Source organism: Olsenella sp. kh2p3 (assembly GCA_900119625.1).
GTDB lineage: Bacteria > Actinomycetota > Coriobacteriia > Coriobacteriales > Atopobiaceae > Tractidigestivibacter.
In genome coordinates, this window is record FPKD01000006.1 from 1 (window position 1) to 115343 (window position 115343).

Annotated in this window: 96 protein-coding genes, 4 tRNA genes and 2 other RNA genes (1 of these 102 running past the window's edge); 84 read left to right on the forward strand and 18 right to left on the reverse strand. The window is 64.6% G+C overall.

Features of this window, described 5'->3' with window-relative positions; genetic code table 11:
* Positions 1 to 335 precede the first annotated feature (335 nt).
* The 26 genes from pyrG to BT122_RS11275 all read left to right on the forward strand — a co-directional run bounded on the left by pyrG (position 336) and on the right by BT122_RS11275 (position 27600).
* Positions 336 to 1982, forward strand: coding sequence for a CTP synthase (gene pyrG, locus BT122_RS07420; protein WP_059055736.1), 1647 nt, complete (start codon positions 336 to 338; stop codon positions 1980 to 1982).
* A 32-nt stretch (positions 1983 to 2014) separates the two neighbouring features.
* Positions 2015 to 2917, forward strand: coding sequence for a site-specific tyrosine recombinase XerD (xerD, locus tag BT122_RS07425; RefSeq protein WP_072355431.1), 903 nt, complete (start codon positions 2015 to 2017; stop codon positions 2915 to 2917).
* Positions 2918 to 3802: 885 nt separating this feature from the next.
* The gene (locus tag BT122_RS07430) at positions 3803 to 4237 is read left to right on the forward strand and encodes a division/cell wall cluster transcriptional repressor MraZ (RefSeq protein WP_072355341.1); all 435 of its coding nucleotides are present in this window, start codon (positions 3803 to 3805) and stop codon (positions 4235 to 4237) included.
* A gap of 21 nt (positions 4238 to 4258) precedes the next feature.
* The gene (rsmH, locus tag BT122_RS07435; protein WP_072355342.1) at positions 4259 to 5263 is read left to right on the forward strand and encodes a 16S rRNA (cytosine(1402)-N(4))-methyltransferase RsmH; all 1005 of its coding nucleotides are present in this window, start codon (positions 4259 to 4261) and stop codon (positions 5261 to 5263) included.
* Positions 5264 to 5375: 112 nt separating this feature from the next.
* A complete protein-coding gene (ftsL, locus tag BT122_RS07440) occupies positions 5376 to 5903 on the forward strand; it encodes a cell division protein FtsL (protein WP_070807619.1) in 528 nt (175 codons plus the stop codon).
* A gap of 53 nt (positions 5904 to 5956) precedes the next feature.
* Positions 5957 to 7747, forward strand: coding sequence for a peptidoglycan D,D-transpeptidase FtsI family protein (locus BT122_RS07445; protein WP_235810834.1), 1791 nt, complete (start codon positions 5957 to 5959; stop codon positions 7745 to 7747).
* Between the two features lie 13 nt (positions 7748 to 7760).
* Positions 7761 to 9200: a UDP-N-acetylmuramoyl-tripeptide--D-alanyl-D-alanine ligase gene (locus tag BT122_RS07450; protein ID WP_072355344.1), complete on the forward strand. Its 1440-nt coding sequence runs from the start codon at positions 7761 to 7763 to the stop codon at positions 9198 to 9200.
* Between the two features lie 5 nt (positions 9201 to 9205).
* Positions 9206 to 10225 (forward strand): phospho-N-acetylmuramoyl-pentapeptide-transferase, encoded by a 1020-nt coding sequence (mraY, locus tag BT122_RS07455; RefSeq protein WP_072355432.1) that lies wholly within the window; start codon positions 9206 to 9208, stop codon positions 10223 to 10225.
* 10 nt (positions 10226 to 10235) lie between these two features.
* Positions 10236 to 11657, forward strand: a complete 1422-nt coding sequence (murD, locus tag BT122_RS07460; protein ID WP_059055724.1) for a UDP-N-acetylmuramoyl-L-alanine--D-glutamate ligase — start codon at positions 10236 to 10238, stop codon at positions 11655 to 11657.
* A gap of 131 nt (positions 11658 to 11788) precedes the next feature.
* Entirely contained in the window at positions 11789 to 13222 is a 1434-nt protein-coding gene (ftsW, locus tag BT122_RS07465; protein ID WP_082667367.1) for a putative lipid II flippase FtsW, read from the forward strand.
* Positions 13209 to 14336 (forward strand): undecaprenyldiphospho-muramoylpentapeptide beta-N-acetylglucosaminyltransferase, encoded by a 1128-nt coding sequence (gene murG, locus BT122_RS07470; protein ID WP_286130340.1) that lies wholly within the window; start codon positions 13209 to 13211, stop codon positions 14334 to 14336. Before ftsW ends, murG begins: the two co-directional genes overlap by 14 nt.
* 154 nt (positions 14337 to 14490) lie before the next feature.
* Entirely contained in the window at positions 14491 to 15945 is a 1455-nt protein-coding gene (gene murC / locus BT122_RS07475; protein ID WP_072355346.1) for a UDP-N-acetylmuramate--L-alanine ligase, read from the forward strand.
* A 5-nt stretch (positions 15946 to 15950) separates the two neighbouring features.
* Positions 15951 to 16865: a UDP-N-acetylmuramate dehydrogenase gene (murB, locus tag BT122_RS07480; RefSeq protein WP_072355347.1), complete on the forward strand. Its 915-nt coding sequence runs from the start codon at positions 15951 to 15953 to the stop codon at positions 16863 to 16865.
* A gap of 13 nt (positions 16866 to 16878) precedes the next feature.
* Positions 16879 to 18039 (forward strand): cell division protein FtsQ/DivIB, encoded by a 1161-nt coding sequence (locus tag BT122_RS07485; RefSeq protein WP_072355348.1) that lies wholly within the window; start codon positions 16879 to 16881, stop codon positions 18037 to 18039.
* Positions 18040 to 18314: 275 nt separating this feature from the next.
* Positions 18315 to 19448 carry a cell division protein FtsZ gene (gene ftsZ / locus BT122_RS07490; RefSeq protein WP_072355349.1) on the forward strand — a complete coding sequence of 378 codons (1134 nt, stop codon included), beginning with the start codon at positions 18315 to 18317 and terminating at the stop codon, positions 19446 to 19448.
* A 4-nt stretch (positions 19449 to 19452) separates the two neighbouring features.
* Complete coding sequence (locus BT122_RS07495; protein ID WP_072355350.1) at positions 19453 to 20259, forward strand: purine nucleoside phosphorylase YfiH/LACC1 family protein; 807 nt, start codon at positions 19453 to 19455, stop codon at positions 20257 to 20259.
* Positions 20260 to 20315: 56 nt separating this feature from the next.
* Positions 20316 to 21047: a YggS family pyridoxal phosphate-dependent enzyme gene (locus BT122_RS07500; RefSeq protein ID WP_072355351.1), complete on the forward strand. Its 732-nt coding sequence runs from the start codon at positions 20316 to 20318 to the stop codon at positions 21045 to 21047.
* A gap of 49 nt (positions 21048 to 21096) precedes the next feature.
* Positions 21097 to 21762, forward strand: a complete 666-nt coding sequence (locus BT122_RS07505) for a cell division protein SepF (protein ID WP_072355352.1) — start codon at positions 21097 to 21099, stop codon at positions 21760 to 21762.
* A 4-nt stretch (positions 21763 to 21766) separates the two neighbouring features.
* A complete protein-coding gene (proC, locus tag BT122_RS07510; protein ID WP_072355353.1) occupies positions 21767 to 22606 on the forward strand; it encodes a pyrroline-5-carboxylate reductase in 840 nt (279 codons plus the stop codon).
* A 13-nt stretch (positions 22607 to 22619) separates the two neighbouring features.
* Positions 22620 to 22883 (forward strand): YggT family protein, encoded by a 264-nt coding sequence (locus BT122_RS07515; protein WP_072355354.1) that lies wholly within the window; start codon positions 22620 to 22622, stop codon positions 22881 to 22883.
* A gap of 59 nt (positions 22884 to 22942) precedes the next feature.
* Positions 22943 to 23647 (forward strand): DivIVA domain-containing protein, encoded by a 705-nt coding sequence (locus BT122_RS07520; RefSeq protein ID WP_059055702.1) that lies wholly within the window; start codon positions 22943 to 22945, stop codon positions 23645 to 23647.
* A gap of 559 nt (positions 23648 to 24206) precedes the next feature.
* Positions 24207 to 24401: a hypothetical protein gene (locus BT122_RS11000; RefSeq protein ID WP_072355355.1), complete on the forward strand. Its 195-nt coding sequence runs from the start codon at positions 24207 to 24209 to the stop codon at positions 24399 to 24401.
* 241 nt (positions 24402 to 24642) lie between these two features.
* The gene (locus tag BT122_RS07530) at positions 24643 to 24996 is read left to right on the forward strand and encodes a transposase (protein ID WP_072355356.1); all 354 of its coding nucleotides are present in this window, start codon (positions 24643 to 24645) and stop codon (positions 24994 to 24996) included.
* Positions 24938 to 25816 (forward strand): IS3 family transposase, encoded by an 879-nt coding sequence (locus tag BT122_RS07535; RefSeq protein WP_072355357.1) that lies wholly within the window; start codon positions 24938 to 24940, stop codon positions 25814 to 25816. The genes BT122_RS07530 and BT122_RS07535 overlap by 59 nt, the downstream gene beginning before the upstream one ends.
* 1206 nt (positions 25817 to 27022) lie before the next feature.
* Entirely contained in the window at positions 27023 to 27286 is a 264-nt protein-coding gene (locus tag BT122_RS10740; protein WP_072355360.1) for a type II toxin-antitoxin system Phd/YefM family antitoxin, read from the forward strand.
* Between the two features lie 8 nt (positions 27287 to 27294).
* Positions 27295 to 27600 (forward strand): type II toxin-antitoxin system RelE/ParE family toxin, encoded by a 306-nt coding sequence (locus BT122_RS11275; protein ID WP_072355361.1) that lies wholly within the window; start codon positions 27295 to 27297, stop codon positions 27598 to 27600.
* 56 nt (positions 27601 to 27656) lie between these two features.
* On the opposite strand, the gene BT122_RS07560 is transcribed toward BT122_RS11275, so the two are convergent.
* Positions 27657 to 28490 (reverse strand): TIGR03915 family putative DNA repair protein, encoded by an 834-nt coding sequence (locus tag BT122_RS07560; protein ID WP_177242214.1) that lies wholly within the window; start codon positions 28488 to 28490, stop codon positions 27657 to 27659.
* A gap of 52 nt (positions 28491 to 28542) precedes the next feature.
* A complete protein-coding gene (locus tag BT122_RS07565) occupies positions 28543 to 29928 on the reverse strand; it encodes a putative DNA modification/repair radical SAM protein (RefSeq protein WP_072355362.1) in 1386 nt (461 codons plus the stop codon).
* Between the two features lie 275 nt (positions 29929 to 30203).
* Here BT122_RS07565 and BT122_RS07570 point away from each other — a divergent pair, with 275 nt between their 5' ends.
* The 3 genes from BT122_RS07570 to BT122_RS07580 all read left to right on the forward strand — a co-directional run bounded on the left by BT122_RS07570 (position 30204) and on the right by BT122_RS07580 (position 32989).
* Positions 30204 to 31454 (forward strand): ammonium transporter, encoded by a 1251-nt coding sequence (locus BT122_RS07570; protein ID WP_072355363.1) that lies wholly within the window; start codon positions 30204 to 30206, stop codon positions 31452 to 31454.
* 8 nt (positions 31455 to 31462) lie between these two features.
* A complete protein-coding gene (locus BT122_RS07575; RefSeq protein ID WP_059055691.1) occupies positions 31463 to 31837 on the forward strand; it encodes a P-II family nitrogen regulator in 375 nt (124 codons plus the stop codon).
* A 402-nt stretch (positions 31838 to 32239) separates the two neighbouring features.
* Positions 32240 to 32989 (forward strand): hypothetical protein, encoded by a 750-nt coding sequence (locus BT122_RS07580; RefSeq protein WP_143190014.1) that lies wholly within the window; start codon positions 32240 to 32242, stop codon positions 32987 to 32989.
* 295 nt (positions 32990 to 33284) lie between these two features.
* Here BT122_RS07580 and rnpB read toward each other — a convergent pair.
* Positions 33285 to 33646: RNase P RNA component class A (gene rnpB, locus BT122_RS07585), an RNA gene on the reverse strand.
* 116 nt (positions 33647 to 33762) lie between these two features.
* Between rnpB and BT122_RS07590 the strand changes: the two genes are divergently transcribed.
* From BT122_RS07590 to BT122_RS07605, 4 genes are all read left to right on the forward strand, one after another.
* Positions 33763 to 34299: a PTS sugar transporter subunit IIA gene (locus BT122_RS07590; protein WP_072355434.1), complete on the forward strand. Its 537-nt coding sequence runs from the start codon at positions 33763 to 33765 to the stop codon at positions 34297 to 34299.
* Entirely contained in the window at positions 34296 to 34952 is a 657-nt protein-coding gene (locus BT122_RS07595; RefSeq protein WP_143190015.1) for an IMPACT family protein, read from the forward strand. The genes BT122_RS07590 and BT122_RS07595 overlap by 4 nt, the downstream gene beginning before the upstream one ends.
* A 124-nt stretch (positions 34953 to 35076) precedes the next feature.
* Positions 35077 to 35361, forward strand: coding sequence for a type II toxin-antitoxin system RelB/DinJ family antitoxin (locus tag BT122_RS11005; RefSeq protein ID WP_072355365.1), 285 nt, complete (start codon positions 35077 to 35079; stop codon positions 35359 to 35361).
* On the forward strand, positions 35354 to 35773 hold the full coding sequence (locus BT122_RS07605) for a PIN domain-containing protein (RefSeq protein ID WP_143190016.1): 420 nt from the start codon (positions 35354 to 35356) through the stop codon (positions 35771 to 35773). Before BT122_RS11005 ends, BT122_RS07605 begins: the two co-directional genes overlap by 8 nt.
* A gap of 87 nt (positions 35774 to 35860) precedes the next feature.
* On the opposite strand, the gene BT122_RS07610 is transcribed toward BT122_RS07605, so the two are convergent.
* From BT122_RS07610 to BT122_RS07620, 3 genes are all read right to left on the reverse strand, one after another.
* The gene (locus BT122_RS07610) at positions 35861 to 36487 is read right to left on the reverse strand and encodes an HAD family hydrolase (RefSeq protein WP_072355367.1); all 627 of its coding nucleotides are present in this window, start codon (positions 36485 to 36487) and stop codon (positions 35861 to 35863) included.
* A gap of 53 nt (positions 36488 to 36540) precedes the next feature.
* Positions 36541 to 38001 (reverse strand): C1 family peptidase, encoded by a 1461-nt coding sequence (locus BT122_RS07615; RefSeq protein ID WP_072355368.1) that lies wholly within the window; start codon positions 37999 to 38001, stop codon positions 36541 to 36543.
* A gap of 106 nt (positions 38002 to 38107) precedes the next feature.
* On the reverse strand, positions 38108 to 39457 hold the full coding sequence (locus BT122_RS07620; RefSeq protein ID WP_072355369.1) for a C1 family peptidase: 1350 nt from the start codon (positions 39455 to 39457) through the stop codon (positions 38108 to 38110).
* A gap of 217 nt (positions 39458 to 39674) precedes the next feature.
* Between BT122_RS07620 and BT122_RS07625 the strand changes: the two genes are divergently transcribed.
* The 5 genes from BT122_RS07625 to BT122_RS07645 all read left to right on the forward strand — a co-directional run bounded on the left by BT122_RS07625 (position 39675) and on the right by BT122_RS07645 (position 42809).
* Positions 39675 to 40475 (forward strand): SDR family NAD(P)-dependent oxidoreductase, encoded by an 801-nt coding sequence (locus BT122_RS07625; RefSeq protein ID WP_072355370.1) that lies wholly within the window; start codon positions 39675 to 39677, stop codon positions 40473 to 40475.
* Complete coding sequence (locus BT122_RS07630; RefSeq protein WP_072355371.1) at positions 40476 to 40934, forward strand: MarR family winged helix-turn-helix transcriptional regulator; 459 nt, start codon at positions 40476 to 40478, stop codon at positions 40932 to 40934. It begins immediately after the preceding gene.
* A gap of 215 nt (positions 40935 to 41149) precedes the next feature.
* Entirely contained in the window at positions 41150 to 42547 is a 1398-nt protein-coding gene (locus BT122_RS07635) for a CCA tRNA nucleotidyltransferase (protein WP_072355372.1), read from the forward strand.
* Positions 42548 to 42637: 90 nt separating this feature from the next.
* A tRNA-Gln gene (locus BT122_RS07640) sits at positions 42638 to 42711 on the forward strand.
* Positions 42712 to 42732: 21 nt separating this feature from the next.
* Positions 42733 to 42809, forward strand: a tRNA-Glu gene (locus tag BT122_RS07645).
* Positions 42810 to 42948: 139 nt separating this feature from the next.
* Here the strand turns inward: BT122_RS07645 and sdaAA are convergent.
* The 4 genes from sdaAA to BT122_RS07665 all read right to left on the reverse strand — a co-directional run bounded on the left by sdaAA (position 42949) and on the right by BT122_RS07665 (position 51493).
* Entirely contained in the window at positions 42949 to 44562 is a 1614-nt protein-coding gene (gene sdaAA / locus BT122_RS07650; protein WP_072355373.1) for an L-serine ammonia-lyase, iron-sulfur-dependent, subunit alpha, read from the reverse strand.
* 121 nt (positions 44563 to 44683) lie between these two features.
* A complete protein-coding gene (gene gltX, locus BT122_RS07655) occupies positions 44684 to 46177 on the reverse strand; it encodes a glutamate--tRNA ligase (RefSeq protein WP_286130341.1) in 1494 nt (497 codons plus the stop codon).
* 139 nt (positions 46178 to 46316) lie between these two features.
* Positions 46317 to 48497, reverse strand: coding sequence for a YhgE/Pip domain-containing protein (locus tag BT122_RS07660; protein WP_072355375.1), 2181 nt, complete (start codon positions 48495 to 48497; stop codon positions 46317 to 46319).
* Positions 48494 to 51493, reverse strand: coding sequence for a YhgE/Pip domain-containing protein (locus tag BT122_RS07665; RefSeq protein WP_072355376.1), 3000 nt, complete (start codon positions 51491 to 51493; stop codon positions 48494 to 48496). The genes BT122_RS07660 and BT122_RS07665 overlap by 4 nt, the downstream gene beginning before the upstream one ends.
* A gap of 231 nt (positions 51494 to 51724) precedes the next feature.
* Here BT122_RS07665 and BT122_RS07670 point away from each other — a divergent pair, with 231 nt between their 5' ends.
* On the forward strand, positions 51725 to 52534 hold the full coding sequence (locus tag BT122_RS07670; RefSeq protein ID WP_072355377.1) for a TetR/AcrR family transcriptional regulator: 810 nt from the start codon (positions 51725 to 51727) through the stop codon (positions 52532 to 52534).
* Between the two features lie 140 nt (positions 52535 to 52674).
* Positions 52675 to 53928: a methionine adenosyltransferase gene (metK, locus tag BT122_RS07675; protein ID WP_072355378.1), complete on the forward strand. Its 1254-nt coding sequence runs from the start codon at positions 52675 to 52677 to the stop codon at positions 53926 to 53928.
* Between the two features lie 241 nt (positions 53929 to 54169).
* On the opposite strand, the gene BT122_RS07680 is transcribed toward metK, so the two are convergent.
* The 3 genes from BT122_RS07680 to BT122_RS07690 all read right to left on the reverse strand — a co-directional run bounded on the left by BT122_RS07680 (position 54170) and on the right by BT122_RS07690 (position 57535).
* Entirely contained in the window at positions 54170 to 55156 is a 987-nt protein-coding gene (locus BT122_RS07680; RefSeq protein WP_072355379.1) for a hypothetical protein, read from the reverse strand.
* Positions 55157 to 55479: 323 nt separating this feature from the next.
* Positions 55480 to 56367, reverse strand: coding sequence for an alpha/beta fold hydrolase (locus tag BT122_RS07685; RefSeq protein ID WP_072355380.1), 888 nt, complete (start codon positions 56365 to 56367; stop codon positions 55480 to 55482).
* Between the two features lie 43 nt (positions 56368 to 56410).
* Positions 56411 to 57535, reverse strand: coding sequence for an aldo/keto reductase (locus tag BT122_RS07690; protein WP_218161972.1), 1125 nt, complete (start codon positions 57533 to 57535; stop codon positions 56411 to 56413).
* Positions 57536 to 57789: 254 nt separating this feature from the next.
* Here BT122_RS07690 and BT122_RS07695 point away from each other — a divergent pair, with 254 nt between their 5' ends.
* Genes BT122_RS07695 through asrC form a run of 6 tightly spaced genes read left to right on the forward strand, consistent with a single transcriptional unit; the run spans position 57790 to position 63459 of the window.
* Positions 57790 to 58713, forward strand: coding sequence for an ABC transporter substrate-binding protein (locus tag BT122_RS07695; RefSeq protein WP_072355381.1), 924 nt, complete (start codon positions 57790 to 57792; stop codon positions 58711 to 58713).
* Positions 58714 to 58715: 2 nt separating this feature from the next.
* Positions 58716 to 59777, forward strand: coding sequence for a FecCD family ABC transporter permease (locus BT122_RS07700; protein WP_072355382.1), 1062 nt, complete (start codon positions 58716 to 58718; stop codon positions 59775 to 59777).
* The gene (locus BT122_RS07705; RefSeq protein ID WP_072355383.1) at positions 59774 to 60535 is read left to right on the forward strand and encodes an ABC transporter ATP-binding protein; all 762 of its coding nucleotides are present in this window, start codon (positions 59774 to 59776) and stop codon (positions 60533 to 60535) included. Before BT122_RS07700 ends, BT122_RS07705 begins: the two co-directional genes overlap by 4 nt.
* A 58-nt stretch (positions 60536 to 60593) precedes the next feature.
* The gene (asrA, locus tag BT122_RS07710; RefSeq protein ID WP_072355384.1) at positions 60594 to 61670 is read left to right on the forward strand and encodes an anaerobic sulfite reductase subunit AsrA; all 1077 of its coding nucleotides are present in this window, start codon (positions 60594 to 60596) and stop codon (positions 61668 to 61670) included.
* Positions 61663 to 62460, forward strand: coding sequence for an anaerobic sulfite reductase subunit AsrB (gene asrB, locus BT122_RS07715; protein ID WP_072355385.1), 798 nt, complete (start codon positions 61663 to 61665; stop codon positions 62458 to 62460). The genes asrA and asrB overlap by 8 nt, the downstream gene beginning before the upstream one ends.
* A gap of 9 nt (positions 62461 to 62469) precedes the next feature.
* A complete protein-coding gene (asrC, locus tag BT122_RS07720; RefSeq protein WP_072355386.1) occupies positions 62470 to 63459 on the forward strand; it encodes a sulfite reductase subunit C in 990 nt (329 codons plus the stop codon).
* Positions 63460 to 63636: 177 nt separating this feature from the next.
* On the opposite strand, the gene BT122_RS07725 is transcribed toward asrC, so the two are convergent.
* On the reverse strand, positions 63637 to 65682 hold the full coding sequence (locus tag BT122_RS07725; RefSeq protein WP_072355387.1) for a methionine--tRNA ligase: 2046 nt from the start codon (positions 65680 to 65682) through the stop codon (positions 63637 to 63639).
* 182 nt (positions 65683 to 65864) lie between these two features.
* On the opposite strand from BT122_RS07725, the gene BT122_RS07730 reads away from it, so the two are divergent.
* The 5 genes from BT122_RS07730 to queA all read left to right on the forward strand — a co-directional run bounded on the left by BT122_RS07730 (position 65865) and on the right by queA (position 71178).
* The gene (locus BT122_RS07730) at positions 65865 to 67187 is read left to right on the forward strand and encodes a YwaF family protein (RefSeq protein ID WP_072355388.1); all 1323 of its coding nucleotides are present in this window, start codon (positions 65865 to 65867) and stop codon (positions 67185 to 67187) included.
* A 440-nt stretch (positions 67188 to 67627) separates the two neighbouring features.
* Positions 67628 to 68455: a PHP domain-containing protein gene (locus tag BT122_RS07735; RefSeq protein WP_072355389.1), complete on the forward strand. Its 828-nt coding sequence runs from the start codon at positions 67628 to 67630 to the stop codon at positions 68453 to 68455.
* Positions 68452 to 69255, forward strand: coding sequence for a nucleoside/nucleotide kinase family protein (locus tag BT122_RS07740; protein WP_083432387.1), 804 nt, complete (start codon positions 68452 to 68454; stop codon positions 69253 to 69255). Before BT122_RS07735 ends, BT122_RS07740 begins: the two co-directional genes overlap by 4 nt.
* On the forward strand, positions 69236 to 69904 hold the full coding sequence (locus tag BT122_RS07745) for an epoxyqueuosine reductase QueH (protein WP_072355390.1): 669 nt from the start codon (positions 69236 to 69238) through the stop codon (positions 69902 to 69904). The genes BT122_RS07740 and BT122_RS07745 overlap by 20 nt, the downstream gene beginning before the upstream one ends.
* A 107-nt stretch (positions 69905 to 70011) precedes the next feature.
* The gene (gene queA / locus BT122_RS07750) at positions 70012 to 71178 is read left to right on the forward strand and encodes a tRNA preQ1(34) S-adenosylmethionine ribosyltransferase-isomerase QueA (protein ID WP_072355391.1); all 1167 of its coding nucleotides are present in this window, start codon (positions 70012 to 70014) and stop codon (positions 71176 to 71178) included.
* A 38-nt stretch (positions 71179 to 71216) separates the two neighbouring features.
* Here queA and BT122_RS07755 read toward each other — a convergent pair whose 3' ends face one another.
* Complete coding sequence (locus tag BT122_RS07755) at positions 71217 to 72572, reverse strand: coiled-coil domain-containing protein (RefSeq protein ID WP_072355392.1); 1356 nt, start codon at positions 72570 to 72572, stop codon at positions 71217 to 71219.
* 256 nt (positions 72573 to 72828) lie between these two features.
* Here BT122_RS07755 and BT122_RS07760 point away from each other — a divergent pair, with 256 nt between their 5' ends.
* The 11 genes from BT122_RS07760 (at position 72829) to rplT (ending at position 85732) form a co-directional block, all read left to right on the forward strand.
* Entirely contained in the window at positions 72829 to 73101 is a 273-nt protein-coding gene (locus BT122_RS07760; RefSeq protein ID WP_072355393.1) for an HPr family phosphocarrier protein, read from the forward strand.
* Between the two features lie 156 nt (positions 73102 to 73257).
* Positions 73258 to 74397 (forward strand): tRNA guanosine(34) transglycosylase Tgt, encoded by a 1140-nt coding sequence (tgt, locus tag BT122_RS07765; RefSeq protein WP_072355394.1) that lies wholly within the window; start codon positions 73258 to 73260, stop codon positions 74395 to 74397.
* Positions 74398 to 74764: 367 nt separating this feature from the next.
* A complete protein-coding gene (gene secD / locus BT122_RS07770; protein ID WP_072355395.1) occupies positions 74765 to 76300 on the forward strand; it encodes a protein translocase subunit SecD in 1536 nt (511 codons plus the stop codon).
* Complete coding sequence (gene secF / locus BT122_RS07775) at positions 76293 to 77282, forward strand: protein translocase subunit SecF (protein WP_072355438.1); 990 nt, start codon at positions 76293 to 76295, stop codon at positions 77280 to 77282. The genes secD and secF overlap by 8 nt, the downstream gene beginning before the upstream one ends.
* Position 77283: 1 nt before the next feature.
* Complete coding sequence (gene recJ / locus BT122_RS07780; protein WP_072355396.1) at positions 77284 to 80625, forward strand: single-stranded-DNA-specific exonuclease RecJ; 3342 nt, start codon at positions 77284 to 77286, stop codon at positions 80623 to 80625.
* Positions 80626 to 80636: 11 nt separating this feature from the next.
* Complete coding sequence (locus BT122_RS07785; RefSeq protein ID WP_286130342.1) at positions 80637 to 83132, forward strand: RelA/SpoT family protein; 2496 nt, start codon at positions 80637 to 80639, stop codon at positions 83130 to 83132.
* 2 nt (positions 83133 to 83134) lie between these two features.
* Positions 83135 to 83812, forward strand: coding sequence for an MBL fold metallo-hydrolase (locus BT122_RS07790; RefSeq protein ID WP_083432388.1), 678 nt, complete (start codon positions 83135 to 83137; stop codon positions 83810 to 83812).
* A gap of 352 nt (positions 83813 to 84164) precedes the next feature.
* Positions 84165 to 84250 (forward strand) — tRNA-Leu (locus BT122_RS07795).
* A gap of 253 nt (positions 84251 to 84503) precedes the next feature.
* Positions 84504 to 85121 carry a translation initiation factor IF-3 gene (gene infC / locus BT122_RS07800; protein WP_059055621.1) on the forward strand — a complete coding sequence of 206 codons (618 nt, stop codon included), beginning with the start codon at positions 84504 to 84506 and terminating at the stop codon, positions 85119 to 85121.
* 1 nt (position 85122) lies between these two features.
* A complete protein-coding gene (gene rpmI / locus BT122_RS07805) occupies positions 85123 to 85320 on the forward strand; it encodes a 50S ribosomal protein L35 (protein ID WP_032111610.1) in 198 nt (65 codons plus the stop codon).
* Positions 85321 to 85366: 46 nt separating this feature from the next.
* On the forward strand, positions 85367 to 85732 hold the full coding sequence (rplT, locus tag BT122_RS07810) for a 50S ribosomal protein L20 (RefSeq protein ID WP_072355397.1): 366 nt from the start codon (positions 85367 to 85369) through the stop codon (positions 85730 to 85732).
* A gap of 239 nt (positions 85733 to 85971) precedes the next feature.
* On the opposite strand, the gene BT122_RS07815 is transcribed toward rplT, so the two are convergent.
* Complete coding sequence (locus tag BT122_RS07815; protein ID WP_072355398.1) at positions 85972 to 87213, reverse strand: glycosyltransferase family 4 protein; 1242 nt, start codon at positions 87211 to 87213, stop codon at positions 85972 to 85974.
* Between the two features lie 245 nt (positions 87214 to 87458).
* Between BT122_RS07815 and ssrS the strand changes: the two genes are divergently transcribed.
* From ssrS to rho, 8 genes are all read left to right on the forward strand, one after another.
* Positions 87459 to 87616: non-coding RNA, 6S RNA (ssrS, locus tag BT122_RS11330), on the forward strand.
* A gap of 481 nt (positions 87617 to 88097) precedes the next feature.
* Positions 88098 to 88173 (forward strand) — tRNA-Ala (locus BT122_RS07820).
* Positions 88174 to 88252: 79 nt separating this feature from the next.
* Complete coding sequence (locus BT122_RS07825) at positions 88253 to 89254, forward strand: radical SAM protein (RefSeq protein ID WP_072355399.1); 1002 nt, start codon at positions 88253 to 88255, stop codon at positions 89252 to 89254.
* A gap of 51 nt (positions 89255 to 89305) precedes the next feature.
* Complete coding sequence (locus BT122_RS07830) at positions 89306 to 89617, forward strand: hypothetical protein (RefSeq protein ID WP_072355400.1); 312 nt, start codon at positions 89306 to 89308, stop codon at positions 89615 to 89617.
* Between the two features lie 76 nt (positions 89618 to 89693).
* Entirely contained in the window at positions 89694 to 91187 is a 1494-nt protein-coding gene (locus BT122_RS07835; protein ID WP_072355401.1) for a nicotinate phosphoribosyltransferase, read from the forward strand.
* A gap of 101 nt (positions 91188 to 91288) precedes the next feature.
* Positions 91289 to 93133, forward strand: coding sequence for an arginine--tRNA ligase (gene argS, locus BT122_RS07840; RefSeq protein ID WP_072355402.1), 1845 nt, complete (start codon positions 91289 to 91291; stop codon positions 93131 to 93133).
* A gap of 183 nt (positions 93134 to 93316) precedes the next feature.
* Positions 93317 to 94027 (forward strand): MarR family transcriptional regulator, encoded by a 711-nt coding sequence (locus BT122_RS07845; protein WP_286130343.1) that lies wholly within the window; start codon positions 93317 to 93319, stop codon positions 94025 to 94027.
* 297 nt (positions 94028 to 94324) lie between these two features.
* Entirely contained in the window at positions 94325 to 96559 is a 2235-nt protein-coding gene (gene rho / locus BT122_RS07850) for a transcription termination factor Rho (protein ID WP_286130344.1), read from the forward strand.
* Between the two features lie 281 nt (positions 96560 to 96840).
* Here the strand turns inward: rho and BT122_RS07855 are convergent, their stop codons facing one another.
* Positions 96841 to 97626 (reverse strand): SDR family NAD(P)-dependent oxidoreductase, encoded by a 786-nt coding sequence (locus BT122_RS07855; protein WP_072355404.1) that lies wholly within the window; start codon positions 97624 to 97626, stop codon positions 96841 to 96843.
* 235 nt (positions 97627 to 97861) lie between these two features.
* Here BT122_RS07855 and BT122_RS07860 point away from each other — a divergent pair, with 235 nt between their 5' ends.
* From BT122_RS07860 to BT122_RS07925, 14 genes are all read left to right on the forward strand, one after another.
* Positions 97862 to 99184 carry a hypothetical protein gene (locus BT122_RS07860; protein ID WP_072355405.1) on the forward strand — a complete coding sequence of 441 codons (1323 nt, stop codon included), beginning with the start codon at positions 97862 to 97864 and terminating at the stop codon, positions 99182 to 99184.
* Positions 99184 to 99681, forward strand: coding sequence for a VanZ family protein (locus tag BT122_RS07865; protein WP_083432390.1), 498 nt, complete (start codon positions 99184 to 99186; stop codon positions 99679 to 99681). The genes BT122_RS07860 and BT122_RS07865 overlap by 1 nt, the downstream gene beginning before the upstream one ends.
* A gap of 190 nt (positions 99682 to 99871) precedes the next feature.
* Complete coding sequence (locus BT122_RS07870) at positions 99872 to 101059, forward strand: ABC transporter substrate-binding protein (protein WP_072355406.1); 1188 nt, start codon at positions 99872 to 99874, stop codon at positions 101057 to 101059.
* Positions 101060 to 101161: 102 nt separating this feature from the next.
* Positions 101162 to 102037 carry a branched-chain amino acid ABC transporter permease gene (locus BT122_RS07875; RefSeq protein ID WP_072355407.1) on the forward strand — a complete coding sequence of 292 codons (876 nt, stop codon included), beginning with the start codon at positions 101162 to 101164 and terminating at the stop codon, positions 102035 to 102037.
* Between the two features lie 10 nt (positions 102038 to 102047).
* Positions 102048 to 103247, forward strand: coding sequence for a branched-chain amino acid ABC transporter permease (locus tag BT122_RS07880; RefSeq protein WP_072355408.1), 1200 nt, complete (start codon positions 102048 to 102050; stop codon positions 103245 to 103247).
* Between the two features lie 82 nt (positions 103248 to 103329).
* Complete coding sequence (locus BT122_RS07885; protein WP_286130345.1) at positions 103330 to 104142, forward strand: ABC transporter ATP-binding protein; 813 nt, start codon at positions 103330 to 103332, stop codon at positions 104140 to 104142.
* The gene (locus BT122_RS07890) at positions 104143 to 104850 is read left to right on the forward strand and encodes an ABC transporter ATP-binding protein (RefSeq protein WP_072355410.1); all 708 of its coding nucleotides are present in this window, start codon (positions 104143 to 104145) and stop codon (positions 104848 to 104850) included.
* A gap of 350 nt (positions 104851 to 105200) precedes the next feature.
* Positions 105201 to 107504 (forward strand): replication restart helicase PriA, encoded by a 2304-nt coding sequence (gene priA / locus BT122_RS07895; RefSeq protein WP_083432391.1) that lies wholly within the window; start codon positions 105201 to 105203, stop codon positions 107502 to 107504.
* A 46-nt stretch (positions 107505 to 107550) separates the two neighbouring features.
* Positions 107551 to 108105: a peptide deformylase gene (gene def, locus BT122_RS07900; protein WP_072355411.1), complete on the forward strand. Its 555-nt coding sequence runs from the start codon at positions 107551 to 107553 to the stop codon at positions 108103 to 108105.
* Position 108106: 1 nt separating this feature from the next.
* Positions 108107 to 109033, forward strand: a complete 927-nt coding sequence (gene fmt / locus BT122_RS07905; protein WP_072355412.1) for a methionyl-tRNA formyltransferase — start codon at positions 108107 to 108109, stop codon at positions 109031 to 109033.
* A gap of 3 nt (positions 109034 to 109036) precedes the next feature.
* Positions 109037 to 110473, forward strand: a complete 1437-nt coding sequence (locus BT122_RS07910; protein WP_072355413.1) for a transcription antitermination factor NusB — start codon at positions 109037 to 109039, stop codon at positions 110471 to 110473.
* Between the two features lie 106 nt (positions 110474 to 110579).
* Positions 110580 to 111110, forward strand: coding sequence for a MarR family winged helix-turn-helix transcriptional regulator (locus BT122_RS07915; RefSeq protein ID WP_072355414.1), 531 nt, complete (start codon positions 110580 to 110582; stop codon positions 111108 to 111110).
* A complete protein-coding gene (locus BT122_RS07920; RefSeq protein ID WP_072355415.1) occupies positions 111110 to 112894 on the forward strand; it encodes an ABC transporter ATP-binding protein in 1785 nt (594 codons plus the stop codon). Before BT122_RS07915 ends, BT122_RS07920 begins: the two co-directional genes overlap by 1 nt.
* The gene (locus BT122_RS07925; RefSeq protein WP_072355416.1) at positions 112887 to 114710 is read left to right on the forward strand and encodes an ABC transporter ATP-binding protein; all 1824 of its coding nucleotides are present in this window, start codon (positions 112887 to 112889) and stop codon (positions 114708 to 114710) included. The genes BT122_RS07920 and BT122_RS07925 overlap by 8 nt, the downstream gene beginning before the upstream one ends.
* Here the strand turns inward: BT122_RS07925 and BT122_RS07930 are convergent.
* A protein-coding gene (locus BT122_RS07930; protein ID WP_177242215.1) for a polysaccharide deacetylase family protein crosses the window boundary here: on the reverse strand, positions 114707 to 115343 show its 3' end. Its footprint extends 716 nt past the window's final position; the window shows 637 of its 1353 coding nt (coding positions 717–1353); the start codon falls outside the window, past its right edge; its stop codon occupies positions 114707 to 114709. The genes BT122_RS07925 and BT122_RS07930 overlap by 4 nt on opposite strands.

The following is a 115343-nucleotide window of genomic DNA, read 5'->3' on the forward strand; positions in this document are numbered from 1 at the left end:
GGCATCCCCCTGCAGGGCAACATCCTACCGCCCGGAGGAGTCAGACGCATCACCGCAGGGATGCGCTACCCACCAGAAGTGACGATGAGCCAAATTTTAGGCACAGGGGGCTTGCGGGGTAGGATGGTCCAAGAAATCGTCCGCAACCCCAATCACTTGCGACCCCCCCTGAAAACCACGCGCGCTGCGGCGAAGTGAGGGCTCGAATCTGTTTATTCGGTCTAACCACCTGAACAACCGTGTGCAGTCGGTGAGCGGTGTCACGTCCGCAAGGTTCTCGCGCTAGAATAAAGACCCGTAGAAACGGCAGCTTCACTACGGGAAGGCAAACCCACATGACAAAACACATCTTTGTGACCGGCGGCGTCGTATCCTCCCTCGGCAAGGGCATTACGGCGGCATCGCTTGGCCGCCTGCTCAAGGCCCGCGGCTACAAGGTCATGATGCAAAAGGCCGACCCGTACCTCAATGTCGACCCGGGCACCATGAGCCCCTTCCAGCACGGCGAGGTCTTCGTGACTGAGGACGGCAAGGAGACCGACCTCGACCTGGGTCACTACGAGCGCTTCATTGACGAGAACCTCACCCGCGAGTCCAACTTCACCACCGGCCTCATCTACCAGTCGCTCATCCAGCGCGAGCGCGCGGGAGACTTCCTTGGCGGCACCGTGCAGGTGATTCCCCACGTCACCAACGAGATCAAGTCCCGATTCCTGCGCATCGAGGAGCAGACCCAGGCAGACGTCGTAATCACCGAGCTTGGTGGCACCATCGGCGACATCGAGGGCCAGCCCTTCGTCGAGGCAATGCGCCAGTTCCGCAAGGAGAAGGGCGCCGGCAACACCCTGGTCATCCACGTGAGCCTGGTGCCCTACATCGCCGCCGCGCACGAGGTCAAGACCAAGCCCACGCAGCACTCCGTCAAGGAGCTGCGCTCCATGGGCATCCAGCCCGACTTCATCGTGTGCCGCTCGGACCACGAGGTCGACGCCTCCATCCGCGCCAAGATCGCACACTTCTGCGACGTGGACGAGGATTGCGTCTTCGAGAACTCCGACTGCCCGTCCATCTACGACGTGCCCATGCACCTCGCCAAGCAGGGCTTTGACGAGAAGGTCTGCCAGAAGCTGGGCCTCGAGCCGCGCGAGCGCGACATGAGCGATTGGAACGACTTCACCGACGCTATGCACGTGGCCAACTCCTTGCCCGAGAAGACCCGCATCGCTGTGGTTGGCAAGTACACCCAGCTGCCCGACGCCTACCTCTCGGTTATCGAGGCTCTGCACCACTCCGGCGTCTACTACGACCGCCACGTCGAGATCAAGCTTGTCGACGGCGAGGAGCTCACCGAGGAGAACGTGGACGAGGAGCTCGCCGGCTACGACGGCATTCTCGTCCCCGGCGGCTTTGGCCTGCGCGGCACCGAGGGCAAGATCCTCTCGGCGAACCGTGCCCGCGTGAACAAGGTGCCGTACCTGGGCGTGTGCCTAGGCTTGCAGATGGCGGTGTGCGAGTTTGCCCGCAATGTGGCGGGGCTCCCCGGCGCCATGTCCAGCGAGTTCGAGCCCGAGTGTACCTACCCTGTGATCGACCTCATGCCCGACCAGGAAGACGTTACCGACAAGGGCGGCACCATGCGCCTTGGCGCCTATCCCTGCAAGGTGGTCCCTGGCACGCTTGCCTCCGAGGCATACGGCGAAGAGCTCATCTACGAGCGTCACCGTCACCGCTACGAGGTCAACAACGCCTACCGCAAGCAACTCACCGACGCCGGTATGATCATCTCGGGCCTCTCGCCTGACAACCGCCTGGTCGAGATGGTCGAGCTTCCCGAGTCCATGCATCCCTGGTTCGTGGCGTCTCAGGCCCACCCCGAGTTCAAGAGCCGTCCCACCAAGCCGGCGCCGCTGTTCCGCGAGTTCGTCCGTGCGGCCATCGCCCACCACGAGGGCGTCGACCGTCACGACGTGAACCCCAGGTAGCGCGGGGCCGTCCTGCCGGGCTCATGGCCACGATGGACCTCTCGCGTGCACTGCGCGAGTACCTTAACTACCTCTCCATCGAGAGGAACGCTTCACCCAATACGGTCGCGGCCTATGGCCGCGACCTTTCTCGTTATCTCTCGGCGCTTGAGGGAGAGGGCATCACCAGCCCCGACAACGTGACGCGTCAAGCGATAGAGGCGCACGTCGCTGCCCTGGTAGATGTGGGGCTTGCGCCGGCATCCGTCGAGCGTGCGGTCTCTGCCATCAAGGGCTTCCATCGCTTCATGGTGGCGGACGAGATCTGCGAGAACTTCCCCACGGCCGACCTGCCGCTGCCAGCCAAGCCTGCGCGTCTGCCCGACGTCCTAAGCGTTGAGCAGGCCGAGGCCCTTCTCGACCAGCCCTTCCCCAAGACGGCAGCCGGCCAGCGCGACCGCGCCATTCTGGAGACGCTCTACGGCTGCGGCCTGCGCGTCTCGGAGCTCTGCGGGCTCGACCTGCGCGACGTACGCTTGGACGAGGAGGTCGTGCGCGTCTTTGGCAAGGGGTCGAAGGAGCGCGTGGTGCCCATCATGGGGTCTGCCGCGCGCGTGATGGGGAAGTACCTTGAGCTGTGGCGCCCGGGGTTGGTGGGGCGCACGCTCACCCAGGCGGTCTTTCTCAACCAGCGAGGCGGACGCATCTCTCGCCAGTCCGTGCACACGATTGTGGAGCGCGCGGGACGCATGGTGGGGGTGCAGGGGCTGCATCCGCATACGCTGCGACACAGCTTTGCGACGCACCTGCTTGAAGGCGGCGCCGACCTGCGCGTTGTCCAGGAGCTTCTCGGCCACGCCGACATCTCGACCACCCAGCTCTACACGCACGTCGATCGCACGCACGTGCGCGGCGTGTACCTGGCGGCGCACCCCCGCGCTCACGTGCACGAGTAGGGGATGGCTTCCCGGCAGGGCGCCCCGGGCGGCAGGGCGCCTGGCTTCTCGCCGCACCCGTCCCGGTGGGGCTTCCCGAGAAACCTACGACTTAGTAGCAGTTGGCGAGAGGAATGCAGCCCCTCTATCTGCGGGTATTCTCAGCGATGCTCCCTGTGGGTTGCTACTAAGCCGCAGGTTTCTAGGTTTCAAGAGCTTGGACAGAATTATTGCGCGGTTTTTCGTGAAGTGATTCTCAGCAACTGGGCAGATGCATTTCTCGCTAGAAAAAACGTTCAATAACTGAGAGATCCCGGCAGCCGAGGGAGCAAGGCTCCAGCTATACAGCAGGCAAGGGCTCTGCCACCCGTCTACATGGAGCCAATTGGGCAGCGCTCCTGTGAAAAAAACAACGCTTCGGCGAGAAAACGACGCCCGAGAAGGGGCCTCGTACGAAATCGCTGCGATAACGTGCCCTCCGGCGCCATATTGGCGCCCGAGAGGGCCTTTTGTACGTGATAGCTGCTAGAGCGTGCCTTCGGGCGTCAAATTGACGCCGAGGCCGCGTTTTCTGCAGCCGCGCGTGTCCACGTCCGCGCTCGCTCCACCGCCCCACACCCACCCCTACACTTTGCCCCACCGCCACCTTCACCCCACCGACACAATTCGTTTCTCGATGTTCGTCCTTCTCGCCGTCTGCGTTGTATCCGCGCGGCCACCAACCACAACATCTGGGGTCACCGCTGTCCCCTTACGCTCTCTGCTCAAACTTCCCTCCAACCACCCGGGGCCGAAATTCGCCCTTGTGTGTCGCAAAGTGTTTTTAGGTGTGGCTAGGTGTCGGATTTGGTCTATAGTTTGTTCACGTTCAAACGTGGGCGCGAGCGGCAACGAGAGGAGGGCGACATGCTGACTGGTCAGTACCAGCGCAGCCTCGACTCCAAGTCCCGTGTCACCCTTCCCGCCATCCTGCGCAAGCAGTTTGGTGAGTTCGTGCAGCTCATCCCGCGCAAGGACGCGCTCTACGGCTACACCCCCGAGTCGTTCGAGGCATGGGTCAACAGTCTGAACCTCGATCCCAGGAGCCGCAACGACGCAGAGACCCTGCTTCGTCTCAACGCCATGGCCACCACGGTGGAGATCGATTCCGCCGGCCGTGTTGCCCTTGGCAAGATCGACGAGACGACCCGCGGCCAGCGCCAGCGCCTGGGCCTCGACGGCGACCTCATGGTCGTCGGCGCGGGCGACCACTTCGAGATCTGGAACGCCGATCGCTGGAACGAGAAGTTCGCCTCCGACGACGCGGTTGACCGTCTCGAGTCTCTTCTCTTTGGCGAGTAGGCAAAGGGGAGGGGGAGCGCCTTGACATCCGAATATCGGCATGTACCTGTGATGCTCGACGAGGTTCTCGCCGAGCTCGACCCCAAGCCGGGAGAGGTGGTCTGCGACTGCACCCTCGGCGGGGCCGGACACTCCATCGCGCTTGCGCAGAGAATCGCCCCGGACGGCCTCTCCATTGGCATCGACCAAGACGACATGGCCTTAAAGGCGGCGACCGAGCGCTTCTCGCAGGAGGCGCCCCAGGCGGAGTTCCTTCCGCTCAAGGGCAACTTCGGTGACCTTGACCAGCTGCTCGTTGGTGCCAGGGTCCCTGGCGTGGATTGCTTCCTCTTCGATCTGGGGGTCTCTTCTCCCCAGCTCGACATTCCTGAACGGGGCTTCTCGTACAACGAGGACGCCCCCCTAGACATGCGTATGGATTCGGGGAAAGACACCCCAACCGCACAAGAGGTCATAAACACCTACAACGAAGCCGACCTCACCCGAATCCTTCGCGTGTATGGCGACGAGAAGTACGCGGCACGCATTGCCCGCGCCATCGTGGAGACGCGCGAGAAGGCGCCCATCGAGACGACCTTCCAGCTCGTCGACGTGATCAAGCGAGCGATACCCGCTGCGGCCCGCCGTCACGGTGGCCACCCCGCGCGCAAGACCTTCCAGGCCCTGCGCATCGAGGTGAACCACGAGCTCGACGCCCTCGACCAAGGCCTCCGCGCCGCCGTTCGCTGGGCAAACACCGGTGGCAGGATCTGCGTTATCTCCTACCACTCGCTCGAGGACCGCATCGTGAAGCACGTCTTCTCTGAGCTCTCGCAGGGTTGCATCTGCCCGCCGGACCTTCCGGTGTGCGTATGCGGCCACGTGCCGATAGTCGACGTCAAGACCAGAAAGCCGCTCGTCGCGGGCGAGGAGGAGGTCTCCTCCAACCCACGGGCGAGAAGCGCGCTCATGCGCGTGGCGGTCAAGCTCGACGTCACGCACGAGGGCACGGAATCGTCGCACCCGACCGCAAGGTCGTCTGCATAGCACTACAAACGAAGCAGTACGCACCACAAACGCAGCTTAAACGCACCACCAACGAAGCACCAACGCACCAGCACGCACAACGTCCGGCATCGCCGGGAGACAAGGGACAGCAATGAGGTATCAGGGGTCAGAGGCCGTCAGGATGGACGCAGCCGAGAGGAGCCGCGAGCGTCGCGACGAACGCGTCGAGCAGCGCCCGTCGTTCTCGGTCGTCACCGGTGGCGGGCTTGACGCCCGCGCCCGCGCTGGCGTGAGCCCCCAGTTCCTCAGCCGCGTCCGCACGGTTGTCATCTGCGCCCTCGTGTTCATCGCGCTTGGCGCCTGCCGCGTGGCGCTCTCCACGGCAACCGTCTCGACGCTCCAGGCCAACTCGGCGCTGCGCTCCCAGATCAAGGAGGCGCAGACGCTCAACGAGGACCTTCAGGTTGAGAAGTCTGTGCTCTCCTCGTCCAGCCGCATCAGCCGCATTGCCACGCAGAACTACGGCATGAGCCTCTCGACCAACCGAGAGGTGCTCGACCTCTCGTCTGCCGGCACCTCCGCGGACGCGACGTCGACCGATGCCGTCTCCGCCACCACGGCGAATGGGGATGCTGCGCAGTCCGTGACGAACACCGATACGGCCTCGCCTGAGGCGTAGACTACTCCCTCGTGAGAGAGAGCATGAGACAGAGCCGCCAAGGGCGGCGTGGAATGCCGGAGGCCTCGTACGACGAGGCCTCTCGTGCCCGTTACCGTGCCCGCGCGTCGAGGCCGGGCGGGTCGGGCCCTGGTGGCTTTGACAGCGGCACGCGCGTGATCTTCATCATCCTCATGGTTGCCTTCGCCATTGTGGCCGGGCGTCTGGTGTGGCTGCAGGTCATAGACTCGTCGAGCCTTTCCGAGGCGGCCGAGCAGCACCGCACCAACGTGATCACGCTGCACGCCAAGCGCGGCACCATCTACGACCGCAACGGCAACGTGCTGGCCATGAGCGTGGACTGCAAGACCATCTACTGCAACCCCAAGGAGATCACGGACCCATCGGGCGTGGCGAAGATCCTCGCCGCAAACCTTGGCGGCTCCGCAAGCGACTACACTTCTGCCCTCACGACCGACTCAACCTTCGCCTACGTTGAGCGCCAGGTGGACACTGACGTCGCCGACACCATCAAGCAGCAGCTCTCGGACGCCAATCTCAAGGGCGTCTACTACCTCGACGACACCAAGCGCGTCTACCCCTACGGTGACGTCGCCAGCCAGGTGCTGGGCGTGGTGGGCTCAGACGGTGACGGTCTTACCGGCCTGGAGTACTACTACAACGACGTCCTCTCGGGCACCGACGGCCAAATGATCGTCGAGACCGGCCTCACGGGCACGCCCATCGCGGGTGGCACCTCCCAGGTCACCGAGGCAAAGAACGGCCAGGACCTGGTTCTCTCCATTGACATCGACATCCAGGAGAAGGCCGAGGAGGTCATCTCCAAGGCCGTTGGAGACTACGAGGCCGACTCTGGCTCGGTCATGGTGACAAACCCCAAGACCGGTGAGATATACGCCGCATGCTCGACGCCCCTGGCCAAGCTCTCGGACCTTGCCAACACCAGCTCGGACGCGCTCACGCTCAAGCCCGTGACTGCCTCCTACGAGCCGGGCTCGATGTTCAAGATCTTGACCGTTGCCATAGGCGTCGAGAACGGCCTCTTCAACGCAGACAGTATCTACAACGTTCCCATGCAGATACTTGCTGGCGACGACTGGGTGACCGACGACGACGTGCGCAGCGGCGCCGAGGACATGACGGTGCGCACCATGCTCGTGCGCTCCTCGAACGTAGGCGTGTCGCTTCTCGCCCAGGAGGTCATTGGCGCGCAGCGCTTTGCCGAGGGCGTGGACAAGTTTGGCATCGGGCACACCACGGGCATCGACTACCCCGGCGAGGCGACGGGCATCGTGACCAGCTACGAGAACTACACTGGCGCAACGCTTGGTGCCATGGCCTTTGGCCAGGCCCTTGCCGTGCCCATGGTGCAGATAGTGCGCGCGTTTGGCATCGTTGCCAACGACGGCATACCCACCACGCCCCACTTCCTCATCTCCAAGGGTGGCGAGGGGGTCGACTGGCCTACGGGCGACCAGGTCATCTCCAAGGACACCGCCGACGAGGTTACCGACATGATGATCTCGGTCATGACCGACGGAACCGGCAAACGCGGCCAGGTCGACGGCTATACCATTGCAGGCAAGACGGGCACGGGCGAGCAGGCCGGCGAGTCTGGCGGCTACCAGGCGGGCAAGTACGTCTCGTCACTCTGCGGCTTTGCCAACGCCGAGGACCCCCAGGTCCTTGTGTACGTTGGCCTTAATGGCACACCGCACCTGGCTCTCTCCTCAGCAGCGCCAACCTTCAAGGAGATAATGGAGGCTGCCGTCACAGACCTTGGCATCTCCCCGGATGCCTCCACAACCACCACGTCGACAAAATCCACGTCGACAACCAACTAGGTCAGGGGGACCTATGATTTCAATGGACATCGCAGACCTTGTGCTTGCTACGGGGTCGCAGCTGCTCGAAGGGGCGCCTTCTGCCCACGTAGAGGGCACCGTCGAGATCGACTCGCGCAAGGCGGGCCCGGGCTCTGTCTTTGTGGCGTTCCTCGGCGAGAAGGTCGATGGCAACGACTATGCACCGGCTGCCATCAAGGCCGGGGCGTCTTGCGTCGTGGTGACGCGTGAGCCGGACGCGTCGTTGCTTGCCCTGGCGCATGAGCACGGCTGTGCCGTCGTGCGCCCGCAGGACGACGACGCCGAGGAGTTCCTGCTCCGCCTGGCCCACGAGTGGCGTGCTCGTCACCCCAACTGGCTTGTGGTGGGTGTCACTGGCTCGGTGGGCAAGACCACCACAAAAGACCTCCTGCGCGCCGGCATCGCAAGCGCCCGCCACGTCCACGCCACCCAGGGTAACCTCAACAACCTTATTGGCCTGCCCCTCACGGTGCTCTCGGCACCAGACGACGCCGAGGTCCTAGTCTGCGAGATGGGCATGAACCACCCGGACGAGATTCGCCGCATGGCCGCCTGCTGCGCGCCAACGCTTGCCGTGATCACCAACGTAGGCACAAGCCACATTGGGCTTCTCGGCTCACGCGAGAACATCGCCCGCGCCAAGGCCGAGGTGGTCTCGGGCATGGTTGCGTCTGGTGACGCGGAACCCCTGCTGGTGCTCACGAGCGCCAACGACTACACCCCCTTCATTGCAGAGAACTTCGCGCGCCCTGCGGGCGTTGCCGTGGCATACGTGGGCGAGCGCGAGGAAGACGACGTCCGTGCGACGGACGTCCAGCTTACCGGTACGGGCGAGGCGTCCTTTACCGTCACCTGCAAGGATGGCTGGTCAAGGCGAGTCACGCCTTCGGTTCCCGGCCGCCAGGTGGTACCCGACTTCCTTCTCGCCATGGCCGTGGTGGAGGCGCTTGGCCTCAACCGCGACGTCGCCGCGGACGCCATGGCCGCGATGCCTGCTACGAGCATGCGCCTGGCCGTATCGGAGTCGCCACGCGGCGTGCGCGTGATTGACGACTCCTACAATGCAAGCCCCGCCTCCATGGCGGCCGCCCTCGACGTCCTCTCCGAGATGGACGCCACGGGTATGCGCGTTGCCGTCTTGGGCGAGATGGGCGAGCTTGGCAGCGAGGAGCGACGCCTCCATGGCTACGTGGGCGCCTATGCCGCTGCCAAGGGTCTTGATATGCTTGTCTTCATTGGCGGGGAGCTTGCGGAGGAGATGGCCGAGGCGGCGCGCACGATGGGCGCCTCCGAGGACCGCCTGCAGCTTTTCCCCACGGTTGACGCCGCCGTGGAGACGCTTGCCCCTGTCTTCTCGCAGGGTGACCTCGTGTTGGTCAAGGCGTCGCGTTCCTGCGGTCTGGATGCGTTTGCGAGGGGAGTGCTGCGCTGATGTTCATTGTGGGAAATCCCGCGTACCCAAGCTACCAGGTGCTTCTGGCGGCAGGCGTTGCCGCCGTCATCACGGCCGTGGTAATGCCCTTCTTCATCAAGCTCATGCGCCACGAGGGGCTGGGCCAGCAGGTGAGGGCCGACGGCCCCAAGCGCCACCTCGTGAAGCAGGGCACGCCCACCATGGGTGGCATCGTGATCCTTCTCGGCATTGTGGTGACGACGCTTCTCATGGCGCCCTGGTCGCCCATGCTTTTCCTCGCGCTCTTCGCGATGCTCGCAACAGGCGCCCTTGGGCTTCTCGACGACATCGAGTCCGTGGCGCACAAGCGCTCGCTGGGTCTCACGCCCTCGCAGAAGATGGTCGGCCTCACCATCGTGTGCATCATCTTCTGCCTGGTTGCGGTGAACTACTGCGGGATTGCGCCCACCATCGAGTTCCCCGGCGGCGCAACGCTTGACCTGGGCGTGCTCTCCACCACCATCGGTGGCGTGCAGGTGCCCTGGTTCTACATGTTCTTTGTCTTCCTGCTCTTGGCCGGCCTCTCGAACGCCGTCAACCTCACCGACGGCCTTGACGGCCTTGCGGGTGGCACGGTGCTGGTGGTCATGGTCGTGATGGCCATGGTCGCCTTCAACGAGGACCAGCTTGGGCTCTCGGTCTTTGCTGCCAGCATCGTGGGTGCCTGCGTGGGCTTCCTTTGGTACAACTGCTACCCCGCCTCGATCTTCATGGGCGATACGGGCTCGCTCGCGCTGGGCGGCGCCTTCGCCGCGCTTGCCGTTCTCACCAAGACCGAGATTTGCTCGCTCGTGATGGGCGGCCTCTTCATTGTTGAGGCGCTCTCGGTGATTATCCAGGTCGTGAGCTTCAAGGCGACCGGCAAGCGCGTGTTCCTCATGGCCCCGCTCCATCACCACTTCGAGAAGAAGGGCTGGAGCGAGACGAAGGTCGTCATCCGCTTCTGGATTGTCTCGGCCGCCTTCGCGGTCCTTGGTTTTGCGCTGTACTTCCAGCTTGGCTAGGGGGCATCTCATGCAGGACAGCAGTTCCTCGGCGCGTCTTGGCAACGTTGCCGTTCTGGGCATTGGGCACACGGGCGAGTCCGTCTGTCGCTACCTTGTGGGGCTAGGGGAGAGGGTCTCCTCAGTCACGCTCTTTGGCGGTGCCTCCTCGCACGAGGGCGAGGTCACGCGTGAGCTCGAAGGTCTGGGCGTTCGCTGCGTCCTGGGCACCGAGGAGGTCGAGGGCACCTTCGATTTGGCCATAGCCTCCCCGGGCATCCCGGTGGGCTCCGCCTTCTTCCGGGCGGCGGCCGCGCATGCAACAGAGATCATCGGCGAGCCCGAGTTTGCCTGGCGTGAGAGCCCTTCCAACTGGGTGGGCATCACCGGCACCAACGGCAAAACCACCACAACCACGCTCACCACGGCGCTCCTGCGTGAGGGCGGTCGCTCCGCCGAGGCCGTGGGCAACATTGGCACCATCATCACGAGCCGCCTTGCAGGGCGCCAGCCCGGCTCGTGGTTCGTGGCCGAGCTCTCGAGCTTCCAGCTGGCAACCACCCGCCTTCTGCACCCGCGCGTGGCCTGCCTCATGAACGTCACGCCGGACCACGTGGAGTGGCACGGCAGCATGGAGGCGTATGCCCAGGCAAAGGAGAAGATCTTTGCCAACCTTGAGGCAGGAGACCTCGCCGTGGTCTCTGACGGCGACGACTGGTGCCGCGCCGTGATTGGCCGCCTCGAAGCGCGGGGTCTGCGCGTGTGCCGCGTGGACGTGCGCCAGGACCCCGGCACGCCGTGCGCCGCCTTCGTGCGAGACGGCCGCCTCGTGGTGCGCCTCGACGGCGTCGAGCATGTCCTTGTCCCCACCGACGACCTTCTCATCAGGGGCGAGCACAACGAGGAGAACGCCCTTGTGGCCTCTTCCGTGGCGCTGGAGCTGGGCGTGGCCGACAAGGACGTGTGCCGCGGGCTTCTCGCCTTCTCGCCTCTCGAGCACCGCATCGAGCCCTGCGGCGAGGTTTCCGGCGTGCGCTTTGTGAATGACTCCAAGGCCACCAACACAGACTCCGTCGAGAAGGCACTCACGGCCTTCGAGCCGGGAAGCATCGTGGTGCTTCTGGGCGGCCACGACAAGGGCACCGACCTCACGTCGCTCTCGCGCGCAGTTGCCGCGCGCTGCCGCGTTGCCGTGTGCTACGGCGCTGCCGGCGAGAGGATCGCCCGTGCGCTTGAAGACGAGATTGCCGCCTCGGGCTCCGCGCTCGAGGTCGTGCGCGAGCCGCACATGCGCGAGGCCTTCTCGGCCGCCTGTGGGCGCGCGCAGGCCGGCGACGTTGTGCTGCTCTCGCCCGCGTGCTCGTCCTTTGACGAGTTCCACAACATGGAGGAGCGCGGCGAGCTCTTCAAGCGCCTTGCCGCCGAGCGCGTTGCCGCAGGAGGGCTGCGCTAGTGGCCCAGGCGTCCACATACAGAAGCTCCGCTGCGAGACAGCCCCGCTCCTCAACCCGTCGCAGCTCACGAGGGGGGAGCACGGGGCGCTCGTCTGTCGAGAAAACCATCCTCGGCGTTCCCGAGAGGTTCATGAAGCCCCGGCTCATCCTCATAGCCGTGGTGATCATCCTCACCTGCTTTGGGTTCCTCATGGTGTACTCGGCGTCCTCAATCACGTCGCTCACATCGGATGCTCTGAGCAACGACCCAGCCTACTACCTCAAGCGTCAGCTCATCTTTGCCGCGCTGGGCACGGGGTTTGCCGTGTTCATTGCGAGCAGGGACTACCACCTCTGGGGAAAGCGCCTGGTGAGGATCATCTGGGTGCTGACCATTGCCCTCTTGTTGCTCATCTTCCTGCCCATAGCGGGCAGCGATGCCTATGGCGCCACACGCTGGATTGCCATTGGCCCCTTTACGCTCCAGCCCTCCGAGTTTGCCAAGATCACGATCATCCTTGTTGCAGCAGACCTCGCCGAGCGCTACTACGACGAGCAGACCATGGACTTCCAGGACTTCGTAAAGAACCTCGCCGTCTTTGTGGGCGTTCCGCTCGTGCTCATCCTGCTGCAGCCTGACAAGGGCTCCACGCTCATCATTGCGGCAACCCTCATCGTAATGGCCTACCTTGCCGGCATGGACCGTCGCTGGATTCTCGTGGTGCTTGCTGTGGGCGTGGTGGGGGTTCTCGTCCTCTCGCTCAAGGATGACTACTCGCGCGCCCGCATCGTGACCATGCTCGACCCATGGAGCGACCCCACGGGCTCCGGCTACCAGCTCATCCAGGGCTTCTATGCCTTTGGCTCGGGCGGGATCTTTGGCGTGGGGCTGGGCATGAGCAAACAGAAGTACTCGTATCTGCCCATGGCCTACAACGACTTCATCTTTGCCGTGGTGGGAGAGGAGCTTGGGCTTGTGGGCACGCTCGGAGTGCTTGCTGCCTTTGGTGTCCTTGCCTGGGCGGGCTTCCGCATCGCGCGCTACGCGCCCGACATGTGCGGCAGGCTCATAGCGGCAGGCTGCACCTCGCTCATCATCATCCAGCTGCTCGTGAACGTCTGCGGCGTTCTTGGCATCATCCCCCTCTCCGGAAAGCCTGTCCCGTTTGTGTCGTACGGCGGTTCCACCATCATGAGCTGCCTCATGCTCGTGGGCATGATTGTCTCGGTGTCCAAGCACTCGACGCTGCCCGAGACCGTCCACGATCGCAGCCGCCAGTCCTGGCAGTTTGCAGACGGCGAGGAGGAGCCGAGAGGCGCCTCCTCCTCAGCCAGCCCAGGCATCTCGCTTGTGGGTACGCCCACGCCGCGCTCGGCCCGCCCGCGCGGAGACGCTGGCGCTGGCCTGCGCATGGTGGACGGTGGGAGCCAGGCGCGCCCCCAGGCGCGGCCACGGAGCGGTAGCAGCCGTACGAGCAGGCAGGGCAGGTACGAAGGCGGAAGAATAGACCTCGGCCCCAGTGCCGCGGAGAGGCTCCGCGGGCGCGGGCCCGGAAGAGGAGATGGCAGGCGTGGCAGGAACTAGTCTTGAGGTGGCAATCGCCGCAGGCGGTACCGCTGGTCACATTAACCCGGCGCTGGCTCTGGCAGAGGAGCTCTCTGCCCGCGGGCACCGCGTGCGGTTCTTTGGGCAGAGTGCCAAGCTCGAGGGCACGCTCGTTCCACAGGCCGGCTTCGAGCTCGAGCCCATCCACGTGACCGGCTTTGATCGCTCGAGGCCCTGGACGCTTGTCTCGGCTCTTGTGCGCGAGCGCAAGGCCTCCGCCCGCGTGGGAGAGGTCTTTGCCGAGAAGGGCGCCCCAGACGTTGCCGTGGGCTTTGGCGCCTACGTCGAGCTGGCTCTCATGGACCGCTGCCGCAAGCAGCACATCCCCTATGTGCTCCACGAGCAGAACTCGGTCCCCGGGCTTGCAAACAAGACGCTTGCCTCAGACGCGCGCTTTGTGTGCGTCTCGCTGCCGCAGGCGCGCGCCGCCTTCGAGGGCCGCGTCCACGGCGATGACGCCATCGTGCTCACGGGCAACCCCGTGCGTCGGAGCGTCCTTGACGCCTCGCGCGAGGCGGGCCGCGCGGCCTTCGCCATCCCCGAGGACGCCACGATGCTTCTGGTCTTTGGCGGCAGCCTTGGCGCGCAGCACGTGAACGAGGCCGTCATGCGCCTCAAGGAGCGCCTGCTCGCAAACCCCGGGCTTTACGTGGTTCACTCCACGGGCAAGGAACTCTACGACAACGTGGTGTCCTCTCTCGCGCTCTCAGAGGACGAGCGCACGCGCTGGCAGGTTGTGCCCTACATCTCCAACATGGGTGAGGCCCTCGCGGCGGCAGACCTCGTGGTCTCGCGCGCCGGCGCCTCCTCCATCGCCGAGATCACCGCGCTTGCCGTGCCAAGCGTGCTCGTGCCCTATCCTCTTGCCACGGGCGACCACCAGACCACCAACGCTCACTATCTGGTGGACGCCGGCGCAGCGGATCTCTTTGCCGATGACGCCATCGATGGCGACGCCTTTGCCCAGGACCTTCTCGACCTGGTGGGCAACGGCGAGAGGCGCGAGCGCATGCGCGCGTGCGCGCGTGGCCTGGGCCAGGACCAGGCGGCCGCCAAGCTGGCAGACGTCGTGGAGCGCGCCGCCACGCGATAGATGCGCCACGGCCGCGTGGGAGACGTGCCTGCGGAGTCCGTGGTGGCTTTACGCCGTGGGCCGCGACGGGTCGTCCATCGGCTAGAGTAAATGGGTTAGGCGAACCAGTTTCCGCGGCGGGTCTTCTCGCCGCGCACCTTTGGAAGGGGTAGCCATGGCAGACATCGTGGAGAAGCCCGGCGCAGATGCCGTCGAGAAGGGCAAGAGCATCGCGAGCGCGCACTTCGTGGGTATTGGCGGCGCGGGCATGAGCGGCATCGCCCTCGTGCTCAACAAGCGCGGCTGCAAGGTCACCGGCTCCGACCTCAAGAGCTCTCACTACGTGCGCGAGCTCGAGGACGCGGGCATCGACGTGACCATCGGCCACGACGCCGCGACCATCGACCGCGTCTCGCCCGAGGTCGTTGTCACCTCGAGCGCAATCCCCGAGACCAACCCCGAGGTCGTCCGTGCCCGCGAGCTGGGCATTCCCATCTGGCCGCGCGCCAAGATGCTGTCGTACCTCTCCAACAACGCCACCACCGTCGCCGTCGCCGGCACTCACGGCAAGACCACCACGTCTTCCATGATCGCGACCATGCTCGACCGCCTGGGCTGGGACCCCTCCTTCCTCATCGGCGGCGTGGTCGAGGGCTACGACACCAACGGCAGGAACGGCGAGGGCGGCTACTTCGTCTGCGAGGCGGACGAGTCCGACGGCTCCTTCCTCTACCTCAACCCCGACGTCGTGGTGGTCACCAACATCGAGGCGGACCACCTCGACCACTACGGCACGCTCGAGAACATCGAGAAGACCTTCTGCACCTTCATGGACCTGGTGGGCGAGAAGGGCACCGTCGTGGTGAACGGTGACAACCCCCACTATGTCGAGCTTGCCCGCTCGACCGGCCGCCACGTGGTCACCTGCGGCTTCGACGAGGGCAACGACTACGTCTGCGTGCCCGAGGAGGGCCTGGCACCGCACCGGCTGGCCATGCGCTTCCAGGTGAAGACGCCCTCTGGCGCCACGGTCGAGGTGACCATCAAGTCGAACCCAGGCCGCCACAACATGGCAAACGCCACGGCAGCCATCGCCGTGGCGGACGTACTTGGCGCAGACGTCGCGCAGGCCGCCGAGAAGCTCTCCGAGTTCAAGGGCGCGCGTCGTCGCTTCACGCACGTGGGCGACATCGACGGCATCACGGTCGTCGACGACTACGGGCATCACCCCACAGAGATCGCGGCCACGCTCGGTGCCGCCTCCGAGCTTGGCTTCGACCGCATCGTCTGCGTGTTCCAGCCGCACCGCTACAGCCGCACCAAGGCGCTCGAGCCGCTCTTCGCGCACGCCTTCGACAACGTGGACGTCCTGCGCGTGATGGACGTCTTCTCGGCGGGAGAGATGCCCATCCCGGGAATCTCGGGCAAGACCGTCTCGTCCCAGGTAGAGGCTGCCGGCACGGTGCCTGACGTGGCCTACGTCCCCAACCGCCACGAGCTCGTCCAGAACCTCTGCGACACCTGCCGTCCGGGCGACCTCCTCATCACCCAGGGCGCCGGCGACGTCACCCAGATCGGCCCCGCATTCATCGCCGCCATGCGCGAGCGTGACGAGAAGAAGGACGAGTAACGGGCGTGAGCGTCTTCAACGCATACATGAGCCTCTCTGGGGCCATCGACGCGGACGTGATCCGCGGCGAGAGGCTCTCCCATCGCACGACGTACCGCATCGGTGGCCCCGCCGCGCTCTTCGTGTGCGCGAACACCTATGAGGCCCTGCTCAAGACCGTCGAGGTCCTGCGCGCCGAGCGCGTGCCCTGGGTGGTCATGGGGAAGGGCTCGAACATCCTCGTGGCCGACACGGGCTATGACGGCTGCGTCATCACGCTTGGCCGCGAGTTCTCGCGCATGAGCTTTGCAGAGGACGGCCGCGTGACGGCGGGGGCGGCGCTCCCGCTCTCGAAGCTCGTCTCGGAGGCCATGAGGCGCTCGCTTTCCGGACTCGAGTTCTGCGCGGGCATTCCGGGCACCGTGGGCGGGGCCGTCTCGATGGACGCGGGCACCCGCCACGAGTGGGTGGGCGCGGTCATCGAGGACGTGGTGAGCCTGAGCCCCGGCAAGGGGCTGGTGCGCCACGCCGCCGCCGAGGTCGAGTGGGGCTACCGCACGACGTCGCTCCCCACCACCGAGATCGTGCTCGAGGCCACCTTCCGGCTTACGCCCGGCAGCCACGACGCCATCGCCCGCGACGTTGAGGACCGCCTTCGGCGCCGCAGCCAGTCCCAGCCCATGGGAAGGCCCTGCTGCGGCTCGGTCTTCAGGAACCCCGGCTCGCGCTCCGCTGCCGTCATGATCGAGGCCTGTGGCCTCAAGGGATACCGCGTTGGCGGGGCAGTTGTCTCCGACGTACACGCCAACTTCATCGTGAACGACGGCGGCGCTCACGCCCACGACGTCGTCGCGGTCATGCAGCACGTCCACGATGCCGTGCGGGAGAAGTACCAGATCGACCTTCAGCCCGAGGTCAAGCTGCTCGGGTTTGGGGCATAGGGGAGAGCGCGGCATGGCGTCAGACGACAGAAGAAGGCCAACGGCGCGCAAGGCGACGCAGAGGTCGACGCAGGGGCGCTCCACTCGTTCCTCTCGGCCGTCCTCCACGCCGCGTACGCGTTCCTCGCGGCCTGTGCGGCAGCCTGCCGCCAAGCGTACGCCACGCATGCCCAAGGCCACGCCTAAGCCCGCTTCTGCGCCCAAGGTTCCCCAGGTCAAGCGATCTGCGCCGCGCCCGCAGCGCGGCACTCGCCCCCAGAGCGGAAGAGAGGCCAGAGAGGCTCGCGCACGGCAGGTGCGCACGGCAGACGCCATGGGCATCGCCCTGCGCGTGGTGGTGGTTGCCGCCATCGTCGCAGCCGTTCTGGGCGTGGCGTTTCTCGTCCTGAGCAACACCTCGACCTTCAAGATCGACTCCATCGACGCCGTCGCAACGGACCACGTGAGCGCGGACGACATCCAGAAGCTCGCGAGCGTCGAGGAGGGCACGACGCTTCTCAACGTGGACACCGGTGCCATCACCCAGCGCCTCATGAAGAACCCCTGGATCGCCTCCGTGAGCATCGACCGCGAGTTTCCCGACAAGCTCAAGATCTCTGTCACCGAGCGCAAGGTCGAGGCCGTCGTGGTGATGAGCTCGCGGAGCGTGGCCTGGTACCTGGGCGAGGGCGAGGTCTGGCTCGAGCCCGTGAACCTCGACGTCTCGGAGGGGCAGTCCGCAGACGACGTGGCCCTCGAGAAGGCGACCTCGGTGGGCGCCATCCTCATCACGGGCGTTCCGGCGACGGTCGACCCTGCGGCGGGCTCAAAGGCCACCGACGACGTGATCTCTGCCGTGAGGAGCTACCTCGACGGGTTCTCGTCGGAGTTCGCCTCGCAGATCGTGAGCTTCTCGGCTCCCAGCGAGGCGAGCCTCTCCTGCGTCCTCTCGAGCGGCGTCGAGATATCCCTGGGGTCCCCCTCGAGCATCTCGTCGAAGGAGGACGTCATCAAGAGCCTGCTTTCCGAGTACCCGGACGAGCTGACCTACATCAACGTGCGCGTGCCGTCGAGCCCCTCGTACCGCAAGATCGACTCCTCGAACGTGACGGAGGGGTCGGGGGCCACGGGAGGCTCCGCCTCCACGACAGGCGAGGAGAGCTCCTCCAAGGACTCCTCGACGGGCACGAACTAGGGCTCGTCTGTCTCAGGCTCAAGCTCCACTTGAGGGTTTCTATCCATATCTGTACTACCGCTCACCTGCGGTTTTCACCGTTTGCACAAAGTGTTTGACGAGAGCATGCTCAATGTGCAAATATACGTCGCTTCTTGGGGAGCATCTGGCTTAACCTGAGGTTTAGGGTTTCTACCAGCGCTTTTCAGAGGCGAGAGCGTAAACGCCATATGAGCGAAGCACGAACGCACCAGCAAGGGCGCTGGCACAGGGCCGCCGCCAACGAGGAGGAAACGATGAAGGACACCGAGGTCCCCAGCAACTATCTCGCCGTGATCAAGGTCGTCGGCGTGGGCGGCGGCGGCACCAACGCCGTTAACCGCATGATCGAGGAGGGCATCCGCGGCGTCGAGTTCGTGGCCATCAACACCGACGCGCAGGCCCTCGCCATCTCCGATGCCGACATCAAGGTCCACATCGGCACCGACATCACCAAGGGGCTCGGCGCCGGCGCCAACCCCGAGGTCGGCCAGGAGGCCGCCGAGGAGAGCCGCGACGAGATCAAGCAGGCGCTCGCCGGCTCCGACATGGTCTTCATCACCGCAGGCGAGGGTGGCGGCACCGGTACCGGCGCGGCGCCCATCGTTGCCGACATCGCCAAGAACGACGTGGGCGCCCTCACCGTGGGCGTCGTCACCAAGCCCTTCTCCTTCGAGGGCCGCAAGCGCTACAACTCCGCCGCCGAGGGCATCAAGAACCTCTCCGACAACGTCGACACGCTCATCGTGATCCCCAACGACCGCCTGCTCGACCTCTCCGAGAAGAAGACAACCATGCTCGAGGCCTTCCGCATGGCCGATGACGTGCTGTGCCAGGGCACCCAGGGCATCACGGACCTCATCACCGTCCCCGGCCTCATCAACCTCGACTTCGCCGACGTCTGCACCATCATGAAGGGTGCGGGCACGGCAATGATGGGCATCGGCACCGCCTCCGGCGACTCCCGCGCCACCGACGCGGCCGCCGAGGCCATCTCCAGCCCGCTGCTCGAGACCTCGACCGACGGCGCCACGCGCGTGCTGCTCTCCATCGCCGGCAACAAGGACCTCGGCATCCAGGAGATCAACGACGCCGCCGACCTCGTCGCAAAGAACGTCGACCCCGAGGCCAACATCATCTTTGGTACCGTCGTCGACGAGTCCCTGGGCGACCAGGTCCGCGTCACCGTCATCGCGACCGGCTTCAACGACGCCAACATCCAGCCGACGCTCCCCACCATGCCGGTGGCGCGTCCGCAGGCCCAGGCGCCCAAGTCCAAGCAGCGTCCCTACAGCGCGCCGGCTCCCGTGAGCCGCCCCGCCGCTCCCGCCGCGGGTGGCGACAACAAGGAGTTCGACATCCCCGACTTCCTGAAGCGCAGCCGCATCTAGCGCCATGTCCGAGCCCACGCTCACAAGGTACCAGTCGCACGGCGTGACCCTCCTGGGGGACGAGCCCGTTCCCCAGGGGGTCGCGTTTGCGTTCACGGAGCGTACGGGCGGCGTGTCTCACGGCTGCTTTGCCTCCCTCAACCTGGGAGGCGCCTGCGGAGACGAGCCTTCCTCCGTGGCCGAGAACCGCCGTCGCGCGCTTGCCGCGATGGGGGCCGACGCCTGGGAGGGCGCTCTCGTGAACCCGCACCAGGTGCACGGCGACCGCGTGGTCGTGGTGCGCGCCTCCAGTGCGGAGGAGGTCAGCGCCGCCCAGGCGGACGCCGCCGCCGGCGCCGACGCAATCGTCTGCACCGCCAATCACGTCCCGGTGCTGCTTTGCTTTGCGGACTGCGTGCCGGTCGTGCTCGTGGCGCCCGGAGGCTTTGCCGTGGTCCACTCCGGATGGCGGGGTACCATCGCCCGCATCAGCGCCAAGGCGGCGCGCGTTCTCGCTGAGGAGACCGGCTCGCCCGTCTCGCAGATTCTTGCGTACGTTGGCCCGCACATTGGGCGCGAGGACTACGAGGTCTCGCCCGAGCTTGCCGAGCGCTTCTCGGCGGAGTTTGGGCCTGGCGTCATCTGGGGCGAGAGGAACCTCGACCTCGGTGCCGCCGTCTCGGCGGCGCTCGTCGCGGAGGGGGTGCCCGCAGGCTCCATCGCCTGCTGCGACGTCTCGACCGCCTCGGCAACCGAGAGGTTCTTCTCGTACCGGGCAGAGCACGGGAAGTGCGGGCGGCACGGTGCTGTGGCCGTGATGAATGGAGAGTAGCGTCTTTCTCGCCTCTTGCCGAGGCGGGTCTTGTTGGATGGGGGAGCTGGTCGTTGATGGACGAGACAGAGCAAGAGAGCTACGCGGCGTTTCTCGCCGGGCGCAGGGAGGAGATCCTCCAGCGCATCTCCGACGCCGCGTCTCGGGCGGGGCGCGACCCGTCCGAGGTGGAGCTTCTCGCCGTCTCCAAGACCGTCGACGTGCCCCAGGTGGACCTTGCCTGGAAGGCGGGCTACCGAGCCTTTGGCGAGAATCGCCCGCAGGAGCTGGTCCGCAGGCTCAAGGGCATCGAGGCGTACCCGGAGATGGCGGGCGTGCGCTTTGACATGATCGGCCACCTGCAGACCAACAAGGTGCGCGAGGTCGTGGGCAACGTGACGCTCGTCCACTCGGTGTCCTCGGTGCACCTTGCCGAGGCCATCTCGAAGCGCGGCGCAAACCACGGCGTGACGAGCGACGTCCTCCTCGAGGTCAACGTCTCGGGGGAGGAGTCAAAGTCTGGCTTCTCGCCTGACGAGGTCCGCGAGGCGCTCGACGGCATCCTCGCGCTTCCCGCCATGCGCGTGCGCGGCCTCATGGCCATGGCGCCGGCGCACGACATAGATGCGGCGAGAAGGACCTTCTCCGGCCTCCGCGAGCTGCGCGACGAGCTGGCCGCGCGAAGCGGGCTTGCGCTTTCGGTCCTCTCGTGCGGCATGAGCGACGACTTCCCGATCGCGGTCGAGGAGGGCTCGACGATCGTGCGTCTTGGCAGAACGGTGTTCGACCCCAGCTACGTCCTGGGTTAATCTGGCAATGGGGCGGGGCACAGGTCCCCGCGGAATGGATGGGGGAATCATGGGCTTCCTCGACAACATCAGGGATCGCTTCCGTAGGGACGACGACTACGACGACTACGAGGACGACTACTACGAGGGCGACGAGGAGCAGCGCGAGCGTGACCGCGAGCGCGGCTATGGTGACCGTCGTCCCACGGGCAGCGCCACCAAGCTCCTGGGCAACACCTCGCGCCCCGAGGCGGAGAGCGTCTCGGTCTACACGCGCTCCGGCCGTCCGGTGACGCAGAACCCCGCTGCCGGCTATGTCGACCAGCGCGACGTGCGTCCGCGTCCCTCCTATGTGGAGCCGCCCGAGCCCACCTACAGGCCGACCTACGAGCCGCCGGCGCCGAGCAGCGCGTCTGCGACCACCGAGCTTGGGCGCGGCTCCTCTCGCGTGACCTCCGGCCAGCTGCCGCCCTACGTGCTGCGTCCCGTCTCCTACGACGACGTCCAGTCCGTGGTGAGGCGTGTGCGCACCAACCAGCCCGTCATCCTCATCTTCAAGGGCACCAACATTGAGACCGCCAAGCGCATCCTCGACTTCTGCTACGGCCTGAGCTACGGCGTGGCGGGCTCCGTCGAGGCGCTCGGCGACCGCGTCTTTGCCGTGCTTCCCGCGGGCATAGAGCTCACGCAGGGCGACATCGACAAGCTCGTCGCCGACGGCGACCTCGAGGCGTAGCGCCATGGCTGAGAAGATCGAGAAGACCATCGGCGTCATCGGTGCGGGTTCCATGGGTGCCGCCATCGCACGCGGGCTCGTGGCGTCTGGTGCCGCGTCGCCGGAGCGCGTCCTTGTCGCCAATCCCTCTGCGGGCAAGCTCGCACCGCTCGCAGAGCTTGGGATCAAGACGTTTATGAGCAACGATGCGCTTCTCGCCGAGGACCCGGATGCCGTGGTCCTGGCGGTGAAGCCTCAGGTGCTGCCCGGCGTTTTGGCCGAGCACACAGAGGGGCTCTCCGGTCGCCTTGTGATCTCGATTGCGGCTGGCGTCTCGGTTTGCACGCTTGAGCGTGCGCTCAAGGACTCCCGCGTGGTGCGCGCAATGCCCAACCTGCCGGTACAGGTGCTTTCTGGCGCGGCCGCCGTCTGCCCGGGGTCTCGCGCGACGGAGGAGGACCTCGACCTCGCGCTGGCGATCTTCTCCGCCCTGGGAAGCGCCGTCGTGCTCCGCGAGGACCAGCTCGACGCCGAAGGTGCCGTGGTGGGCTGCGGCCCCGCGTACGTGGCGCTTCTCGTCGACGACCTCACCCGTGCCGGCGTGGAGCGCGGGCTTCCCGCCGCAGCCTGCCGCGAGCTCGTGCTGTCCACGATGCGCGGCGTGGCCGAGCAGCTCCTTGCCTCCGGCGAGCACCCACGCGCATATATGGAGAAGGTGACGTCTCCCGGCGGCACGACTGCCGCGGGTTTGCGCGCGATGGAGTCGGGTATGTTTGAGGTTGCCTGCTCGGGCGTCGACGCGGCCCTGCGTCGTACCCGCGAGCTCTCTGAGGCGGCAGGCGCCAAGGACACCACCGACGACTGACAGCGAGGATCACTTGAACTACACGATAGCCAACCTCATAGTCCAGCTCTTCCGCATCTACAACATCCTGATCATCGTCTGGTGCATCATGTCGTGGATTCCCCGCAGCTCCGGTGCGCTCGAGGACTTTCGGGGTGCCATCGGCATGCTCGTGGAGCCATGGCTGGGCATCTTCCGGCGCATCATTCCGCCGTTCGGCGGTATAGACTTTTCGCCCATTGTGGCGATATTCGCTCTTGAGGCCATAGAGCGGCTGCTTCTGGCTATACTTTTGTAACGTCATTGCCGCTTGCCGGGTGCTGCCCGGGGCGACGAGTCGAAGTGAAAGGGACAATGATGGCAATCACACCAGCAGATATCGAGCAGCAGACCTTCTCTCCCTCGAAGCACGGCTATGACCCCGAGGAGGTCGACGCCTTCCTCGAGCAGATCTCAAGCGAGGTCGACGCGATGCTGCAGAAGATCGCGGACCTCAAGGGTCGCCTGAACACCGCCGAGCAGCAGCTCTCTGCCTCGCAGGCCCAGGTCGCAAGCCTCGAGGAGCAGCTCAACGCCGCCCCCGAGCGCATGGAGGTTACGACTGTCGCTCCTACCCCCGCGGTGCAGGACGACCTTGCCGCGTCCGAGAGCCAGATCTCTCGCGTGCTCATCGTTGCCCAGCAGAGCGCCGACAAGCTCGTTGCCGACGCGCGCGACAACGCAGAGCGCATCCGCAACGAGGCCGACCAGAAGGCCCGCGAGGTCATTCGCCAGGCGCTGGCCGAGAAGCAGAACGAGCTGGACGAGATCGACCGCCTCAAGCAGTCCCGCGAGGACTTCCGCAGCGAGTACAAGAAGCTCCTGCAGCACTTCATGGACGATGCGGACTCCGTGTTCCCGCAGCAGCCGCTCTCCACGGCTCCCAACGGCTCTGGTGCGGCGCCTGCGGCGACCCCTGCCGCTCGTCCTGCCGTGAGCGCGCCTGCCGTGCCCACGGCTTCCACTGGCTCCACCGCTGCGGGCAACGCCTCGTTCCAGACGGACTTCGGCGACCTGGACTAACGGCGCGAGAAACAGCGAGAACGGTTTCGCGAACTCATCGTTGATGTGACAGGGAGGCCCCGGTTGGGGCCTCCCTTTTTCGTGGGGTTGGCGGCGTTCTCGGCGCGCGTCCTTCTCGCTTGCGCCGGCAGCGGCTCGCTACACATTCGCGGTTCGGCGATACACGTTCGCGGTTTGGCGCTACACATTCGATGGTCGCCGCTACACATTCGTATCCAAATCTGTATCCCGTGCAGGTCGCCACACATTCGGACGACGAATGTGTGGCGCATGTTCTGGACCGGCTCGTCCTCGAAAGGAGAGCCCAGTAGGCAACGAGGTGAACTGAGGTTCAGAAATTGGGCAGCACCAATCTGTCTGGCATCCAAGCTACAATGCCTGTACGGCGGCCCAGTCGGACTAAGGGAGCGCGACCCTAAGCTGTTCGTGTTTGCTATCAGGCAACTTCTGGAAGGATGAGACGTTGGGGATGCGCAGGCTCTAAAGCGGAACGATTGTTTTCGAGGTCCCCTACGAGGGGAACCACTACCTCATCGACTCGCAGTGCGGTGACCCCGCAATGTACGACGGGTCAGGTGTCCCACGCGCTGTCGTGGACCGCGCAATCTCGGCGGTCGAGAGCGCCTACGTGAGATTTGGGCGCACACCGGAGGACTCCGAGATTCGCTCAATAGACGAGAACGCCCTCAAAGAGGAGTTCGGTGACGCCAGGTTCGTGAGCGACACCATTCCATACGGCACAGTGATTGGGTGATCGAGGAGACCGTGAGGGGGCACGTCTCGAGCTTCATGCCGGGCGTCCTTTAGTCGCATCGGACACAGACACACGCGTATGGCCGCTTCCATCGGAGGCGGCCATTTTCATGCACCTACACCACACTTCCCGCTAGTTCAAAACGGTGAGAACTGATGTGGCCGCCAGTTTCTAGACACGTTTGTTCTTGAGCTTACGAAAGCCCGACAATGTGCTGATGAGCACAGAAAGGGCTTTGAACATGAGCAAGACGACGAGAAGACACTACCCTTCCAAGTTCAAGATGAGGGTGGCCCTCGAGGTCATAAAGGGGGACAAGACTCTCTCACAGGTGGCCTCGGAAAACAACATCCAGCCATCGGTCGCGGCACAGTGGGGAGACCAGCTCTTAGAAGAGGGAGCAGAGGACGTCTTCGGCAAGACAAGGCAGGAACTCGAGAGAAAGAAGCAGGAGAAAGCCGCCGAGGGGGAGCACGACGAGCTGCTGAGGACCATAGGCCAGCTCACCGTCGAGCGCGACTTTCTCCAGCGGTTTTGTGACGAGTACGGCTACGACCCAGGAGAAGTGCCAGGCCGCAAGGGACAGTCGTCCTGACAGGCTCACGAGGAAGCGCGCCTCGGAGCTTCTGGGGGTGTCGAGGAGCTCCACCTACTACGAGCCCAAGAAGACGGAAGAGACAACCCCTGAGGAAGACGAGCGCCTCATGGCCGAGATCGATCGGATGCACCTCGAGAGCCCGGCCTACGGGGCAAGGAAGATCGCCAGGGCGCTCAACCAGGAAGGCTACGAGGTCAGCCGCTGGCACGTGAGGCGCCTTATGAGCGAGATGAACGTCAGGCCCTGCTGCCCGCTTCCGTCCCCGTCAAAACCCACCAGGCATTCCAGGAAGTTCGGCTACCTCTTGAGGGACAAGGTCATCTCGTTTCCCAACCAGGTGTGGTCGACAGACATCACCTACGTCCAGATCGGGGGGCGTCATATGTACCTCACCGCCATCATCGACTGGTACAGCCGCTACATCGTCTCCTGGAGACTTTCTGACACCATGAGGGCGAACGAGGTCGTGAGGTGCGCGGAAGACGCGTTCAGGGAGCACGGGATGCCCTCGATCATGAACTCTGACCAGGGGTCGGTCTTCGGCTCTGAGGACTACGTCAGCCTCCTCAAGTCCTGCCACATCACCCAGTCCATGGACGGCAGGGGCCGCTGGAGGGACAACGTGTTGGTCGAGAGGTGGTTTCGCACGCTCAAGAGTGAGTGCCTGAGGACGGCGGAATACTCAACTCCCGCAGAGCTCGAGAGGCTGATATCGGGCTTCGTCACGTACTACAACGACCGGCGCATCCATCAGTCTCTCGACTATGAGACTCCCTCATCCTGGTACTTCACAGGCATCACCACGAAGGCTGCCTGATGGTCTAGGATGTGGTAACTATCAACGGTGGGCTTTCGTAAGAAATGGCTCATTCGTGTCGGATATGCTCAGCCAGTTCAAACTCACGGCTCTGGTCCGTGCGATCGGGGTTCGAGCCCTCGGCGGGAAGCCATCGCAAACCTGGGGCGCCGCACGGCGCCCCTCGTCATATCAAGCGGCCGCATGGCCACGGTTTTGGAGTAGTGCCAATCCGAGTGATAATCAAACCAACTTCGTGATTGACCTCATGCGAAGCGACATCTCGAGGGATGCCGCTTCGCATGAGGTCGCGTGGGTGATCGAGGACGAGAGGGTTAGCAAGGTCGCAATCATCAAAGGAGGGGACCTCATCCTCACGAAATGAGCCGTAGGTCTGCGAATGGGCGACTAACCCTCGCTTTCTTCGGCTCGCCTAAAGTAAACCCACAAAGCTTCCCGCCGGGGATCCGAACCCCGATTGCCGGAACTAGGCTCCGGTGTCCCGGCCGACTGGACGAGGGTAATCACTGAGTAGAATCGAAATAGCGGCTTCCGTGGCGGCTGGGGTTTTCTTGCCCCAATAGCGAAACCCCGGAGGCCGCTCACTTCTTGAGCTTCGTGAGAGCTGTCGTGTTGATGATTCCTATGGACTGGACTCTCGAATCATCTAGGAGCTATGCGCATTTCGCGATGGCTGCCTGTCGCTGATTGAGCTGCCGATGGCGTCGAAAATGTAGCTTTGCCCCTGTGTGGGATGCTCGAATATCTTGATTGCAATCTTTCCGACCAATTGTCCTTGACTATCCATTCGGCGAGGGAGGATGAACAGCTCGTCCAAAAACAGAGGCTCCGTCCCTCCCAAATAGGTTGATGGGAAAGAACCTTCAGTCCCTTTTATCACATACTTCCTGTTGATGGCTAAACTCGACACTTTGCCTCGTATTATTAACCAGCGTAATCTGCCCGACCTATCCAAAGGGAAATGACCAGTGTTTCCCCTCCGAGCGAGTTCAGTCTTGGGACAGCGTGATCTGACTGATAATCCACTGCGTGCCTAACGTGTCTTGCTCGCACCGATTTCAATTCGAGATTCATCCCAAGTTGGACCGTTTGGTCTGGTGCATTGGTGGGGTTCTCAGATTATTATTTGTCGGCATGGGTACTATGGCTTAATATATAAACCAGAAAGTAGCCCTATTTTTTGGTTTAACGGGATGGGGGTCCGCTGTGGCAATCACGCCCACTGTTGGCATGTCCGATGCAAAGACCAACTTCAGCCGTCTTACAGCCGATGTCAATCGCACCGGTCGTTCCGTGGTGGTGTTCAAGAACAACAAGCCTTGGGTAGAGATTCGTCCCCTGGCGCATGAGGAGGCAGGCATTCCAGCCGAGACGCGCCAGGCTATGGATGAAGCAGACGTCCTGACGGCTGATTCCGGGCACACTACTTACCAGACTGCCGAGAGCCTCTTCGCGGCGCTTGATCTGTAGGATTCGTCATGTATTCAGCATCCTTTACCCCACGTTTTCTCCGCGACGTAAAGGCATGTAAAAAGCGTCATTGGGACGAGAAGGCTCTCAAAGCCGCTATCTCTGATTTACTAATGAGTGATACATGTGAACTCGATAATCGCTATCGCGATCATGCGCTAACCGGCGCTCTCGAGGGCTATCGATCCATACATGTGGATTCCGCACCTAACCCGCCTAAGGACAAATGGGTGCTGATGTACCGACTGTCGGACACTGAGCTCATGCTCGTGCGTACGGGAACCCACGACGAGGTCTACGGTAAGAAAATGTGAGAGTCTGCCCATAACCCTACGCTCGTCCAGAGGCGGCCTGATGGACGACGTCCATCTCACGGCCTACCGCCCAGCTCCGGCAGTCCGTGCCAGAATCGCTTGGGCATCCAGGAGGCGCGCAGGTCATATCCGCGGCTGGCGGCTCCTCTCCCCGGCAGCTCCATGGCGCGATAGAATCGCTGCCACAGCGCCTGGACCAGCCGTTCTCTCTCGTCCGTCTCGTCCACGCGTGCGGCGAGCGTGGCGGCGGTGTCCTCATCAAGGCCCACGACAGCGCAGGTGGTATCGCCTGGCTCATGAAAGATGGCAACCAGGTGCCCAGGGTCAACCACCACAAAGCGGTCCTCCCGCATCCGACGCGCAAAGTGCGTGCCAACCAGTGGCAGCGTGTTCTCGTTGGGCTCGAAGACCGAGACGAAGGTCCCATCGGGGAGGCGAGCAAAGCGCACAAACTGGCGCGTGTGCTCGCACTCCGAGGAGACACGCTGCACCAGCTTGGCAAACGCTAGCGCTTCTGGTGCCGCAACGTCCTCATAGAGACGCTTTCCCTCCGAGAAGCCCAAACGCAGGTAGCGATGGACTATCTCGGGCATGCCACTCTCGTCAGATGCGCAGGCGAGAACAACGCGCCGTGCGCAGGTGGTACCGCAGTGCTTTTCGAAGCCCGTAAACACCCGCTTGGCTAGCGCCACAACGGAGTCGTCATCCTCGTCTTCAAGGGTCACGATTATCTCGCCAAGGCGTACCTGAGCCTCATCTGTGGCAACCAGCCGGACGCGATGCGGCTCGGCGTGCGCGAGGTAGGTTACGCCCACGGCCGCAAGCACGGATTCCGTGGTGCGCTCGCAGCACATGGCAACGGCCTCGCCGCCTGCGAGTGCAGAGAACACCTCTGTCTTCGCTTGCTCGACGGTACTGCCTGCCGCAGCGGCCTCGCGCGTACTAGAACAGGCTAAGTTGCCCCTCTGCCTGGCGTCTGGTTGCGTTGTACTTGCTCCCTGCGGCATTGCTCACCACCTTCTGCCTAATGAGTTCCGGATCGAGCGGCGCAGCAAGGTCTCGCTTTCCACCGCACGTCACGAAGTAGCGCGCCCGCTTGAATGCAACGCCAAGCCCCTGCAGGTCATCCATGCAGAAACGCCTGGTGCGTCTGGCTGCGAGGATGCGCCTTGCCCCAACCGGACCAATGCCAGGAACGCGCAGCAGCGTCTCGAGCGATGCGTCCATGACCTCGACGGGGAATGCGTCCATGTGCGCGAGCGCCCAGGCAAGCTTTGGGTCCACGTCGAGGTCGAGCCGGGGGCGGCTGGGCGTTGCCAGCTCGTCTGGCGTGAAGGCGTAGTAGCGCATGAGCCAGTCTGCCTGGTAAAGGCGGTGCTCGCGGCGCAAGGGCACGGGCGTCTCGCGGTCTGGCAGGCGACTGTCCTCGACCATGGGCATGTATGCCGAGAAGAAGATGCGCTTGAGCCCGTAGTGGTCGTACAGCGACTTCGAGAGCTGCAGGATGTGGTTGTCGTCCTCGGGGGTGGCGCCTACGATGATCTGCGTGGACTGACCTGCCGGCACAAACTTGCGTAGCGCGTTGGGAACGGCGCTCGTGGGCCGTCCAAGCGTATAGCGCGCCCCAACCGAGGTGACTTGCATTCCCTCGGAAACATGGCTGCCCTTTTCCCTGCGCCTTCTCGCCAGTGCCTTCTTGCCGGCGGGGGAGTCGAGCAGCGCCTGCTCCTCCGTGTGGCGCGTGGTGGCTATCTGGGCCATGGGAGCCATGACGGAACGAGCGTTCTTCTCCGGGCAGAGCGAGGCGAGAGACGCCCTGCTGGGAAGCTCTAGGTTTACGGAGAGCCTGTCTGCAAGGCGTCCCAGGCGGTCCACAAGCTCTGGAGAGGAGCCAGGGATTACCTTTGCGTGTACATAGCCGTTAAAGCGAAACTCTCCGCGCAGCGCCTCCAGGCAGGCGATCATGCGCTCCGTGGTGTTGTCCGGGTTTCCCAGAACGGCTGACGAGAGGAACAAGCCCTCGATGTAGTTGCGCTTGTAGAAGTCCACCGTGAGCTCTGCCAGTTCCCGCGGCTCGAACGTTGCCCTAGGACAGCTGACTCCGCGACGGTTGACGCAATACGCGCAGTCATAGCTGCAGGCGTTTGACATGAGCACCTTAAGCAGCGTGATGCAGCGCCCGTCTGCCGAGAAGGAATGACAGAGCCCGCTTGCGCAGGCATCACCCACCATGCCCTCGCGCGGCCCGCGCGTGACGCCGGACGAGGTGCAGGCTGCGTCAAAGCGCGCGGCCTCGGCGAGAATCCCCAGCTTGGTGAGCTTGTCCATGGCACCTCCCGGGTAGTGCAATAGCAGAACGAGTGTTCTGTATTAGTTTACACTGCGGCGCTCACTAGTACAAGCGTTCTATCTAAGAACCGTTGCAATTGTCGTTTGGCTTCCCAGCAACCGCAGCCACTATTAACTCGTCCGCCCGCACAGAGCAATCCGCCTGACACGAGATGGCAAAAGTCTTCCCGAATGCTGCTGGGTGGCGACCTTTGCGGGGGCGGGTCGTCGCCACGTGACTGCGCTCTCGCCGTTGGTCTCGAATTGGGGGAGCTATGAGTGGCGCGGATACCGCCTTTGTCCTTATCTGCTCGGCATTCGTACTTTTCATGACGCCTGGCCTTGCATTTTTCTACGGAGGCCTTGGGCGACGGAAGAACGTCGTGAACAACATCCTGGCGTCTCTCTTCATTGTTGGCCTGGAGATTGTGCTCTGGATGACGGTGGGCTTCTCGCTTTCGTTTGGAAGCGACCACGCAGGTGTCATTGGAGGCTTGGACTACCTCTTCATGAGCGGGGTCAGCTCCACTGAGGCCGGGCCCTATGTCTCGTCCATCCCGTTTTTGGCCTACGCCCTCTTCCAGATGATGTTCGCCATCATCACCCCGGCTCTTATCACGGGAGCCGTTGCAGGGAGGATGCGCTTCAAGGCACTCTTCCTCTTTGTGCTGGTGTGGAGCTTCGTGGTCTACTACCCCATAGCCCACATGGTGTGGGGTCAGGGTGGCCTTCTCGCCGCGCTGGGCTCAGTCGACTTTGCCGGCGGCAACGTGGTGCACATTAGCTCGGGCGTCTCTGCGCTGGTGCTGTGCGTCGTGCTCGGCCGACGCAGCGGCTTCTCGGACGTCAACTACCGCGTTCACAACATTCCCTTGGTGGCGATAGGTGCCACGATTCTGCTCTTTGGGTGGTTTGGCTTCAACGCGGGCTCCGCGCTTGCTGCCGCCGGTCTTGCTGTCCACGCCTTTGCCACCACGGCGCTCTCCGCCGCGGCAGCCGAGTTGGGCTGGATGCTCATGGACGTGATCTTCGACCGCAAGCCCACGCTCGTTGGTGCCTGCACGGGACTGGTCATTGGCCTTGTCGCCATCACGCCAGGCTGCGGGTTTGTGCCGCTGGGTGCGGCCATTCCCATTGGCTTTGTGGGAAGCGTCATCTGCTACTTCACCTGCTCCAAGATGAAGGCGCGCTTTGGCTACGACGATGCGCTTGATGCCTTTGGCTGCCATGGTATCGGAGGCGTGTGGGGCGGCATTGCCACGGGTATTTTTGCGAGCAAGGCTGTGAACCCCAATCTGCGCTGGGATGGCCTTATCTACGGCGATGCCGGGCTGTTTCTCGCCCAGCTCGCCGCCATTGCCGTAACCATTGTTCTGGCCGTTGTGGGCACGCTCGTCTGCATCCTCGTGGTGCGCGCCCTCTGCGGCGGTAGCATTCGCGTGAGCGAGCGCGAGGAGCGCGAGGGGCTTGACCTCTCGCAGCACGGCGAGCGCGCGTATCCTTCCTTTACCGGTCTCGACGACTAGGGGACAAGATGATCAAGGTTGAGGCAATCGTGCGCGAGGAGCGCATGGAGGACGTTAAGGATGCCCTGCGTGCCATCGACGTGCGCGGCATTACGGTGAGTCAGGTCATGGGGTGCGGCACGCAGCTGGGCTACACGCACCGCGTGCGTGGCAGCAAGGTGGCCATGAACATGCTGCCCAAGGCCAAGTTCGAGATTGTGGTGTCAAACGAGGACTGGGCCGAGAAGACCGTTGACGCCATTGTCCGCGCCGCCTACACGGGGGAGCCGGGCGATGGGAAGGTCTTCTGGTATCCCATCGACCACGCCGTTCGTATTAGGACTGGCGAGAAGGACATCGAGGCCATCACGCCGGCGCCGCTTCCCGTGGTTGAAGAGGAGTAAGGGTGGGTGTCCGATTTCGCTTTGGAACCACACAGTTTTGGAGTGCATTGTCGGCGAGGAACACCTCAGTTTAACTGGAATTTTCTCGTTTGGTGACAGCTGTCTGTCCGCTTGCGGTATGTGGATTGAAAAGAACGTGCAAGCACGTCCTGCTACCCTCTCCGACAACCGAGGAAAGGGGATGGCATGGGGCTGTGTTTGGGATACGAGTCTGCGCTGCGATATTGGCTAACGAAGAGTGGGGACGAGTGCCTCCCTGATTGTTCGTCCGATTCGACCCTTGCTCATGCGACGGCCAACAGGAGTGATATCATCTCCGGTCCGTTGCCGTTCGACTACTCTGAGGACCGTCCTCTCCACCTGCTCGTATCGGGGAATGGCGGACGGAGGGGGACACCAGGAGTGAAGGAGCATCAGCTCTCTCCGATGCTGCCCCGAGGTTCCTTCCGGATGTTGGCCGGTGCGGTGAGGGTGGCATCTCCCGAACTTACCTATCTATTGATGGCTCAGTGCAGAGACATTCAAGAGCTTGCTGTCATTGGGTGCTATCTCTGCGGCGGCTTTTCTATCTCTGCCGAGGGAAGCGGGTATACCGGAGCGCGAGATCCCATCACAACACCTGAGGAAATCGTCGCGTTTCTCGACCTCATGCCCGGAGTCCGCGGGATTAAAAGGGCACGGCGTGCTCTTCAATACGTTGTTCCAAATACGGCTTCGCCAATCGAAACCCTCCTTGCGCTTACAAGCTCGCTTCCTCCAATGCTCGGCGGTAGGACGATGCCTCAAGTGGCTGCTAATCAGCGGATCCTTGTCCCGGAAAGACTTCAGGAGCTCATATCGGCCGATGAACTGTACGGTGACCTGTACTTCGAGTCGGTGAAGGGAGACATCGAATACGACAGCTATGACTTCCATACGGGCAGGTATCGTCTCGACCACACGAGTACGCGTCGAAATGTAATCGAAGCGGCGGGGATAAAAGTAGTCTCTGCGACGTGGGGGCAGATAAAGACGTTCGGGCTGTACCAAGACTTTTGGTGGCTCGTTGAGAACAATTTTGTGATTAAACATAAAACATACAACGAAAAACAGCTGTTATCTCAAGAGAAGCTATATCGCATGCTCACAAACCCGGAGTTTCGACTCTTCTGATGTCAGTCGTAGGGGATGCCGAGCGCCACCTCTCTGTCCAAAAGTTGCGGTTGCCGGCCCCTTTTAGGCGAATCGCCGAGTACGAAGACTCTAACTTTTTGCGGAACCGCAGGCAGAAAAATGGCACCAGTGGGGTGATACTAAGCGGAACTCCTATTTTTTACCGGCAACCGCAAATTTTGGGCAGCTACTCCAGTCGAGAGCCTCAAATCTCTGTTGCGAGATGGAGAGGACGCTCTGAAAGACCAGATTCGCTGTCCCAAGGTATTGCCGGATGCCCAAGCTGAGTAACAGGGTGCGAAGTGGGCCTATGAGCCGGGTTCTGTCGTGGACGATCATTTATCTACGAACGCCGTTACCGGCGCCCTCTAGCGCGCAACCCGAGCGCGGTGCGGGCCACACCATAGCGCTCCTATTTGCGTTTGCTCCGGAAGGGGCTTGCCAAGCCGTCGTGTTGCCACGACGCTGGTGGTCTCTTACACCACCGTTTCAGCTTTTCTCTCACCCGCCGAGGCGGGCAGCGGGAGTCTTCTTTTCTGCGGCGCTTTCCGTCGGGTCACCCCGCCTGGCCGTTAGCCAGCCTCCTGCCCTGTGGAGCCCGGACTTTCCTCATGGCCTGCGGCAAGCCGCTGGCCCCGCGATCGTCTGGCCCACTTCGCAGGGGAGATTCTAGCACGATGGCGCCCGTCGTCGTGCAGCGCAACTACAATGACGGGGTATCCTGCACAAGGTTTGGATGAATGCTGGGCGCGTTGCCCGAGGAGGTTGCTTTCATGGGAATCTTTGATAGACTCTCGCGTGGGAGGCGCGCGGCGACAGAGGCGCCTCATGCAATTGACGCCACCGCAGAACCCGGCAGTGTCCTTGCTCCTGTAGACGGTGTGGCAACACCGCTCTCCGAGGTGTCCGATCCGGTCTTCGCACAGGGGATGCTTGGTCCCGGCATGGCAGTGAAGCCTTCTGGTGGTGTCATATATGCGCCGGTCACGGGCACAGTCGCTGCAGCTGTAGACACCGGGCACGCGCTTGGCATCACGTCCGACGACGGCATGGAAGTTCTGATCCACGTTGGAGTCGACACCGTGGAGATGCGCGGTGATGGCTTCAAGGTGCTAGTTGAGAAGGACAGGCTCGTTGCTGCCGGCACGCCCCTTATTGTTTTCGACCGCGAGAAGATCTGCGCCGCTGGGCATGACGATATTGTTATGACTTCAGTTACAAATGCGTCTGGCGATGTTCTCCCTGCGGTTGCGGCTGGTGCAGACGTTCGCGCTGGCGAGCCGCTCTTCAGGCTTGGCGGTAACGCATGATGCCAGGGGAGTCATCGCGGCAAAGCTACCTCACCCTCGCAAATGGCACCGAGGTCACGGGCGAGTTCGAGGACCGTCGCAGCCGCTTTATCGCGCAGCTCACGCACGTGTCGGGCGAGGCAGAGGCAAACGACTTCATCGAGAAGGTGCGCTCGCGCCATCACGATGCTCGCCATAATGTGCCGGCATGGGTTCTTGCGGACGGCCGGGAGCGCTGTTCGGACGATGGCGAGCCAAGCCGCACGGCCGGCATGCCTACGCTCGAGGTGTTGCATGGCGCCGACCTCAAGGACGTCTGTTGCGTGGTGACCCGCTACTTTGGCGGGACGCTCCTCGGACCCGGCGGCCTTGTTCGCGCCTATACGGCGGCCACGCAGGCGGCGGTAGAGGAGGCCCATGCGGCAGGCGGCATCGTCGAGATGACGCTGGTAACGCGCGTGGTGGTGCAGATTCCCTATTCTGCCTACGACCGCCTCACACGCATGGTGGCAGACGCCGGCGGGCGCGTTCGCGACTCCGTCTTTGCCGAGGACGTGCAGCTTGCCTGCGCTTTCCACACGGGAGACGAGCAGGCGTTTGTCGCCGCTGTGACCGAATTCGCAAATGGCGATGACATCTGCCGTGTGGGAGAGCCGGGCTTCGCCGAGTTCTAGCGCTCTCATGCCCACGCCTCCGTCTGTCGCAGAATTGCTGCCAATTCTCGAACGACCTCGATTGCGGAGTGGGGGTCATTGTATCTTTGGTATGCTGTATACACGTATACAGCAAGGAGGATTCATGGCTACCACAGTTGTTTCGGGACGAATTGACGTCCTCACCGCACGTCGGGTGGAACGAATCCTGGCACGTGAAGGTGTCGCTCCTGGGGAGGTTATCCGCCGCACGTGGGAAGCAATTGCCGAGACTGGCGAGATTCCCGTAGACGGGGTCAAAGTGCACGACGAGAGATCCACAAAGCTCCGTGAGCTCATGGAGCTGAGGGCATCTTTGCCCAAGGTGGACTGGCTGGACTCTCTCACGGACTCCCAGGCCAAGGATTTAGTTGCGAGCAAGTATGAGTAGGCTGCTCTTTGATACCAACGTGCTGCTGGACCTTGTTGACGAGAGGCGCCCTCAATCGCAGGAGGCGGCTCTCTCGATAGAGCGCTGCAACGGCGGAGGAGATATGGGCTTGGTAACTCCCATGTCCCTCAAAGATGCCTACTACGTGTTGGAAAAGGCATACGATAAGCGCACCGCCCGCCATTGCATTGATCTTCTCGCCGGTCTTCTTGTTGTTGCCCCCTTTGGTGCCGAGGAGTGCGACTTGGCCCTTCGCTCTGATGAACCGGACTTCGAAGATGGGCTGATTCGGGCATGTGCGGAGCTCAATGGTGTTGATGTGATTCTCTCTCGTGATGCCAAAGCGTTTGTGGGATCAAAAGTTCCGGCGATGACCTGCACGGAATACCTGGAGAAGGTGGGAGAGAGGTAGAAATGGCTGTCAGAGAGAAGCGCCCCTAGGCCATGCGACCGAGGGGCGCTGTTGAATCAATCGAGTGCAGAGCACTGCCAGACTGGCTCAGAACCTAAGGCCAAGCTCCTTGAGGTAGACCTCCAGCTCGTGGGCGCTCGTGAACCGGTGCGCCTGCATGCCGGCGACCCTAGCGCCTGCCACGTTGTCGGCGTTGTCGTCTACGAAAAGGCAACTAGCTGGGTCAAGGTCATAGCGCTCGCATAGTACCAGGTAGATTGCTGGATCTGGTTTCATGATGCGCTCGAACGCCGAGACTACCCAGCCGTCCATAAGAGGGAAGGAGGGAATGCGGTCTTTCTGTCTCCAAAAGCGCGTGCCCGCGTTGGAGAGCACGTAGCAGCCATACCCCGCGGCGTGCAGACGCTCGACAAGGACGTTTGTCTCCGCAATTACTGGTTGGTGTTCGTGCCAGTGCAGCATGCACTCGTGCAGGTTGGGCCAGAGCCGCTGCGGAAGCCGCGCCTGGGCCATACGCTCGATGGTGCTCTCGCTAATGGCACCTGCGTCGAGCAGCGGCCACGCGGGACTCGAGAAGAGCGCCGCGTCGAGTGCCGCGGCGTCCTCCTCGTTTGTGGTGAAAACGTGCGAGAACAGCGAGCCATTGAAGTCGAGAAGCACGCCGCCCATGTCAAAGACAATGTTTCGAACGGGGGTGTCCTGTGATGTAGCCATTTCTCCTCCAATGGCTCGCGCTGTTAGCATTGCGTGTGAGAAACCCCGCAGCCCTACGACCTCACGCCGAGGCCGGCGGCAACGCCGTCCCAAGGCTCCACGTTTACTGCCTCGGCCTTGTCCCACAGCTCGAGTACGTCTGCGGGTACAAACTTGCGCATGACCGTCACGGCGCCGCCGTAGGTACGGAACCAGTCGGCGCTCATGTAGAGGTAGCCGTCCTTGCAGGAGTCCTTGCCCCAGCTGTTCTCGACGCGCCAGGCCACGGGCTCGCCCGCGTCGTTCAGCTCAACGCCCTGGAAGGTCATGGCGTGGGTGAGGGAGGTCTCGCGCACGTCGAGCATGTCCTCGCGGCTCATCTTGAGGCCAACGCCAAAGAGGCCCTCGAGGTCGAGGCCGTCGGTTGCCAATACACCGGGAAAGTCCTCGATGTGGCGCGGGAACTCCTGCATGACGTCGGCGTCCATGCCCACGGGCACGCCCGCCTTGAGGCTGGCGATGGCGGCCTGCTCCAGCACCTCCTGCGGCATGTTGAGGAAGCGGTTGGGGGTGCCGCCAACCATGGGCTCCTCGAGCAGGACGTGCCACGCCGTCTTCCAGGGGCGAGAGGCGCCCGGCATGCAGACCAGCTGCACGTAGTCATTGGGGTCGAAGGGAACATAGCGCTCGGCGAACTCGCGCGGAGTGATGCCGGCATCGCGGAGTAGCATGCGGGTGTCCTTCTCGGCTTCCTTGGCGTCTGCGTCGTCTGCCTTCTCGGGAGCGTTCTCGGGGAGGATTGGCGTGAGCTTTGCGGCGTCGACCTTGGCTTTCTTGCCAACCTTTACCTCAAGGTCGAAGGTCGCGGGCGGCTCGCCCAGGCACACGGAGAGCATGCGGTAGACGTCGGCCATGCAGGCGTCCTTCTTGGCAGCAAGCTCTTCGGCGCCGGCACCCGCGCGGTGGGCACGGCGAATGTCCGCGGCGGCGCGGCGCAGCAGGCGGTCGAGCTGGGCGTCCATCTCGGCGGAGCTCTTGGTGCAGGCGGTCTCGGGCATCACGTCCTTGGGGACAAGGCCCCACTTGGCGATGAGGTCCATGGCCTCGAAGTAGTAGCCGCCGTCGCTCATGCCCCACTCGAGAACGTGGTCGAGCTCGCGGTCGTTGTCGGGACGGTCGACAAGTGCAATCACGTGGTCGAGCATGGCGTTGGCCTTCTCGAGCTTGTCGTAGAACATGCCAAACGCCTGCGAGAACTCGAAGGAGTCCAGGTCGAGCAGGTCCATCGTGGCTGCGCGCGCCACGTTGAAGGCGGAGAACATCCAGCAGCGGCCGCTCTGACGCTGGTTGGTGACCTCGCCGGTGCGCTTGATGGAGACGCCGTAGGTGTCGTGGTAGGTGCGCATACGCGTGTAGTCGCGCGCGGCGGCCATCACGTTCATGGAGGTCACGGCGTTCCTTGCAACGCGGTTGGCGCGCTCGGCCCCAAAGGCCGCCCCCTGCTCGCGCGCCCAGCCGGTATCAATGCTTCCCATATTGTTCCTTCCCGGTGAGGCGGGGAGAACCCCCGCCTCTTTCAATTCTTGATGTTATTGCCGTAGTTCGATTGCACACAATGAGACAAAGGGAAACTCCCTTTTCTCATGCCAGTGAGCCCATGGGGTCCCATGGTGCGAGGACTGTGGGCTCCTCGGTCTCGTAGGTGTGGCGCTCCTCCTCGGTGAGGTACTTCTTGTCAACAACGACCTGGTAGACGTACTCGTCAAACCATGCGTCGGAGAGCGTGTCAAAGCCGTCGCGGCCGTGGTCCTTGCCCCAGGAGTTCTCGACCTTCCAGAGCTCGGGGTTGCCGCTGGCGTCCAGGCGCACGCCCTCGAGCACCATGGCGTGGGTCATGAGGCTCTCGCCGTAGTCCAGGCGCTCGGCCTTGTCCATGTTGCCCTCGACGGGGAAGCCAAAGAGCGCGTCCACGTCGAGCGCGGCAGTGTCCATCATGCCTTCGTCGCGCAGGTAGCTCTGCGCCACGTCGCACCCAAACCATACGGGCAGGTCATCGCGCAGCTGCGCGATTGCCGCGCGCTTGAGCTCTGCGGGCGGGAGGTTGAGGTAGCGAACGCCGTGGTCCTCAAAGACGTTGCCCAGCCTGCTCACGGTGTAGGTGTGGCCAAAGGGCTTGTCGGCCGTGGGTGCGCTGATGAGCGAGACGTAGGCGTCCACGTCCATGTCGACTGCGGTCGAGAAGAACTCCTTGGGCGTGAACGTCCCGGCAAGCACGAGCTTGTCGTCCTTGTCGCGCAGGCGCACGGGGAAGCTCGCGGGTGGCTCGCCCAGGCAGGTTGCCAGAAGATGGTAGACCTCGTCCATCATTTCCTTCTTCATGGAGCGTAGGTCGTCCATCTCGACGCCGGCCTCATGGCTCTGGCGCAGGCGCTTGGCGGCGCCGCGCAGGTAACGCGTGAGGTAGCGGTCCATGTCGCCAGTGTTTCTCGAGCAGGCGGTCTCGGGCATGGCCTCCTTGGGCACCACGCCGTACTTCTTCACCAGGCTGCGGAACATGTCCCACTGCCCGCCGTCGCCGATGGGGTCGGTGAGCAGGAACGACACCAGGCGGCCGTTAAGCGGCTCGTCGAGGGTGTCGAGGGTATTCTCGAGGAACCAGTTGCTCTTCTCGAGCTTGTCCCAGAAAAGTGGATAGGCCTGCGAGAGCTCGAAGGTCTTGAGGTTGTACTTCTTGATGACGCGATAGCGCATGGTGTTGAGGCTTGCGAACATCCAGCAGCGGCCGGAGCGCTCCTGGTTGCACCTCTCGCCCTGCGTGACCTCGATGTCGAAGCCCAGTGCGTTGGCGGCTACGCCCTCGGGGCGGCGCGCGGCGGAGCGGATGCCGTTTGCAGTGACGGCGTTCTTTGCGACGGCGTTCACGCGTTCTGCCGAGAAGTTCTCGTGCGAGGCGGCGAGGTCGTCGGCGGTGATGCTGGTCAGATCATCCATCTTTCCTCCTAGTGACTTGTGGGTGCGCGACGTAATCCGCATCGAAGCATATCACGCGCGTGCGCGTACCTGAAATTGGTACCCCGTGTGGAGCCATTCTCGACAGCTATTAGTCATATGTATATGACTTTCTCGCATGGGTATCCTTGCATCGACGAAGGACGGCGCTGGCCTCGCGGCACCCAAGACGAGAGACCAGCATTGAGGAGGCAGTAGCATGGACAGGCTTAAGGGCAAGGTGGCGGTGGTCACGGTTTCTACCAGCGGTATTGGCATTGGGATTGCGCGCGAGTTTGCCGCCGAGGGCGCGCACGTTGTGGTGTGCGGCAGGCGAGAGGCTCGCGGCCAGGAGGTCGTGGACCAGATTGTGGCTGACGGCGGCACCGCGAGCTTCCACAGGATGGATCTCACGGATCTCTCCACCGTGGATGCGCTTATGGCAGACACGGCTCGCGACTACGGCAGCATCAACGTTCTGGTGAACAACGCCGCGGGCGTGGGGCTCAAGGACGGCCGCGTGGATGAGATCTCGCTCGAGGACTGGGATGCGATGTTCGCATCTGGCGTTCGTGGCACGTTTTATGCGATCAAGGCGGTCCTGCCGTACATGCGCGCCGCGGGCGGCGGCTCGATTGTGAACATTGGGTCTATGGCGTCCATCTCGGGTGACCCGGGCTCCACTGCCTATGCCTGCAGCAAGGCGGGCGTGGACATGCTCACCTCCTCCGTGGCCCTGCAGTACGGGAAGGAAAACATCCGCTGCAACTGCGTGCGACCGGGACTCATCGTGACCCCGCAGAACGAGGCGCACGTTCCGCAGCAGCTCAAGGATGTCTTTCTCAGCAACATCGAGGTTAACCGCTATGGAAGCCCCGCGGATATCGCACATGCGTGCACCTATTTTGCTTCTGATGAGAGCGCCTACGTTACCGGACAGGTTATCAACGTGGATGGTGGCTTGAACTCGCACGCCCCCACCGTCGCGCAGTTCCGCTCGGCCGGATCGAGGACCTGGTAGATGCCTAAGAGTGAACCTGGTGAGACCGGCGTGGTGAACGCCGGCCTCTCGCCCGCGTACCGCATGCGCGTTGCATTCGAGGGTAAGGTTGTGGCGCCGTACCGGGATACGTATCGCGGGGAGCTTGGGCAGGCTCAGGTGGAGCTGCTGGAACTGCTATACATGCGCGGCACCATGCACCAGTATGAGCTGGTAAACGAGCTGCGCACCTCTAAGCAGCACGTTTCGAAAATGACCTCACGGCTGGAGCAGATGGGCTACGTTGCGAGGAGTGTGGATGACGCTGACGCGCGAGGCCATGTTGTTGCGTTGAGCGATGCTGGCCGCGTGTACGTTGATCGACACATCGTAGAAGGCTCCAAGCGGGTGCGCGAGTTGTATTCGCACCTAAGCGATGCGGAGCGCAGGGAGCTCGACCAGGCAATGCTCACGGTTGCGCGGCTGCTCGAGAAGGCGTAGAGGGTGGGCGTGCGTGCGTCGCTCTGCTCAATAACCTCACACGTGTTGTTTCTTATTTTATTATTTCTGATGCACAACTGGGATTTTCTTGCCATTGATAAAACAAGAAACAACACGTGTGAGGTTCTTTGGCCAAACGGCAAACGGCCATTTCGCCGACGCGCGCTATACTTCGGTGCGTAAGAAACCCAACGCCCAGAGCAGGGAGGATGCGCATGCAGACCGTGCGAGACGCGCCCGCATATCCCGTGCCGGACTATGGCCTGCGTGTCCTGCACGCACTCGAGGATGCCGGCTTTGAGGCGTGGGTCGTGGGCGGCTGGGTGCGCGACGCGCTTCTCGGTGCTCCCATGCACGACATCGACGTGACGACCTCCGCGCCCTGGCAGGAGACGGAGCGCGTGCTTCGCGCTGCCGGCATCGAGGTGCACGAGACGGGCACGGCCCACGGCACCGTGACTGCCGTTATTGATGGGCAGCCTGTTGAGGTGACCACCTATCGGGTTGAGGGCACCTACTCAGACCGCCGCCACCCAGATGAAGTGCGCTATGTTCGCGACGTGCGAGAAGACCTGGCCCGTCGCGACTTCACGGTGAATGCCATGGCCTACCACCCGGATCGCGGGCTTCTCGACCTCTTTGGCGGACGAGAAGACCTTGCGCGCAGCGTGGTACGCGCGGTGGGGGATCCGTACCGGCGCTTCGAGGAGGACGCGCTGCGGGTGCTTCGCGCCGTGCGCTTTGCCTGCAGGCTGGGGTTTGAAGTCGAGCCGCGCACCCAGGCGGCGCTCGTGGCATGCGCCCCGGAGCTCGACGACATTGCGCGCGAGCGCGTGGGGCAGGAGATGAACGGCGTCGTTGCCTCCGGGCGCGTCTCATGGGCGCTGCGAAACGAGTTTGACGTGCTCGCCCGTGCCGTGCCAGCGCTCATGCCCATGCGAGGCCTGAACCAGCGGAGCCCCTACCACGCCTACGACCTTCTGGAGCACACCGCTCGCGTGTGTGCCGGCGTCGAGGCGTTTGCCGGTGGCGTTCCCACGCAGGCGCTCAGGTGGGCAGCGCTTCTCCACGACGCAGGCAAGCCCATGTGCGCATCCGTTGACGAGAATGGCCGCGGGCACTTCCGCGACCACCAGCGTGCGGGTGCGGTCCTCTGTAAGGACGCGCTTCTCGGTCTGGCTCTGCCGCATGAGGTGGCAGGCCGGGCGGCGGCCCTCGTCCGGTATCATGACCGGCACCTCTCGGCATCTCCCGCGGGCGTGCGGAGGCTCCTGCGGCGGCTTGACCAGGCTCGGCCCGGTGAGGCCCCCACTCTTGCGTACCAGCTACTCGACCTCCAGCGGGCCGATGCCATCGCAAAGGCTCGGCCCTATGCGCAGCGCGCGGTGGAGCTGGGCGCTTTCGAGCAGGCGCTCTCTGCGGAGCTTTTACACGGGGCTGCGTTTCGCGTGCGCGACCTTGCCGTTGGTGGGGGAGACGTGATGCGTGAGTTGGGAATAGCCCCGGGACCTGAGGTGGGCAATGCCCTCTCGGCGCTCCTTGACGACGTGATCTACGGACGAGTTGAGAACAGCCGAGAAGCCCTTCTCGCCTGGCTGCGTGAGAAAGAGTAGGCTGTCGAAAAAAAGTTTGAATTGAGGGTTGCAATACCGTGAGGTATGCCGTAAAGTATCTTCTCGCGTTGAGACAGGACAGACATTAATTGGGATGTCGTCTAGCGGTAGGACAGCGGATTCTGGTTCCGTCAACGGGAGTTCGATTCTCTCCATCCCAGCCACTGTCCCCGACAACCGAATATGGCCCGTTCGTCTAGCGGCCTAGGACGCCGCCCTCTCAAGGCGGAGATCAGCAGTTCGAATCTGCTACGGGCTACCAAAAGGTCACAGGTCATCGGCTATGCCGGTGGCCTGTTTTTGTGTGTGACTATGCTGGTGGGTTATCGTTGCTGAGGGGGGTGTGGGCGCCGTAGGGCGCGTTTCCGCAGCAGCCCCCCGCCGGCATGCCGCCCCAGCCCTTACGCGCACGCGCCGCAGCCAGGGCATCCCCCGCGCGCCGTGGGCGTGGCGGCAAGGCCGCCTTCGGCCGTCTCGCGCAGCGCGGGCGGAAGCGCAGCCCCAACGGTCGCCATCGCGTCGACCACCTCGTCGAACGGGATGGGGCATCCCACCCCAGAGAGCGCCAGCTGCGCCGAGCTCATCGCGCAGGCCACGCCCATCGCGTTTCTCACCTGGCAGGGGAACTCCACCATGCCGCCAACGGGGTCGCAGACCAGCCCCAGCGTGTTCGCTATCGCAAGCGACGCGGCGTCCAGGCACTGCGCGGGCGTGCCGCCGAGAAGTTCGACCAACGCGCTCGCGGCCATGGCGGAAGCCGTGCCAACCTCCGCCTGGCATCCGCCCTCGGCGCCCGCGACCGTCGCGTTCGTCGAGACGAGGGCCCCCACTGCCGCGGCATTCCACAACGCACGCCGAATGGCGGCGTCCTCGGCGCCTGCAGCCTCCGCGCAGGCGAGAAGCGCCCCCGGAACTACCCCGGAGCTCCCGGCGGTTGGCGCCGCCACAATGACGCCCATCGTGGCCGAGCGCTCAAGCGTTGCCATCGCAAATGCCGTTGCCCGAGTGAGTGCCGTCCCCATGAGCGCTCCTGCCAGGTTGCTTGCGCCCCCGCACGGCGCGCTGCCGCCCTCCGCGACCCGAGCCGCCTGTCCGCCGAGAAGACCTCCGAGCGAGGTCTTTGGTTTCGTGAGCGCCTCGGTCGTCTCGCTGCGCATGACCTCGAGCACGCGCGCCATGGCAGCATCGGAGGACGCCGGGCCGTCGGAATCTCCTGCCAGCTCAGCCTCGCGCGCTCGCATGAGCTCGCCGATGGAGAGCCGCCGCGCCCCGCAGGCGGCTAGCAGCTGAGACCCGCTCGCAAAGGAGAGCCCCGGCTCCACGGGCGCGCCCGCGCCGACCGCGCCGGGGACGTTGACCTGCGAGGCGAACTCCACGTTCTCCGTGTCGCCGAGAAGCTCGAGGAGGCGTGCCCCAACCGGCTCGTCCACCTCGAAGACCGTGTACGCCCTGCCGCCGCGCTCCTGCCTGAAGGTGCTCATGGTTGCGATGTTCACGTTTGCGGTCGAGAGCTTTCTCGTGAGCGCCGCAAGCACGCCTGGCAGGTCGCGGTGCTCGACGAAGATCGTGGGCATGTCGCCCGCGATGCTCACGGGCACCCCCTCGATGCTGCTCACGCGAACGCGACCGCCGCCCAGCGACTCGCCTGTGACGGAGATGGACGCACCGCCCTCGCATGTCATGCGAATCTCGACGGTATTGGGATGCAGTCCCTCGTCCCTTCCGCCCTCGGTGATGGAAAAGCCCAGGCCCGCATCGCGGGCAAGCTCGAAGGAGCGTCGCACGCGGATGTCGGCCGGCCCGAGCCCCAGCATGCCCGCGACGAGCGCGCGGTCGGTTCCGTGGCCCACGTGCGTGCGCGAGAAGGAGTTGTACAGCACGAAGTCAACGTGCTCGATGGGCGCCGGCGCAAGCGAGCGCGCCACCAGCGCAATTCTCAGCGCGCCTGCGGTGTGCGAGGAGGACGGACCTACCATGATGGGGCCGAGAACCTCGAACGCTGACATCGTGACCATCGTCGCTCCTCTCGTCTCACTGCCTTCTCGCCCAAGCGCCGGCATCGGGTGGCGCGCTTCGCAGCTGCCGGCGATAAAGCCGCGCGCCCGGGGCGAGCCTTCGCTCCCGGGCGCGCCGGTCCTACTCTGCCGCGATTCCTTCCGCGCACCTGAGCCGCGCGAGCGTGCAACTACGCCCGAGCAGCTCGAGCGACTCGCCGAGCGGCGGCGACACCTGGTTGCCGCAGGCGGCGACGCGAACGGCGCCAAAGAACTTGCGCTTGGAGGCGCCGAGCCTTTCCGGCAGCGCCTCGAGGGCGGCGTTGATGGCCTCGGCGTGCCACGCGCCATCGTCGAGCGCCTCGAGGGCTTCGACGGCTGCGGTCACAAACCCGCGCGCGCCTGCCTTGGCCAGGTTCTTCTCGACGGACTTCTCGTCCAGCTCGACCTCGTCGCCCTCGTAGAGGAAGCGCGCCTTGCCAACCACGTCCGGCGCCACGACGGTGCGGGGCTTCAAGATGGAGGAGAGCAGGTCGTACCAGGCGTCGTCGTGCGCAAGGGCGCCCTCGGCGGCCTCCAGCCCCGCGGAGCGAAGCTCGGGAACAAGCACGCGCTCGGAGAACTCGCGGTCGCTCATGGCCAGGTAGTAGGCCTGGTTGATGGCGTCGAGCTTCTTGGGGTCAAAGGTCGAGGGGTTCTTCGAGACGTGGTCGAGCGAGAACTCGCGCGCCAGCACGTCGCGGGGCACGATGGTGGTCTCGCCGTCGAGCGACCAGCCGAGAAGCGCGAGGTAGTTCACGAAGGCGTCGGAGAGGTACCCGGCGTCGCGGTACTCCTCGACCGAGGTCGCGCCGTGGCGCTTGGAGAGCTTCTTGCCGTCCGGCCCCAGGATCATCGAGATGTGCGCAAAGGTGGGCACAGGGGCGCCCAGGGCCTCGTAGACCATGATCTGGCGCGGGGTGTTGGAGAGGTGGTCGTCGCCGCGGATCACGTGCGTGATGCCCATCATGGCGTCGTCCACCACGGTGGCGAAGTTGTAGGTGGGGGTGCCGTCAGAGCGGAAGATGATGAAGTCGTCCAGCTCGCGGGCGTTGAAGGTCACGTCGCCGTGGACCGCGTCGTGCACCACCACGTCGCCGCGGTCGAGAGGGACCTTGATGCGCAGGGTGTAGGGCTCGCCCGCGTCGATGCGGCGCCTGGCCTCGGCGGGGTCGATGTCGCGGCAGGTGCGCTGGTAGCCCTGGAAGGGGTCGTGGCGCGCCTCGGCGGCAGCCTTGTCGGCCGCGAGCTTCTCAGGCGTGCAGAAGCACGGGTAGGCCTTGCCCTCGTCCCACAGGCGCTGCGCCGCGTCGCGGTAGAGCTGCATGCGGTCGGTCTGGCGGTAGGGACCGTAGTCGCCGCCAACCTCCGGGCCCTCGTCCCAGTCGAGGCCCAGCCAGCGCATGGCACGCAGGATGATCTGGGTGTTCTCCTCGGTCGAGCGGGTTGGGTCCGTGTCGTCGATGCGCAGGATGAAGGTGCCGTGGTTCGCGCGGGCAAATGCCCAGTTGTAGATTGCGGTGCGAGCGCCGCCCACGTGGAGCTTTCCGGTGGGGGAGGGCGCGAAGCGCACGCGCACGTGTCTGTCGTCTGCCAAGGTGGTGCCTCTCACTAGTCTCTTGCTGACGTGCATTCAGCGTTCAAGTATAGACGCAGGAGACAAGCGGTGGCCGCGAGGCCGCCGGCAGGCGCCGCGTCGCATCACCGCCGCACTGCCGCCGCCCGCGCCGTGCTGCCTACATGATCTTCGTTGACTCGAGCTTCTCGGCGATCCAGTTGTTGAGACGCACCACCGGCTTGCGCAGCAGCAGACCCAGGATGAGCGAGAGCACCACGTAGATGCCCAGGATCGACATCTCGATTGCCCAGGTGAAGCCATAGAACCCGCCAATGCACTCGTGAAGCGCGGCGATGGCGTGCACGAAGGGAAGCGTGGGGTAGAAGGTCTGGAACGCCTGGGGCAGCATCTCCACCGGGAAGGTGCCGCCGGAGCCGGCAACCTGGATGACCAGCAGGAACACGCAGATCGCCTTGCCCACGTCGCCAAACGAGACCGTGAACGCGTACATGATGTTCACGAATACCACCGAGATGAGGCAGCACGAGGTCACGAACACAACCGGATCCGCGCACTGCACGCCCAGGTAGAAGAGGTCACCAAACGAGACGAGAAGCGCCTGGAGGATGCCGAGAAGGTCAAAGAGGAGAAGCCTGCCGAGGTAGCCGTGACGCGGGCGCGCGTCTGCCTGGGCGAGCTCGGCGTCCGAGACCTGCGCCTTGAGCATGGCGACCAGGACGACGGCGCCGACCCAGAGCGCTAGCGTGGTGTAGAAGCCCGCCATGGCCGAGCCCGTGTTCGCGATGGGGAAGACGGCAACGCGCTTGAGGCCAACGGGCTGCGCGAGGAAGGCCGCGAGGTCGGTCGGGTCCGCCGAGAGGATCTGGCGCACCTGCTGGGCGTCGCCGGACTCGAGCGCCGCGGTGAGGCGCGCGGAGAGGTCGTCGAGGTCATCGGCCATGCCGTTGACCTGCTCGGCGGAGGAGTCAAGCAGGCTCTTCATGTCCGCGAGATTGCCGGAGGTGAGAGAGACCGCCTCGCTCACATCGCTCACGGTACCCTCAAGCTTGATCGAGACGGTGTTCGCCGCCGTGGAGGCGGAGTCGATGGAGCTGGCGAGGTCCGAGAGCTGCGTTCGCAGGTCGGAGTCAAAGCTGCCACGCGCGTCCTCGATCTCCTGGGCGTCCTGCTGGATGAGGGCCTTCACGTCCTCGTGGTCCTGCTTGGCGTCGGCAACGCCGTTCTCGAGGTCCGTCGCGGAGGAGCGCAGGCGCTCCGCCATCGCGCGCTGCGTGGAGATGACGCCCTCCACGCGCGAGATCGTGGGGTCGAGAAGCGATTTCATGTCCTCGGGGAGTAGCTCCTGGAGCGACTTGAGGCTGTCGTCGAGCTCCTGGTAGGCATCGGCGTGCGCGTCGATGCGCGTCGCGATGTCGCGGAGCTTTGCCGCGCCGTCTGAGGCGTCGGTCTGCGCGGTGTCAAAGGCGGTATCCACCGCGTCAGAGACCGAGTCAAAGCTCTCCTTGCTGGTGGAGAGCGCCTCGTCTATGGCGGCAGACGCCGTGTCCACGGAGTCGCCCACCTTGCGCACGCCCTGGGCAGACTCTGCCAGCGCGTTGCGAACGTCCTGAGTAGAGGAGTCGGTCCCCGAGAGCAGGGTCGAGGAGGAGTCGATGATGGAGCCCGCCGAGGAGAGCAGGCTCGAGTAGACGCCCATGTGCGACGAGACGGTGCGTAGGTCGGTCGAGGCCTGCGAGATGGCGTCGCTCAGGTTCTGGCTAATGTCCATGAGCTGATCGTCGCTCACGTAGCCAGATATCTCGGAGAGGGCGCCTGCGCCCATCTCGCCCAGACTCTGCGCAAAGTCGGTCTGGATGCTGTTCTTCACAGAGGTCGCGGCCTTGTCGGTCACGATGGGCGCGATGGCGTTTTCCTTCTGGTTACTGTAGTAGACGATGGTCGCCTGCTGGATGTCATCCGAGAAGACCGTGAGCATATCTTTGGTGAAGTCCTCGGGAATCACGATGGCCGCGTAGTACTTGCCGCTTCGCACGCCCTCGACGGCATCGTCCTCGGTTGTGACCACGTAGCCGATGGTTTTCTTCTGCGAGAGATTTGATGCCACGCGCTCGCCAAGGTTGATCTTCACGGGGATGGCGTCGCTCTGGTAGCCCTCGTCGCTGTTGGCAACGGCCACTTTGAGGTTGCCGGTGTTGCCGTAGGGGTCCCAGCTTCCAGCGATGTTGAACCAGGCGTAGAGCGACGGAATGACCACGAGGCCCACGCACACGATGAGCGAGATGATGTTCTTGGTTGCGTGCTTCACGTCAAGGCAGAAGATGCGCCAAATCTTTCTCATGCGCGGTCTCCCTTCTTGCCGTGCTTGCGCTTGCGGTCCTTCTCCTCGCGCTTGCGCTTCTTGTCGCAGTCCTTCTTCTTGTCTTTTTTGTGCTTCTTGTCCTTGTCGGCCTTGTGCTTGTCGTGCTTCTTGTGGCCGTGGTGGTCCTTCTCGACCTTGGGCTCTTCTGACGTGGTGTCGCTCGTGGGAGCGTCGTCTGCCGAGGCGGGTTCCGCCTCCTCGGCTGCGGCAGGCGCTGTCACGATGCCGCCGCGCGTGATCGTGGGCACCTCGACCTCAGGTTCGGGGGCATGCTCGTTGACGAGGCGCCTCAGCACAAGCGTTGTCTGGGAGCCCGTTGCGCCGCTGGCCCCGTTGGCGCCTGTGCCAGGCTTAGCGTCCGGCGACCTTCTCGCCTGCGCCTCCGCCACGGCGTTGCTCATGCGTTGGCGCAGCCGCTCGATGGGCGAGGAGAAGTACTCACGGTCAAGCTGGTCGCCAAGGAGCTGGTACATCTCGTCCTTGGAGAGGTCAACCATGGCGGTCTTGCGGTTGAGCGACTCGTGGAAGTACTCGATGATGATGAGCGCCGTGCACAGAAGCACCAGGCAGACTATCCACACGATGAACCAGGGGAGCTTGTTGCTCACGGAGAACATGACCACCGAAAGGCCCAGCGGCAACGCCAGCAGCAGCACAAAGCCCACGCGGATGAGGCGCGGGTAGGCCGCGTTGAATCGTGCCGCACGCTGCACGATCTGCGCACGGTACTCGTCGTTGTGCATGAGAGCCTTGATGAGCGAGGAGAGCCGGTAGTGCTCGACCTCGATGCCGTCGCGCTCGCAGATCATGAGGTCCGTCTCGGCCAGCTTCTTGTCGAAGAGCGAGTTGATGTTCAGGAGGTGGCGACGCCAGCCAACGCCAATGAGCAGGGCCGGAATCACAAAGAGCAGCAGCATGAAGATGTTCTGGCCAAAGTAGTTGCCATAGTAGCCGGCGATGGTCTCGCGCATGGCGCGGATGCCGTAGGTGAAGGGCAGCCAGGGGTTAAGCGCGCGGAAGAAGCCCGGCATCATCTCGATGGGGTAGGTGCCCGAGGAGCCCGGGATTTGCAGGATCACGAGAAGGACGCAGAGTGCCTTGCCAATGTGCTTGAACGCTACGGCAAAGGCAAAGATGATGTTCACGTAGACAAAGGACTGGACCACACCCGCGAGGATGAACGCCTTGGGGTCGAGGCACTGGATTCCAATCACGAGATCGCCCACCGTGCAGATGACGCCCTGAAGCACGCCAAGCAACAGGAAGAGCAACAGGCGCCCAAAGTAGCCCTGCCAGGGTGCAAACCCGCCCTCGATGCCCTCGTCGTCCACCTCGGCCTTGTAGATGGCGATGAGGACAAAGCCGCCCACCCACAGGGCGAGGTTGGTGTAGAAGGGCGCCACGCCCGAGCCGTAGTTTGAAACCGGGAAGACCGCCTCCTCGTCCAGCTGGACGGGGGAGGACATGAACGATGCGATGCCGTTGGCGTCAAGGTTGAGGAGTTCGTTCACGCGGTCCATGGCCTCAGAGCTCTGGATTGCCGAGAGGTCCGTGGCCACGCTGTCGAGGGTGGAGGACATGTCGTTCAGCGAATCGGTGGTGACCGAGAGGGCGGTCGAGGTCTGCTCGAGCGTGTCGTCGAGCTGCTCGAGCACCGCCTTTGTCTGCGCGATGGTGGGAGAGAGCCCGCCGAGGGACCCCGAGAGGCTTTGCGCTGCGCCGGAGAAGTTGTCAAGCGCGCCATAGAGCTCCGGCAGCGTGTTCTGGTTGAACGAGGAGTTCACGCCCGAAAGCGACGTGGTGCCGGTCTGGATGGCGTCGTTTACGGAGGAGGAGAGCCCCGCGACGGCGTCGTTGGTGGCCCCAATGTCGCTCGTCGCCCGCGAGAGGTCGTCTACCGTCGCCTGCTCCTTGTCCACTTGTGCGCTGATCCTGGCTACAGAGGCGTCAAAGGCGGGGCGCACGCCATCGGGAAGGGATGCGGACAGGCTCTGAAGGTCCTGCACCAGCTGGCGGTTCTGGTTCACGAGCGACTGGGCGGTTGCAAGCGCACCCTCGGCCGTGCCTTGTGCCTGGCCAATCTTGCCAGAGATGCGTCCTATGGCCTGGTTGGTGGTACCCGAGATGGACGAGAGACGCGTGGAGCCATCGGTGACCGCGCCGGCAACCGAGGTTGCCAGCGACGTTGCATCGTCGCGCGAGGTGAAGAGGACACCCGTTGCGTCCGCGAGGCTCCCGCTCGCATTGGTCGATATGCGGTCAAGCTCGTCGAGGGTCGACTCGGCGTCCTCGATGGTCTGGCGCGCGGCAGCTACGGTGTCCCGAGCGCCCGACATGCTCGTGGAGAGGTCGTCCACCGTTCCCTTCACGCCCCGCACGCGGCCCACGATGCTCGTGGTGGCGTTGTCGGCATCGCCCTTCGCGGAGACGATGAGGTCCTGGAGCTTGCCTACCACCACGTTCGAGACGGTCGAGACAAACGTCTCGTTGATCTGCGTCTCGACGGTGGAGGCACCAGTGTCTGTGACCTTGGGCGCGATGGGGTTGACCTTCTCGTTTACATAGTAGGTGAGGTCGGGGGAGACCAGGTTCCCGGTGAGGACTGAGGTGAGGTCGCGCGTGAAGTCAGCGGGAATCACGATGGCGGCGTACGAGCGGCCCGAGCGAACTTCCTCGAGTGCGGTGTCCTCGTCGAGAAAAACCCACTTGAGCTGGGTGTTCTTGCCCAGTTCCTCAACAACCATGTCGCCAGCGTTGATGAAGCCCAAGTCCCCGCCGGCATCGGCCCCCTCGTCGAGGTTCACCACGGCAACGCGAACGTCTTGGGTGTTCTCGTAGGGGTCCCAGTTGGCCATGATGTTGAACCAGGCGTAGAGAGACGGGATAACGCAGACGCCCAGCGTGACAATGACCGCCACGGGGTTGCGCAGTATCCTCTTGAGGTCACGCCAGAAGATTTGAAATACCTTGCCCATGCTCCTCCGCCGTGGGTCGTAGCTTCTCGGTGGCGGGGCTTGCTGCCCCACGTACTATAAAGAATGCGTTCGGCTTCAATCATATATTTCTACACCTGTTGGTATCCCGTGGAAGGGATTTTTAGACCTCACAGGCAGTTTTTTTGAAAACTGCTCAAAAATCCTGACCCAGATGGTAGAATCTCGTCGTCGTACACGAGTCTGCGAGGCGCGAAGTGGGGCGCAAACTGCATGAGTCTGCTTGACGAGAAAATGACGTCTGAGCTGGCCAATAGCCTGAAGAAAGCAAGTGGGGCGGCGCGTACGTCGCTTGAGGAAACAGTGACCCGACAGACCACCAGGCTGCGCAGCAGCACCAAGACGCGCAAGAGCGCCGCAACACGCGAGCGCATCATGGCTGCCGCAACCTCACTCATGGTCGAGCGCGGTAACACTGACTTCCAGATGAGCGAGGTCTCCTCTCGCTGCAAGATGTCCAAGGGCGCCCTCTATTACTACTTCGCGGACAAGGACGCGCTGGTCGAGGCCATCTTTGACCGCTCCATCGATGAGCTTGTCGACTCTGTTGAGGGTGCCGTTGCCGGCGCCTCCTCTGCGCTCGAGGCGCTCGTGAGTCTCACGCGCGAGCTCACGTGCCGCATGAGCGTGGGAAGCCCGCTTGCGCTGGCCATGACCCGCGAGGTCATCGACGCCAACAACAACGTGCTTCCCTCCATGGAGACGCACTTCGCGCGCATCATCTCTATCATCAGTGCGCAGCTTGACCGCGCCAAGGGCGAGGGCATGGTGCGCGAGGGCGTGAACAGCCGCCTTGGTGCCGTTACCATCTCTGGCGCGTTCATCTTTGCCGCCCTCGAGGTGGCAAGCCTTGGCGAGGACGCGCCCACGGGCGACAAGCTCGCCCGTTCCCTCATCGACATCGCGCTCAACGGCATGGGCACCGAGGCCGCCCACACGGCCCTCGCTGCTGCCGGATGTGGTTCCTCGTTGGCTGCGCAAGAGTCCGAGAAGACTGCGCCTCAGCTGTCCGAACAGGGGTGACGAGACGCAGCCAGCGCGCTACCCTTGTGCGGGCGATCTTCTCGCCCAGGCGATGAGCCGTTGCACCTCTCAGTCATAGTCGAGCGCCGACGCGGCGGTCGCTGTTGGCACGGGCCCGCCCGTGCGGAAAGGATATAGGAATGGCCCACAAGAACTACTACTTCACCTCGGAGAGCGTCACCGAGGGCCACCCCGACAAGATGTGCGACCAGATCTCCGACGCCATTGTCGACGCGATTCTCGCCAAGGAGGCCAAGCTCCAGGCCGCGGGCTACGTGGACGCCGACGGCAACCCCGCCAACGTCGACAACGTGCGCTGCGCCGTCGAGACCTTCACCACCACCGGTACCGTCGTGGTGATGGGCGAGGTCCGCACCGAGGCCTACGTCGACGTGCAGAAGATCGTGCGCGAGACCGTGCGTGGCATTGGCTACGACCGCGCCAAGTACGGCTTCGACTGCGACACCTGCGGCGTCATCAACATGATCCACGAGCAGAGCCCCGACATCGCGCAGGGCGTCGACGGCACCTACGCCCGTGCCGACGACACCGACCCGCTGGACAAGATCGGCGCCGGCGACCAGGGCATGATGTTCGGCTACGCCTCCGACGAGACCGACGTGCTCATGCCCATGCCCATCTACCTCGCGCAGCGCATGGCCGAGCGCCTGGCTGCCGTCCGCAAGTCCGGCGAGGTCGGCTACCTGCGCCCCGACGGCAAGACCCAGGTCACGGTTCGCTATGAGGACGACAAGCCCGTCGAGGTCACGGCCATCGTCGTCTCCACGCAGCACGACGCCAAGGCCGAGCACGACCAGATCGAGCACGACATGGTCGAGCACGTGATCGCGCCCGTGCTTGACGAGGTCGGCATCAAGTGGCGCGACGCCGACATCTACGTGAACCCCACCGGCCGCTTCGTGGTGGGTGGCCCCATGGGCGACACCGGCCTCACCGGCCGCAAGATCATCGTCGACACCTACGGTGGCATGGGCCGTCATGGCGGTGGCTGTTTCTCCGGCAAGGACTGCACCAAGGTCGACCGTTCGGCCGCTTACGCCGCTCGCTGGGTTGCCAAGAACGTGGTTGCCGCAGGGCTTGCCCACAAGTGCGAGGTCGAGCTGGCCTACGCCATCGGCGTCTCCCACCCGCTGTCCATCATGGTCGACACCTTTGGTACCGGCGCGTATGACGACGAGCTCATCGAGAAGGCCGTCGAGAAGGTCTTTGACCTGCGTCCTGGCGCCATCATCCGCGACCTCGACCTTCGTCGCCCGATCTTCCAGAAGACTGCTGCCTACGGTCACTTTGGCCGCAAGGACCCCGACTTCACCTGGGAGGCCACGAACCGCGTCGACGAGCTCAAGGCCGCTATCGCGGAGCTTGCCGAGTAGCTTTTCTCGTCCTGCCAGCCCCTCCGGTTCACCCCCGGAGGGGCTTTTCTTGCCGTGGCTCCCTGCCTCCTGGTCCCGCCCCAGCTGAGTCGAGCCCTCTTCCCCCCTCCCCTGCCTCTTTCCCCTCTCCCTCTCCCTCTCCCCGTTCTTTAGCGGTTTTTGAGAAATGGGGCTCACGTTTCCGCAGGTCGCGTGAAACCCAATTCTCAAATACCGCTAAAGAAGGGGGAGAGGTGGGGGATTAGGATAGATGAACCCAGCCTTGGAGCGGGTCTGTCCGGGGGATTCCGTAGCTGTCAAGAAGGCGTTCGAAGTAGAGCCTGTCGCCAACCTGCGCCGGCGTGAAGCGCACGACACTTCGACCGCCGATGGTGAGGCGAGACTCCCTCTGCCGTTCGCGGACAAACGCGCCAATCGTGTCGCCGCCGGTCATGGCCTCGTCGGTGTACTTGATGAAGCCGTCCATCTCGCCCAAGACTGCCTTGCCTTCAGGAAGCGCCCACGAGAAGTCCGCACGGAACGTCATCCCAGAGACTGGGTCGAAATAGGAGGTCTGCAGCTCGGGAATGACAAAACCAAGCTCAATCATCGTGGCGCGTGCGATTGACTCTCCCCAGCTCTCTGCTCGACCGTCCGCGTATCTTGCGACGATTCGCGCGTTCTTTATGCCCCGCGCCCCCTTCCACGGTTGCGAGACCATCTTCTGCAGCTGGTCAGATGACTTACCAGTTGCCCGCAGGTAGGAGTCCGCTACGGCAAGCGCTTCGGGAAATCCCAGCTGGCGCATGCAGTCAATAACCGTGCGGTCCAGGCTCGTTGCGCGCATGTCATCAACCAAGACCACTTCGCATGGTGAGACGACTGTCCGCTTGGTGCGTCCGTTTGACTCGCAGGTTCCAGTGCCAATCTTCGCGATCTTGAGCGGCCACGTTGCCTTTGGGGGAATAGCCACTGCGTGGGCGACGGCGGCAGAAGCGCTGACAAAGACCCAGTCCGGGTGGATGCGCGCAATCGTGCGCATGATGCGACGAATTCGCTGGCTGGGATACAAGGCGTTCCAGGTATTGGCACGCGCATAGATTCCCGGATAGGGGGAGACAAGCTCGCCCGTTCGCTCGAGGTAGCGAAAACGGCTGCGCTCGCCCCCGTTGGTTGGGACGGCGCAGCGAGCGCTTCTCTCGGCGTCTCTTAAGAGCTTCTCGCAGGTGGCTCTGGTTGTTGAACTCATGCGCGCTCCAACGGCCAAGCGTGGTCAGTGCGATGAGCATAGCCAAAGTTTTCCCAGTTCAGGGCCTAAATTCCCGTCAGATTCATGCCAGATTTCAGAGAGCATGCCGAGAAGTGACACCTGCCATCACCCCCCTGGCCCTTGGTCTACGACTCTCCTTGGCCGCCCTCACCCTGCTTCCCCGTTCTTTAGCGGTTTTTGAGAATCGAAGGTCACGTTTCCGCAGGTCACGCGAAACTCAATTCTCAAATACCGCTAAAGAACGAGGAGGGAATCCGCTAAAGAAGGGGAGGGATTCCGCTAAAGAACGAGGAGGGAATCCGCTAAAGAAGGGGAGGGGCGGGACTCGACTCAACCAGACGGAGAAGCGAGAAGAGCTCACGGTTCACGTCGTCGGGTGCGCACTTGGGTAGCACGTGGTCGGCGCCGGGGACCACCACCTTACGCGCGCCGGGTATCGCATCGACAATCCGCTGCGTCTCGGCGGGGGCGATGCAGTCGAACTCGCCGGACATAACCGTAGTGGGGCAGTGTATTGCCCCCAGCGATTCGGCAGGGATGTGGGGCTCGTCCAGCATGAGGCGCATGAGCTCGGCCGTTGTTCGGGCCTCGCTGGCGCTGGGCGTCACAATCGAGGGATCCACGCCCTCGGGCTTGCCCTCAAGCCATGCGGCCCATGCTTCGCACTGCTCGGCCGTGCCTTCCATGTCCCAATCGTCCTCCGCGAGGACGCCCTCGGGCGTGAGGTTTGCGCCCATCGAGAGAACCGAGGCCACGCGCTCGGGGTGGTCGCGGGCAAGGAGCAGCGCTTCTATCGCCCCGTCCGAGAAGCCCACAACGTGGGCGCGCTGCACGCCAAGCGCATCGAGTACTCCAAGCGCGTCGGCGGCCATGAGCTCGTAGGTAAGCGGGGCGCGCCCGCGCGTGGAAGCACCCTGGGCTCGGGAGTCAACGCCTATCGCACAGCGACCGTCACCCACAAGTCCGTTGATCTGCGCCCCAAAGATCCCGTGCTCCTCGCCGTTGCCATGCAGGAACAGCACGGGATACGTGCTCTCTCGCCGAGCCCCATCCGCGCCGTACACAAACACCGCAATCTGCGCGCCGTCCTCCGTTTGCACCCTACGCGCCACGCTCGGCGCGACAGTGGGACGCAGGTAGTAGCTGGGAAAGAGCGGCTGTGGCGGAACGGGTGCGGCAACGTGTGGCATGGGTTTCCTCTCGATGAATGGTCGCTCTTGCATTGGCTCGAGCCTACTCCAGCACCGCCGCGGCCTTCTCCAGCCACGAGGTGATCTGGATTCCCTGCGGACAGGCGCCCTCGCACTGAAGGCATCGCACGCAGTCGCTCGCCTTGCCACGCTTCGACACGGCCGACTGGTAGTCGCGCTTGGCGCCGGCAAGGTCGCCATACACAAGGTATCGGTTGTACGCCGAGAAGACCGAGGGGATGTCAATCTCCTGGGGGCATCCGCCGGTGCAGTAGTGGCACCCGGTGCAGGGAATCTGGTCGATGGCGGCAAGCGCCTTGCTCGCGTGCTCCACCGCGTCCTGCTCGACGGCGCTCAGCGGCGTGAATTCGCGCATGTAGGAGAGGTTGTCTGCCATCTGCTCGACGTTCGACATGCCGGAGAGCACGACCATCACGTTCTCCAGGCTAGCCACAAACCGCACCGCCCAGCTGGCAATCGAGGCGTCCGGGTTGGTCGCGTGCAGGATGTCCTGCACCTGCTGCGGCGGGTTGGCGAGAAGCCCGCCCTTGACGGGCTCCATCACCACGACGGGCTTGCCGTGGGCACAGGCCACCTCGTAGTTCTCGCGCGAGCAGACGCTGGGACTTTCCCAGTCGCCGTAATTGAGTTGCAGCTGCACGAACTCAGCCTCGGGGTGGCGCGTCAGGATCTGATCGAGGACATCCGGACGGTCGTGGAACGAGAAGCCCACGTGCCGCACAAGCCCCTGCTCCTTGGCCCTGGCCGCAAACTCCCAGATGCCATAGTCCTCGTAGTAGCCAATGTTTCTCGATCCCAGAGCATGCAGCAGGTAGAAGTCAAAATAGCCGGCCCCGGTGCGCTCGAGCGACACCGCAAGCTCTCGCTTCGCCTCGTCGGCGGACTTTGCCGCCCACGGGCTGGCGTTGACCTTGTCGGCTAGGTAGAAGCTCTCGCGAGGGTGTCGCCCAACAAGAAAGCGTCGCGTTGCCTCCTCGCTTCCCTCGTAGACGTAGGCGGTGTCAAAGTAGCGCATGCCCGCGTCGAGAAAGGCGTCGGTCATGGCCTCGCACTGCTCGATGTCGATGGTCTTGCCATCTGCCAGGCGCGGCAGACGCATGAGGCCAAACCCCAGCTTGGGCATGGTGGTCCCAAAGAACTCGTTCACGGCGGCTCCTCTCTACGAGAATGAGACAAAGGGACAGTCCCTTTGTCTCATTCACAGTATGGGGCATGTGCGGCGGTTGCCGCTTGGCTTCTCGGTCGCCGACACGATGAGACAAAGGGAAACTCCCTCTGTCTCATTTTTGTTGCGAAGCCAACAGAATAGCGATGCAGGTTTTTATATCGTCTTGTCATTATGGAGCTAGGGATATGATGGACGAGAAGATCCCAGCGCTACCAGTCTGTGCGGGAGGGACCATGCTCCAGAGAAGAGAATTCCTGCGCCTCTCGGTGCTCCTTGGTGCTGGCATCCTTGCCGGGTGCGCTGCGCAGCCAGATGCGAGTGCCTTCTCGACGCAGTCGGAAGGCGCGTCGGACGCATCCTCCTCGACCGATGCCACAAGCACCCGCGTTGTCGCTGCGTCCCGCTCGCTTGCCCAGATGGCAATTCTTGCTGGCATGCCGCCCGTGGGTGTGACCGAGGACGCCGCAGACCTCGACGGCCTGCCTGCAGACGTGGAGACCGTGGGCACCCCCGCCAAGCCCAGCCTCGAGAAGATCGTCGCGCTCGCGCCCACGCTCGTGCTCATCACCGCCGAGGTCCCCGCGCAGAAGGAGCTGGAGGCAGGCCTCGACGGCGCCGGCATCGCGTGGCGCGACGTCGACGTGAACGGCTTTGGCGACTACGCTGCCCACATGCAGGCGCTCACCGAGATGAGCGGCCGAAACGACCTCTACCAGGCCAACGTCGCGGACGTCTCCGACGCCATAGCCAAGGTCGAGGAGAGCGCCGCAGGCCTCCCGCAAGTGAGCTACCTGGCGCTTCTCGTCTCGTCGACCAAGGCGAAGGTCGCGAAGGGCGACTACTTCGCCTGCGAGGTCTTTGACAACCTGCAGATGGCAAACGTCACCGAGGACGACAGCTCCCTTGACGACCTCTCCGTCGAGGCCATCGTTGCCGCCGATCCCGACTACGTCTTTGTCATCCCCCGCGGGGATGAGGACGAGGCCAAGGCGGTCTTCAAGCAGGACTTCCAGGCGCAGCCCGCATGGGCGTCCCTGTCTGCGGTCAAGGCAGACAGGGTCAACGTATTGCCGAAGGACCTCTTCGAGTACAAGCCAAACGAGCGCTGGGCAGAGGCGTATTCCTACATCCTCGACCTCCGCGAGCAAGAGGGGTAGCCATGGCCCATGGGGGAGAGAGGACAAGCGAGAAGAGCCGCTGGGCTTGCGCCCTGGGCGTCGTGGCGCTCGCGTTCGTCTCGTTTGCCTCGCTCCTTCGGGGCACCGCGGCCCTGGGCACGCGCGAGGCGCTCCAGACGCTCGCCCTTCTCGCCTCCGGAGGCACCGCGGACGCCACCGCCACGCTCGTCCTCCTGAGCGTGCGCCTTCCCCGTGTGTTAGAGGGCGTGTGCTGCGGTGCAGCGCTTGCCTGCTCCGGTCTGCTCCTGCAGGCCTCGCTCGACAACGACCTTGCGTCGCCGGGCGTGATGGGTGTCAACTCCGGGGCGGGCCTGCTCTGGCTCGTGGCGGCACTCTGGATGCCAGGACATCCGGTGCTCCGGCAAGCCATGGCCTTTGTCGGCGCGCTTCTCGCCACCTTCCTGGTGTACCTGGTCTCGCGCCGCGCGGGGACCAGCCGTGGGACCGTGGTCCTTGCGGGCGTCGCCGTCTCGAGCCTCATGAGCGCGGCCATCGACGCCATTGTGGTCGTGTGGCCCGAGTCGGTCACGGACCGCGTGTCCTTCACGCTGGGTGGACTCTCGGGCGTCACCTATCAGAGCCTGGCGCTCTGCGCGCCCGCCCTGCTTGTGGCGCTTGCTGCAGGGGCTTACCTCGGCCGCGGCATAGACCTTCTCGCGCTGGGGGACGAGGCTGCGCACGGCCTGGGCCTCGACGTGCGCGCTTGCAGGCTTGGCGCCATCGTCTGCGCGTCGCTTCTCGCCGCCGCGGCCGTCTCGGTCTGTGGGCTTCTCAGTTTTGTGGGCCTCATCGTTCCCAACCTGGTGCGCATGTGGGCTAGGCCCACAACCCGCCAGGGGCTCGCGCTCTGCGCCGTGTGGGGCGCGACCCTCCTGGTTGCGTGCGACCTTGTGGCGCGTACCATCGCGTTTCCCTACGAGCTTCCGGTTGGCCTGGTGCTCGCGCTTCTCGGCGCGCCGTTCTTCATCGCGCTGCTCATGCGTCGAGGCCGCAGACACGGCTCGCACTCCGTGGCGGCTGGCCGCAGGGGTGATGCCGCGTGATTGCCGTGAGGGACCTATCGTTTGCGCGCGACGGCGGCTTTACCCTGGCCGTGGACTCGCTCGAGCTCAACGACGGCCAGGTGAGCGCCCTGGTGGGGAAGAACGGCTGTGGCAAGTCCACGCTGCTCCGCTGCCTTGCCGGCGTGCTGCCGCATGGTGGGAGCGTACTTCTGGACGGTGTTGAGCTGGGGGACCTTGGGCACAGGGAGCGCGCACGGCACCTGGCCTACCTGCCACAGGAGCTGGGGTGCCCGCAGATGGACGTCTACACCCTTGCCTGCCACGGGCGCTTTGCCACGCTTGGCGCCGTGAGGACCTTAGGCGAGAGGGACCGCCGCCTGGTGCGCCAGGCCATGGAGCTCACGGGCGTGTGGGAGCTTCGCGACCGACGCCTCGCGGACGTCTCCGGCGGCGAGCTTCAGCGCGCCTACCTGGCCATGGTTGTCGCCCAGGACGCGGGCACTCTCCTTCTCGACGAGCCGTCGGCGCACCTGGACGCCCACAGGCGCTGGGAGCTCGCAGGCCTGCTGCGCCGCCTTGCGGGAGAGGGACTTGCGGTGGTTGTTGCCACGCACGACGTGGAGTCGGCCTTCTCGTGTGCCGACAAGGTCTGCCTCATGGTGGACGGCCGGGTGGCTGCCCAGGGCCCGCCAGGCGTCGTGGCGGCAAGCGGGGCGGTGGCCTCGGCGCTTGGGGTTGGCGTGGCCGAGCAGGACGACCCCAAACTCATGTGGCGGTATGCGCTCACACGCGCGTGAACCTGCCCGCGAGACAAGAAAGGACATGCGCCCTCGGGCGCGGAAGAGAGGGGAGACCATGGGATACGTGCTTGATGGGGAGGGGCTTGACGGGCTGGTTCGCGAGCTTGCCCGCGACTACCTCGTCTTTGCGCCGGTCCGCAAGGTGGGCGCCGGCCGCTTCACCGACGTGGACCAGGTGATCTACGACTTTGTGGACGACGCGTCACAGATCGAGCTTGACGTCAAGAGCGACTACTCGTTCAAGGAGCTGCTCACGCCGCTCTCGCAGACGCTCTTCTACTACACCGAGGACCAGGTGCGCGAGGCGGGCGGCATCGGCGCTGCCGGCGACCCTGCCCGTGAGGGGGACGCGCGCGACGTCCTCGTGCTCATGCGCGCCTGCGACCTGCATGGCGTCAAGCGCCTCGACGCCATGTACCTGCACAACGGCCCCGAGGACAGCTTCTATCGGCGCATCCGCGACCGCGTGCACTTTGTGCTTCTCGGCTGCCCGCAGACCTTCGAGCATTGCTTCTGCGTGGACATGGGATCAAACGTTGCGCCGGACAACTGGGAGTTCTCGCTCGAGCGCTCGGACGAGGGCTATGCGTGCGCCGTTGCCAACGAGTCGCTCCGCCCGCTCTTCGAGCGCTATGCTACGGCTAGTCGCGACGTGGTGCCCGCGCACGTCACCCAGAACGAGGTGCACGTGCGCGTTCCCAAGACGGTGCCGCTCGAGCTTCGCACCAGCCCCGTGTGGGACGAGTACAACCACCGCTGCATTGGCTGCGGCCGCTGCACGCTGGTGTGCCCCACCTGCACCTGCTTCACCATGCAGGACGTTGCCTACACCGAGAACGGCCGGGTGGGCGAGAGACGCCGCGTGCAGGCCAGCTGCATGATCGACGGCTACTCCACGGTGGCCGGCGGCGCGAGCTACCGCAAGCAGCACGGTGAGCGCATGCGCTTCAAGGTGCTTCACAAGGTGTACGACTTCCGCCAGCGCTTTGGCTACGACATGTGCGTGGGCTGCGGCCGCTGCGACGACGTCTGCCCCGAGTACATCAGCTTCGCCGCGTGCGTCAACAAGCTCTCTGACGCCGTGGACGAGTGGGACGCCCAGCATGAGGGGAGCGTGGCCCGTGATGCCTAGCAACAACCCGTACATACCCTTCTCCTCCAAGGTGCTCGAGGTCATCAAGCACACCGAGAAGGAATACACCTTCCGCATGGCCTTTGAGGGCGAGGTGCGCCCCGGCCAGTTCTTCGAGGTCTCGGTCCCCAAGTACGGCGAGGCACCCATCAGCGTGAGCGGCATCGTGCCCGGCGAGTCGGTCGACCTCACCATCCGCCGCGTGGGCGTGGTGACCAACGAGGTCTTCGAGGCCTACGAGGGCGAGAACCTCCTCCTGCGCGGCCCCTACGGCAATGGCTTCGAGGTGGAGCGCTACCTCGACGGCGAGTGCGTTGTTGTGGCCGGCGGCACGGGCGTGAGCCCCGTGCGCGGCGTCGTGGAGGCGCTGGCAGCTAGCGCCACGCCGCAGGACAAGCACGTAATCGTGGGCTTCCGCAGCCCCAACGACCTTCTCTTCCGCGACGACCTCGCGCGCTGGGAGAGCCTCGTCGACCTCATCCTCACGGTGGACGGCGCGCCCGAGGGCTACGAGGGCAACGTGGGCCTCGTCACGAAGTACATCCCTGGCCTCCCGCTGCGAGACCCATCCACGGCGCAGGCCATCGTGGTGGGACCGCCGCCCATGATGCGCTTCTCGGTGAAGGGCCTTCTCGAGCTTGGCCTTGCCGAGGAGAACATCTGGGTGAGCCAGGAGCGAAAGATGTGCTGCGGCCTGGGCAAGTGCGGCCACTGCCGCATTGGCGAGAAGTACGTGTGCCTGGACGGGCCCGTCTTCAACTACACCCAGAGCAAGCAGTTGCTGGACTAGGAGGCCGCCATGATTCAGGACATCGACGTCAAGGCCATGAAGAAGAACGCGTTCCGCGTGAGCAAGGAGCGCGGGATGACCGCCAGCCGCGTGCGCGTGCCCGGCGGCCTCGTGAGCGCCAAGAGCATGGCGCGCATCGTGGAGATCGCCGAGGAGTACGGCAGGGGGGAGATCTTCCTCACCAACCGCCAGGGAGTGGAGATCCCGGGCATCCACATGGAGGACATGCCCAAGGTAAACGAGAAGCTCAAGACCATCATCGAAGACACCAAGATCAACCAGGAGGACACCTCCCAGGGCTATCTTGCCAGCGGCACGCGCAACGTGGTCGCCTGCCCCGGCAAGCGCCTGTGCCCGTTTGGCTGCTACGACACCACCGCCTTCGCGCAGCGCATGGACCACGAGATCTTCCCCAACAACCGGCACGTGAAGGTGGCCTTCACCGGGTGCTCAAACGACTGCGCTCACGTGGCCCTGAACGACTTTGGCATCATCGGCATGACCGAGCCCCAGTACGACCCCAACCGCTGCATTGGCTGCGGGCAGTGCGTGGACTGGTGCCAGAGACGCTCGGTGAGCGCGCTCAGGCTCGAGAAGGGCAAGGTCGTGCGCGACGAGGACCGCTGCATAGGCTGCGGCGTGTGCGTGGTCTACTGCCCCACGCGCGCCTGGACCCGCAGCCCCGAGCACTACTTCCGCGTCAAGATCATGGGCCGCACGGGCAAGCAGAACCCGCGGCTTGCGCAGGACTGGCTGCGCTGGGTGGACGAGGACTCCATCGTGAAGATCGTGAAGAACACCTACGCCTTCATCGAGGAGTACATCGACCCCAACGCGCCCGAGGGCAAGGAGCACATCGGCTACATCGTGGACCGCGTGGGCTTCGACGAGTTCTGCGAGTGGGCCTTGAAGGACGTCGAGCTGCCCGAGAAGTGCCAGCGTGCGACGCGCGTGTACTGGGACGGCAAGCGCTACGACCGCGACAACAGCCTGCGATGAGGCAAAAAGGACAGTCCCTTTGTCTCATCCAAGAAGAGGGGCGCCCTGGCGGCGCCCCTCTTTTCTCGTCTTACTTCTGGCTCACAGTACCTTTGGTGACAGTTCTGATCTTGTTCAAGAGTTCCTGTCTCGGGTGAGCCATATTTTGACAACAACGTTGTCAAAAACCCTCTCGTCCTATTTCTGGCTTGGGTGCTTCTCGAAGAAGTCGAAGCGCGGCGGCAGCTCGGGCAGCGCGTGCTCGGCGGGATTCTCGCCAAGCGCCTGCGCCAGCTCGCCGGGGGTCTTAAACGCGTGCTCCCACGAGAAGAACGCATCTGCCGGGAAGCCAAGGTGCTCGCAGATCTTTTCGCAGCCGGCAGGCACCGCGGGGTGCATGAGCAGCGTCACCGTGCGCAGCGCGGCAAAGGCGTTGGCGAGCGCGTGCTCGTAGGCCGCGTCGTCGCCCTTGGCGGCCTTGGACTCGTCGCCCCAGCGGCGGTTTGCGTCGCGGCAGAAGTCCTCGGCAACGGCGAGCGCCCCGTGGGCGTCAAAGGCGTGGGCGTAGCGCTCGTAGGAAAGCGTCGCCTCGCGGCAGGCGTCAAGCACGTCCGCGTCCGCCTCGACCGCAGGCAGGTGTCCCGCGCAGACGTTCTGCGCACCGTAGATGCAGCTCCTGGCAAGGCGGTTGAAGATGTTGGTGAGGAAGGCGCTCTCCTTGAGGGCGGGGTCGACCACGCGCGGATCATCCTTCACCAGCACGTCCTGGCCGGTGGCCTTGTCCTTGTGGCTCACGGAGGTGTCGTAGGGCTTGGGCGAAAAGCTCACGGCCTTCTGGTCGAGGCCCAGGCTCAGCCAGTGGCAGCGCAGCTGCTCGGCGGTGTAGTGGTCAAGAAGCTCGGCGGCCATGGGCGGGCGGATCTTGCCCGAGCTGGAGGCCTTCTTGTTCATGAAGAGGATGTGGTAGTTTGCCACGGGCGTGTCCTGGAAGAGGCCCCAGTCGAGGGCGTCCCACAGCGCCGGCTGCGCCACGCAGTAGAAGTAGATGTTGTCCTGGCCAATGAACTGGTAGACCTTGGCGTCGTCGGCGCACCACCAGTCGCGCCAGTCGTCTGACGAGAAGCGCGTGCCGCCGTTCTTCTCGTCAAGGGCAAACGCGGTCTGTGTGAAGCTGATGGGCGCCCAGAGGCTCTCGGGCCAGCACCACACGGTCAGGCCGTGGGTGTCCTCTAGATCCGGCGCGGGTACGCCCCACTCGATGTTGCCGGTGATGCGGAAGGGCAGAAGCGTCTTGCCCGTGCGGAAGCGCACGCCGGAGGCCTCGAGGACCGCGCGTGCGTCGTCGCGGTCACGCCAGTTGGCAAACTCGACGGAGAAGGACTGCTGGCCCTTCTCGGCCTCGTGGAGCTGGTGGGCGGGGAGCTTGTCCTCGACCGCGTCGAAGCTCTCGCGGAACTTGTCCTGGATGTAGACCACGGGCGGGACGAGAGACTCGCGCACGGTCTTGGTCACGATGGGCCTCACCTGCGGGTCGACGTCCCACTCGTCCATGAGCTCCTTGAGCTGGGCCTCGAAGGCGGGCAGGTCGAAGTACCAGTTGTCAACGGGGCGCAGCTCGGGCGTGGTGCCGGTGAGCGCCGAGACGGGGCTGATGAGCTCCTCGGGGTCAAACTGGTGGCCCAAGTCGCACTCGTCGGCATAGGCCTTCTCGGACTTGCAGCCGCGCACGGGGCAGCGACCGATGACCTGGCGCCCATTGAGGAACTGGCCGGCTTTGACGTCGTAGAACTGGCGGGTGCTCATCTTGTGCAGGTAGCCGCGCTCGTGGAGGCGGCGTAGGACCTCGGCGGTGAGACGCGCGTGGAAGTCGTGCGCGGGCTCGAGGCCGGAGCCCGCGAAGAGATCGAGCGAGATGCCGTAGGCGTCGAGCGCCGCCTTCTGGGCGTCATGGTTCGCCTGGACGTAGTCCGTGATGGTGCCCTGGTAGCCCTCCTGCTCCACCTTCTTGCGGTAGCCCTCCATGATGGGCGAGCCGTAGCAGTCCGTGCCGGAGACGAAGATCACGTTCTTGCTCCCGATGCGGTCGCGCAGGAAGCGCGCGAAGAAGTCCGCGGGCACAAAGACCCCGCCGATGTGGCCAAAGTGCAGGTTCTTGTTGCCGTACGGCATGCCCCCTGTGATGACGGCGCGTGCGGGGAAGCTCGGACGGTCTTGCTCCGTGACGTTCTGGGAATTGTCTGCCATGTGGGACGTGCTCCCTCTTGGTTGTGGTGGTGCTGGTGTGGCGCCCGCTGGCGTGTCGTGCGCGCCACGGGCCACGTGATTATCCCACAACGGGCGTGGCCGCGGGTGGTCTGGCGGGTACGTTAAAGAGTGCGACCGAGTGCGGCGAGAGGGACCAGGGTCGAGAGAGCAGAGGAGGGGATATGAGCGTCGAGAAGGTCATAGTCGCGGAGCCGCTGCTGTGGGGCGGGCAGGGCTTTGCCATGTTCGGGGCGTGGCACCTGCTCTGGCTTGCCATCTGCGCGACGGTCATAGCGCTTCTCGTCCATAGCTACCGGAGCCTTCCCGCAGACGACTCCTGGCACGGCGGCAGGCGCTGGCTCGTCCTTGCTGCCGCCATCGTTCCCAACGCGCTGCTGCTGTGGGGAGACGTGCTCAAGGTGCAGACGGGGACCTTCTCGCCCAACTGGTGGCCGCTCCACCTGTGCAACATCGCCGAGTACATCTGTCTGTGGCATGCGCTCGCCCCGTCGCGCGTGACTCGCGAGCTGCTGCTCTGCTTTGGCCTCACCGGCGGCCTCTGCGCCATGCTCTTCCCCGGTTGGACGTACTGTCCGCCATACACGCTGCCCTGCATCAGCGGCTTCATGGAGCATGCGTTCATCTTCTCGGTGTCGCTCATGGCGCTCGACGACCTGCACACAGCTCCCAGGTGGCGTGACGCGTGGATCTCACTTGTGGCTGCCGTGCTCTACCTGGTCTTCTTTAGGTGGTTTAACGGTATGTTCGACACCAACTTCGGCTTTGTGACAAGTCCCGCCGTGGGTTCGCCGCTCGAGTGGTGGGAACGTGCCTTTGGCAACCCCGGCTACCTCGTGCCGTACATGGCCTCGTTTGCCGTGGCGGTGGTGCTACTCCACGCCTGGCAGGAGCGACGCCGTCGGCGAGAGGCGCCATCAAAGGAAGGGGGATGCGGAGTGAGGAGCGTGGCGCAGCTCGACATCCTGGGAGACACCCCGCTCGCCCGGCGCATGATGGCAGGCTCGGTGGCGCTTCTCGCTGTGGGGTTTGTCGGTGCCTTCTTCCTGGTTGTTGCCGACGGCTGGGGCACGGACGTTGGCGCGTGGTTTGCCCTTTCTGTGGTGGTGACGGTTGTGGCCCTGCCCGTGCACGAGCTTGTCCACGCGGCGGCTTTCCTGTTGCTGGGGCGCGGACGCGTGCGCATTCGCTTTGGGTACGAGGCCGGAATGCTCTACACCAGGGCGGAGGGCGAGCCCATTTCTCGCGGACGCTTCCTCGTCGTGCTTCTGGCGCCGGCCGTCGTTGTCACCGCAGCGCTTGTCGTAGCTGGGGAGCTTCTCGCCGGTCCAGCGCTTGCCTGGGCGCTTGCGTGGGCGCACCTCTCCGGATGCGCCGGCGACCTGGCCATGGTTTGGGGAATTGCTCGCACGCCCGGCTGCACGCACGTGCGCGACACCGCTACGGGAGTAGAGCTTCTCGCCGATGACGATGGTGGAGACGCCTAGCCTCGTGCCCAGGTGCGTTCGCTTTTCTAGACGCGCGTATTCGACGGTTAGGCTCCCCTAACCGTCCTGAATCGGCGGAACGGTTTCGTTGACGCGGAATCCGGACGTTTGGCTGGGGCTAACCGTCTATTAAGCGCGCTGGCGAGAAGGCCGCTGGCGAGAAAGACGCTGGCGAGAAGGCCGCTGATGAGAAGGACGCTGGCGAGAAGGCCGGGGCGAGAAGGACGCTGGCGAGCAGGCCAGGCGAGAAGGCCGCTGGCGAGCAGGCCAGGCGAGAAGGCCGCCTGCCGTCGCCCCGGCCCGCTGCACCCACCGCCGCCCCGGTCGGCCTCCCCCTTACGTTCTCTTTGCGTTCTTCTCGCCGCCAGCTTGCGGCCGGCCTACCGCGTCGCGCTATTGTGGTCGCGTGAGAATCCTTTAAGAAAGCCTAGAGGCACTGCATGATCAACGCCAACTTCCACACGCACACGACGCTCTGCGACGGGAGGAACACGCCGGGCGAGATGGCCAAGGCAGCCTATGACGCCGGGCTTGTCGCTCTTGGCTTCTCGGGTCACATGGATCAGGACGTCCATATGGACTGGGACGCCTACGTGGCCCAGATCCGCCGCCTTCAGGACGAGTATCGTGGCCGCATGGACATCCTTCTCGGCGTGGAGCTGGACACGCTCTACGACCCCGCCTGCTGTCCCGGCGCGGAGTACAGGATCGGCTCCACGCACTTCGTGGACCTCGACGTGCCGTGCGACACGGCGGTCGACTGGACTCCCGAGAGGCTCGAGACCCTGTGCCTCGAGGCGTTTGGTGGCAACTGGATGGCGCTTGTCCGCGCCTACTACGAGCTGGAGGCCACGACGCGCGACCGTACGGAATGCACCTTCGTTGGCCACTTCGACCTAGTGAGCAAGTTCAACGAGGGCGGTCGCTTCTTCGACGAGACGTCCCGCGAGTACCTTGCACCCGCGCTCGAGGCCATGGAGTACCTGGTGGGGGAGGGCGTGCCCTTCGAGGTCAACTGCGGAGCCATGGCCCCGGGCATCCGCAGCCAGCCCTATCCCCGTCGCGAGCTGTTGCGCGCCCTGCACGAGATGGGCGGACAAATACTCGTGAACTCAGACGCCCACAGCGCGGATCTTCTCTGCTGCGGGCTCGACGAGGGCGCGCGCTTCGCCGTATCGTGCGGCTTTGCGAGCGCGCTCGTCCTTGGCCACGACGAGCGCGGGGAGGTCGTGATGCGCGAGGTGGCGCTGGAGGAGGCCGCGCAATGACGGGGACCCATCGGGAAAGCGTTGTCGACCTCGTCGTCGACGGGGTGCCGTGCAGGCTGCCCTTCTCGGGGCAGACCATTCGCCTCTGCCACGACCTTCTCGCCAAATGGACTTCGCGCCAGCGTGAGCTTGGCCGCCGCATGGTCATCTTTCTCGCCGCCCCTCCAGGAGCCGGGAAGTCCACCTTCGCGAGCCTCCTCGCAAGGCTCTCCCGCGAGGACAAGGCATACGAACCGCTGGTGGCACTGCCACTCGACGGCTTTCACTACCATGCGGACGTGATTGCAAAGGGCATCGTTTGCGTCGAAGGGCAACGGGTGCCCATGCGCGAGGTAAAGGGCACGCTGGAGACCTTCGACCATGCCCACTTTGCCGAGAAGTGCGGCGAGCTCTGCTCGGGCGGGGCCGTTTCGTGGCCGCGCTACGACCGCAACATCCACGACGTCGTCGACGACGCGATCGTGGTTCCGGCGGACGCGCGCCTGGTGCTCGTCGAGGGAAACTGGCTCCTCTCGAGCGAGTCCCCATGGGACGAGACGCGCGGCCTGGCAGACGCGTCGTATCTCCTGGTGGCTGACAAGGACCTCCTTCACCGCCGGCTGGTTGCGCGCAAGGTTCGCGGTGGGCTAACGCCCGAGGCGGCAGAGAAGTGGTACATGAGGTGCGACGGAATGAACGTGCGTCGCGTACTCGCGCATTCCTCGGCAGACAATATCCTGGTAGAGGACGAGAAGGGCAGCATTAGGCCTTCTGGAGGAAAGATTGTGGGGAGCGGTGCCGATGCAATTTCACGGGGATGACAAGAACGGCAGCGGTTTGGTGCCGAGTTCCCGTACGCCGCTGCTCCTCCATGCATGCTGCGGTCCCTGCTCGATAGAGCCCGTGGAGTTTCTTCGCCGTGAGGGCTTCGAGCCAACCATCTGCTGGACCAACCCAAACATCCAGCCCATGGCCGAGCACGACCGTCGCCTTGCCACGCTCCGCGCGTGGGCGGCAGACGTGGCTCACGTCGACCTGATTGTCGCCGGAGACGATCGTGCCGCGTGGGAGAAAGGCGTCGCGCCCCACGGCTTCGACCGCGCCGCCCGTTGCCGCGCCTGCTACGCCCTGCGCCTCGCCGAGGCCTGTCGCACCGCCCGCGAGCTGGGCTTCACACACATATCCACCACGCTCGCCGTCTCTCCGTACCAGCTCTTCGAGACCTGCGGCGACGTGCTTGCCAAGACCGCTGCCGCCTACGGCCTTACGCCGGTGTGGCGCGACTTCAGGCCCTTCTACCCCGAGGCCACCCGCACCTCCCGCGACCTTGGCATGTATCGCCAGAACTACTGTGGCTGCCGCTTCTCGGCCGCCGAGGCCGCCGTCGAGCGCCACGAGGCCCGCGACCGCCGCAAGGCCGAGCGCGAGGCCGCCCACGCCGCAGCCAACGCTGCCGCAGCCGCGCGCTAGCCTCGCCGTCGCTTTGTGCCGCCACGCGCTAGAATGGGCGGCCGGCGCACTAAGCGCCGCGCCGCACCTCATCACACCAGCCCTAGGGCACGAGGAGAACCACACACATGCGCACCGACGACTTTGACTACCCGCTCCCAGACGAGCTCATTGCACAGGCACCCGCGGAGCCCCGCGACTCCTGCCGCCTTCTCGTGCTCAACCGTGAGGACGGCTCGCTCGAGCACCGCCACTTCACCGACGTGATTGGCTACCTCGATCCCGGCGACCTTCTCGTTGCCAACAAGACGCGCGTCATGCCGGCCCGCCTTGTGGGCCACAAGCGCGGCACCGGCGGCGTGGCCGAGACGCTCCTGCTCAAGCGCCGAGAGGACCTCGACCCCCTGGGCCACGTGTGGGAGTGCCTCGTGAACCCCGGCAAGCGCCTCCGCCAGCCGGGCACCATCATCGAGTACCGCGCGGGCGGGCTGCACGCACCGCTCTCGGCGGAGGTCGTGCTCACCGGCGAGATCCTCGACTTCCTCGAGGACAACCGCGGCGGGCGCCTTGTGCGCTTCGAGCCGCAGGGCGGCCGTACGCTCGACTCTGCCATCCACGAGGCGGGGCACGTGCCCCTTCCGCCCTACATCACCAGCTACGAGGGCGACCCCGAGAAGTACCAGACCGTCTACGCCATGCACGAGGAGCACTCCGCGGCGGCACCCACGGCAGGCCTGCACTTCACCCCCGAGCTCATCAAGAGGATCGAGGACAAAGGCGTGGGCTGGAAGACGGTCGAACTTGAGGTGGGCATCGACACCTTCCGCCTGGTCACCGAGGACGACCCCACCAAGCACGTGATGCACACCGAGCGATACCACGTACCGCAGGACGTGGTCGACGCCGTGCATGCCACGAAGGCTGCTGGCCATCGCGTCGTTGCCGTGGGCACAACGGCGGTGCGCTCGCTCGAGAGCGCCTGGGACGCGGATGCGCCTGCGTCCGCGCCGGCCGTCACGGCCCGTCGCTTCGAGGACGCGCCGGACTCCGCGGCCGTCACGGGGCGCGGGGACATCGTGGAGCGCCGCGACGCCACCACGAACCTCTACCTCATGCCGGGTTCCACCTACCACGTGGTGGACGCCCTCATCACCAACTTCCACGTGCCGCGCTCGACCCTCATGATGCTCGTCTCGGCCCTTGCCACGCGCGAGCAGATCATGGCCGCCTACCAGGCAGCCATTGACGAGAAGTACCGCTTCCTCTCGTTTGGCGACGCCATGCTCATAAGGTAGCCGTGGTAGCGGCCCCGTGGCGGGGCCGCCTGTTCCCGCTACGGGGCCGCAGGCACCGTGCCCGTCGTGGTCACGCTCGTCGACGTCACCGTGCCCGCGGCCTCGCCGCCCTGGCCAAGGAACATGGAGACGACGAGAACAACCACGAGGACCACCACGACGGCGAGTATCGCCATCACGGCGACGCGGGTCGTGCGAGTGCGGCGGCGCAGGTCCCGCTCGGCGTGCCCAAGCTCCTCGACCTGCTCGCGCTGCGCCTCAAGCGCCTGCTCCCGCTCGGCGATCGAGCTGCGTAGTTGTGCCGTTGCCTGGGGTGTGTCGTGGATGTTCCTTGCCTCGGCGAGAAGGTCGTTCGCCTTGCTCGCATCGGTCCTCGCGTTGTCACGCAGCCGATTGGAGCGCTCGACCTCTGCCTTGTGGCGCTCGATGTTGTCGGAGAGCTTCTTCTGGCGCGCGTCCGCCTCCGAGCGAAGGCGGTCGTACTCGCCCCGCCGCTCCTTGGCGTCCGCCTGCATGGCGTCCGCCTCGCGCTGGGCGGTCTCGAGCGACTGCTTCTGGGTCCATAGGTGGGTCTGCGCGTTGTCGACGGAGGACTGGGCATCTGCCGTCGCTCGTGCCACGGCGGTCTCCGCTGCGCTCACGTGCGCGGCCTCCGCGGCCAGCTCCTGCTTCACCTGGGCGATAGCGTTGCCCTTTGCGGAGGGGTCCGCGAGGAGCTTGTCGAGCTCTCCCTGGACCTTGCGCTGGCGGGCCTTCGAGTTGTCGAGCGCGCGGTTTGCCGAGGCGATCGCCTGCTCGCGGCGGTCGGTGGCATCCTTCACCTGGCCCTCTGCCGTGCGCACCGCGCGCTTGGCCTCGGCGACCGTGCGCGAGGCGTCGTCGGCGCGGCCCTTGGACGATTCGGCGAGCTGCTTGTATGGACGCAGCGCCTGCTCGTCGTCCGCGCGCATCTTGGCGAGACGCGCCTCGAGGTCCTTGAGCTCTCGGGTGAGCTGCGCCGCGCGATCGACGGCGTCGGCCGCGCGCCTCTGGGCGTCGGCGAGCGCCGCGGTCTGCGTCTCAACGATGCCGTCGTAGCCCGCCTCGATGCTCTCACGGTGCTCGAGGGCAGCACGCTTGGCCGCAAGGTCCTTCTCCATGGCTTCCATCTGCGTCTTTGCCGAGGAGTGCTCGCGCGATGCGTCCCGGACGTCGCGAAGGGCGGTGAACCCGGCGGCGATGCCCCTGCCCGCCCCGCGCGCGGCTCCGGCGGCCGCACCGGCAGCCCTGGAGGCGGCCTGGGCGGCTCCGTCCCGCCCGCCCTTCTCGGCAGTTGCGCCCTTTTCGGTCTCCGAAGGCGCCGCGCCCTTCTCGGCAGCGTCCTGCTCGCCTTTCTTGCCCTTGTCCCAAGCCATGAGGGCTCCTCTCAAAAGCGCGCCCCTGCGGGCGCGAGTGTGGTTGTGATTGCACCGCCGCGGCCGTGCGGTCGCCGTTGCGCACTCCCATTGTGCCCCAAGCGTCTGGACATGATGACAATCGAGTCAGTTGGAAAGAGTTTGTCCGCCAGCTGTCCATGAAGTGTGTAAACTATACGAGCGTTTGGTACGATATAAGCGATTCGGGGAGTTGCGCCCCGAGCCTAGTCAGGGAGTCTAGAAGGGGAGTTCTAACATGGTTTCCAAGCAGACTACGATCATCAACGCCACCGGCCTTCACGCCCGTCCCGCATCCGTCTTCGTGACCGAGGCCAAGAAGTACCAGTCCAACGTCACCATCAAGAACGTCGACAAGGACACCGCGCCCGTCAACGCCAAGTCCATCATGATGATCCTCGCTGCTGGCCTTGGCACCGGCACCAAGATCGAGATTGCCTGCGACGGCGCCGACGAGCAGGAGGCGCTCGACGCCCTCGTCGCCCTCGTCGACTCCGGCTTCGGCGAGTAGGCTGCGCACACATCCGCAAGCAGACGGCCCGGGCCTCCCGGGCCGTTTTCATGGGGCGAGAAGGTCGCGGCACCGGCGGCTGGCAGGAGCGATTCCCGCTGTAGCGCTCAGGGCCACGCTGCCGAGAAGGCCTGCCCCACGAGAGGAGCAACAAACATGGAGCCCCAGTGGTTCTCCTACGACATCGTCGCCGAGGATCCCGCCACGCACGCGCGGGCGGGCGTCCTGCACACGCCGCACGGTGACGTTCCCACCCCCATCTTCATGCCCGTGGGCACGAAGGGCACGGTGAAGGGGGTCCTGGTACCGCAGCTCAAGGAGCTTGGGGCCAAGATCGTCCTCGCCAACACCTACCACCTCGCCATGCGTCCAGGCGCCGACCTCGTGGCCGAGATGGGCGGGCTCCACGGCTTCACCCGCTGGGACGGTCCAATCCTCACGGACTCCGGCGGCTTCCAGGTCTTTAGCCACGAGGAGTTCTGCAAGCTCTCCGCTGACGGCGTGCGCTTCCGTGCGGTCGACTACGACGGCCGCTGGTTCACGTGGACGCCCGAGGAGAACATGGACATCGCCCAGAAGCTGGGCGCCGACATCGTGATGCAGCTCGACCAGTGCGTGGGCTATCCGGCGCCGCGCTCGAAGGTCGAGCGCGCGGTCGAGCTCTCCGCGATGTGGGCCGAGCGCTGCTGGAAGACGCACACCCGCCAAGACCAGGCACTCTTTGGCATCGTCCAGGGCGGGATGGACCTCACGCTGCGCAGGCGCTCGCTGCAGCACCTTCTCGACGTGGGTGACTTCCCAGGCTTTGGCATTGGCGGGTACTCGGTGGGCGAGGACCACGAGACCATGTTCGAGAGCCTGGCGCCCCTGGCCTCGCAGTACATGCCGCGCGAGAAGCCCCGCTACCTCATGGGCGTGGGCAACCCCACCACGCTCGTGCGTGGCGTGGCGTACGGCATCGACATGTTCGACTGCGTGCTTCCCACGCGCACGGCGCGCATGGGGACGGCCTTCTCGAGCGAGGGCAAGCTTAACCTGCGCCACGCGCGCTTTACGCACGACGCCGGCCCGCTTGACCCTGCGTGTAGCTGTCCCGTCTGCCAGGGCGGATACTCTCGCGCGTATCTGCATCACCTTGTGCGCCAGAAGGAGATGGCCGGCTCCATCCTGCTGTCGATGCACAACCTGTACTTCCTTCTCGACCTCATGCGCCGCGCGCGCGAGTCGATCATTGCAGGCACGTACGGGGATTTTGTCTCGCGCTGGATGGACTCGCCTGCTGCTGCCGACTGGTAGGCGCTCGGACTTTGTTACCGGGCCGTCGCGACTCCCGAGCGTTCTCCCAGATAGCACTGGCGGTTCCCAAACGGGCCGGTAACAGTGGCGGCAGCGAGACGTGTGATATTACCGGCCCGTGGTCTCCAATCAGGCCTCACCTGCGAAAACGCTCTGGGGCCAAGACGGCCCGGTAACAACGGGCGGGTGCGCAGGATGCGGGCAAGGCGAGAAGAGAGCAACCGGCGGCGGGGGTCGAAGGGACGGGGCCAAAGGCCCACCTCAGCGTCGTTGCGGGGCAAACCCTATAATGGCTTCGGAAAACAACCACAGCCGGGCGTCTCCCGCACCCGGACGGCATGTTTGCCGAAAAACGGAAGGTTTGCACATGGCCCAAAAGCAAGACCGCGAGGCCCCCAAAACAGGCCTCGACCGGTGGAACGCTACCGAGTCGAAATCCCGCGGCTCGAAGGGCGCCCGCTCAGCTCGTCCTGGTCGCACCAAGCGTCGCCGAATGAACCCGACCGTGCGCCGCTACGTCTCGACGCTCGTGGTCACCGCCGTCGTCTGCTTGGCGTGCGCGTTCTGCTTCACGCCGCTCGGCGAGCGCATCACCACCGGCCTCGACATCCAGGGCGGCGTCTCGGTGATCCTCACCGCCTCCAAGCAGGATGGCTCCGCACCCACCGCAGACGAGATGAACACCGCCAAGACCATCGTCGAGAAGCGCGTGAACACGCTGGGCGCTTCCGAGGCGACCGTGCAGATCCAGGGCAGCAACTCGATTCTCGTCCAGATCCCCGGCGCCACGGACGCGGACTCCGCGGTCCAGACCATCGGCCAGACCGGGCACCTCGAGTTCGTCCGCCTCGACGACATCGGCGACGCGGACGCCCTCGCCAAAATCGAGGCAGGTGCCTCCAACGTGAAGCTCGAGCAGGGCACCTACACCGCCTTCCTCGACGGCTCCTACATCCAGTCCACATCGATCGCGCAGTCGTCGACCTCGGTGGGAACCTATGCCGTCAACGTCACCTTCAACTCCGAGGGCGCAGACATCTTCGACAAGGTCACCAAGGAGCTTGCGCCCACCAAGGGCCAGATCTGCATCGTCCTGGACGGCGTCGTTCAGTCGGCGCCTGCCGTGCAGGAGGAGATCTCGGGCGGCAAGGTCTCCATCACCGGCAACTTCACGAGCGACGCTGCCCAGGAGCTCAAGACGGTGCTCGACTCCGGCTCGCTGCCGGTTAGCCTCAACTACTCCGAGAGCCGCGTGGTTGGCCCCACGCTCGGCCAGGACTCGCTCAACCAGGGCATTCTCGCCCTTGTCATCGGTGTAGCCATCGTGATCGTCTACCTGTTCTTCTTCTATCGTGGCCTCGGCATTCTCACCCTCGGTTCGCTCGTGGTCTTCGCAGTCCTCTACCTGGGGCTTCTTGCCATCCTCTCGCACTACGGCATGTTCTCGCTGTCGCTTCCGGGCCTTGCGGGCATGGTGCTCACCACGGGGTCCGCTGCAGACTCCTCGATCCTGGTGCTCGAGCGCTTCCGCGAGGAGATCCGTATGGGTCGTACCGTCAAGAACGCCTCCGTCTCGGGCGCGCGTCACGGCATCATGACCTCGCTTGACGCCGACATCGTGACCCTCGTCACCGCGCTTGCGCTCTTCTTCGTGGGCACCGGCACCGTCAAGGGCTTTGGCCTCACGCTGGCGCTCGGCGTCGCCTGCGACATCGTGACCATGTTCGGCTTCAAGGCGCCCACGCTCCGGCTCCTCGCCGCCCATGTCATCCCGTCGCACCCCGGCTTCTGGGGCGTCGACCAGGATATCGTCGAGGCAGAGCGCAGGTCCCAGGAGGCTCAGAAGGCGAGGGGCGCCAAGGTGCCCGCCTCGTCCGCGAAGGGGGGTGAGGCTCGTGCGTAGCCACTTCTCCCACGAGATCTCGTTCATTGGCCACCGCAAGCAGTTCCTCACGCTCTCGTGCATCCTCGTGATTCTCTCCATCGTGGGCCTCGCCGTGCGCGGCCTGGTCTTTGGCATCGAGTTCACGGGTGGCACCGAGATAGACTTCTACCAGACGGGCAATATCACCATCGAGCAGATGCGCGATGCCCTCGCGGCAACGGACGAGGGCACAGCCACCGTCCAGACCACCACCACGCAGGGCGAGGCGGGCTTCCTCGTTCGCTCCGACACTACCGACCCCACCACCGCAAACGCTCACGCGCAGGCGGCCGCCGAGTCCCTGGGCCTCACGAGCGACAACTACACCGTCACGACCATCGGCCCCGACTGGGGCGCCGACACCACGCGCTCCTCGCTCATGGCGTTTGGCGTGGCCATTCTCCTCATCATCGCCTATGTCTCGTTCCGCTACGAGTTCAAGATGTCCATCACGGCCGTGATCGCGCTCATCCACGACCTCGTGATCACGCTGGGCGTCTATGCCTGGTTCCAGATCGACATCTCGCCCAACGTCATTGCCGCACTGCTCACCATCATGGGCTACTCGCTCTACGACACCGTGGTCGAGTTCAACCGCATGAACGAGAATGCCAAGCAGCTCCGCGACGGCGTGCACCACACCTACTTCGAGATCTGCAACTTCTCGATTAACGAGGTCATCGTCCGTACCATCAACACCACAATCGTGACGCTCGTGCCGGTTATCTGCATGCTGGCCATCGGCGGCGCCACGCTCAAGGACTTCGCCTTCGCTATCCTCGTCGGCGAGATCCTGGGCACCTACTCGAGCTTCGCCGTGGCATCCCCGCTGCTGGCAATCTGGAAGACGCGCGAGCCCAAGTGGGCCAAGCTCGAGGCAAAGTACGGCAGTGCCCAGAAGGCGCCGGTGACGCCTGCCACGGGCAAGGTTGGCGAGAAGAACGAGCCCAAGGAAGGCTAGCGTGTCTGGCCTTCTCGACAGTCGACGATGGGACGTCCTCGACGCGGATCCGCGCGTCGAGGCGTCTCTTGCTGATGCCCTGGGCGTGCCGCGCCTTGTGGCACGCGTGCTTGCGGCCCGCGGTTTCACCAACGCCGAGGAGGCAAAGGCGTTTCTCACACCCTCGCTCGAGCGCGACTGGGCGGACCCCCTCGTGATTCCAGGCATGGCCGAGGCGGCGGATCGTGTGGAGCGGGCCGTGAGGGCGGGGGAGGACATCGCCGTCTTTGGCGACTTCGACGTGGATGGCATGAGCTCCACCTGTATCCTCGCACTGGGCCTGCGCGAGCTGGGCGGGCGCGCCCGCGCCTACATCCCGCATCGCTTTGGCGAGGGCTACGGCCTCACCAAGGCGGCACTCGACCGCGTGCTGGCAGACGGCAAGCCCGATCTCATCGTGACCGTCGACAACGGCATCGCTGCCGAGCACGAGGTCGATTGGCTCCGCGAGCAGGGCATCGACGTGGTTGTGACCGACCATCACGAGCCGGCAGACCTTGTGCCCCAGGGCGTTCCCGTGACGGACCCCAAGCTCGCGGCGGACGGTCCCTCTCGCGATCTTGCGGGCGCGGGCGTGGCGCTCAAGCTCTTGGCGGCGCTGGGCCAGCGCTTGGGGAAGCCGGACGTCTGGCGCTCTTACACCGACGTCGCCGCCCTGGGCACCCTCTCGGACATGATGCAGCTTTCGCCCGAGAACCGCGCCATCGTCGCCGACGGTATAGAGCGGCTGAGAAGGACCTCGCGTCCCGGCCTGGTGGCCCTTGCGGCCTGCGCGGGTCAGGATATCTCTGAGGTCACCGCGGACTCTCTGCCTTTCTCGATCATCCCGCGCCTCAACGCGGCCGGTCGCATGGGCACCACCGACGTGGCAATCGACCTGCTCATGACGAGCGACCCCGCCCAGGCACCGGTGCTTGCGGGGCAGCTCGAGGACATCAACAGGCAGCGCCGCGAGATAGAGTCTACCCTCACCGAAGAGGCGCTCGCGAAGGTGGCCGCCACCTGGCACGGTGGCCGCGTGATTGTTGTTGGCGGCGAGGGCTGGCACGAGGGCGTCAAGGGCATCGTGGCAAGCCGCATCGTGAACCGCTACCACGTGCCCGCAATCCTCTTCACCATCCAGGATGGCATTGCGCGCGGGTCCGGTCGCTCGGTTGGCTCGGTTGACCTATTCCGTGCGGTCGAGCAGTGCTCTGACCTGCTCGTCCGCTTTGGCGGTCACGCCGGTGCCGTGGGCGTGACCTGCGAAGCGTCGCGTCTTGACGAGTTCCGCGACCGCCTGGAGTCCGTGCTTGATGCCCTCCCCGCAGAAGAGTTTGAGTCGCGCGGTGAGGTCACGGCGGTCGTGCGTCTCTCCGAGCTCACCGTCTCCTCAATTGCATCGCTCGAGGCGCTGCAGCCCTTCGGCCAGGGCAACAAGAAGCCTCTCTTCGCCGTGCGCGGCGTCACCATGAAGAACCGCTCGCGTGTTGGTGCCGATGGCGCCCACCTGCGCTTCCTTGCCACAGACGGTATCTCTTGCGTTCCCGCCATCATGTTCCGCGTGCCGGACTGCGCGCGCGCCTGCGCTACGGACAGCGTGGTGGACCTTGTCTTCGAGGCTGTCGACGAGACCTGGCAGGGACGCACAAAGCCCAAGCTCATGGTCAAGGACATACTCTACCGTGACGGTGGGGACGAGAAGCCCTCTGGTCCCAGCTTTGTGGACGAGCTCTTTGCTCGCGAGGGGGGTGGCGAGAAGGACTCCCGCCAGGGCGGCCCTTCGGCAGCGGGTTCCCCGGAGGAGCCGCCGTCCCCGGCGCCTGCGTCGATGCCCCAGGACTTCGGCGCGCTCACGCAGAGCCTGGTGCGCGCCCTCATCGGCGAGAATCCGCTCCTCCCAGCGCAGCGGGAGGCCCTCTCGCGTCTTGAGGCTGGCCGCTCCACCCTCTGCGTGATGGCAACGGGCCGTGGGAAGTCGCTCGTCTTCCACGTGCACGCCGCACGAACCGCGCTCGCGAGGCACCGTGCCAGCGTCTTCGTGTATCCGCTTCGCGCGCTCGTCGCCGACCAGGCGCACCACCTCTCCGACGAGCTTGCGCCCCTCGGCGTGGGCGTGGCTGTGCTCACGGGCGAGACGCCCGCAGACGAGCGCTCCCGCGTCTACGCGGGTCTGTCTTCCGGCCAGGTGGACATCGTTCTCACCACGCCCGAGTACCTGGCCATTCACGCGGACGACCTCGCCCGCTCCGGTCGCGTGGGGTTCCTCGTCGTGGACGAGGCGCACCACAGCTCGCCTGCTGGCTCCGGGTCTCGCGACGCCTATCGCGACCTGCCACGCGTTCGCGCACTGCTCGGCGAGCCCACGGTGCTTGCCGTCACCGCCACCGCCTCGCCGAAGGTTGCGCGCGACGCATGCGACCTCTGTGGCATCGACTCCCAGGACGTGATCGTCGACACTGCCGTGCGCGACAACCTCTTCTTGGACGACTGCCGCGGCCTGCGCGACCGCGACCCCGCGCTTGTCTCGATTGTGGCCGAGGGCGAGAAGTGCATTGCCTACGTCAACTCCCGCGCCCGTTCGGTGACGCTTGCGCGGCTCCTCCGCCACCAGGTACCAGAGCTCGCGCCCAGGGTCGCCTTCTACAACGCCGGCCTGCCGCGCGCCGACCGCACCCGCGTCGAGCGGGCGTTCCGTACTGGTGAACTCTCCTGCATCGTCTCGACCAGTGCCTTTGGCGAGGGCGTGAACATCCCCAACGTGCGCGACGTGGTGCTCTACGACATGCCTCTGGGGCGCGTGGAGTTCAACCAGATGAGTGGCCGAGCGGGCCGAGACGGAAGCAGCGCCTGCGTGCATCTGCTCTTTGGCCAGCGCGACCTTGCTTCCTCTCAGCACATCCTCGACCAGGTGGCGCCCACGCGAGACGAGCTCGCCGCACTCTACCGTGCGTTGCGCGGGGTCTCCAAGAGTGCTGCCAGCGTGGGTCAGGCGTCCTTCTCCGCGCAGGATTCTCGGCTTGCGGCCATGGCCGCAGTTAAGGGGCGGCCGCTTTCCGAGGGCGCTGTTGCCTGCGGCATCCAGGTCTTCTCCGAACTGGGCCTGCTCTCGCTTGCGGGCTTTGGCGACGCGCGTCTCATCACCATGGCGAGAAACCCCGGCCACGTTGACCTTGAGGCCTCCGCCCGCTACCTCGAGGGCATTCGCGAGCGCGAGGCGTGCGGCGAGTTTGGCGAATGGGTACTCTCATGTACTGAGGAAGAGTTGCTCTCTGCGATAAACAGGCCCATTGCGCCCGATTTTGGCGTTCGCGTGGGCGAATAGGAGGAGGGACCATGGGCGACGACGGCATGATGGCCGAGAAGGCCCAAGACGCGATGGCTGCGACGCCCGTGGAGGGGTCCACGGCATCATCTCCCGTTGTCGGGAAGCCGGCCGCCCCGGCAGTTGCCGCGCCTGTGGCTCCCGTCGCGCCTGCTCCCGTCGCGTCAGCTCCCGCGGCTTCCGCGCCTGCCAAGAAGCCCGCCATCCCGGACGCCGCGAACTTCCGCGTCCTCGAGGAGGCCGCGCGCGCCTATCTCGACGACGAGGAGTGGGCAAAGATCGACCGTGCCTACCACTTCGCGGCCGACTACCACCGCGACCAGCGCCGTCGCTCGGGCGAGCCCTACATCAACCACCCCGTCGAGGTGGCCCTCATCCTCTGCAAGGACCTCCACATGGACGAGGACACCATCTGCGCGGCGCTTCTCCACGACACGGTGGAGGATACCCCCGCCACGCTCGCGCAGATATCGGACCTCTTTGGCGAGACCGTGGCCGAGCTGGTGGACGGCGTCACCAAGCTCACGTCCATCAAGGTGACCTCGATGGACGAGAAGCAGGCCCTCAACCTGCGCAAGATGTTCCTCGCCATGTCGAAGGACATCCGCGTGGTCATCATCAAGCTGGCGGACCGCCTGCACAACATGCGCACCCTGGCGGCGCTGCCGCCCGACCGCCGCCTCTTCAAGGCGCGCGAGACCATGGACGTCTACGCCCCTCTCGCCGACCGCCTGGGCATCTCGTCCATCAAGTGGGAGCTTGAGGACCTGGCCTTCTTCTGGCTCGAGCCCGAGGAGTACCAGCGCGTTGCCCGCATGGTCCAGGACTCGCGCGCCCAGCGCGAGGACGACACCGAGGCCGCCATCAAGACCCTGGACGACGAGCTCAAGCGCGTCGGCCTCAAGAACTACCAGATCACCGGCCGCCCCAAGCACCTCTGGTCCATCTACCAGAAGATGACCCGCAAGGGCCGGGACTTCTCGGACATCTACGACCTCATCGCCCTGCGCATCATCACGCAGACGGTGGGGGACTGCTACTCGGCGCTCGGCGCCGTCCACACGCTGTGGCACCCCATGCCCGGCCGCTTCAAGGACTACATCGCCACGCCCAAGGCCAACCTCTACCAGTCGCTCCACACCACGGTGGTCGGCCCCGACGGCAAGCCCATCGAGATCCAGATCCGCACGGTCGAGATGCACGAGGCATCCGAGTACGGCGTCGCCGCGCACTGGCTCTACAAGAAGGCCGGCAACTCCCAGGGCAAGATGTCGGCCGAGGACCGTTCGATCGACTCGACGATCAACTGGATCCGCAGGAGCCTCGACTGGGCCGTCGAGGATGACATCGACGATCCGCACGAGTTCCTGAACAACCTGCGCGTGGACCTCTTCGAGCACGAGATCTTCGTCTTCACGCCAAAGGGCGAGGTCATGAGCCTGCGCCGCGACTCCACGCCGCTCGACTTCGCCTACGCCGTCCATACCGAGGTGGGCAACCACTGCGTGGGCGCCAAGGTCAACGGGTCGGTCGTCCCCCTCACCTACAAGCTCAACATGGGCGACCGCGTGGAGGTCCTCACCAACAAGAACGCCAAGCCCAGCCGCGACTGGATGAACATCGTGGTCACGCCCTCGGCGCGCGCCAAGATCCGCAAGTACTTCTCGGTCGAGACGCGCGCGGACGACGCCGAGCAGGGCAGGAGCGACCTTGCCCACGAGCTGCGCCGCCGCGGCTACGGCATCTCCACGCAGCGCACCGTGAAGGCCATCGAGCGCGTGTACCCGCAGTTTGACTACCGGACGGCCGACGACCTCTTTGCCGGCATTGGCACGGGGAAGGTCTCGGCCAAGCAGGTCGCCAACCGCATCGAGGAAATCCTCGAGGAGGGCTCTCCCGAGCAGCTCGAGGCCGCGCGCAAGGAGGCCGAGCGCCAGGCAAAGCGCGAGGAGGCCATCAAGGAGAACAAGCCCCTCATGCAGTCCTACGCCATCACGCAGACTGCCAAGGGCGCCAGGCGCCGCAGCAACTGCGGCGTGGTCGTGAAGGGCGACGCGGACCTTCTCGTCCACCTCGCGCATTGCTGCAACCCCGTTGCCGGCGACGACATCGTGGGCTTCATCACGCGCGGACGCGGTGTCTCGGTGCACCGCGCCAACTGCCCCAACGTGCGCGACCTCATGAACCACCCCGAGCGCATGATCCCCGTCGAGTGGGACACCTCCGGCGCGACCGAGTTCAGGGTCGAGATCGTAGTCGAGGCCACGGACCGCATGGGGCTTCTCAAGGACATCACCATCGCCATCGGTGACGCGGGCGGAAACATCCTCTCCGCCGCCACGCAGACGGGCAAGCAGGGCATCGCGCGCCTGCGCTTCATCGTGGCCATCTCCGACGCGAGCCTCTTGGACGCGCTTCTCGCCAGCGTCTCGCGCGTGCCTTCGGTCTACGACGCGCGCCGCATCATGCCCGGCGAGGGCGCCAACCAGATGAAGCAGCGGGTGTAGCCATGAGGAGCTACTTTCGCGATGCGGGGTCCTTTGCGGCGTCAGACGCCGGCGACGTGGTGCGCGTCTTTGTCGTGGGGCCCATCCAGACCAACTGCTACGCCTACGTCTCTGCCGGCGAGGCGTTAGTCGTAGACCCCGGAGCTGCCGGTGCGCGCGTGGCAGCGGCACTTGCTGGCGAGAAGGTCGTGTGCGTGGCGGCAACCCACGGCCACGGCGACCACGTGGGCGGCGTGGCGGCGCTTGTCTCGGCGACGGGTGCGCCCTTCGCGCTTGCGGCGGCCGACGCCGAGATGGCCGAGCATGCTGGTGACCCGGCGTATTCAGGCTCCGGCATTGCCTACGATGACGATGCGCCCGAGCCTTCTCGCCTGCTTGCCGAGGGCGACGTCCTTGCGGTGGGCACAGCACGTTTCCGCGTGATGGAGACTCCCGGCCACACGCCGGGCGGCATCTGCCTGGTGGGGGAGGGCACGGCGGAAGGGATTGCCTTTGTGGGCGACACACTCTTCCCGGGGTCGTGCGGTCGCACCGACCTTGCCGGCGGCGACCCGGACGTCATGCGCCGTTCGCTTGAACGTATGGGCCGCGAGATCGCGCCACAGACGGTGCTTCTCTGCGGGCATGGTCCTGCCACTACGATGGCCGAGGAGCTGGCGAGCAACCCCTTCGTCCGCTAGTGCGTCATGCAACTTTTTTGCCGGGCAACGGGATTCCATTGCCCGGCAACTCAATCCCGCCCCGGGATTCCATTGCCCGGCAACTCAATCCCGCCCCGTGAATGGCGCGGGATTCCGCTATTTAGGAAAAATCCGAACGTTTAGATGGGGTTAACCGTTCGGAATCCGCGGAACAGTACGGAAGACGCGGTATTTCGCCGGTTAGACCGGCTTAACCGTTCGGAATCCGCGCCTACTCGTCGAGCCAGGTCGCCAAATTACCGGGGTTACTGGGTCACGGTTCTCTCGCCCCTTCCGCAAGACGCCAACCACCCCCGCTGCATCTGGTATAGTTCTCTGGTGCGTACGGTGCGCCCGAGTGGCGGAATGGCAGACGCGGAGGTCTCAAAAACCTCTGAGGGAAACCTCGTGTGGGTTCGACCCCCACCTCGGGCACCAGTTGCTCTCAGCGCTTCTCGGCGACGGGCAGTGGCGTGTTGTCTCGGTGGAGACGCACGTCTCGCAAATTGGTAGTTGCGTCAGCCGGAATGCTGCGGTACTATCGCACCTGCGTGAACATGCTAAGCGGGGCTTCTCGCCCCCACCTGAACGGCGCCCACGCGGCAGCTGTCTGGTCAGACAAAGATTTCTCACCACCCAGGCATGGGTGGCCCTTGTCTCCCGACGGCTGTGTGTCATCGGGGGTTATTTTTTGTTCGCGGCGCTAGGCGCCGCAGAGAGAGGAAGGTGTAGAGAGATAGCCAGGAACGATGGTCCTCGCGTCAACGGGGAAATCACCTCACGCACGTGCCGTCTCATTGGCGTCGATGGCTCGCAGCTGGGCCTGTTTGGCGTGCGTGACGCCCTGCGCATTGCACAGGAGCAGGGGCTTGACCTCGTGGAGATCGCGCCCAACGCGAACCCTCCGGTATGCAAGGTGCTCGACTACAGCAAGTACAAGTACGAGCAGGATCGCAAGGCCAAGGCTGCGCGCAAGAACCAGGCGCGCGTCGAGGTCAAGGAGATGAAGTTCCGTCCCAAGATTGACGTGGGCGATTACGAGACCAAGAAGGCCCACGTGATGCGCTTCCTCAAGAAGGGTGCCAAGGTCAAGATCACGATCATGTTCCGCGGTCGTGAGATGGCCCACCCCGAGCAGGGACGCATCGTGCTCGACCGTCTTGCCGAGGATCTCAAGCCTTGGGCCACCGTCGAGCAGCAGCCCCTCATGGAGGGTCGCAACATGCACATGCTCATCGCCCCCATCAAGGGCGCGTTCGATGTGACGCCCGAGGGCGACGAAGACACGAGCGAGAAGAAGGAGAAGTAACATGCCCAAGATGAAGACGCACAAGGGTACGGCAAAGCGCTTCCGTCGCACCGGTACCGGCAAGATCATGCGCGCCAAGGCCTTCAAGAGCCACATCCTGTCCAAGAAGTCCCAGAAGCGCATCCGCAACTTCCGCAAGGAGGCCGAGCTCGCCCCCAGCGACGTCAAGGTTGTCTCCCAGCGCATGGGTTCCAAGTAGGCGCTTCGCGCGTCCCGATTTTCCCTCAACGAGGAGTTGATTAGATATGTCTCGAGTCAAGCGCGCAGTCGCCGGCCGCAAGAAGCGTCAGACCCTGGTCGAGCGTACCAAGGGCTATTACGGAACTTCCTCCCGCACCTTCCGTGGCATGAAGGAGCAGGCCCAGCACTCCGGCCAGTACCAGTACCGTGATCGTCGCAACAAGAAGCGCGACTTCCGCAGCCTGTGGATTCAGCGCATCAACGCTGCCGCCCGCATGAACGACCTCTCCTACAGCACCTTCATGCACGGCCTCAAGCTTGCCGGCGTCGAGCTGGACCGCAAGGTCCTCGCCGAGATCGCCTACAGCGACGAGAAGGCCTTCGCCGACCTTGCTGGCGTTGCCAAGAAGGCCCTTGCTGACGCTGAGTAGCGCGCGACAATCTGGGCTGTAGCTTTGCCTTTCCGGCGGCATCGGGATTTCCCGGTGCCGCTTTTTTCGTGGGTGGGATTTTCTTTCCGGGCAGTGGGATTCCGTTGCCCGGTAAATGAATCCCGTTCCGGGCATGGCGAGAACGATGCAACACATTCGTCGTTCGAACGTGTTGCGGCCTGCGCGGGTCACAGGTTCGGGTCCGAATGTGTAGCGGCGGTCATCCTAGCCACCGGGGCCTACTGGTGCTTCTCGCCCCTGTCCTTGCTCTCCGTTCGGATGCCGAGAAGCTCCTCTCGCCTCTCTTCGCGGCGCTCGCGGGCCTTCTCGGACTCCTCGGCAAAGGCGGGGTCATCTGGCCCCACGAGCTCGTCGTCACCCGTGCGAGGATCCTTGTGGTGGCGCAGGACGGGTTCGAAGAGGTGCAAGTGGTTTGCAAAGGCCCCAGAAGCCACCAGCAGCACCAGGAAGATGCAGATTCGCGGAATCGTGGTCACCTGCGTCATGACAAGCGCGCCGGCGCAGAGGAGCGCAGTCCAGGCATACACCACGAGAACGGCTTGCTTCTGGTCAAAGCCCTCTGCAAGTAGGCGGTGATGAATGTGCCCACGGTCCGCCCTGCCCACGCTCACGTGCGCGCGGGTACGCCTGACAATGGCGGAGAACGTGTCAATGATGGGGATTCCCGCAATAACCAGCGGCACGATGATTGTGGTGAGGCCTGCGATTCTCGTCACCGAGAGAAGCGAGATGGTGCCCAGCGCAAACCCCAGCGTGAGCGAGCCGGAGTCTCCCATGAAGATGCTTGCCGGATGGAAGTTGTAGTGGAGAAAGCCAAGCGTGGACCCGGCGATGGCGCAAGCGAGTGCCGCGGCGTCCAGGCGACCTGCCCAGATCGAGAGTACGAACATGGTTACGCTGGCGATGCACGAGATTCCCGCGGCAAGCCCGTCTAAGCCGTCAATGAGATTGATGATATTTACGTAGGCAACCAGGTAGATGATGGTCACGGGGTAGGTGAGCCAGCCAAGCTCAATAAACTCGCCGGGCGCAAAGGGGTTGGCAATAACGCCGATGACCAGGCCGCCCATCGCCGCTACTGTGGCGGCAAGCACCTGCCCAAGGAGCTTTGCACGAGGAGTGAGGGTGAATTTGTCGTCAAGCATGCCGGTTGTGAAGATGATGACAAACGCAAGGACCAGCATCCAGTAGTTAACGGTGAGACGCGGAGACGGCACGAGAACAACCGGCCAGCCAAAGTAAGTCGTGCCAATGTACTGCACCACAAACGCAGCCACGATGCCCGCAAAAATAGCAATGCCGCCCATGCGTGGTATGGGAGTCTTGTTTACCCGTCGCTTGTTGGGGTAGTCGACTGCCCCAACGCGGATGGCAAACTTTCTGGCGAGGGGTGTGACGGCGAGCGCACAGGCGAGAGAAGCGGCGAACAGGCAGAGAAACGACAGCCAGTATCTGGGCACCGTTTGACACCTCCTCTTGCTCGCCGTCTTTTCCTAGCGAGACATAATACACAGAAACGTGGGAAAACGTGCTGCTTAGCAGCAGCGATGGGGGAGAGGTATGGAGTAGCATGGCCGTTTAGCTGCGGTTCATTTGAGCCGTTATTGCATGATGCGCAAAAAGTGCCCACACATCCATTGTGCGGGCACCGCTCGCCATGTCAAGACTGGCATCTGGGCGCGCGTTCGCCTACATTGGTCTTGTCGTCCCCCTGCGGTGCAAACTGGGTGAACCGACAAGCGTTACAAGGGAGTCCGACATCTCGTCCTGGAAGGGGATCCTCCGTTGTTGAGGAAGCCGGAACGGGCGATGAGGACACCCACCTTATGAAGGTGGGTTCATAATCGTATCCGCAGGGGGCGGCTTTTTCTGTTTACAGGCGGCTCGTGACGGGCGATTGCCGCAGTCCGGGCGGAGAAAAGTGCTGCTCAGGCGCGCATTTGACGCCCGAAGGCACGATACCGCGGCATTTACGTACAAAGTCGCTGCTCGGGCGCGCATTTGACGCCCGAGAAGGCGTCTCGTACATAATCCCGTCGAAAACCCCCGCTTGGGCGCCATTTTCTCGCCGGAGGGCACGTTTTGGCAGCAACGGCGTACGATACCGTCGCTGCGGCGTCAACCTGGTGCCGGGGGGCGCGTTTTGGCAGCAGGTGCGTACGAAACCGTCGCTGCGGCGTCAACCTGGCGCCGGGGGGTGCATTATCGCAGCAAGGGCGTACGAAAGCGGCCTTCCGGTGTCGCTTGGCCAGCGGTGTCCTGTGGTGCTCTTTCGCAAATCCCGCACTTTGCCGTTGACATGGCCGCGCCAAATTGCGACAATGGCTCCCGCGCATGCGCGCCTGGGGATGTAGCTCAGCTGGGAGAGCGCTGCCTTCGCAAGGCAGAGGCCGAGGGTTCGAATCCCTTCATCTCCACCATGGAATCTGTGGGGCCCGGGCACAAAGCTTGGGCCCTTTTTCTTATCTCGTTTCCAACCCCGATGGGAGCATGGCTGGGATGGAAGGTCTTCTCGCCAAGCTGGACGCATCCTCCTACGACGCCTGTGAGCTGTGCCCACGCCGCTGCGGCGCGGCACGCACCGAGGGCAAGGCCGGCGTCTGCGGCGCCACCGCAACGCCGCGCGTCGCAAGGGCGGCGTTGCACTTCTGGGAGGAGCCGCCCATATCGGGTGAGGCAGGCTCGGGCGCCATCTTCTTCACGGGCTGCCCCCTGCGCTGCCGCTTCTGCCAGAACCACCAGATTTCCCAGGAGGGTTTCGGCCTCGCCGTCTCCACCTCGCGCATCGCCGAGATGATGCTCGAGCTTCAGGCACAGGGTGCGCTCAACGTCAACCTCGTGACTCCGCTGCACTTTGCGCCCACGGTGCGCGAGGCGGTGCTTCTCGCCCGCGAGAACGGCCTTGTCATCCCCACGGTCTGCAACACCTCCGGCTACGAGCTGCCCGAGGTCGTCCGCGCGATGTCGGACGTCATCGACATCTGGCTCACGGACTTCAAGTACGCAAGCCCCGCACTGGCGGGCTCGCTCTCCGCCGCGCGCGACTACCCAAGCGTCGCCGCAGCGGCTCTGCGCGAGATGGTCTCCGCCGTGAGCGCGGCTGGCGGCCGCCTGCTCACGGAGGACGGCGCGATGAAGCGTGGCGTCATCGTGCGCCACCTCGTGCTTCCCGGCCACGTGGATGACTCCTGCGCGGTGCTCGATCGCGTCTGGGAGACCTGCGGAAACGCCGCGGACCTCTCGGTCATGAACCAGTACACGCCCAACGACGCCTGCCGCAAGGCCGGTGGCGACCTCGCGCGCGCGGTGACGAACGAGGAGTACGAGATCGTCCTCTGCCACGCGGACGACCTCGGCTTCGAGAACATCTGGTGGCAGGAGGGCGGCACCGTCTCGGAGAGCTTCGTGCCTGCCTTCGACGCGACCGGCGTCGAGGGCCCGGAGCTCAAGGGCGGCGAGACGAGCGCATCCGACGCACCTGCCGGCCCCAAAGGGGTATAGACTCTGCAACTGTAGGAACCGCGCGCCCGTCGCGCCTACCTTGGAGGTCCCATGCCAGAGAACACGCCGCTCTCCGACGAGGAGAGGTCAGAGCTCGAGAGGCTTCGCGCCGAGAAGGCCGCCCGCGAGGAGGCCCAGGAGGCTGCCCGCGAGCGCGCGGAGCTCGAGCGCTTGAAGGCGGAGCAGGCCGCCAGCGAGAAGGAGGCCGCTGAGCAGCGTCGCATTGCCGAGGCGCGCGAGAAGGGCCGCCAGCTCATGGAGCCCGATGACGATGACCTGCGCATGCCTAAGGGCCAGAAGATCGTCATCGCCGTCATAGTCGTCGTGGCGGTGGTGTGGCTTCTCGCCATGGCGCTCGGATAGCACACGGCAGCATGTAACCCGGCGCGGGACGGGCGAGCTGCGCTTCCCGCGCCAACCAATGGGAGGAAGTATCACCATGTCGCTCACGGACCGCACCAAGCCAACCGACGTCTCGCTCAACACCGACCTCTACGAGCTCACGATGGCCCAGGGGTTTTGGGAATCGGGCCTTGTGGACACGCAGGCGACCTTTAACGCCTTCTTCCGCGAGAACCCCTTTGGCGGCGGCTATGCGGTGGCCTGCGGCATGGGACAGATTCCCGACCTGGTAGAGAACTTCGTCTTCGACGACGAGGACATCGACTACCTGGCCAGCATCCCGGCGCCCGGCGGCGGCTCCATGTTCAAGCCAGCCTTCCTCGAGTACCTCCGCAACCACCACCTTGACCTCACGATCCACGCCGTTCCCGAGGGTGACGTGGTCTTCCCGCGCGAGCCCATGGTGCGCGTCCAGGGCCCGCTCATCGACTGCCAGCTCATCGAGACGGCCCTGCTCAACCTCGTGAACTTCCAGACCCTTGTAGCAACCAAGACCTCGCGCGTGGTGCGTGCGGCCGAGGGGCACCCCGTGTCCGACTTTGGCCTGAGGCGCGCCCAGGGTCCCGACGGCGGTCTCGCCGTTGCCCGTGCCTCCTACATCGCCGGCGCAAGCTCCACCTCCAACCTGCTGGCGGGCAAGATCTACGGCATCCCCGTCTTTGGCACGCACGCCCACTCCTGGGTCATGGCGTTCCCCACCGAGCTTGACGCGTTCCGTGCCTTCGCCAAGTCGAGCCCCAAGAACTGTGTGCTGCTCCTCGACACCTACGACGTCCACCAGGGCATCAAGAACGCAATCGTGGTGGCCAAGGAGATGGAGGCAGCGGGCGAGCGCCTGGCGGCGATCCGCATCGACTCGGGTGACCTGGCAAAGCTCACCAAGGAGACCCGCAAGGCCTTCGATGACGCCGGCCTGCCCTACGTCAAGATCTCTGCCTCGAACGACCTGGACGAGTACACCATCCAGTCGCTCTACGCGCAGGGTGCCCCCATCGACTCGTTTGGCGTGGGCACCAAGCTCGCCACCTGCGACCCCCAGCCCTCGCTCGGCGGCGTCTACAAGCTCTCGGCTGTGCGCGACTCGGCGGACGCCCCGTGGAACCCCGTGATCAAGCTTTCCGAGCAGGCTTACAAGCGCACCATCCCGGGCGTCCAGCACGTCCTGCGCTTCCTCGACGACGACCACTGCCCCGTGGGCGACATGATCCTCGACGACTCTTACACGCGCGGCGACGCCACCGCGGCCACGAGCATGGAGGACATCCTCGACCCCTTCTCGTCCTACAGCCTCTCCGGCACCCCGCGCGAGCTTCTCACCTGCTACGTTGAGCATGGCAAGCGCGCAGGCGAGCCGGTTGACATCGAGGAGTCCCGCTCGCGCTGCCATAACGCGCTCATGCACCTCGACCCGGCAATCACCCGCTTCCTCAACCCGCAGATCTACCCGGTGGGCCTGGAACAGGGCCTTGCCGCGCTTCGGCGCGACCTTGCGGCCGAGGAGCGCAGCGGCTCTTCTCGCGTGAGGCGCTAGTGCACTAGAGCCGCACCTCGGCGTCTGCCAACGCCTCTGCTACACTGCTGCACACGGAAGCGCGCCAGGGGGCGCGCGGGTATCACGGAAGGACGGGGCACATGCCCGAGAAGATTGAGGAGCTCGTCAGGAAGGCCGTCGCGGACGCACGGGAAGCGGGCGACCTGCCTGCCTTCGAGGTTGGGGACCTTGGCCTTGAGCGCCCCGCAGACGCCAACAACGGTGACTGGACCACCACGCTCGCCCTGCGCTCCGCCCGTCTTGCCCACATGGCGCCCCGCGCCATTGCCCAGGCAATCGTGAACCACATGGAGAAGGACCCCGGCATCTCCAAGGTGGAGGTCGCCGGTCCCGGCTTTGTGAACTTCTACCTCTCCGCTGCCGCAAACAACGAGGTCTTCCGCACGGTACGCGAGCAGGGCCATGACTTTGGGCGCTCCAACATTGGCGCCGGCGTGAAGGTCCAGGTCGAGTTTGTCTCGGCCAACCCCGTGGGCCCGCTCCACATTGGTCACGGCCGCTGGGCGGCGCTTGGCGACTCGCTTTGCCGTGTGATGGAGCACGCCGGCTACAGCGTGGAGCGCGAGTACTACATCAACGACCACGGCAGCCAGATGGACGTCTTTGGCAACTCCGTTGCCGAGCGCTACCTGCAGCTCGCCCAGGTTGTCTCCGAGCGCGGCTGCTCGCTCGACGAGGCCGTGCAGGTGCTTCTCGATGACCGCAAGGCCTTCGTGAAGGACGAGGAGGACGCACACCCCGAGCTCCACCCCTACATGGACGCCTTCAACAAGAACCTTGGCGGCAACGCCTACGGCGGCGACTACATCATCGACGTAGCCCGCCACTTCATGGAGACGGACGGCACCCGCTGGGTCGACGCCGACCCCAAGGAGCGCATGCTCGAGTTCCGCGAGCGCGGCTACAAGCTCATGCTCGAGTCCATAAAGAGCACGCTTGACGAGTCCCGCTGCCACTTTGACGTGTGGTTCTCCGAGCGCTCGCTCTACGAGAAGGGCGAGGACGGCACCTCGGCCGTCGACCGCGCCCTCGCGCGCCTGGACGAGATGGGCTACCTCTACCGCGACGAGGACGGCGCGCTATGGTTCCGCTCCACCGCACTTGGCGACGACAAGGACCGCGTGCTCATCAAGACAAACGGCGAGTACACCTACTTTGCCTCCGACGTGGCGTACCACTGGAACAAGTTCCAGCGCGTCGACCACGTGATCGACATCTGGGGCGCCGACCACCACGGCTACATCCAGCGCGTCGACTCCGCCTGCACGGCGCTTGGCTACCCCGGCAAGCTAGAGGTCCTTCTCGGCCAGCTCGTGAACCTGCTGCGCGACGGCGTGCCGGTGCGCATGTCCAAGCGCAAGGGCACCATGATCCCCTTCAAGGAGCTCATGGACGAGGTCGGCGTTGACGCCACACGCTACACGCTCATCTCCAAGTCGAGCAACCAGATGATCGATTTCGACATCGAGAAGGTCAAGAAGCAGGACAACACCAACCCCGTCTACTACGTGCAGTACGCGCACGCGCGAATCTGCTCTATCCTGCGCAAGGGTGCCGGTGTTACTGCCGAGGAGGCCGAGAAGCTCGGCATGGACGAGGTCGCCAGGCGCGCGGTAGGCGAGGAGTACGACCTCTCTCTGCTCACTGACCCCACCGAGGCTACGCTTGCCCGCAAGCTCTCGGAGTTTCCGGCGCTGGTGGAGGGCTGCGCGCGCGATCGCGCCCCCTTCCGCCTCACTCACTACGCCGAGGAGCTGGCAGGTGACTTCCACTCCTTCTACACCGTGTGCCAAGTGCTGCCCAGCAAGGGACGTCCGGTGGACGAGGGCCTTTCCAAGGCGCGTCTCGCCGCCGTGGACGCCACGCGCAGGGTGCTCGCCCTTACGCTCGAGTTCTGCGGGGTCCATGCGCCGCAGAGCATGTAGCGTGCCGCCCAGACCCCGGTTTGGTACCGTCGGACCAACTGTAAGTTCCCGTAGCAATCTCAAAGAATGTGCAGTTGTTTCGGCGCTTTATACCAACTAATATATAATTGTTCTTTAAAGAGGGTCGCGGGTTAGCTACGGGCGCATGGCGCCTGACACTACAACGTCGTCCCATATGTCGGGGTGCGGCTAGAGAAGGTGGGCCTTGTGGACCTGCGCGAGTACATGTCAGTACGCAGAGCGTACAACCTCGTGCGTCAGTCACAGCCTGCGCGTGACAGACTCACGTTCGAGGAGTTTGCGGTTCTCTGCCGCCTGCAGGTGGCAGGGGAGCCCATGAAGACTTCTGCCATCGCCGAGTACCAGGGGGCGTTGCGGCCTACCATGACGCATCGCACGAACCACCTGGCCGATCTTGGGTTCATCTCTCGCGGCGAGGGGGGCGTGGACCGCCGTAACGTCGTATGCATCATCACGCCAGAGGGGAGTGACTGCGTAGACAAGCTCTCCGAGCTTACCTGCAAGGAGATACTGCCTGGTCAGCCGCTTTCTCGCACGCTTCCCGAGCGCATTGTCAAATACGTTGACGCCATGGGTTCGGTCTTTGCCAAGGCGGGAGACCTCGTGCTTCTCGCCATGTATGCCGAGGACGCGCAACCGGTCACGGTCACAAGGCTCGTCGAGGCGCTGGGGCTCCTGCAGCCCACGGTCTCCATGTCCGTCTCGTCCCTTGTGCTGGAGGGGCTTATCGAGCGTGGGCCGTCACGGGCGTCTGGCCTTGTGCTTACGCCTCAGGGCAGCAGGCGCGCGGCATTCCTTGCCGCTCGCATTGCGGAGGTTGTGGTCAAGCGCCGTCCCAGGAACCAGAAGCCTGAGGGACAGACGGAAGAGTAGCGCCGGGCGGGCGGTAGCGTTACCTTGGGCTCGTTTTGTGGCCTCAACGTGCATAGCTGCGCATGTCGTGCTATAGTGACCCCAACGCGGCGTCCTATACGCAAGCTTCTGATGTATGTATGCACGTCGCAACAAACCCCTCCTTGCATGTGATGGACGGCTCTCTTGCAGCCGTCTCGGAGCCGTGCCGAGGGGACGCATCGAGCAACACGGCCTTAACGAAGCCCATCAATCAATTAATTTGCACGACGGTTTGGCGCGCCACGCGTCCCGCGTGAGAGTGAAAGGTAAAACAGCATGGCAGACGAGACGCCCGCGGATTTTATGGGTGCTACCCCGGCGGAGGTTCCCGAGGAGGCGCCCAAGCCCAGGCGTCGCCGTCGTACGCGCGCAGAGATCGAGGCAGACAAGCTTGCAAAGGCTGCCGCCGCTGAGGCTGCGCCTGCGGATGGCCAACCTTCTGCGGAAGAGGCGCCCAAGCCCAGGCGCCGCCGGACTTCTAAGAAGAAGGCCGAGGATGCCGGTACGGCACAGGGCGAGCTTCCGCTTGAGGCGGCGCCGGCGGCCCCCGTGGCACCGGGCGCCGCGCCAGAGGAAGCACCAAAGCCCAGGCGCCGCCGCCGCACGCGTGCCCAGATAGAGGCGGACGAGAAAGCCAAGGCAGAGGCGGCTTCGCGTGCGGCAAGTGCCCCCGTAGAGTCTCCCGTGCAGGAGTCTTCGGAACACGTCACTGAGGAGCAGCCTGCGCCCAAGCCTCGTCGTCGCCGCCGCACGCGTGCCCAGATTGAGGCGGATGAGCGTGCCAAGGAAGAGGCGGCCAAGAGCGAATCTGCCGCACCCGAGCACCACGAGCCCAATCCCGCAGAGGTTTCCGAGCACGAACAGCATGCCGAGAATGAGCAGCATATCGAGCACGAACAGCCAAGCTTCTCGGAGATGACGCGCCTTACGCAGGAGGCAACGCAGGCAAGCTCGGTACCTGCCCCCATGCCCGCGTCAACGCTTGCCGAGGCCGACCATGCTGGCGAGCAGCAAAACCACTACCAGCGGCAGCCTCGCGAGCACAGCCAACGCCCGGAGCAGCAGGGCCAGCAGCAGGGCCGCCGCCGTCGTGTAAGCTACAACAACAACTCCGGCAATAATCGCTTTAACAACAATGGCGGAGAAGGAAACAGCTTCAACCGCCGCAACCAGCAGAACCACAAGCAGCACAATCGTCACAACGGCCAACAGACCCAAACCCAACCCTCGCTTACCCGTGACGAGCTGCAGGCCATGAAGGTGGCTGACCTCCGCGCCAAGGCCGCCGAGCTAGGCGTCGAGTACGTTGGGGTCCACAAGTCTGACCTTGTCGAGGCCGTGTATCGGGCGGCAGCTGCCGCCGAGGGCTTCCACCCCGTTGACGGCATCCTTGAGATTGGCAACGCCGGCGCTGGCTGGATTCGTACCGGCAATTACATGAAGGGCGACAACGACGCCTACGTGAGCCAACAGTTCATTCGCAACTACTCGCTGCGCCCGGGCGACCGCGTGGAGGGAACGGTTGGTCCTGCTCGCACTAATACCAAGTACCCCGCCCAGTATCCGCCCCTTATTGCCATCGCGCACGTAAACGGTCGCGACCCCGAGTCGATGAAGAGCCGCCCGCGCTTCCGCGACCTCACCCCCATCTATCCCAATGAGCGCCTGGTCATGGAGTGCGGCAGGGACTCCATCACCGGCCGTGCCATCGATCTTGTCGCCCCCATTGGCAAGGGCCAGCGCGGTCTTATCGTGAGCCCGCCCAAGGCAGGCAAGACCACGGTGCTTAAGAAGATCTGCCAGTCCATCGCTGCCAACAATCCCGAGGTGCACCTTGTCTGCCTGCTTGTGGACGAGCGCCCCGAGGAAGTCACCGACATGCAGCGCTCCATTCACGGCGAGGTTGTGGCGTCGACCTTCGACATGCCGGCAGAGAACCACACTGCCGTGTCCGAGCTGGTCATCGAGCACGCTAAGAGGCTCGTGGAGCTTGGCGAGGACGTTGTGGTGGTGCTCGACTCCATCACGCGCCTGGCCCGTGCGTACAACCTTGCGCAGCCTGCGAGCGGCCGCATCCTTTCCGGCGGCGTTGACTCCGCGGCGCTCTATCCGCCCAAGAAGTTCCTGGGTGCTGCCCGCAACATCGAGAACGGCGGCTCGCTCACGATCATTGCCTCTGCGCTGGTGGACACCGGCTCCAAGATGGACGAGGTCATCTTCGAGGAGTTCAAGGGCACCGGCAACATGGAGCTCAAGCTTGACCGCGAGCTGGCCGACAAGCGCATCTTCCCCGCAATCGACCCGGTCTCCTCGGGTACCCGCAATGAGGACCTGCTCCTGCCCGCCGAGCTCACGCCCTTCGTATGGGGTATCCGCCGCGTGCTCGCCAACATGAACAACACCGAGCGTGCGGCTTCCGCGCTGGTCAAGGGCCTCAAGGCCACCAACTCCAACGAGGAGTTCCTCATACGCTCGGCCAAGAAGGCCGCGCAGAGCGAGTATGTGATGTAGGTCTCGGCATTAGCTCTTACTCGTTGCGATTACGTCCCCCGGCGATAAAGCATGACGCCGGGGCGTATTTTTTGCAGGGATTGCGTACGAGAAGCTCCCTCCGGCGCCGTTATGGCGCCGGAGGGAGCTTTGCCGCAGCGGATGGGTACAAAAGGGGTCCTCGGGCGTCAAATTGACGCCCGAAGGAGCGTTGTCGCAGCAATCACGTACAAAACCGCACTTCCGGCGCCGTTTTGGCGCCGGAGAGCGCGTTGTCGCAGCTGCAGCGATGCGTCCCCGGCCTACTCGCCCGCGCATGCGGTGAAGAGAAGGTCCTGCGCCCGCATGACCCAGCTCGCAGGCAGGACCTTCGCCACGACGCTCGCCGCCATCATGTCCGGCGAGGTCACGCAGGTGGAGCGCCCCAGTACCGCCGCATGCAGCGCCTTTCTCACAACGTCCGCGGGCTTCTCGTAGCCAATGGTGGTCATGCGGCGCACCTCCCGCGCGTCGCCTGGGTTGGCGAGAAAGCCTGTCTCCATGAACTTGGGGCACACGGCGCACACGTGAATGCCCACGGGTCCAAGCTCGTAGTCGAGAGTGCGCGAGAGATCCACCACGAAGCGCTTGGTCGCTGAGTAGGTCGAGAGACCCGGCTGGGGGATGAGCCCCGCAATCGACGCCATGTTCACCACGCGCGAGCCGGCAACCATGTGCGGTAGGCAGTGATACGTGGCCTCGACCACGGCAAGGCAGTTGAGGCGCACCATGTTGCCCTCGTCCTCCTCCGAGATCTGGCCAAAGTCGCCAAACTTGCCAAAGCCGGCGCTGTTCACAAGCCATTGCACCGTGGGAGCCTCTTCCTCCAGAGCGTCGTGCAGGCACTCATAGGAGGAGCGCTTTGTGAGGTCAAGTGCAAACACGCGCACGGGCGTTGCGGTTTGCTCAGCAATCACCTCAAGTGCCTCGGCGTTTCTCGCAATGACCCAAATCTGGTCGAGAGGACCGCCCGCCCCGCGGTCAAACTGGCGGACAAACTCGCGCCCAACTCCCGATGAGGCCCCCGTAACCACCGCAATGTTGGCCATTTTGCCCTCCCCATAACAATTCCCTGCTTGCATTTGGCGTGGTGAAAAGTATAGTCTGATACGTAGTTTTCATGACACGTGAGTGTCGCGACGGCACATGCAGCCAAAGACGAACAACGCCGTTGCTCACCTGCGCGCATCCATCCTTGTGGGTTGCGTGCTATAGGTCACAGGTAGCCCTGTTCGTCTAACGCTGTACTGCCTCGAAGCAATGGGCATCGGGAGGTGCAGCAAGATGACGTGCAGGAGGAGCCCAGCGGTTGTCGCAGGCCTTCTCGGCGTTGCTACCCTTGGTACACCCGCACCCGCCTTTGCAGCAGAGGGTCTTGCCCCTTTGGATGCGCTTTCGAGCATCGACCTTTCAAGTGTTGACCTCACGAGCCTCGACGTCGACACCGCCAACGCGCTTATCGTGAGCTTTGCCGGAGGCGTCCTTGTCACCATTGGCACCTATGCGCTGATAAATGCCATCGCGCGCAGCCGTGCGGCAGCAAGCCAGTGCGATGCCAGCCAAGAGGGTGAAGAGGCCGCAGAGGATACCGAACAGAGCGACGTCCCTCGCGCCGCGCACGCGCCGCGCCACATGCGCCCAGAAGACTGGGAGCGCATTGGCCGCCTCAGCTCTGCGGAGAAGGCCGAGGAGGTCTCGGAGGCCGCTTTTGGCAGCAGCGCCAAGGGCCGGCATGCCGCCCGAGACTACGAGGACATCGCCGAGAACTACGTGAGCAAGCAGACCTTCCGCCAGCGTATGGCAACGCGCGCGCAGGGTGTGGCCGCAACCCTCTCGGCTCGCATAGACGCCAACCGCATGGACGGTCTTCCCGTGATCGAGCGCGCGGACGGCTCGGTGGGAGACGTGGGAACCACGTGGTGGACAGCAGCGGTTGGTCCTTCTATCTCTGGGCCCATCAACATGGATGAGGCGGCGGAGGACGCTATTCCTTCCGAGTTTGGCTCCGCGGGCATCGACGACCTGCAGTTCATGTCGGCTGGCCCACGCGACATCTCACGCCGCGTTGCCCCCGTTGAGGAGGACGCGTACCCGGAGAAGCGAAGCGTCGAGGACGTCACGGAAGACGACTGGGATCGCGCGCTCAAGGCCATGGACGAGAAGATCCATGGCAGGGGGTCCGCAGTTCCAGCACCTGTGACCGTCGCCGCATCGCCTTCTCCAAAGGTCGCCGCGCCTGCGCCGCTCGAGCCCTTCTCGGATTGCGTGGGCGACGAGGACTCGCTCGACGAGCCGGACGGCATCGAGCAGGACACGCAGTTCCTCTACTTCAGGCCACCCGCTGGACACCCGGAGGTTGTGGATACCGAGACCTACGTTGACTACCTGGTTGCCGAGGAGTTCTCGCGCAACCCCTCCGCCGCTGTCCGCAGGTCCTCCCGCGACTACCTGCGCGTCATCGAGGGCGGCACCCAGACCTCGTCGCTGCGCGCCCAGGGACGCCACATGGGCTCGAGCGGGAGCGATGCTGCCACTCCTGACGGGTACCGGCCGCGTCACTTTGCTGGTGAGACGCCCGTCTCGCACGCCGAGGCACTGGAGGCGTGATGCGAGAAGGGATGGGGGAGTCCTCGAGGTCCGCATACGGACGACTTGGGACGAGCACCCACCACAAGAGGTGGGTGCTCGTCTTCTGCCTGTGGGTTGCCTTCGTGTGGGGCCACTCGCTCGTGCAAGGGCCGGAATCGTCGCTTGAGAGCTCGCGCGTGGTGGCCATTGTGGCGCCGCTTCTCAACGCACTGGGCGTCACGGGCGAGGCGGCCATGAGCTTTGCCGTGCGCAAAACGGCCCACTTCCTCGAGTACGCGGTCCTCGGCGCCCTGGGCGTGCCGGCCTTTCTTCTCCCTGCGCGCGAGGGGAGGTTTCCGCGCTGGCTTGGCCCTCTGGTGGTTGCCCTCATCCCTGTGGCAGACGAGACAATCCAACGCTTTGTGCCTGGGAGGGAGTCCTCTCCTAGAGACGTTCTCATAGACCTTTGCGGCGCCGCCGTTGGCACGCTTGTGGTTTCGCTTATCTTGCGACACAGAGATGCCAGGGCTGCTTAGAAGGCACCTCTGCCCATAGGGAAGCAAACATCGCAACGTATTCCCAGCTCTCGCATGTTACAAAGCGGCTTCATGTGTTACGTCTCGAATAAGCTTTCAGGTACGGCGCTCGCGCCCCCGTCTCCCTTCCATACAGTTGTCCACAACTTCCGCGTGGGAACCCGCGCGGCCAAGACAAGGGAGGGTACGTATGAACACCAACATTTCCAGGCGCAACTTCGTCAAGGCCGGTGCTGTCGCGGGCATGGGCCTTGGCCTTGCCGCCTGCGGCGGGAACTCCGGCTCCAGCTCCGACACCATCAAGGTCGGCCTCATGGGCCCCTACACCGGTGACGTGGCCCAGTACGGCCTCGCCTGCCGCTATGGCGCCGAGCTCTACGTCAAGCAGGTCAACGACAAGGGCGGCATCAACGGCAAGCAGGTCGAGCTCGACACCCAGGATGAGAAGGGCGACGCCACCGAGGCCGTCAACGTCTATAACAAGCTCGTCGAGGACGGCGTCGTGGGCATCATCGGTGACGTGACCTCCACGCCCACCATCGCTGTGGCACAGGCCTCCGTCAAGGACAACATGCCCTGCGTGACTCCCTCCGCAACCGCAGCTGACGTCATCTCCTACGGCAACAACTACTTCCGTGCCTGCATCACCGACCCGTACCAGGGCAGGCTCATGGCCGACTTCGTCGCCGACCAGGGCTACAAGACCGTGGGCGTGATTTACAACCAGGGTGGCGACTACGAGCAGGGCGTCGCTGACGCTTTCACCGAGGAGGCCGGCAAGAAGGGCGTCAATGTGAGCGACTCCGAGGGCTATCCCTCCGGCGCCACCGACTTCAACTCCCAGCTCACCAACATCATTGCCACCAAGCCTGACGCGATCTTCTCGCCCAACTACTACCAGGACGACGGCAAGATCGTGACCCAGGCGAGGAAGCTCGGCTACACCGGCGTCTTCCTGGGTGCCGACGGCTGGTCGAACATCGTTGGCGGCGACGAGGAGTACGCGAGCGCCGAGGACCTCGAGGGCTGCTACTATGACTGCTCCTTCGTGGCCGAGAACGAGGACGAGAAGGTCCAGGACTTCATCAAGGCCTACAAGGACGAGTACAACGACACACCCTCCAACTTCTGCGCTCTTGGCTATGATGCGGCCATGATTCTCCTCAACGCCATCGAGACCGTCGAGAAGGACGGTAAGGCCGCGTATGGCTCTGACGACTATAAGCAGGCCGTCGTCGACGCTATCGCCTCTGGAACCGCCCAGGGCGTGACGGGCGACATCTCCTACTCCGGCACGGGCGACCCCGTGAAGTCCACTCTGATCATCACCTTCAAGGATGGTGCCCAGGAGGTCTTCAAGACCGTCGAGGGCGAGTAGGTCTTCTGCTAGGTTTAATGAGGGAAGCGCCGGGTGCGCATGCAGCCCCCGGCGCTTCCTTGGTTCTACAGGACCCGTGTTCAAGAGAGGAAGTGTTGTGCCGTGACGTTTCTGACGCAGGTGCTCAACGGTCTGCAGCTGGGCAGCATCTACGCACTCGTCGCTCTGGGCTACACGATGGTGTATGGCATCATCCTGCTCCTCAACTTTGCCCATGGCGACATCATCATGGTCGGTGCCTACATTTCTTGGATCGTCATGAGCCAGTTGGGCCTGAGCCCGGTCCTGGCGATCGTCCTTTCCATCGTGGGGTGCGCCGGCTTGGGCGTGCTCATCGACAAGGTCGCCTACCAGCCGCTTCGTGAGGCTCCCCGAATGAGCCTGCTCATCACGGCAATCGGCGTCTCGTACTTCCTCGAGAACGGCGCGCAGCTGGTCTTTGGCGCCGACGCCAAGGTCGTTCCCGAGTACTTCGAGCTGCCGAACTTGAGCATCGGGGACGTGGCCCTCTCGGCGAACGCCATCATCACGATCGTGGTGACGGCGGTCTCGACCATCGTGCTCACGATTCTCGTGCAGAAGACCAAGCTCGGAAAGGCGATGCGTGCCGTCTCCGAGGACATGGGCGCCGCGCGCCTCATGGGCATCAACGTGAACAACACGATCTCGTTCACCTTTGCGGTTGGCTCCGCGCTCGCCGGCATCGGCGCCGTGCTCTACAGCATGGCATACTCGCAGGCAACGCCCACGATGGGCATCATGCTCGGCACCAAGGCATTCGTGGCGGCGGTCCTCGGCGGCATCGGCTCCATCCCCGGCGCCGTCATCGGCGGCCTTCTCGTTGGCTTCGCCGAGGTGTTCGTCTCTGCCATCGGCCTCTCCGTGTGGCAGGACGCTGTGGTGTTTCTGCTCCTGATCATCGTCCTCGTGGTGAGGCCCACCGGTATCCTGGGCCGCCCGATGACCGAGAAAGTCTAAGGAGGAAGCCGTGACTGCTTCAAAGACATCAACAGCGCCGACAGGCGCGCCGGCTGCCTCCGGCTACCGCAGCCTCTCCATGCCCGTGCGCTATCTGATCAACGCAGTCCTCGTCGTAGTGTTCCTCGTCGTGGGCGAGCTCATGATCGACGGCGGCGTGGTGAGCCGCTACCAGACCGGCGTCATCGAGCAGATTGGCATCTACATCATCCTCGCCGTCTCGCTCAACATCGCGACCGGCTACCTCGGCCAGCTGCCGCTCGGCCATGCCGGCTTCATGTCGGTGGGTGGCTACTCCTGCGCCATCTTCATCATGAGGATGATGGACACGATGGGCGTGACCGCGCGCGACTTTGCCACGGGCACCCCAGCCGCCGCGCTCCTCTTTGTGCTCGGCATCATCTTCGGTGGCGTGTGCGCCGCCCTCTGCGGCCTCATCATCGGCGTCCCGGCGCTGCGCCTCAAGGGCGACTACCTGGCCATCATTACCCTGGGCTTTGCCGAGATCATCCGCGTGGTCATGCAAAACATCGACGGTGTCCTTGGGTTCACGCTCACCGGCGGCGCAAAGGGCCTCACTGGCATCCCCGGGTACACGAACTTCCTCAACACGTTCATCGTGGTCGCCATCTCGCTCTTCCTCATCCACACCATGATGAAGTCGCGTCATGGCCGTGCCGTCCTCTCCATTCGCGACAACGAGATCGCGGCCGAGTCCTGCGGCGTCAACACCACGTACTACAAGACGCTCGCCTTCGTGGCCTCCGCGTTCTTCGCGGGCGTCGCCGGCGGCCTCTACGCGGGCTGCATCGGCGTCATGGCTCCCGCCAAGTTCGGGTTCATGAAGTCGATTGAGATCCTGGTCATGGTGGTTCTCGGCGGCATGGGCTCCATGCTCGGCTCCGTCATCTCCGCGACCGTCCTCACGATCCTGCCCGAGGCACTGCGCGCCGTCTCCGACTACCGCATGGTCGTCTACGCCATCGTGCTGATCCTGGTCATGATCTTCCGTCCCGAGGGCCTTCTCGGCGACTACGACTTCTCGATGTCGCGCGTGATCGAGCGCATCATGAACCACGGCAAGCGCCCGGAGGACTTCGCGCCCGTGGCGGCTGTCGCAGAGGCAGCCACGCCTGCAGCGGCCTCGGTGGCCGTGCCTGCAGCTGCGCCAGGCAAGGAAACGGGGAAGGAGGCCAACGACCATGAGTAGTGACGAGACCACAAAGACCGAGGCTGTCGCCGAGAACAGCGCGGCCGCGCCTGCCAAGCGCCACCGCCCCGTGCTCGTGCAGATGGAGACCCCCAACCTCGTCCCCGAGCGCGAGCTTGGCAAGATGCCCGTGCTCCAGGCGGAGCACCTCGGCATCGACTTCGGCGGCCTCACCGCCGTCGACGACTTCAACATCGCCATGGGCCGCACCGAGATCTCTGGCCTCATCGGCCCCAACGGCGCAGGCAAGACGACCATCTTCAACCTGCTCACCAACGTGTACAAGCCAACACGCGGCACCATCCTGCTCGACGGCTACGACACGGCGGGGAAGAGCGTCGTCGAGGTCAACAAGATGGGCATCGCCCGCACCTTCCAGAACATCCGCCTCTTCAACAAGATGACGGTCGAGGAGAACGTCCTGGTTGGCCTTGGCAACTCCATGTCCACGCACCTGTTCACGGACGTGTTCCGCCTCCCCAAGCACTGGAAGCAGGAGGCCGAGTTCCACGACAAGGCCATGGACCTTCTCGGCATCTTCAACATGCAGGGCCTGGCCCACGAGCGTGCCGGCAACCTCCCGTACGGGGCCCAGCGCCGACTCGAGATTCTGCGTGCGCTTGCCACCAACCCCAAGGTCCTGCTCCTCGACGAGCCTGCGGCCGGCATGAACCCCGCCGAGACCGAGGAGCTCATGGAGAACATCGAGAAGATCCGCGACGACTTCCAGATCGCCATCCTGCTCATCGAGCACGACATGAGCTTCGTCATGGGCATCTGCGAGGTCATCGGCGTCCTGGACTACGGGCGCATCATCGCGAAGGGCACGCCCGAGGAGATCCAGAACGACCCTAAGGTCATCGAGGCGTACCTCGGCAAGCAGGGGGTGAAGTAGATGTCCATGCTTTCCGTAAGCAACCTCGCCGTGTCGTATGGCGCGATCAAGGCGGTCAAGGGCATCTCGTTCGACATCGACGAGGGCGAGATCGTGACCCTCATCGGCGCGAACGGCGCAGGCAAGTCGACCACGCTCAACACCATCGCCGGGCTCATCAAGCCCGACTCCGGCAGCATCAAGTTCAAGGGCGAGGAGCTCGTGGGCATCAAGCCCCACAAGATCGTGGAGCGCGGGCTTGCCCTGTGCCCCGAGGGGCGCCGCGTCTTCACGCACATGACCGTCGCCGAGAACCTCGACATGGGTGGCTACACGCGTACCGATGCCGAGAACAAGGAGACGCTCGAGCTTGTCTACGAGCACTTCCCGCGCCTGAAGGAGCGCATGAATCAGGTTGCCGGTACGCTCTCCGGCGGCGAGCAGCAGATGCTTGCCATGGGACGCGCCCTCATGAGCCATCCCAAGCTCCTCATGCTCGACGAGCCCTCGATGGGCCTGGCGCCCATCCTGGTGGACGAGATCTTTGCGATCATCCAGGCGCTCAACGAGAACGGCACCACGATCCTCCTGGTCGAGCAGAACGCCAACATGGCGCTCAAGGTTGCCGCTCGCGGCTACGTGCTCGAGACCGGCAAGATCGTGAAGACCGGCACCGGCGCCGAGCTTCTCGTTGACGACGACGTCCGCAAGGCCTACCTCGGCGGGTGAGGCAAAGGGGCTTTTTGTCCCAGGTTGCCGTGCTCGGCAATGACATGCGTTTCTCGGCGAGAAATTGGCGCCGGAGGTGACGGTATCGGGCTGTTTGCTGCGATAACGTGCGCTCCGGCGCCAATTTGGCGCCATAGCATTACGTACGGGGTTGTGGCGGGAGCGCGCCCTGTGGCGCCAGATTGACGCCACAGCGAGGGTTTCGTACGCACTTGCTGCATAACTCGCCCTCCGGCGCCGCGCGTGAGTCTCACGCGTAGGGACGCCACGTGCATCGGCTACAATCGGTTCCCGTTGGCGCCGCTGCATGTGACGCGAGAATTTCACAGCCACAGGGGAGGGGGCAAAACGTGCGCTTCGCGAGCGTCGCGCTTGACATATCCACGCGCGCCCTCGAGGGCACGTTTGACTACGCCATCCCCGAGGCCATCGAGGACCAGGTGGACGTCGGTGTCACGGTGCTCGTGCCCTTCTCGCACAGGAGCGCCGTGGGCTACGTGATGGCTACCTCGGACGAGCCGCCCGTAGACGTGGCGCCATCACGCCTGCTCGCTGTGGCGCAGGTGCTTGCTCCCGCGGCGTTTGGCCCGCACTCCGCTGCCGTGGCGCGCTGGATCGCGCACGAGTACGCCTGCCCGCTCGCAGACGCCGTGCGGCTCTTCCTCGCCCCTGGCCAGAAGGTCCGCGTTACCCGCGAGTCGCCTGACGCCCCGTGGGAGCTTGTCGCCGAGAAGGCCGCGCCCGCCGACGCCCGATGGGTCTCGCTCGCACCGGGCGCCCGGGGCTTCGAGCCCGCGCGCAACGCCAGCCGCCAGCGCGAGGTCCTGGAGGCACTCTCTGCCGGGGCCATGCGCCTGGCCGAGCTCTCGGCCACCATTCCCGGCGCCTCGACAGCCGTGAACGCGCTGGCAAAGCGCGGTGTGGTGTCGGTCGAGACGCGCCGGCAGATTCGCGGCGGCGAGAAGACCACGCTCTCCTCGGCGCATGCCCCGCGGCCGGAGCACCTCACGCAAGGCCAGCTTGCCGCTGTTGTGGCCATCGACGAAGCCCGCTCCCGCGCTGCGGGAGACGTGGTCCTCGTGGACGGCGTCACAGGCTCTGGCAAGACGGAGGTCTACCTCGAGGCCATCGAGCGCGCCCTTGCCGCGGGCAAGGGCGCCCTGGTCCTCGTGCCAGAGATCTCGCTCACGGCGCAGACCGTGGGCCGCTTCCGCTCGCGCTTTGGCGACGACGTGGCCGTGCTCCACTCGCGCCTCTCGACCGGCGAGCGCTTCGACCAGTGGGACCTCGTGCGCCAGGGCGCCGTCCACGTGGTGGTGGGCGCGCGCTCCGCGCTCTTCGCGCCGCTCGCCAACGTGGGTCTCATCATCATCGACGAGGAGCACGAGTCCTCCTACAAGCAGGACTCAAGCCCGCGCTACCACGCGCGCGAGGTTGCGGCGCGCATGGCCCAGGAGTGGGGCAGTGCGCTGGTACTGGGCTCGGCCACGCCTTCGCTCGAGAGCCTTCGCCGCTGCGAGGTGGGCTCATGGCGCGGCGCGCGCTGGACGCGCGTGGAGATGCCCGAGAGGCCCGGCGGCGCCGTGCTCCCCAAGGTCAGCATCGTGGATATGGCGTCGCAGTTCCGCGGGGGCTCGCGCTCCGTCTTCTCGGAGCCCCTGCGCCGCGCGCTCGAAGGCGTGGCCGAGAGGCGCGAGAAGGCCGTGCTGCTCTTGAACAGGCGCGGCTTTGCAAACTTCCTCATGTGCCGCGAGTGCGGCTGCGTGCCCGAGTGCCCGCACTGCTCCACGGCACTCACGTACCACGAGCGAACCCACTCGCTCGTATGCCACACCTGCGGCCGCAGTTGGCCCGTGCGCGCCTATCCCGACCCTTCCACGCGCTGTCCCAACTGCGGCAGCCGCTACCTGGGCGCTTACGGCGTGGGCACCCAGCGCGTGGAGGACGAGCTTGCCATGCTCCTGCCAGAAGACGTTGAGGTCATCCGCATGGACGCGGACACAACGCGTGCAAAGGGCGCCCACCAGCGCCTGCTCGAGCAGTTCGACGCGGCGGAGTGCGCGGTTCTCGTAGGTACGCAGATGATAGCCAAGGGACTCGACTTCCCTGAGGTCACGCTCGTGGGCGTCATCAATGCGGACACCATGCTCAAGCTTCCCGACTTCCGCGCGGCCGAGAGGACCTACGACCTCCTGGAGCAGGTGGCGGGCCGGGCCGGCAGGGGAGGGCGCCCAGGCGAGGTCATCGTGCAGACCTACTGGGCCACGCACCCTGCCATGCAGGCGGTCCTCTCGCACCGGCGCGACGTCTTTCTCGCCCCCGAGCTGGCCGAGCGCAAGGAGGCCTCGTACCCGCCGTTCTCGCGCCTTGCAAACGTCCTGGTGTGGGGCAAGAATGCCCGCGCCGTGGGCGACGCGTCAGCCAAGATGGCAGCCGCCCTGCGCGAGAAGGTCGCTGACCTTCCTGGCTGGGAGGTCCTGGGTCCCGCGGACTGCGTGAAGGCTCGCGTGAAGGACAGGACCCGTCGCCACGTGATGGTGAAGGCACCCCTCGACGCCGACCTTGGTGGTGTGGTCTCGGAGTGCGCTGCAGGCATAGGGCGCGGTATGGGTATTAACATGGCATTGGACATAGACGCCTACGACCTCATGTAGGCAAGACACAACCCGCGCGAGGATTCGCGCTGCATTGGAGGATGCAATGAACCCCCTGGACGAAATCGTGCTCTCGCCCGCACCCGTGCTTACCGAGGAGTGCGCGCCCGTCGAGAAGATCGACGACGAGATTCGCGCCCTTGCCAAGCGCATGCTGCGCGACATGTACGCCGCCGACGGCTGCGGCCTTGCCGCCCCGCAGGTGGGCGTTGCCAAGCAGGTCGTGGTGATTGACGTCGACTGGTCGGGCAAGGGCTCCAAGAAGAACCCCTACGTGCTCATCAACCCCAAGGTCATCACGGCGGACGGCCCCGAGCGCACCACGGGCGAGGGGTGCCTCTCGTTCCCCGGCATCACGGTCGAGGTCAAGCGTCCCAGCCACGTGGTTGTGCAGGCGCTCGACCTGGACGGCGACCTCTTGCAGTACGAGGCGGCGGACAACCTCCTTGCCGTGTGCCTACAGCACGAGATAGACCACCTGCACGGAGTGACCATGATTGATCACCTGTCTCCTTCGGCGCGCGTGCGTGCGATGTCTGAGTACCAGGACGCGCTCGACGCCGGCGCGCGCCCTGGCGACGTGGAGGTCGAGGAGGACTAGCATGCGCATTGTCTTCATGGGCACCCCCGAGTTTGCGGTGCCTTCGCTCAAGGCCGTTGCCGGCGCCTACGACGTCACGCTCGTGGTGACGCGCCCCGATGCCGTGCGCTCGCGTGGCAAGAGGCTCGAGCCCTCGCCCGTGAAGGCATGCGCCCTCGAGCTGGGCCTTCCCGTGTTCGAGGCCAAGCGTATGGACGCCGCGGCAATCGACGCCGTGCGTTCCGCAGCGCCTGACCTTATCTGCGTTGTGGCGTTTGGCTGCATACTGCCGGACGAGCTTCTCGCCGTGGCGCCCCTGGGCGCCATCAACGTGCACGGCTCGCTGCTGCCGCGCTGGCGCGGCGCGGCCCCCATCCAGCGCGCGATCCTTGCCGGGGACGAGAAGACCGGCGTCTCCATCATGCGCGTGGCGCACGATCTTGACGCCGGCGCATGGTGCCGTCAGGTGTCCACGCCCATTGGCACCAAGACGGCTGGTCAGCTCTTTGACGAGCTGGCGCAGGCGGGCGCGCCCGAGCTTGTCGCCGCGGCAGCGCAGATTGCCGACGGCACCGTGATCTGGCACGAGCAGGATCCCAACCAGGTCACGATTGCCGAGAAGGTCAAGAAGGACGAGATGCGCCTCGACCCGGCAGACACGTGCGCGGCAAACGCGCTTCGCGTGCAGGCCTCGACCGACGCTGCGCCGGCGCGCTGCCAGGTTGCGGGTAAGGGCATGCGTGTCGTGTGCGCCGCAGTGGCGGATGCCAATGCCCCGCAGGTGGCGGCTGGTGCTGTTGCGCTTGCCCACGGTCGCGTGCTTCTCGGCTGCGCCAACGGGGCGCTTGAGCTTCTCCGCGTGAAGCCCGACGGCAAGCGCGAGATGGACGCCTCGGCCTGGGCGCAGGGTCTCCACGGCGGCAACGGTGCCACCTGGGAGCGTGCCTAGCGCATGGCAACGCTCTCACTCGCCCGCATAGCAGCTGCGGACGTCCTCTCCAACGTGCGGCGCAGGGATGCCCGCGCGCGCGACCTGCTGCGCACCTCCGCGCCGGTGGCGCGACTTACGCCGGCGGACCGCGCGCTGGCAACCAGGCTCGCTTTGGGGAGCGTCCGTACGTCCGGAACCGTCGACGCCCTTCTCGACGCCCACTTGCGCCGCGGTCACCTCGAGCCGCGCGTGCGAGATGCGCTGCGCATCTCGGCGTTCGAGCTCCTGTGGCTTGCGACGCCTGCGCCCGTGGCCATAAGCCAGGGCGTCGAGCTGGTGCGGCGTGTCTCGCCCCACGGCACCGGGCTTGCCAACGCGGTGCTGCACCGTGTGGCCGAGGAGGACCTCCCGGCGCTTGCCCGCGCGCGCGAGCGCGTGGAGCGTAGGAACTGTACCGCCTCCGACATCGCGCTCGTTGCCGCGCTGCCGCAGTGGCTCGCAGACGAGCTCGTGGTCTCGCTGGGCACCGACGGCGTATGCCGCATGGCGCTCTCGGCCTTGGACGCGCCTGGCGCCTACGTGGCCGGCAACGCCTGTCTGCACAATGACGCCGAGGTCGAGCACCTGCTCTCTGCCGCGGGCCTCATGCCGTGCTCGACCAGCCTGCCGGGGTGCCTCTCGCTCTCTTCGGCAGCCGGCCTGGCGGCCTCTGGACTCGTGGATGTCGTTGACGTTGTCCCCGCCGACATGGCGGCGCAGGTCGTGGCGTGGCTTGCCTCGCCCGCGCCTGGCACTCGCATGCTCGAGGTGGGGCAGGGGAGGGGCACCAAGTCGCTCCTGCTCGAGTCCTGCGCGCTGCGCCGCGGGGGCCTCGCGCACCTTGCTGCGGTGGAGTCAGAGGCCTTCAAGGTTGCCGTCTCGCGCACCCGCATGGAGCGTGCCGGCCTGGGCAAGGCTGTGACCTGCACCGCATTGGATGGACGACGCCTTGGCGAGAAGGGCCTCCCACCCGAGCTTGCCGGCAGCTTCGACTCCGCATTCGTGGACGCTCCCTGCTCCGGCACGGGCACCATGCGCCGTCACCCCGAAATAGCGTGGGCGCTCCAGGAACCCGCCATCCGCCCGGTGGGCAAGTCGCTCCCGGCGCTCCAGCTCGAGCTTCTCCGCGCGGCCTCCGCTCGTGTTGGCGCAGGCGGCACGCTTGCCTACGCCACGTGCTCCGAGCTGCGCGAGGAGGACGAGGGCGTCATGATGGCGTTTCTCGCGGGACCGGAGGGCGCGCAATTCTCTCTCGTGAGCCCCCGCTCGACGGCTGCCTTCGCGGCACTGCCGCCCCAGGCCCAGCGCCTGGTCTCAACGATGATTGGCCCCGATGGCATGGTGCGCACCTCTCGCGCGGACACGCCTGAGCTGCCGCTTGACGGCCACTTCCTGGCGATTCTCGTCCGCGAGGCATAGATAGAACATTAGTTCTGTATTTTTGCTTCCAACACTTGAAGTATGCCTAAGCTCTGTTTAAGATAAACCTCCTATTGTCCGAAACCGTAATTTTGGAGGCTCCCCAATGCCGGAGGAACAGCCGGGAGGCGCGGGCGCGCAGGCGCCGAGCATCCCCACCGTCCGCGACATGGACATCGTGTACCAGGAGGTCGAGCGCCTGTACTACGAGATTTCGAAGGGCTGCGGCCTCTCGGAGACCGCGTATTGGATCCTCGTGGACATCGTGGTTGCCGGCGGCAGCTGCCCGCAGGGCTCGATTGCAACCTGTCACTCCCTCTCGCGACAGACGGTGAGCTCGGCCATGAGGTCGCTCGTCACCCGCGGCCTGGTGACGCTCGAGCGTGACGAGAACAACCGTCGCAGCAAGATCGTGACCCTTACGCCCGAGGGTCGCTCCTTTTGCGAGAAGGAGGTCGCGCCCGCGCTCAAGGCAGAGCAGCGTGCCTTCGAGACACTCTCTCCGCAAGACCGGGTTGCCCTCGTGGCACTCATCCGCCGTTACGTGGTGGCAATCGACGTTGAGGCGCGTGCCCTGCATGCTAAGGGCACTGCCGAGAAGGAACTGGCTGATGACACCCAGGGAGGTTGGAACTGATGGCTGCCGAGCGCGACTACAGCAAGCGCGCGTCGTGGAGGGTCCTCACGCAGCTCGTGCGCCCGCACTGGCATCTGGCGGTGGCTGCCTGCGTGCTGCTGCTTGCTGACATCGTGGGTATGCTCCTCATTCCCACGCAGCTTGCAGCCCTCGTGAACGTTGCCGTGGGCACACGTGACACTGCGGAGCTTACCTCGCATGGCGTTGCCATGCTTGTGGCTGCCGTGGTGGGTTCCGGCGGGTGTGTGGCATCTTACTACGTTGCCTCTCGCCTTGCCGCCTACGTGGGACGAGACCTGCGCGTGGCCGTGTACAAGAAGTCGCTTGCACTCTCGGGCGCCGACTTCAACGTGTTTGGCACGGGCTCGATGATCACCCGCACGCTGTCTGACGCCAACGTGGTGCAGCAGACTCTGCTCATGACCTTCATGATGGTCTTCCCGGTGCCGGTGACCTGCGTGGTTGCCATTGTCCTGGCATATGGCATCGACTCCGTGATGGGGCGCATGCTCCTCCTCATCACCATAGCGATGCTCGCCATCTCGGGCGTTGCCGTTGCCAAGTCCACACCCATCTTCATGGCTATGCAGGGTTTTGTTGACCGCATGAACTCGCGGCTGCGCGAGGTGGTCACCGGCACGCGCGTCATCCGCGCCTTTGGCAAGGAGGAGCGCGAGCGTGGCCGCCTGGACGAGACCTTCGAGGACTACGCCACAAACGCCATCCGCGTGAACATGCTCTTCTCGGTCGTGGACTGCTCGACGTTCTTCCTCATGAACGTCGTCGAGGTGCTTGTCATGTGGATGGGCGCGGACCGCGTGGGCGCAGGCGCCATGCAGATTGGCTCCATCTCCGCGTTGCTCGAGTACGCCATGCTCATCCTTTTCTTCATGATGATGGCCCAGTTCGCAATGATCCAGGTGCCCAGGGCGCTCTCGTGCCTCACGCGCACGGCAGCCGTCCTCGACGCGGTGCCCAGCGTGGCGGACCCTGCGGAGCCCAAGCGTCTGGCTGCGCCGGCAGACCCAAGGCCAGGCGACGAGGTGGCGCGCTTCTCGCACGCGAGCTTCCGTTTTGCTGATGCCGATGAGGACACCCTCCATGACCTTGACTTCTCCATTCGGCGAGGTGAGGTCACAGCCATCATGGGCAATACCGGGTCGGGCAAGTCAACTGTTGCCAAGATGCTACTCCGCTTCCACGACGTGACGGCAGGGTCGCTCCTCATGCTGGGAACCGATGTGCGCGAGGTCACGCAGCAGGACCTGCGCTCCCACATTGCCTATGTGCCGCAGCAGGCATGGCTCTTCTCGGGCACCATCGCCGAGAACCTGCGCGACGGCGACCCTTCCGCCACCGACGAGGAGCTCTGGCACGCGCTTGACGTGGCGCAGGCTGCCTTCGTGCACGAGCTGCCCGACGGGCTCTCCACGCGAGTCGCGCAGGGTGGGTCGAACTTCTCGGGCGGCCAGCGCCAGCGCCTGGCCATTGCACGTGCGCTCGTACGCCATGCGGACTTCTACGTCTTTGACGACTCGTTCTCGGCGCTCGACTACAAGACCGACGCGGCCCTGCGCCATGCCCTCGAGCGCGAGCTTGCCAACCAAGCCGTGGTCATCATCGCCCAGCGCGTGAGCACCGTGCGCCATGCGGCACAGATCGTGGTGCTGGGTGACGGCTGCGTGGTTGGACGCGGCACGCATGACCAGCTCATGGAGACGTGCCCTGCCTATAAAGACATTGTTGAGTCCCAGACGAGGGGAGGTGCCACCGCCGATGAGTGACGAGAAGAACATGCGTGACGAGAAGGACCAGCGCGACGAGGAGCGCCCACATGACGCCATGGGGACGGCGCGCTGCCTGTGGCAGGCCGCCGGCAAGCAGCGCTGGCGCCTTGTGGTCGCTGCTGTGAGCGCCATCGTGTACGTTGCCGCGAGCCTGGGTGCCGCTGCCTACAGTGCGCACGTAGTCGACGTGCTGTGGGAGCATATCCAGCAAAGCTTCGCCGCAGGCGAGCCCTACGTTGTGGGCCTCGAGAACGGTGGCCGCGAGGTTCTCATCTACCTGGGCATCTGGACATGCGCATGGGTGTTCTACAGCGTGCAGTCGCTCGTGATGTCGAGCTTTGCCGAGCGCCTTAACCTTTCCCTGCGCAAGAAGATCTCGGCAAAGCTGGGAAGGCTCCCACTCTCGTACTTCGACGCCCACCAGCCTGGTGACACCATCAGCCGCGCGACCAACGACCTCGACAAGGTCTCCGAGGTCCTGCAGCGAGGCCTGCTGCAGCTCATCATCGCCTTCACCACGCTCGTGGGCGCAGTCGTGCTCATGCTTGTCTCCAACCTGGTGCTGGCACTTGTGTTCTGCGGGTTTGCCGCCGCGTCTGTGGTTGTTACCAGGTTTGCCGCCCGCCTCACGCTCGACGCGGCGGCGGCGCGCCAAGACGCACTGGGGCACCTCACCGAGAGCGTCGAGGAAGCGTACTCCGGCCGAACCGTCATCAAGGCATTTGGCGTGGAGGACGCGAGCCTCGAGGCGGTGGAGTTGCGTGCTGAGAAGGTTGCTGCCACAAGTGCCCGAGCAGACTTCCTCACCAACGCAATCTCCCCCGTGATCCGCTTCCTCATGCGGCTCTCGCAGGTGGCTATCGGCCTTGCCGCTGGAGTGCTCGTGGCGGGGGGTCAGATGTCTGTCGGCGCGTTCCAGGCCTTCTTCCAGTACGTGACCCAGGCGTCCGAGCCACTCACCCAGCTCTCGCTAACGGTGAACATGCTGCAGGGCGCCCTTGCTGCCGCCGAGCGTGTCTTTGTGCTGCTTGACTCGGCAGAAATCTCGCCAGACCCAGAGATGCCGGTGGAGCTTCCAAAGCCCGTGCAGGGTCGTGTGGCCTTCGAGCACGTGCGCTTTGGCTATTCGCCCGAGGCACCCCTCATGCGCGACGTCTCCCTCGTGGCCGAGCCTGGCCAGAAGGTCGCCATCGTGGGCGCAACCGGCGCCGGCAAGACCACGCTCATCAACCTCCTCATGCGCTTCTACGAGGTTGACGGTGGACGCATCACGCTTGACGGCGTTGACACCAGGCAGCTACGTCGGCGCGACCTGCGCCGCGAGTTTGGCATGGTGCTCCAGGATGCGTGGCTCTTCGAGGGAACCATCGCAGAGAACATCGCCTATGGCAGACCTGGTGCCACACGGGAGGAGGTCGAGGCGGCGGCGCGCGCCGCGCACGTGGACTTCTTCGTGCACACGCTTCCGCATGGCTACGACACGATGCTCACTGACGGCGGTGAGAACGTGAGCCAGGGTCAGCGTCAGCTCCTGACCATCGCGCGCGCCATGCTCACAGACCCCGCCATGCTCATCCTCGACGAGGCAACCTCGAGCGTGGACACCCGTACCGAACAGGCCATTGTTCGCGCTATGGAGGCCATCATGGAGAATCGCACGAGCTTCGTGATTGCGCACCGCCTTTCCACGATTGTGGACGCGGACCTCATCCTGGTGATGGACCACGGAACCATCATTGAACAGGGCACGCACGAGTCACTGCTGGAAAAGGGCGGTGCGTACGCGACGCTCTACCGCAGCCAGTTTGCCTAGCCTATCTCGTCCGGCCAGACGGCGTTCTCGGGCATGGTCGAGTTGCAGCTCGTCACATAGTCCGGGATGGAGTCATCGCTGGCGAGAAGCTCGCTGATGGTCACGAAGGTGTAGCCCTGCGACTGGAGCGTGTCAATGATCTGCGGCAGCGCCTCGACATCCTGGTCGCGGGGGCCGCCGCCATCGTGCATCAGGATGATGCTGCCGGAGTGCACGTTGCTGCAGGCCGCCGAGACAATCTGGTCCACGCCGGGCTGCTTCCAGTCCTCGGTGTCGATGTCCCAGCGCACGGCCACCGTTGCCACGCCCTGCGTGGCAAGCCAGGTGCGCTGGGTAAAGCTTCCGTAGGGTGGGCGAAACGTGGTGGTCTTCTCGCCCGTGGCGTTCTCTATGGACGAGAAGGACGAGGTGAGCTCGTCGACTACCGTCTGCGGCTCCGCGTACCTAAGGTCGGGGTGGTCGTAGGAGTGACTGCATATCTGGCAGCCGGCATCCACGATGGCCTGGGCCTCTTCTGGGCGGGCGTCAACCTCCTTGCCCAGGCAGAAGAAGGTCGCATTGACTCCCTTGTCCTGCAAGATCTGCAGGTATTGGGACGTGTACTCGCTGGGTCCGTCATCAAACGTCAGGGCC

What these genes read in the sequence shown, in the direction of transcription:
- pyrG (WP_059055736.1), top strand. Translation starts at nt 336, where the DNA reads ATGACAAAACACATCTTTGTGACCGGCGGCGTCGTATCCTCCCTCGGC.
- xerD (WP_072355431.1), top strand. Translation starts at nt 2,015, where the DNA reads ATGGACCTCTCGCGTGCACTGCGCGAGTACCTTAACTACCTCTCCATC.
- BT122_RS07430 (WP_072355341.1), top strand. Translation starts at nt 3,803, where the DNA reads ATGCTGACTGGTCAGTACCAGCGCAGCCTCGACTCCAAGTCCCGTGTC.
- ftsL (WP_070807619.1), top strand. Translation starts at nt 5,376, where the DNA reads ATGAGGTATCAGGGGTCAGAGGCCGTCAGGATGGACGCAGCCGAGAGG.
- BT122_RS07445 (WP_235810834.1), top strand. Translation starts at nt 5,957, where the DNA reads ATGCCGGAGGCCTCGTACGACGAGGCCTCTCGTGCCCGTTACCGTGCC.
- BT122_RS07450 (WP_072355344.1), top strand. Translation starts at nt 7,761, where the DNA reads ATGATTTCAATGGACATCGCAGACCTTGTGCTTGCTACGGGGTCGCAG.
- murD (WP_059055724.1), top strand. Translation starts at nt 10,236, where the DNA reads ATGCAGGACAGCAGTTCCTCGGCGCGTCTTGGCAACGTTGCCGTTCTG.
- ftsW (WP_082667367.1), top strand. Translation starts at nt 11,789, where the DNA reads ATGAAGCCCCGGCTCATCCTCATAGCCGTGGTGATCATCCTCACCTGC.
- murC (WP_072355346.1), top strand. Translation starts at nt 14,491, where the DNA reads ATGGCAGACATCGTGGAGAAGCCCGGCGCAGATGCCGTCGAGAAGGGC.
- BT122_RS07485 (WP_072355348.1), top strand. Translation starts at nt 16,879, where the DNA reads ATGGCGTCAGACGACAGAAGAAGGCCAACGGCGCGCAAGGCGACGCAG.
- ftsZ (WP_072355349.1), top strand. Translation starts at nt 18,315, where the DNA reads ATGAAGGACACCGAGGTCCCCAGCAACTATCTCGCCGTGATCAAGGTC.
- BT122_RS07495 (WP_072355350.1), top strand. Translation starts at nt 19,453, where the DNA reads ATGTCCGAGCCCACGCTCACAAGGTACCAGTCGCACGGCGTGACCCTC.
- BT122_RS07500 (WP_072355351.1), top strand. Translation starts at nt 20,316, where the DNA reads ATGGACGAGACAGAGCAAGAGAGCTACGCGGCGTTTCTCGCCGGGCGC.
- BT122_RS07505 (WP_072355352.1), top strand. Translation starts at nt 21,097, where the DNA reads ATGGGCTTCCTCGACAACATCAGGGATCGCTTCCGTAGGGACGACGAC.
- proC (WP_072355353.1), top strand. Translation starts at nt 21,767, where the DNA reads ATGGCTGAGAAGATCGAGAAGACCATCGGCGTCATCGGTGCGGGTTCC.
- BT122_RS07520 (WP_059055702.1), top strand. Translation starts at nt 22,943, where the DNA reads ATGGCAATCACACCAGCAGATATCGAGCAGCAGACCTTCTCTCCCTCG.
- BT122_RS11000 (WP_072355355.1), top strand. Translation starts at nt 24,207, where the DNA reads ATGTACGACGGGTCAGGTGTCCCACGCGCTGTCGTGGACCGCGCAATC.
- BT122_RS07530 (WP_072355356.1), top strand. Translation starts at nt 24,643, where the DNA reads ATGAGCAAGACGACGAGAAGACACTACCCTTCCAAGTTCAAGATGAGG.
- BT122_RS11275 (WP_072355361.1), top strand. Translation starts at nt 27,295, where the DNA reads ATGTATTCAGCATCCTTTACCCCACGTTTTCTCCGCGACGTAAAGGCA.
- BT122_RS07565 (WP_072355362.1), bottom strand. Translation starts at nt 29,928, where the DNA reads ATGGACAAGCTCACCAAGCTGGGGATTCTCGCCGAGGCCGCGCGCTTT.
- BT122_RS07570 (WP_072355363.1), top strand. Translation starts at nt 30,204, where the DNA reads ATGAGTGGCGCGGATACCGCCTTTGTCCTTATCTGCTCGGCATTCGTA.
- BT122_RS07575 (WP_059055691.1), top strand. Translation starts at nt 31,463, where the DNA reads ATGATCAAGGTTGAGGCAATCGTGCGCGAGGAGCGCATGGAGGACGTT.
- BT122_RS07590 (WP_072355434.1), top strand. Translation starts at nt 33,763, where the DNA reads ATGGGAATCTTTGATAGACTCTCGCGTGGGAGGCGCGCGGCGACAGAG.
- BT122_RS07595 (WP_143190015.1), top strand. Translation starts at nt 34,296, where the DNA reads ATGATGCCAGGGGAGTCATCGCGGCAAAGCTACCTCACCCTCGCAAAT.
- BT122_RS11005 (WP_072355365.1), top strand. Translation starts at nt 35,077, where the DNA reads ATGGCTACCACAGTTGTTTCGGGACGAATTGACGTCCTCACCGCACGT.
- BT122_RS07605 (WP_143190016.1), top strand. Translation starts at nt 35,354, where the DNA reads ATGAGTAGGCTGCTCTTTGATACCAACGTGCTGCTGGACCTTGTTGAC.
- BT122_RS07610 (WP_072355367.1), bottom strand. Translation starts at nt 36,487, where the DNA reads ATGGCTACATCACAGGACACCCCCGTTCGAAACATTGTCTTTGACATG.
- BT122_RS07615 (WP_072355368.1), bottom strand. Translation starts at nt 38,001, where the DNA reads ATGGGAAGCATTGATACCGGCTGGGCGCGCGAGCAGGGGGCGGCCTTT.
- BT122_RS07620 (WP_072355369.1), bottom strand. Translation starts at nt 39,457, where the DNA reads ATGGATGATCTGACCAGCATCACCGCCGACGACCTCGCCGCCTCGCAC.
- BT122_RS07625 (WP_072355370.1), top strand. Translation starts at nt 39,675, where the DNA reads ATGGACAGGCTTAAGGGCAAGGTGGCGGTGGTCACGGTTTCTACCAGC.
- BT122_RS07630 (WP_072355371.1), top strand. Translation starts at nt 40,476, where the DNA reads ATGCCTAAGAGTGAACCTGGTGAGACCGGCGTGGTGAACGCCGGCCTC.
- BT122_RS07635 (WP_072355372.1), top strand. Translation starts at nt 41,150, where the DNA reads ATGCAGACCGTGCGAGACGCGCCCGCATATCCCGTGCCGGACTATGGC.
- sdaAA (WP_072355373.1), bottom strand. Translation starts at nt 44,562, where the DNA reads ATGGTCACGATGTCAGCGTTCGAGGTTCTCGGCCCCATCATGGTAGGT.
- BT122_RS07660 (WP_072355375.1), bottom strand. Translation starts at nt 48,497, where the DNA reads ATGAGAAAGATTTGGCGCATCTTCTGCCTTGACGTGAAGCACGCAACC.
- BT122_RS07665 (WP_072355376.1), bottom strand. Translation starts at nt 51,493, where the DNA reads ATGGGCAAGGTATTTCAAATCTTCTGGCGTGACCTCAAGAGGATACTG.
- BT122_RS07670 (WP_072355377.1), top strand. Translation starts at nt 51,725, where the DNA reads ATGAGTCTGCTTGACGAGAAAATGACGTCTGAGCTGGCCAATAGCCTG.
- metK (WP_072355378.1), top strand. Translation starts at nt 52,675, where the DNA reads ATGGCCCACAAGAACTACTACTTCACCTCGGAGAGCGTCACCGAGGGC.
- BT122_RS07680 (WP_072355379.1), bottom strand. Translation starts at nt 55,156, where the DNA reads ATGAGTTCAACAACCAGAGCCACCTGCGAGAAGCTCTTAAGAGACGCC.
- BT122_RS07685 (WP_072355380.1), bottom strand. Translation starts at nt 56,367, where the DNA reads ATGCCACACGTTGCCGCACCCGTTCCGCCACAGCCGCTCTTTCCCAGC.
- BT122_RS07695 (WP_072355381.1), top strand. Translation starts at nt 57,790, where the DNA reads ATGCTCCAGAGAAGAGAATTCCTGCGCCTCTCGGTGCTCCTTGGTGCT.
- BT122_RS07700 (WP_072355382.1), top strand. Translation starts at nt 58,716, where the DNA reads ATGGCCCATGGGGGAGAGAGGACAAGCGAGAAGAGCCGCTGGGCTTGC.
- asrA (WP_072355384.1), top strand. Translation starts at nt 60,594, where the DNA reads ATGGGATACGTGCTTGATGGGGAGGGGCTTGACGGGCTGGTTCGCGAG.
- asrB (WP_072355385.1), top strand. Translation starts at nt 61,663, where the DNA reads ATGCCTAGCAACAACCCGTACATACCCTTCTCCTCCAAGGTGCTCGAG.
- asrC (WP_072355386.1), top strand. Translation starts at nt 62,470, where the DNA reads ATGATTCAGGACATCGACGTCAAGGCCATGAAGAAGAACGCGTTCCGC.
- BT122_RS07725 (WP_072355387.1), bottom strand. Translation starts at nt 65,682, where the DNA reads ATGGCAGACAATTCCCAGAACGTCACGGAGCAAGACCGTCCGAGCTTC.
- BT122_RS07730 (WP_072355388.1), top strand. Translation starts at nt 65,865, where the DNA reads ATGAGCGTCGAGAAGGTCATAGTCGCGGAGCCGCTGCTGTGGGGCGGG.
- BT122_RS07735 (WP_072355389.1), top strand. Translation starts at nt 67,628, where the DNA reads ATGATCAACGCCAACTTCCACACGCACACGACGCTCTGCGACGGGAGG.
- BT122_RS07740 (WP_083432387.1), top strand. Translation starts at nt 68,452, where the DNA reads ATGACGGGGACCCATCGGGAAAGCGTTGTCGACCTCGTCGTCGACGGG.
- BT122_RS07745 (WP_072355390.1), top strand. Translation starts at nt 69,236, where the DNA reads ATGCAATTTCACGGGGATGACAAGAACGGCAGCGGTTTGGTGCCGAGT.
- queA (WP_072355391.1), top strand. Translation starts at nt 70,012, where the DNA reads ATGCGCACCGACGACTTTGACTACCCGCTCCCAGACGAGCTCATTGCA.
- BT122_RS07755 (WP_072355392.1), bottom strand. Translation starts at nt 72,572, where the DNA reads ATGGCTTGGGACAAGGGCAAGAAAGGCGAGCAGGACGCTGCCGAGAAG.
- BT122_RS07760 (WP_072355393.1), top strand. Translation starts at nt 72,829, where the DNA reads ATGGTTTCCAAGCAGACTACGATCATCAACGCCACCGGCCTTCACGCC.
- tgt (WP_072355394.1), top strand. Translation starts at nt 73,258, where the DNA reads ATGGAGCCCCAGTGGTTCTCCTACGACATCGTCGCCGAGGATCCCGCC.
- secD (WP_072355395.1), top strand. Translation starts at nt 74,765, where the DNA reads ATGGCCCAAAAGCAAGACCGCGAGGCCCCCAAAACAGGCCTCGACCGG.
- BT122_RS07785 (WP_286130342.1), top strand. Translation starts at nt 80,637, where the DNA reads ATGGGCGACGACGGCATGATGGCCGAGAAGGCCCAAGACGCGATGGCT.
- BT122_RS07790 (WP_083432388.1), top strand. Translation starts at nt 83,135, where the DNA reads ATGAGGAGCTACTTTCGCGATGCGGGGTCCTTTGCGGCGTCAGACGCC.
- rpmI (WP_032111610.1), top strand. Translation starts at nt 85,123, where the DNA reads ATGCCCAAGATGAAGACGCACAAGGGTACGGCAAAGCGCTTCCGTCGC.
- rplT (WP_072355397.1), top strand. Translation starts at nt 85,367, where the DNA reads ATGTCTCGAGTCAAGCGCGCAGTCGCCGGCCGCAAGAAGCGTCAGACC.
- BT122_RS07825 (WP_072355399.1), top strand. Translation starts at nt 88,253, where the DNA reads ATGGAAGGTCTTCTCGCCAAGCTGGACGCATCCTCCTACGACGCCTGT.
- BT122_RS07830 (WP_072355400.1), top strand. Translation starts at nt 89,306, where the DNA reads ATGCCAGAGAACACGCCGCTCTCCGACGAGGAGAGGTCAGAGCTCGAG.
- BT122_RS07835 (WP_072355401.1), top strand. Translation starts at nt 89,694, where the DNA reads ATGTCGCTCACGGACCGCACCAAGCCAACCGACGTCTCGCTCAACACC.
- argS (WP_072355402.1), top strand. Translation starts at nt 91,289, where the DNA reads ATGCCCGAGAAGATTGAGGAGCTCGTCAGGAAGGCCGTCGCGGACGCA.
- rho (WP_286130344.1), top strand. Translation starts at nt 94,325, where the DNA reads ATGGCAGACGAGACGCCCGCGGATTTTATGGGTGCTACCCCGGCGGAG.
- BT122_RS07855 (WP_072355404.1), bottom strand. Translation starts at nt 97,626, where the DNA reads ATGGCCAACATTGCGGTGGTTACGGGGGCCTCATCGGGAGTTGGGCGC.
- BT122_RS07860 (WP_072355405.1), top strand. Translation starts at nt 97,862, where the DNA reads ATGACGTGCAGGAGGAGCCCAGCGGTTGTCGCAGGCCTTCTCGGCGTT.
- BT122_RS07865 (WP_083432390.1), top strand. Translation starts at nt 99,184, where the DNA reads ATGCGAGAAGGGATGGGGGAGTCCTCGAGGTCCGCATACGGACGACTT.
- BT122_RS07870 (WP_072355406.1), top strand. Translation starts at nt 99,872, where the DNA reads ATGAACACCAACATTTCCAGGCGCAACTTCGTCAAGGCCGGTGCTGTC.
- BT122_RS07885 (WP_286130345.1), top strand. Translation starts at nt 103,330, where the DNA reads ATGGAGACCCCCAACCTCGTCCCCGAGCGCGAGCTTGGCAAGATGCCC.
- BT122_RS07890 (WP_072355410.1), top strand. Translation starts at nt 104,143, where the DNA reads ATGTCCATGCTTTCCGTAAGCAACCTCGCCGTGTCGTATGGCGCGATC.
- def (WP_072355411.1), top strand. Translation starts at nt 107,551, where the DNA reads ATGAACCCCCTGGACGAAATCGTGCTCTCGCCCGCACCCGTGCTTACC.
- fmt (WP_072355412.1), top strand. Translation starts at nt 108,107, where the DNA reads ATGCGCATTGTCTTCATGGGCACCCCCGAGTTTGCGGTGCCTTCGCTC.
- BT122_RS07910 (WP_072355413.1), top strand. Translation starts at nt 109,037, where the DNA reads ATGGCAACGCTCTCACTCGCCCGCATAGCAGCTGCGGACGTCCTCTCC.
- BT122_RS07915 (WP_072355414.1), top strand. Translation starts at nt 110,580, where the DNA reads ATGCCGGAGGAACAGCCGGGAGGCGCGGGCGCGCAGGCGCCGAGCATC.
- BT122_RS07920 (WP_072355415.1), top strand. Translation starts at nt 111,110, where the DNA reads ATGGCTGCCGAGCGCGACTACAGCAAGCGCGCGTCGTGGAGGGTCCTC.
- BT122_RS07925 (WP_072355416.1), top strand. Translation starts at nt 112,887, where the DNA reads ATGAGTGACGAGAAGAACATGCGTGACGAGAAGGACCAGCGCGACGAG.